The 113914-nt window shown below is 70.0% G+C and carries 106 protein-coding genes (2 of these 106 cut by a window edge); 46 read left to right on the forward strand and 60 right to left on the reverse strand.

Features of this window, described 5'->3' with window-relative positions:
* On the reverse strand, positions 1–811 hold the 5' portion of the coding sequence (locus DMC61_RS05385; protein ID WP_125687329.1) for a TIGR03557 family F420-dependent LLM class oxidoreductase. The gene continues 152 nt to the left of window position 1, outside the view; 811 of the gene's 963 nt are visible here — the first part of the coding sequence; the start codon lies at positions 809–811; its stop codon lies off the left edge, out of view.
* Positions 812–922: 111 nt separating this feature from the next.
* Here DMC61_RS05385 and DMC61_RS05390 point away from each other — a divergent pair, with 111 nt between their 5' ends.
* From DMC61_RS05390 to DMC61_RS05400, 3 genes are all read left to right on the forward strand, one after another.
* Positions 923–1255, forward strand: coding sequence for a plasmid stabilization protein (locus tag DMC61_RS05390; RefSeq protein WP_125687331.1), 333 nt, complete (start codon positions 923–925; stop codon positions 1253–1255).
* 64 nt (positions 1256–1319) lie between these two features.
* A complete protein-coding gene (locus tag DMC61_RS05395) occupies positions 1320–1772 on the forward strand; it encodes an anti-sigma factor (protein WP_125687333.1) in 453 nt (150 codons plus the stop codon).
* Positions 1769–2557 (forward strand): SigB/SigF/SigG family RNA polymerase sigma factor, encoded by a 789-nt coding sequence (locus tag DMC61_RS05400; protein WP_125687335.1) that lies wholly within the window; start codon positions 1769–1771, stop codon positions 2555–2557. Before DMC61_RS05395 ends, DMC61_RS05400 begins: the two co-directional genes overlap by 4 nt.
* A gap of 192 nt (positions 2558–2749) precedes the next feature.
* Here DMC61_RS05400 and DMC61_RS05405 read toward each other — a convergent pair whose 3' ends face one another.
* From DMC61_RS05405 to DMC61_RS05415, 3 genes are all read right to left on the reverse strand, one after another.
* A complete protein-coding gene (locus DMC61_RS05405; protein ID WP_016333485.1) occupies positions 2750–3079 on the reverse strand; it encodes a DUF3140 domain-containing protein in 330 nt (109 codons plus the stop codon).
* 28 nt (positions 3080–3107) lie between these two features.
* Entirely contained in the window at positions 3108–3572 is a 465-nt protein-coding gene (locus DMC61_RS05410) for a hypothetical protein (protein WP_037344284.1), read from the reverse strand.
* Positions 3573–3669: 97 nt separating this feature from the next.
* Positions 3670–4131, reverse strand: a complete 462-nt coding sequence (locus DMC61_RS05415) for an SRPBCC family protein (RefSeq protein WP_016333483.1) — start codon at positions 4129–4131, stop codon at positions 3670–3672.
* Positions 4132–4267: 136 nt separating this feature from the next.
* Between DMC61_RS05415 and DMC61_RS05420 the strand changes: the two genes are divergently transcribed.
* The 6 genes from DMC61_RS05420 to DMC61_RS05445 are packed head-to-tail and all read left to right on the forward strand — an operon-like array spanning position 4268 to position 8879.
* Positions 4268–4681, forward strand: a complete 414-nt coding sequence (locus tag DMC61_RS05420; protein ID WP_125687337.1) for a phage holin family protein — start codon at positions 4268–4270, stop codon at positions 4679–4681.
* On the forward strand, positions 4678–4983 hold the full coding sequence (locus DMC61_RS05425; RefSeq protein ID WP_125687339.1) for a DUF3618 domain-containing protein: 306 nt from the start codon (positions 4678–4680) through the stop codon (positions 4981–4983). Before DMC61_RS05420 ends, DMC61_RS05425 begins: the two co-directional genes overlap by 4 nt.
* Entirely contained in the window at positions 4980–5246 is a 267-nt protein-coding gene (locus DMC61_RS05430; RefSeq protein WP_125687341.1) for a DUF4235 domain-containing protein, read from the forward strand. Before DMC61_RS05425 ends, DMC61_RS05430 begins: the two co-directional genes overlap by 4 nt.
* Positions 5247–5248: 2 nt before the next feature.
* Complete coding sequence (locus DMC61_RS05435) at positions 5249–6544, forward strand: NAD(P)/FAD-dependent oxidoreductase (RefSeq protein ID WP_125687343.1); 1296 nt, start codon at positions 5249–5251, stop codon at positions 6542–6544.
* Positions 6545–6555: 11 nt separating this feature from the next.
* The gene (locus DMC61_RS05440; RefSeq protein WP_125687345.1) at positions 6556–7059 is read left to right on the forward strand and encodes a hypothetical protein; all 504 of its coding nucleotides are present in this window, start codon (positions 6556–6558) and stop codon (positions 7057–7059) included.
* Between the two features lie 29 nt (positions 7060–7088).
* Complete coding sequence (locus tag DMC61_RS05445; RefSeq protein ID WP_125687347.1) at positions 7089–8879, forward strand: thiamine pyrophosphate-requiring protein; 1791 nt, start codon at positions 7089–7091, stop codon at positions 8877–8879.
* A 3-nt stretch (positions 8880–8882) separates the two neighbouring features.
* On the opposite strand, the gene DMC61_RS05450 is transcribed toward DMC61_RS05445, so the two are convergent.
* The 3 genes from DMC61_RS05450 to DMC61_RS05460 form a co-directional block, all read right to left on the reverse strand.
* The gene (locus DMC61_RS05450) at positions 8883–9644 is read right to left on the reverse strand and encodes an SDR family NAD(P)-dependent oxidoreductase (protein WP_125687349.1); all 762 of its coding nucleotides are present in this window, start codon (positions 9642–9644) and stop codon (positions 8883–8885) included.
* Between the two features lie 35 nt (positions 9645–9679).
* Complete coding sequence (locus tag DMC61_RS05455; RefSeq protein ID WP_125687351.1) at positions 9680–10276, reverse strand: TetR/AcrR family transcriptional regulator; 597 nt, start codon at positions 10274–10276, stop codon at positions 9680–9682.
* A gap of 123 nt (positions 10277–10399) precedes the next feature.
* Positions 10400–10768, reverse strand: coding sequence for a helix-turn-helix domain-containing protein (locus DMC61_RS05460; protein WP_016333475.1), 369 nt, complete (start codon positions 10766–10768; stop codon positions 10400–10402).
* Between the two features lie 78 nt (positions 10769–10846).
* On the opposite strand from DMC61_RS05460, the gene DMC61_RS05465 reads away from it, so the two are divergent.
* Positions 10847–11371: a GNAT family N-acetyltransferase gene (locus DMC61_RS05465; protein ID WP_125687353.1), complete on the forward strand. Its 525-nt coding sequence runs from the start codon at positions 10847–10849 to the stop codon at positions 11369–11371.
* On the opposite strand, the gene DMC61_RS05470 is transcribed toward DMC61_RS05465, so the two are convergent.
* The gene (locus DMC61_RS05470) at positions 11368–12444 is read right to left on the reverse strand and encodes a TetR/AcrR family transcriptional regulator (RefSeq protein WP_125688057.1); all 1077 of its coding nucleotides are present in this window, start codon (positions 12442–12444) and stop codon (positions 11368–11370) included. The two genes, DMC61_RS05465 and DMC61_RS05470, sit on opposite strands and share 4 nt — an antisense overlap.
* Before the next feature lie 107 nt (positions 12445–12551).
* On the opposite strand from DMC61_RS05470, the gene DMC61_RS05475 reads away from it, so the two are divergent.
* Together DMC61_RS05475 and DMC61_RS05480 are read left to right on the forward strand one after the other, a co-directional pair.
* The gene (locus tag DMC61_RS05475) at positions 12552–13742 is read left to right on the forward strand and encodes a cytochrome P450 (protein ID WP_125687355.1); all 1191 of its coding nucleotides are present in this window, start codon (positions 12552–12554) and stop codon (positions 13740–13742) included.
* 26 nt (positions 13743–13768) lie between these two features.
* Complete coding sequence (locus DMC61_RS05480; protein ID WP_125687356.1) at positions 13769–14626, forward strand: LLM class F420-dependent oxidoreductase; 858 nt, start codon at positions 13769–13771, stop codon at positions 14624–14626.
* Here the strand turns inward: DMC61_RS05480 and DMC61_RS05485 are convergent.
* Positions 14601–16004 (reverse strand): serine/threonine-protein kinase, encoded by a 1404-nt coding sequence (locus DMC61_RS05485; protein ID WP_125687358.1) that lies wholly within the window; start codon positions 16002–16004, stop codon positions 14601–14603. The genes DMC61_RS05480 and DMC61_RS05485 overlap by 26 nt on opposite strands.
* A gap of 229 nt (positions 16005–16233) precedes the next feature.
* Here DMC61_RS05485 and DMC61_RS05490 point away from each other — a divergent pair, with 229 nt between their 5' ends.
* Positions 16234–16926: an IclR family transcriptional regulator gene (locus tag DMC61_RS05490; protein ID WP_125687360.1), complete on the forward strand. Its 693-nt coding sequence runs from the start codon at positions 16234–16236 to the stop codon at positions 16924–16926.
* 339 nt (positions 16927–17265) lie between these two features.
* Positions 17266–18828 carry an amidase gene (locus DMC61_RS05495; protein ID WP_125688059.1) on the forward strand — a complete coding sequence of 521 codons (1563 nt, stop codon included), beginning with the start codon at positions 17266–17268 and terminating at the stop codon, positions 18826–18828.
* Positions 18829–18981: 153 nt separating this feature from the next.
* Here DMC61_RS05495 and DMC61_RS05500 read toward each other — a convergent pair whose 3' ends face one another.
* Positions 18982–19521, reverse strand: coding sequence for a TetR/AcrR family transcriptional regulator (locus DMC61_RS05500; RefSeq protein WP_125687362.1), 540 nt, complete (start codon positions 19519–19521; stop codon positions 18982–18984).
* 168 nt (positions 19522–19689) lie between these two features.
* Between DMC61_RS05500 and DMC61_RS05505 the strand changes: the two genes are divergently transcribed.
* Positions 19690–20181: a DUF1772 domain-containing protein gene (locus tag DMC61_RS05505; RefSeq protein WP_125687364.1), complete on the forward strand. Its 492-nt coding sequence runs from the start codon at positions 19690–19692 to the stop codon at positions 20179–20181.
* On the opposite strand, the gene kstD is transcribed toward DMC61_RS05505, so the two are convergent.
* The 5 genes from kstD to DMC61_RS05530 all read right to left on the reverse strand — a co-directional run bounded on the left by kstD (position 20166) and on the right by DMC61_RS05530 (position 25142).
* Complete coding sequence (kstD, locus tag DMC61_RS05510; protein ID WP_125687366.1) at positions 20166–21908, reverse strand: 3-oxosteroid 1-dehydrogenase; 1743 nt, start codon at positions 21906–21908, stop codon at positions 20166–20168. The genes DMC61_RS05505 and kstD overlap by 16 nt on opposite strands.
* A gap of 131 nt (positions 21909–22039) precedes the next feature.
* Positions 22040–23077, reverse strand: a complete 1038-nt coding sequence (locus DMC61_RS05515) for an LLM class flavin-dependent oxidoreductase (protein WP_125687367.1) — start codon at positions 23075–23077, stop codon at positions 22040–22042.
* A complete protein-coding gene (locus tag DMC61_RS05520; RefSeq protein ID WP_125687369.1) occupies positions 23077–23595 on the reverse strand; it encodes an SRPBCC family protein in 519 nt (172 codons plus the stop codon). Before DMC61_RS05520 ends, DMC61_RS05515 begins: the two co-directional genes overlap by 1 nt.
* 56 nt (positions 23596–23651) lie before the next feature.
* Complete coding sequence (locus DMC61_RS05525) at positions 23652–24158, reverse strand: helix-turn-helix domain-containing protein (protein ID WP_063276224.1); 507 nt, start codon at positions 24156–24158, stop codon at positions 23652–23654.
* Positions 24159–24218: 60 nt separating this feature from the next.
* Complete coding sequence (locus DMC61_RS05530) at positions 24219–25142, reverse strand: tol-pal system YbgF family protein (protein WP_125688061.1); 924 nt, start codon at positions 25140–25142, stop codon at positions 24219–24221.
* 537 nt (positions 25143–25679) lie between these two features.
* On the opposite strand from DMC61_RS05530, the gene DMC61_RS05535 reads away from it, so the two are divergent.
* On the forward strand, positions 25680–26093 hold the full coding sequence (locus DMC61_RS05535; RefSeq protein ID WP_125687371.1) for an SsgA family sporulation/cell division regulator: 414 nt from the start codon (positions 25680–25682) through the stop codon (positions 26091–26093).
* Between the two features lie 47 nt (positions 26094–26140).
* Here DMC61_RS05535 and fgd read toward each other — a convergent pair whose 3' ends face one another.
* From fgd to DMC61_RS05560, 5 genes are all read right to left on the reverse strand, one after another.
* A complete protein-coding gene (fgd, locus tag DMC61_RS05540; protein ID WP_037344247.1) occupies positions 26141–27145 on the reverse strand; it encodes a glucose-6-phosphate dehydrogenase (coenzyme-F420) in 1005 nt (334 codons plus the stop codon).
* Between the two features lie 330 nt (positions 27146–27475).
* Entirely contained in the window at positions 27476–27952 is a 477-nt protein-coding gene (locus tag DMC61_RS05545) for a DIP1984 family protein (protein WP_228688357.1), read from the reverse strand.
* A gap of 43 nt (positions 27953–27995) precedes the next feature.
* On the reverse strand, positions 27996–28523 hold the full coding sequence (locus tag DMC61_RS05550; RefSeq protein WP_125687373.1) for a hypothetical protein: 528 nt from the start codon (positions 28521–28523) through the stop codon (positions 27996–27998).
* A 15-nt stretch (positions 28524–28538) separates the two neighbouring features.
* Positions 28539–28955, reverse strand: a complete 417-nt coding sequence (locus DMC61_RS05555) for a CBS domain-containing protein (RefSeq protein ID WP_016333456.1) — start codon at positions 28953–28955, stop codon at positions 28539–28541.
* 61 nt (positions 28956–29016) lie between these two features.
* A complete protein-coding gene (locus DMC61_RS05560) occupies positions 29017–30210 on the reverse strand; it encodes a zinc-dependent alcohol dehydrogenase (protein WP_125687375.1) in 1194 nt (397 codons plus the stop codon).
* Positions 30211–30300: 90 nt separating this feature from the next.
* Here DMC61_RS05560 and DMC61_RS05565 point away from each other — a divergent pair, with 90 nt between their 5' ends.
* Complete coding sequence (locus DMC61_RS05565; protein ID WP_016333454.1) at positions 30301–30660, forward strand: VOC family protein; 360 nt, start codon at positions 30301–30303, stop codon at positions 30658–30660.
* Between the two features lie 99 nt (positions 30661–30759).
* On the opposite strand, the gene DMC61_RS05570 is transcribed toward DMC61_RS05565, so the two are convergent.
* Complete coding sequence (locus tag DMC61_RS05570) at positions 30760–30960, reverse strand: hypothetical protein (protein WP_016333453.1); 201 nt, start codon at positions 30958–30960, stop codon at positions 30760–30762.
* 133 nt (positions 30961–31093) lie between these two features.
* Here DMC61_RS05570 and DMC61_RS05575 point away from each other — a divergent pair, with 133 nt between their 5' ends.
* Complete coding sequence (locus tag DMC61_RS05575; protein ID WP_370456393.1) at positions 31094–31600, forward strand: GNAT family N-acetyltransferase; 507 nt, start codon at positions 31094–31096, stop codon at positions 31598–31600.
* Here DMC61_RS05575 and DMC61_RS05580 read toward each other — a convergent pair.
* A complete protein-coding gene (locus tag DMC61_RS05580; protein WP_125687377.1) occupies positions 31525–32460 on the reverse strand; it encodes a DMT family transporter in 936 nt (311 codons plus the stop codon). The two genes, DMC61_RS05575 and DMC61_RS05580, sit on opposite strands and share 76 nt — an antisense overlap.
* A gap of 389 nt (positions 32461–32849) precedes the next feature.
* On the opposite strand from DMC61_RS05580, the gene DMC61_RS05590 reads away from it, so the two are divergent.
* Positions 32850–35132 (forward strand): helix-turn-helix domain-containing protein, encoded by a 2283-nt coding sequence (locus DMC61_RS05590; protein WP_233594709.1) that lies wholly within the window; start codon positions 32850–32852, stop codon positions 35130–35132.
* Here the strand turns inward: DMC61_RS05590 and DMC61_RS05595 are convergent.
* Positions 35129–36349, reverse strand: a complete 1221-nt coding sequence (locus tag DMC61_RS05595; RefSeq protein WP_125687383.1) for a cytochrome P450 — start codon at positions 36347–36349, stop codon at positions 35129–35131. The genes DMC61_RS05590 and DMC61_RS05595 overlap by 4 nt on opposite strands.
* A gap of 129 nt (positions 36350–36478) precedes the next feature.
* Here DMC61_RS05595 and DMC61_RS05600 point away from each other — a divergent pair, with 129 nt between their 5' ends.
* Positions 36479–37999 (forward strand): diguanylate cyclase, encoded by a 1521-nt coding sequence (locus tag DMC61_RS05600; RefSeq protein WP_233594710.1) that lies wholly within the window; start codon positions 36479–36481, stop codon positions 37997–37999.
* 33 nt (positions 38000–38032) lie between these two features.
* On the opposite strand, the gene DMC61_RS05605 is transcribed toward DMC61_RS05600, so the two are convergent.
* The gene (locus DMC61_RS05605; RefSeq protein ID WP_125687385.1) at positions 38033–38980 is read right to left on the reverse strand and encodes a phosphatase PAP2 family protein; all 948 of its coding nucleotides are present in this window, start codon (positions 38978–38980) and stop codon (positions 38033–38035) included.
* A 110-nt stretch (positions 38981–39090) separates the two neighbouring features.
* Here DMC61_RS05605 and DMC61_RS05610 point away from each other — a divergent pair, with 110 nt between their 5' ends.
* From DMC61_RS05610 to DMC61_RS05625, 4 genes are all read left to right on the forward strand, one after another.
* Positions 39091–39783 carry a response regulator transcription factor gene (locus tag DMC61_RS05610; RefSeq protein WP_125687387.1) on the forward strand — a complete coding sequence of 231 codons (693 nt, stop codon included), beginning with the start codon at positions 39091–39093 and terminating at the stop codon, positions 39781–39783.
* Positions 39780–41192: a HAMP domain-containing sensor histidine kinase gene (locus tag DMC61_RS05615; RefSeq protein WP_125687389.1), complete on the forward strand. Its 1413-nt coding sequence runs from the start codon at positions 39780–39782 to the stop codon at positions 41190–41192. The genes DMC61_RS05610 and DMC61_RS05615 overlap by 4 nt, the downstream gene beginning before the upstream one ends.
* On the forward strand, positions 41189–41686 hold the full coding sequence (locus DMC61_RS05620) for a hypothetical protein (RefSeq protein WP_125687391.1): 498 nt from the start codon (positions 41189–41191) through the stop codon (positions 41684–41686). Before DMC61_RS05615 ends, DMC61_RS05620 begins: the two co-directional genes overlap by 4 nt.
* A gap of 196 nt (positions 41687–41882) precedes the next feature.
* Positions 41883–42554, forward strand: coding sequence for a hypothetical protein (locus tag DMC61_RS05625; RefSeq protein WP_125687393.1), 672 nt, complete (start codon positions 41883–41885; stop codon positions 42552–42554).
* Positions 42555–42563: 9 nt separating this feature from the next.
* Here the strand turns inward: DMC61_RS05625 and rnhA are convergent, their stop codons facing one another.
* The 6 genes from rnhA to DMC61_RS05655 all read right to left on the reverse strand — a co-directional run bounded on the left by rnhA (position 42564) and on the right by DMC61_RS05655 (position 46745).
* Positions 42564–43046, reverse strand: a complete 483-nt coding sequence (gene rnhA, locus DMC61_RS05630; RefSeq protein ID WP_016333442.1) for a ribonuclease HI — start codon at positions 43044–43046, stop codon at positions 42564–42566.
* Positions 43047–43068: 22 nt separating this feature from the next.
* Complete coding sequence (gene dinB, locus DMC61_RS05635) at positions 43069–44259, reverse strand: DNA polymerase IV (RefSeq protein WP_125687395.1); 1191 nt, start codon at positions 44257–44259, stop codon at positions 43069–43071.
* Positions 44260–44301: 42 nt separating this feature from the next.
* Entirely contained in the window at positions 44302–45285 is a 984-nt protein-coding gene (locus DMC61_RS05640; RefSeq protein WP_125687397.1) for a MerR family transcriptional regulator, read from the reverse strand.
* An 11-nt stretch (positions 45286–45296) separates the two neighbouring features.
* Positions 45297–45944 carry a HEAT repeat domain-containing protein gene (locus tag DMC61_RS05645; RefSeq protein WP_125687399.1) on the reverse strand — a complete coding sequence of 216 codons (648 nt, stop codon included), beginning with the start codon at positions 45942–45944 and terminating at the stop codon, positions 45297–45299.
* Positions 45945–46006: 62 nt separating this feature from the next.
* Positions 46007–46300, reverse strand: a complete 294-nt coding sequence (locus DMC61_RS05650) for a putative quinol monooxygenase (protein ID WP_125687401.1) — start codon at positions 46298–46300, stop codon at positions 46007–46009.
* A 25-nt stretch (positions 46301–46325) separates the two neighbouring features.
* Positions 46326–46745 carry a DUF6010 family protein gene (locus DMC61_RS05655; RefSeq protein WP_125687403.1) on the reverse strand — a complete coding sequence of 140 codons (420 nt, stop codon included), beginning with the start codon at positions 46743–46745 and terminating at the stop codon, positions 46326–46328.
* A 92-nt stretch (positions 46746–46837) separates the two neighbouring features.
* Here DMC61_RS05655 and DMC61_RS05660 point away from each other — a divergent pair, with 92 nt between their 5' ends.
* On the forward strand, positions 46838–47776 hold the full coding sequence (locus tag DMC61_RS05660) for a GlxA family transcriptional regulator (protein WP_125687405.1): 939 nt from the start codon (positions 46838–46840) through the stop codon (positions 47774–47776).
* Here the strand turns inward: DMC61_RS05660 and DMC61_RS05665 are convergent.
* Positions 47773–48063, reverse strand: coding sequence for a hypothetical protein (locus DMC61_RS05665; RefSeq protein ID WP_125687407.1), 291 nt, complete (start codon positions 48061–48063; stop codon positions 47773–47775). The genes DMC61_RS05660 and DMC61_RS05665 overlap by 4 nt on opposite strands.
* Positions 48064–48182: 119 nt before the next feature.
* Between DMC61_RS05665 and DMC61_RS05670 the strand changes: the two genes are divergently transcribed.
* The 5 genes from DMC61_RS05670 (at position 48183) to DMC61_RS05690 (ending at position 59836) form a co-directional block, all read left to right on the forward strand.
* A complete protein-coding gene (locus DMC61_RS05670) occupies positions 48183–49442 on the forward strand; it encodes an MFS transporter (RefSeq protein ID WP_125687409.1) in 1260 nt (419 codons plus the stop codon).
* A 338-nt stretch (positions 49443–49780) separates the two neighbouring features.
* A complete protein-coding gene (locus DMC61_RS05675) occupies positions 49781–51079 on the forward strand; it encodes a diguanylate cyclase (RefSeq protein ID WP_370456388.1) in 1299 nt (432 codons plus the stop codon).
* Positions 51080–51104: 25 nt separating this feature from the next.
* Complete coding sequence (locus DMC61_RS05680; protein WP_125687411.1) at positions 51105–52547, forward strand: glycosyltransferase family 39 protein; 1443 nt, start codon at positions 51105–51107, stop codon at positions 52545–52547.
* Positions 52548–52583: 36 nt separating this feature from the next.
* Positions 52584–53822: an HNH endonuclease signature motif containing protein gene (locus DMC61_RS05685; protein WP_233594711.1), complete on the forward strand. Its 1239-nt coding sequence runs from the start codon at positions 52584–52586 to the stop codon at positions 53820–53822.
* Positions 53823–54346: 524 nt separating this feature from the next.
* The gene (locus DMC61_RS05690; protein WP_125687413.1) at positions 54347–59836 is read left to right on the forward strand and encodes a carboxyl transferase domain-containing protein; all 5490 of its coding nucleotides are present in this window, start codon (positions 54347–54349) and stop codon (positions 59834–59836) included.
* A gap of 77 nt (positions 59837–59913) precedes the next feature.
* Here DMC61_RS05690 and DMC61_RS05695 read toward each other — a convergent pair whose 3' ends face one another.
* Positions 59914–60447 (reverse strand): bifunctional nuclease family protein, encoded by a 534-nt coding sequence (locus tag DMC61_RS05695; protein WP_125687415.1) that lies wholly within the window; start codon positions 60445–60447, stop codon positions 59914–59916.
* 23 nt (positions 60448–60470) lie between these two features.
* The gene (ctaD, locus tag DMC61_RS05700) at positions 60471–62225 is read right to left on the reverse strand and encodes a cytochrome c oxidase subunit I (protein ID WP_233594712.1); all 1755 of its coding nucleotides are present in this window, start codon (positions 62223–62225) and stop codon (positions 60471–60473) included.
* Positions 62226–62358: 133 nt separating this feature from the next.
* Here ctaD and DMC61_RS05705 point away from each other — a divergent pair, with 133 nt between their 5' ends.
* Positions 62359–63366: a serine hydrolase gene (locus DMC61_RS05705; RefSeq protein WP_233594713.1), complete on the forward strand. Its 1008-nt coding sequence runs from the start codon at positions 62359–62361 to the stop codon at positions 63364–63366.
* Here DMC61_RS05705 and DMC61_RS05710 read toward each other — a convergent pair.
* The 6 genes from DMC61_RS05710 to DMC61_RS05735 all read right to left on the reverse strand — a co-directional run bounded on the left by DMC61_RS05710 (position 63363) and on the right by DMC61_RS05735 (position 77647).
* Complete coding sequence (locus DMC61_RS05710) at positions 63363–64505, reverse strand: glycosyltransferase (protein WP_125687419.1); 1143 nt, start codon at positions 64503–64505, stop codon at positions 63363–63365. The genes DMC61_RS05705 and DMC61_RS05710 overlap by 4 nt on opposite strands.
* Positions 64506–65297, reverse strand: coding sequence for an alpha/beta fold hydrolase (locus DMC61_RS05715; RefSeq protein ID WP_125687421.1), 792 nt, complete (start codon positions 65295–65297; stop codon positions 64506–64508). It abuts the gene before it with no gap.
* Between the two features lie 2 nt (positions 65298–65299).
* Positions 65300–65599, reverse strand: coding sequence for an acyl carrier protein (locus DMC61_RS05720; protein WP_063276861.1), 300 nt, complete (start codon positions 65597–65599; stop codon positions 65300–65302).
* Positions 65596–69831 (reverse strand): beta-ketoacyl synthase N-terminal-like domain-containing protein, encoded by a 4236-nt coding sequence (locus tag DMC61_RS05725; RefSeq protein ID WP_233594730.1) that lies wholly within the window; start codon positions 69829–69831, stop codon positions 65596–65598. The genes DMC61_RS05720 and DMC61_RS05725 overlap by 4 nt, the downstream gene beginning before the upstream one ends.
* A 36-nt stretch (positions 69832–69867) precedes the next feature.
* The gene (locus DMC61_RS05730) at positions 69868–76266 is read right to left on the reverse strand and encodes a type I polyketide synthase (RefSeq protein WP_199749930.1); all 6399 of its coding nucleotides are present in this window, start codon (positions 76264–76266) and stop codon (positions 69868–69870) included.
* A 475-nt stretch (positions 76267–76741) separates the two neighbouring features.
* Positions 76742–77647: a LysR family transcriptional regulator gene (locus DMC61_RS05735; RefSeq protein WP_125687427.1), complete on the reverse strand. Its 906-nt coding sequence runs from the start codon at positions 77645–77647 to the stop codon at positions 76742–76744.
* 71 nt (positions 77648–77718) lie between these two features.
* On the opposite strand from DMC61_RS05735, the gene DMC61_RS05740 reads away from it, so the two are divergent.
* Positions 77719–78708, forward strand: a complete 990-nt coding sequence (locus tag DMC61_RS05740) for a YeiH family protein (protein ID WP_125687429.1) — start codon at positions 77719–77721, stop codon at positions 78706–78708.
* Here the strand turns inward: DMC61_RS05740 and DMC61_RS05745 are convergent.
* Both DMC61_RS05745 and DMC61_RS05750 read right to left on the reverse strand, forming a co-directional pair.
* On the reverse strand, positions 78686–79861 hold the full coding sequence (locus DMC61_RS05745; RefSeq protein WP_125687431.1) for an MFS transporter: 1176 nt from the start codon (positions 79859–79861) through the stop codon (positions 78686–78688). The genes DMC61_RS05740 and DMC61_RS05745 overlap by 23 nt on opposite strands.
* A gap of 156 nt (positions 79862–80017) precedes the next feature.
* Complete coding sequence (locus tag DMC61_RS05750; protein ID WP_063276858.1) at positions 80018–80914, reverse strand: DMT family transporter; 897 nt, start codon at positions 80912–80914, stop codon at positions 80018–80020.
* Between DMC61_RS05750 and DMC61_RS05755 the strand changes: the two genes are divergently transcribed.
* Both DMC61_RS05755 and DMC61_RS05760 read left to right on the forward strand, forming a co-directional pair.
* A complete protein-coding gene (locus tag DMC61_RS05755; RefSeq protein WP_125687433.1) occupies positions 80913–82337 on the forward strand; it encodes a PLP-dependent aminotransferase family protein in 1425 nt (474 codons plus the stop codon). The genes DMC61_RS05750 and DMC61_RS05755 overlap by 2 nt on opposite strands.
* Before the next feature lie 37 nt (positions 82338–82374).
* Complete coding sequence (locus DMC61_RS05760) at positions 82375–83073, forward strand: Crp/Fnr family transcriptional regulator (protein WP_125687435.1); 699 nt, start codon at positions 82375–82377, stop codon at positions 83071–83073.
* A gap of 18 nt (positions 83074–83091) precedes the next feature.
* Here DMC61_RS05760 and DMC61_RS05765 read toward each other — a convergent pair whose 3' ends face one another.
* Positions 83092–83688 carry a hypothetical protein gene (locus DMC61_RS05765; protein WP_125687437.1) on the reverse strand — a complete coding sequence of 199 codons (597 nt, stop codon included), beginning with the start codon at positions 83686–83688 and terminating at the stop codon, positions 83092–83094.
* A gap of 173 nt (positions 83689–83861) precedes the next feature.
* On the opposite strand from DMC61_RS05765, the gene DMC61_RS05770 reads away from it, so the two are divergent.
* Positions 83862–85358, forward strand: a complete 1497-nt coding sequence (locus DMC61_RS05770) for an exo-alpha-sialidase (protein ID WP_125687439.1) — start codon at positions 83862–83864, stop codon at positions 85356–85358.
* A 67-nt stretch (positions 85359–85425) separates the two neighbouring features.
* On the opposite strand, the gene DMC61_RS05775 is transcribed toward DMC61_RS05770, so the two are convergent.
* The 5 genes from DMC61_RS05775 to DMC61_RS05795 all read right to left on the reverse strand — a co-directional run bounded on the left by DMC61_RS05775 (position 85426) and on the right by DMC61_RS05795 (position 89509).
* Positions 85426–86835 carry a DHA2 family efflux MFS transporter permease subunit gene (locus DMC61_RS05775; RefSeq protein WP_125687441.1) on the reverse strand — a complete coding sequence of 470 codons (1410 nt, stop codon included), beginning with the start codon at positions 86833–86835 and terminating at the stop codon, positions 85426–85428.
* 89 nt (positions 86836–86924) lie between these two features.
* Complete coding sequence (locus DMC61_RS05780) at positions 86925–87392, reverse strand: hypothetical protein (protein WP_016335595.1); 468 nt, start codon at positions 87390–87392, stop codon at positions 86925–86927.
* A gap of 1 nt (position 87393) precedes the next feature.
* A complete protein-coding gene (locus tag DMC61_RS05785; protein ID WP_016335596.1) occupies positions 87394–87666 on the reverse strand; it encodes a DUF1905 domain-containing protein in 273 nt (90 codons plus the stop codon).
* Positions 87667–87705: 39 nt separating this feature from the next.
* Positions 87706–88212, reverse strand: coding sequence for a flavodoxin domain-containing protein (locus tag DMC61_RS05790; protein WP_199749905.1), 507 nt, complete (start codon positions 88210–88212; stop codon positions 87706–87708).
* Positions 88213–88300: 88 nt separating this feature from the next.
* Entirely contained in the window at positions 88301–89509 is a 1209-nt protein-coding gene (locus DMC61_RS05795; RefSeq protein ID WP_199749906.1) for a nitric oxide synthase oxygenase, read from the reverse strand.
* Positions 89510–89884: 375 nt separating this feature from the next.
* On the opposite strand from DMC61_RS05795, the gene DMC61_RS05800 reads away from it, so the two are divergent.
* Both DMC61_RS05800 and DMC61_RS05805 read left to right on the forward strand, forming a co-directional pair.
* Entirely contained in the window at positions 89885–90901 is a 1017-nt protein-coding gene (locus tag DMC61_RS05800) for a GTP-binding protein (protein WP_125687446.1), read from the forward strand.
* A gap of 101 nt (positions 90902–91002) precedes the next feature.
* Entirely contained in the window at positions 91003–91269 is a 267-nt protein-coding gene (locus tag DMC61_RS05805) for a hypothetical protein (RefSeq protein ID WP_016335600.1), read from the forward strand.
* 56 nt (positions 91270–91325) lie between these two features.
* On the opposite strand, the gene ligD is transcribed toward DMC61_RS05805, so the two are convergent.
* The 3 genes from ligD to DMC61_RS05820 are packed head-to-tail and all read right to left on the reverse strand — an operon-like array spanning position 91326 to position 94600.
* Positions 91326–92333, reverse strand: a complete 1008-nt coding sequence (ligD, locus tag DMC61_RS05810; RefSeq protein ID WP_125687448.1) for a non-homologous end-joining DNA ligase — start codon at positions 92331–92333, stop codon at positions 91326–91328.
* Complete coding sequence (locus DMC61_RS05815; RefSeq protein ID WP_199749907.1) at positions 92330–93409, reverse strand: ATP-dependent DNA ligase; 1080 nt, start codon at positions 93407–93409, stop codon at positions 92330–92332. The genes ligD and DMC61_RS05815 overlap by 4 nt, the downstream gene beginning before the upstream one ends.
* A gap of 39 nt (positions 93410–93448) precedes the next feature.
* Positions 93449–94600 carry a DUF1015 family protein gene (locus tag DMC61_RS05820; protein WP_125687450.1) on the reverse strand — a complete coding sequence of 384 codons (1152 nt, stop codon included), beginning with the start codon at positions 94598–94600 and terminating at the stop codon, positions 93449–93451.
* Between the two features lie 111 nt (positions 94601–94711).
* Between DMC61_RS05820 and DMC61_RS05825 the strand changes: the two genes are divergently transcribed.
* Positions 94712–96232, forward strand: a complete 1521-nt coding sequence (locus DMC61_RS05825) for an MDR family MFS transporter (RefSeq protein ID WP_016335604.1) — start codon at positions 94712–94714, stop codon at positions 96230–96232.
* A 4-nt stretch (positions 96233–96236) separates the two neighbouring features.
* Here DMC61_RS05825 and DMC61_RS05830 read toward each other — a convergent pair whose 3' ends face one another.
* Positions 96237–97127, reverse strand: a complete 891-nt coding sequence (locus DMC61_RS05830; protein WP_125687452.1) for a TIGR03854 family LLM class F420-dependent oxidoreductase — start codon at positions 97125–97127, stop codon at positions 96237–96239.
* A gap of 138 nt (positions 97128–97265) precedes the next feature.
* On the opposite strand from DMC61_RS05830, the gene DMC61_RS05835 reads away from it, so the two are divergent.
* A complete protein-coding gene (locus DMC61_RS05835) occupies positions 97266–98012 on the forward strand; it encodes a thioesterase II family protein (RefSeq protein WP_199749908.1) in 747 nt (248 codons plus the stop codon).
* Here DMC61_RS05835 and DMC61_RS05840 read toward each other — a convergent pair.
* Positions 98002–100713 carry an AAA family ATPase gene (locus DMC61_RS05840; protein ID WP_125687454.1) on the reverse strand — a complete coding sequence of 904 codons (2712 nt, stop codon included), beginning with the start codon at positions 100711–100713 and terminating at the stop codon, positions 98002–98004. The two genes, DMC61_RS05835 and DMC61_RS05840, sit on opposite strands and share 11 nt — an antisense overlap.
* 112 nt (positions 100714–100825) lie before the next feature.
* Here DMC61_RS05840 and DMC61_RS41360 point away from each other — a divergent pair, with 112 nt between their 5' ends.
* The gene (locus DMC61_RS41360; RefSeq protein ID WP_199749909.1) at positions 100826–101422 is read left to right on the forward strand and encodes a hypothetical protein; all 597 of its coding nucleotides are present in this window, start codon (positions 100826–100828) and stop codon (positions 101420–101422) included.
* On the forward strand, positions 101419–101931 hold the full coding sequence (locus tag DMC61_RS05850) for a YceI family protein (RefSeq protein ID WP_125687456.1): 513 nt from the start codon (positions 101419–101421) through the stop codon (positions 101929–101931). Before DMC61_RS41360 ends, DMC61_RS05850 begins: the two co-directional genes overlap by 4 nt.
* On the opposite strand, the gene DMC61_RS05855 is transcribed toward DMC61_RS05850, so the two are convergent.
* Positions 101932–102363: a DUF6292 family protein gene (locus tag DMC61_RS05855; protein ID WP_125687458.1), complete on the reverse strand. Its 432-nt coding sequence runs from the start codon at positions 102361–102363 to the stop codon at positions 101932–101934. It abuts the gene before it with no gap.
* A gap of 100 nt (positions 102364–102463) precedes the next feature.
* Positions 102464–102907: a MarR family winged helix-turn-helix transcriptional regulator gene (locus DMC61_RS05860; RefSeq protein ID WP_043848995.1), complete on the reverse strand. Its 444-nt coding sequence runs from the start codon at positions 102905–102907 to the stop codon at positions 102464–102466.
* A 104-nt stretch (positions 102908–103011) separates the two neighbouring features.
* On the opposite strand from DMC61_RS05860, the gene DMC61_RS05865 reads away from it, so the two are divergent.
* Together DMC61_RS05865 and DMC61_RS05870 are read left to right on the forward strand one after the other, a co-directional pair.
* Positions 103012–103410, forward strand: coding sequence for a DUF5313 domain-containing protein (locus tag DMC61_RS05865; RefSeq protein ID WP_063276842.1), 399 nt, complete (start codon positions 103012–103014; stop codon positions 103408–103410).
* Positions 103411–103570: 160 nt separating this feature from the next.
* Complete coding sequence (locus tag DMC61_RS05870) at positions 103571–104530, forward strand: RluA family pseudouridine synthase (protein WP_125687460.1); 960 nt, start codon at positions 103571–103573, stop codon at positions 104528–104530.
* A gap of 30 nt (positions 104531–104560) precedes the next feature.
* Here DMC61_RS05870 and DMC61_RS05875 read toward each other — a convergent pair whose 3' ends face one another.
* A complete protein-coding gene (locus DMC61_RS05875) occupies positions 104561–105166 on the reverse strand; it encodes a hypothetical protein (protein ID WP_016333268.1) in 606 nt (201 codons plus the stop codon).
* A 30-nt stretch (positions 105167–105196) separates the two neighbouring features.
* Between DMC61_RS05875 and DMC61_RS05880 the strand changes: the two genes are divergently transcribed.
* Positions 105197–105880: a hypothetical protein gene (locus DMC61_RS05880; RefSeq protein WP_233594714.1), complete on the forward strand. Its 684-nt coding sequence runs from the start codon at positions 105197–105199 to the stop codon at positions 105878–105880.
* Here DMC61_RS05880 and DMC61_RS05885 read toward each other — a convergent pair.
* A complete protein-coding gene (locus DMC61_RS05885) occupies positions 105852–106631 on the reverse strand; it encodes an alpha/beta fold hydrolase (RefSeq protein WP_233594715.1) in 780 nt (259 codons plus the stop codon). The two genes, DMC61_RS05880 and DMC61_RS05885, sit on opposite strands and share 29 nt — an antisense overlap.
* 98 nt (positions 106632–106729) lie before the next feature.
* On the opposite strand from DMC61_RS05885, the gene DMC61_RS05890 reads away from it, so the two are divergent.
* Complete coding sequence (locus tag DMC61_RS05890) at positions 106730–107356, forward strand: alpha-ketoglutarate-dependent dioxygenase AlkB (RefSeq protein WP_125687462.1); 627 nt, start codon at positions 106730–106732, stop codon at positions 107354–107356.
* Positions 107357–107359: 3 nt separating this feature from the next.
* Here DMC61_RS05890 and DMC61_RS05895 read toward each other — a convergent pair whose 3' ends face one another.
* Positions 107360–108634, reverse strand: a complete 1275-nt coding sequence (locus DMC61_RS05895) for a cytochrome P450 (RefSeq protein ID WP_199749910.1) — start codon at positions 108632–108634, stop codon at positions 107360–107362.
* Between the two features lie 256 nt (positions 108635–108890).
* Between DMC61_RS05895 and DMC61_RS05900 the strand changes: the two genes are divergently transcribed.
* Positions 108891–112016 (forward strand): AAA family ATPase, encoded by a 3126-nt coding sequence (locus DMC61_RS05900; RefSeq protein WP_125687464.1) that lies wholly within the window; start codon positions 108891–108893, stop codon positions 112014–112016.
* Between the two features lie 25 nt (positions 112017–112041).
* Here the strand turns inward: DMC61_RS05900 and DMC61_RS05905 are convergent, their stop codons facing one another.
* The 3 genes in view from DMC61_RS05905 to DMC61_RS05915 are tightly spaced (at most 24 nt apart) and all read right to left on the reverse strand, a layout consistent with a single transcriptional unit that may run on beyond the window.
* Positions 112042–112893 carry an ABC transporter permease gene (locus DMC61_RS05905; protein WP_125687466.1) on the reverse strand — a complete coding sequence of 284 codons (852 nt, stop codon included), beginning with the start codon at positions 112891–112893 and terminating at the stop codon, positions 112042–112044.
* The gene (locus tag DMC61_RS05910; RefSeq protein ID WP_125687468.1) at positions 112890–113870 is read right to left on the reverse strand and encodes an ATP-binding cassette domain-containing protein; all 981 of its coding nucleotides are present in this window, start codon (positions 113868–113870) and stop codon (positions 112890–112892) included. Before DMC61_RS05910 ends, DMC61_RS05905 begins: the two co-directional genes overlap by 4 nt.
* 24 nt (positions 113871–113894) lie before the next feature.
* Positions 113895–113914 carry the 3' portion of an NADPH-dependent FMN reductase gene (locus DMC61_RS05915; RefSeq protein ID WP_125687470.1) on the reverse strand. The gene runs 532 nt beyond the window's last position, so only the last 20 of its 552 coding nucleotides appear in the window; the start codon falls outside the window, past its right edge; its stop codon occupies positions 113895–113897.

Consider the following 113914-nt stretch of genomic DNA (forward strand, 5'->3'; position numbering starts at 1 on the left):
ACGGGATCGCCGCAGCGACGTCCTCCGGCTTGACGAACTGCGTGGCACCGGCGAACCCCGCGGGCCCCGGCAGCTCGGCGTTGACCTTCCAGCCGCCGCCGAACCAGCGGAACTGCTCGTGCGCCCGCTGGATCGCGGCGTCGCGATCCTCACCCCACGACACCGGCAGCTGGGCGATCTTCCTGGTGGGCGGGCCGAGTTTGGTGGCGTCCCACTCGCGGCTCAGTGCCTCGTCCGGCTCCACCGCGATCATCGCGTCGGCGATCGGCGCGAACCGGGTCACCGACTGCGACCCGGACACCGCGACGGCCACGGGTACGCGCTGCTCCGGCAGATCCCAGAGCTTCGCCGAGTCCACCCGGAAGTGTTCACCCTTGTAGTTGAAGTAGCCGCCGTCGAAGAGCCCGCCGATGATCTGGACCGCCTCGGCGAGCATCTCGTGGCGGACGTTCGCCGGCGGCCAGCCGCGGCCGACGACGTGTTCGTTGAGGTTCTCCCCCGCGCCGAGGCCGAGGGTGAACCGGCCGTCCGACAGCGCCTGGACGGTCGCCGCCTTCTGCGCCACCACCGCCGGGTGATACCGCATGATCGGGCACGTCACGAAGGTCATCAGTTCGACCCGTTCGGTGCTCTGGGTGACCGCTCCCAGCACGCTCCACGCGTACGGCGAATGTCCCTGCTCGTCGAGCCAGGGCGAATAGTGGTCGCTCATCACCTCGAAGTCGAAGCCCGCATTCTCGGCCCCCGCGGCGTATCCCACCAGGTCCTTCGGTCCGGCCTGTTCGGTCATGAGTGTGTAGCCGATGCGCATCGAAGCCTCCTTCGCGTCGACCACCGCGTACCCGCCCGTTCACGTGGTCAACCGGACGTTTATCCGGCGAATCGAACGGGGTACCTGACCCGCAGAAGGAGAGGAGCCGCGATGCCGCAGCAGGCTTGGAGCGAGAAACGAGAACGTCAGTACGAGCACATCAAGGACTCGGCGAAGGACCGGGGCGCGAGCACCGACCGGGCCGAGGAGATCGCCGCGCGGACGGTCAACAAGAACCGCGCACAGGCGGGCGAGTCTCGCGAGGCGAGCCGGACGTCCCTGGAGGACATGTCACCGCAGCGGCGGGGTGGCAAGCGGTCCGGCAACCGGTTGGGCCCGAACGGCCCGACCAAGGACCAGCTCTACAACGAAGCGAAGCAGCGCAATGTCGAGGGCAGGTCGAAGATGTCCAAAAAGGAGCTTCAACGAGCTCTGGGCCGTTGAGCACGCGTCACGCGGCGGATCCCCGTCGCGGTCATCCCACGGCCAAGGACGGATGGATTTCGTAATGGACGCATACGCGCGGGGTGGCCTGACCCCGCAGACCCGGTCCCAGTCGGACGACCTGTCCGACCGGGTCGAACTTCGTCTGCCCGCCGAGGCGGAGCAGATCCCCCTCGTCCGCACACTCACCCACGGTGTGGTGGCGCGTGCGGACTTCGGCTTGGACGCCATTTCAGACGCGAAGATGGCCGTCGACGAAGCCTGTTCCCAACTTGTCCAGCCCGCAGAACTGGGAGCCGTTCTTTGTTGTGTCTTTCACGAGATACCGGAAGGAATCGCCGTCTCGATCTCGACGCGGACGAGCAAGCCCTATCTGCCGAGCGAGACGACCTTCGGCTGGCACGTCTTGACGACCTTGACGGGGTCGGTGACCGCGCGCTGCGAACCGATCCCCGGCGAACTGGGGGGCACGACGACCATCGAGCTCGTCCTGACCCCGGGAACGAGCGACGGGTGAGTGGGGAGCGCAAAACACTCACCCGGCAGGCGGACGACTACGCCCACTGCGAGCCCCTCTTCGAGGAACTGTCGTCGCTGCCGGAGGACTCTCCGCGCCGTCAAGATGTGCGTGCCCGGCTCGTCACCGAGCTCCTGCCCCTGGCCGAGCACATCGCCACCAGGTTCTCCGGCCGGGGTGAACCCCGCGAGGACCTGGTGCAGGTGGCGCGGATCGGCCTGATCAACGCGGTCGACCGGTTCGACCCCGGCCGTGGGCACGACTTCCTCTCGTTCGCCGTGCCCACGGTGATGGGCGAGGTGCGGCGTCACTTCCGGGACACCGGCTGGTCGGTCCGCGTGCCGAGGCGGCTCAAGGAGCTCCACGTCTCCCTCAGCCAGGGCACGGCGGCGCTGTCCCAGCGGCTCGGTCGCGCGCCGACGCCGACCGAACTCGCCGAATACCTCGGCCTCGAGGTCAACGACGTGCGCGAAGGGCTGCTGGCCGGCCAGGCGTACCAGACGTTGTCGGTCGACAAGCCGGTCCACGACAACGCCACCGAGGCCCTCTCGCTCGCCGACACGATCGGCGAGGAGGACCACGAGATGGCCCTGGTGGAGACCCACGAGGCGCTGCAACCGCTGCTGCGGGAACTCCCGAAGCGCGAACGCGCGATCCTCGTCATGCGGTTCTTCGGCGGCTACACCCAGACACAGATCGCGGAGCGGATCGGCATCTCGCAGATGCACGTCTCACGGCTCCTGTCGCAGACGCTGGAACAGCTGCGCGGAAAGCTCTCGGAGTAGCGCCAAACGCGATCATGCGTGATTGGAGACGCATCACGCGTGATTGGGGGCGGAACAGAGAGTTCCGCCCCCAATCACGCGTGTGCTGTCTTCAATCACGCATGATCCGGCTCCAATCACAGGGATCGGAAGTATGTGAAGGCCCCCTTCACTGCGTCTAACGCAGTGAAGGGGGCCTTCACGTACAAAGGATCAAACGGGTTTCAGTGGGTCGTGCCCCATCGACATCAGCTTGTGCCGCCAGTGCGCCTGGCCCGCGACCGGTTCCAGATCGTCCCGCCGCTCGTCCACCACCCGGCGGACGACCGAGCGCATCACGCGCTCGTCCTCGGCGGTGAGATCGGTCCGGCGCTTGCCGAGAATGCCCAGCACATGCCGTCCGGTCGGCGTACCCGCCTGGTCCGGCAGCGCCTCGTCCTCGTCGTCGGCCGACCGCGTGCGCAGCCAGTCGGCCAGTTCCCGCGAGGTCATGTTCACCACGCGATGGAACTCTTCCCACAGTTCGTCATCGATCTCGTGCACGGCGAAACCTCCTGCCAGCACTCGACTTCTACGGCGTCGTGTACGGCGCCTGGTGTTCGATCGACGGGCTCGCCGCCGGGTAACGGCCGTCCTGCCCGGGCACCGGCGTCACCGTCGTGCCCTGCTGTTCGGGCTCGACACGCTGCCGGGGACGGTTGATGACCGCTTCGGCCTCCTGCTCACCACGGATCCGCGAAAGCACGCTGAGCGTGATCGCATGGGCGATGGCCAGAACCAGCAGCAGAACGCCGAGCCTGCCCACCACACCGGGCAGGTCGCTGCCGCCGATGTCGATGGTCGACAGCAACGCCAAGACGCCCAGCGTCGCGAGGTGGAACAGCACCGTCACGAGCCACGTCATGGACGCGCCAGCGGCCGGATCCCCGTGGGAACCCCGCAGGTAGCGCTTACCGCTCTGGTAGATGATCAGACCGTCGAGCATGACCAGCGCCACCCCGATGACGAGGAAGGCCACGTATGCGTTGGTAGTCATGCCGGAACGCTCCCTTCGTAATGGACCTCACCCCATGAGATACCCGGGACCTCCCCCTGGAAAACGCCGTCTTCCAGGGGGAGGTCCCGGGCGGTGGTCAGCTGCCGGGGCGGTCCACGTCACCGCGCCACGCGCCGGATTCGCGGCCGCGGCTCTCGATGAATTCCTTGAACCGCTTCATGTCGCCCTTGATCCGGCGGTCGAGTACGCCGAGTTTGTCGGCGACGTTCTCGGCGAAGCCTTCCGGGTCGATATCCATCTGCGCCGTGACACGGGTCTTGTTGTCGTCGAGGCGATGGAAGGTGATGACGCCCGCGTGGTCAGGACCGGAGTCCGACGTCCACGCGATACGTTCGTCGGGATGTTGCTCGGTGATCGTCGCGTCGAATTCCCGGCTCACCCCACCGAACTTGGTCACCCAGTGGGTGTGGGTCGCGTCGATTTGACGGATCTCTTCGACACCTTCCATGAACTGCGGGAAGCTCTCGAACTGAGTCCACTGGTTGTACGCGGTCTTCACCGGGACTTCGACGTCCACCATTTCGGTGATCGTGCTCATGCATCCTCCTGTCCGTTGGGTGCTTTTCGAGCCGGCACTCCCCGGCTACCCGGCGCTCAGTGGAGCGAAACACGCTGTGATTGACCCGGCGGACGGCCGGGTACCCGGCGGGCAGAACGCTCCGAGGAGGTGCCCCATGATCGAAGAGACCCACCGGAAGCCGCCCGAGGAAAAGTCGGTCGGCGAACTGGTTTCCGATCTCGGTGACGAGGTCAAACACCTGGTCCGCGACGAGATGCGGCTGGCCGTGTTCGAGTTGCAGGGCAAGGGGAAGAAGCTGGGAGTCGGCGCCGGATTGTTCGGCGCGGCGGGCGTTTTCGCGCTCTTCGGCCTGGCGACCCTGATCGCCGCCGTGGTCCTGGCCCTCGCCTTGGTCATGCCCGCGTGGCTGGCGGCCGTGGTGACGGGCGCGGCGCTCCTGCTGATCGGTGGCCTTTCCGCCATCGTCGGCAAGAAGGAGGTCTCGAGCGCGACCCCGCCGGTGCCGGAAGAAGCCATCGAGGGTGTCCGTGACGACGTCGACACCGTGAAGCAGGGAGTGCGCTCATGACCGATTTCCCCAAGAACGCCGAAGAAGCCCGCGCCGATCGCGACGTGACGCGCGAAGAACTCACCGAGACCCTCGACGCGCTGGGCAAGAAGATGGACGTCAAGGCGAGGGTGAACGACAACCTCGACGCGAAGGTCGATCAGGCCAGCGCCAAGATCTCCGACAAGGTTTCCGAGCCCGCGGCCGAAAAGTTCCGCCAGGGCACCGAAATCGTCCGTGCCAACCCGGTGCCGATCTTCGCCGGTGTGCTCGCGTTGCTCGTCGCCATCCGGCTGATCCTGCGAAAGAGGTCTGCGTCGTGAACAAGGTTCTCTACAAACCGCTGAACATGGTCGTGAGCGCCGCGGGCGGTGTCCTCGCCGGGATCGCGTTCAAGCAGATCTGGAAACGCGTGAGCGGTGATGAGGAAGCGCCGAACGCCACCGACCGTGACTTCACCTGGACCCAGGTGATCGTCGCGGCCGCCGCGCAGGGCGCGATCTTCGGTGCGGTGAAGGCGGCCACGGAACGGGCCGGCGCGGTCGGCTACCGCAAGGCGACCGGCGACTGGCCCACGGAGGACTGACGATGCGCGTTGTGATCATCGGAGGTGGCTTCGCCGGGTACAACGCGGCGAAGACGCTGCTGAAGTCGGTCGGGGACGACACCGAGATCGTGGTGCTGAACCCGACCGACTACTTCCTCTATCTCCCCCTGCTGCCCGAGGTCGCCGCCGGCATCTTGGAACCGCGCCGGATCTCGGTGTCCATCCCCGGCACGCTGCGCGGGGTGCGTCTCGTGCTCGGCACCGCCAAATCCGTCGACTTCGACGCCCGCAGCGTGAGTTACGTCGACCCCGAGGACCGGGAGCATCACCTCGGCTACGACCGGCTGGTGCTCGCCGCGGGCAGTGTCAACAAGCTGCTGCCGATCCCGGGCGTGCCGGAATACGCCCACGGCTTCCGCGGGCTGCCCGAAGCCCTGTACCTGCGGGACCACATCACCCGGCAGATAGAACTCGCCGCCTCCGCGACGGATCCGGCCGAACGCGACGCGCGCTGCACGTTCGTCGTGGTCGGCGCCGGCTACACCGGCACGGAGGTCGCCGCGCAGGGTCCGGCGTTCACCGCCGCGCTCGCCGCCCGGCATCCCGAACTGAAGGAACAGAAGATCCGGTGGCTGCTGCTGGATCTGGCCGACCGGGTGCTGCCGGAACTCGACCGGCGGCTCGGCACCACCGCGGACGAGGTGCTGCGCGCACGCGGCGTCGAGGTGCTGATGAAGACGTCGATCGAAGACGCCGGGCCGGGCGGGGTCACCCTGACCTCCGGTGAATCCGTGCCGACCCACACCCTGGTGTGGTGCGTCGGCGTCCGGCCGGATCCGCTGATCGAGGACCTGGGATTGAAGACCGCCAAGGGCAGGCTGGTCGTGACGGCGCAGCTGAACGTTCCCGGACGGCGCGACGTCTACGCGTGCGGGGACGCGGCGGCCGTGCCGGATCTGACCCGGCCCGGCGAGTACACGCCGATGACCGCCCAGCACGCCGAACGGCAGGGCAGACTCGCGGGCAAGAACGTGGCGGCGTCCCTCGGCCATGGCTCGCACGGCACCTACCGGCACCACGATCTCGGCTTCGTCGTCGACCTCGGCGCCCACCAGGCGGCCGCGAATCCGTTGCACATCCCGCTTTCCGGATTCGCCGCGAAGGCGGTCACCCGCGGCTACCATCTGCTGGCCATGCCCGGCAACCGGCTGCGGACCGCCACCGACTGGGCGCTGGAGGCCGTGACGAAACGGCAGACCGTCCAATTAGGACTCGTCCGCTCGGGTTCGGTGCCGCTGGACACGGATTCCCCCGAACTCCCCCGCACGAACTGCTAGAGGAGACGACCATGACCGCCGAATCCGATCCCATCCGCGCCGAAGGCCCCTCGGTCGTCACCGACGGCGGTGACGAAGGGGCGAAGCTGCTGGTCCTCGACCCGGCGGGCGAGGGCAACCACGGTGAACTCCCGGCGACGTGGCGGCCGCTCGCGGCCCAGCGTCAGATCATCTGGTGCAGGCTGCCTGCCGACGGCGCGCTCAGCCAGGCCGAAGACGTCCTCGGCGACGCGGAACCCGGCGGCCCGCCGATCGACGTGGTGGCCGCCGGCGGCTCGGCGGCGGACGCGCTGCGGCTCGCCGAACGCCATCCCGGCGCGGCGGCCCATGTCCTTCTGGTCGACCCGGTACCGGACGAGTCCTCCGAACTGGCCGAACGGGTGCGCTCCGCCGGGACCGCGGTGGCCGTGCTCCCGCACAGCACCGGTGAGCCCTACAACCGGGTCCCGCCACCGCTGCCGCTCGGGCATCCGGACGTCGTCGCGGGGGTCACCAAGATCCTCGAGGACGTTTAGCCGCCGGGGAGGGGCGGTATCCGGCGCCCATGAGCGAAACCGTTGCGGACCATGTTCTGACCAGGCTGCGCGAATGGGACGTGGAGCAGGTCTTCGCCTATCCCGGTGACGGCATCAACGGGCTGGTGACCGCGTTCGGCGCGGCCGACAACAAGCCGCGTTTCGTGCAGACCCGCCACGAGGAGATGGCGGCGTTCGCGGCCGTCGGATACGCGAAGCTGAGCGGACGGCCCGGTGTCTGCATGGCGACGTCCGGCCCGGGGGCGATCCACCTGCTCAACGGCCTCTACGACGCCAAACTCGACCACGTGCCGGTGGTGGCGATCGTCGGGCAGACGGCGCGCAGCGCGATGGGCGGCAGCTACCAGCAGGAGGTGGACCTGCAGGCGTTGTTCAAGGACGTCGCGAGCGAGTACCTCGTCGAGGTCAACGTCCCCGAACAACTGCCGAACGCCCTCGACCGCGCTCTGCGCACCGCCATAGCCCAGCGCGCGCCCACTGCGCTCATCATTCCGGCGGATCTGCAGGAGGAGACCTATCAGCCGCCGCAGCACGAGTTCAAGCACGTGCCGTCCTCCCCGCCCGATCACCCGCGGGCCAGCGTCATCCCGCCCTCGGACGAGATCGCGCGCGCCGCGGAGGTGCTGAACGCGGGCGAAAAGGTCGCGATCCTGGTCGGCCAGGGCGCGCGCAACGCCGTCACCGAAGTGCGCGAGGTCGCCGAGCTCACCGGTGCCGGAGTGGCGAAAGCGTTGCTGGGTAAGGACGTCCTGCCCGACGACCTGCCGTACGTCACCGGCTCCATCGGCCTGCTCGGCACGCGGCCGACGTACGAGATGATGCGGGACTGCGACACGCTCCTGATCGTCGGCTCGAACATGCCGTACGCGCAGTTCCTGCCGGAATTCGGCCAGGCGCGGGCCGTCCAGATCGACATCGATCCCCGGTTCCTCGGGTTGCGCTATCCGACCGAGGTCAATCTCCTCGGCGACGCGAAGGGCACCTTGCAGCAGCTGATCCCGTTGCTGGAAGGGAAAACCGAGCGCGGCTGGCGCGAGCGGATCGAGAAGAACGTCGGCGAGTGGCAGGAGACGCTGACCCGCCAGGCGATGCTGGACGCGGAACCGGTCAACCCGATGCGGATCGTGCACGAACTGTCCGAGCGGATCCCCGAGGACGCCATCGTCACCGCCGACTCCGGTTCGGCCACCAACTGGTACGCCAGGAACCTCCGGATGCGCGGCCGCATGCGGGGCACGCTTTCCGGCACTCTCGCGACAATGGGTTCCGGTGTCCCCTACGCGACCGGCGCCAAGTTCGCCCATCCCGACCGGCCGGTGATCGCGCTGGTCGGCGACGGCGCGATGCAGATGAACGGGATGGCGGAACTGCTGACCATCGCCCGGTACCGCGAACTGTGGACGGACCCGCGGTGCGTCATCTGCGTGTTCCACAACGGTGATCTGAACCAGGTCACCTGGGAACTGCGCGCCATGGGCGGCGCGCCGAAGTTCGAGCCGTCGCAGACCCTGCCGGAAGTGTCCTATTCGGACTTCGCGCTGGAGATCGGCCTCGGCGGGATCGCCGTCGACGATCCCGCCCGGCTCGGCGAGGCGTGGGACGTCGCGCTGTCGGCCGACGTGCCGACCGTGCTCGACGTCCGCTGCGATCCCGAGGTGCCGCCGATCCCGCCGCACGCCACCTTCGACCAGGTGAAGGCCATGACCGAAGCCGTCCTCAAGGGCGAACCCGACGCGTGGCACCTGCTGACGCAGGGCATCAAGACGAAGATGCAGGAACTGCTTCCCTCGCGCCGCTGAGGCTCACGCGCTGGCGCCGCCGTCGAGGACGATGTCGTGCCCCACGACGTACGCCGCCTCGTCCGACGCCAGCGACAGGACCGCCGCGGCGATCTCTTCGACCGCGCCGATCCGGCCGAGCGGGATGACCGCGCCGAGCCGGGCGGCGCGGCCGGCCTCGGATTCACCGGGCCGGAACGACATGCCGGTGTCGGTGGCGCCGGGGCTGACCGCGTTGATCCGGATGCCCTCGGCGATGTGGTCGCGGGCGGCGGTCCGGGTCAGCACGTCCACGGCGGCCTTCGAAGCGGCGTACGCGGCCATTCCCGGCAGGCGGTTGTGCGAGCCGATGTTGGACGACATGTTGACGATGGCTCCCCCGCCACCCTTCCGCATCTGGGCGATTTCGTGCTTCATGGACAGCCAGGTACCGGTGAGGTTCGTCCGCACGACGGCGTCGAAGCCGTCTTCGTCGAGATCCGCCGTCGGCGCGGGGCTGCCGAGGATGCCGGCGTTGTTGAACGCGATGTCTAGTTTGCCGTGCCTCCGTACGGTCTCGGCGACGAGACGCTCGACTTCGGAGCCGACACTCACGTCCGCGGTCACCGCGTCGGCCGTTCCGCCGTCCGCCTCGATCTCCTTAACCGTCTGACGCAGCTTCTCGCCGTCTCGTCCGGAGACGACGACCTGAGCGCCTTCGCGCGCGAAGGCCGCCGCCGTGGCGCGCCCGATCCCGGAGCCTCCCCCGGTGACCAGGACGACCTTGCCGCTGAATCGCTTCCCCACAGTGGTTACCACTTTCTGGTCCGATCGTTCCATTATCAGTGTTTGCGAGCGGCTTCGAGAACCGCGATGGCCTGCCTCGCCGTCGCCTTGACCCGCGCCGCGGGATCCGGCCCCTTGCCCAGCACCCGCATGCCCTGCAGGACGGTGAGCAGGAAGCCGGCCAGCTCTTCCGGATCGGCGGTGGCGTCGAGCTCGCCCTGCGCCTTCGCGCGGCTCAACGCCATCCGCACCGCCAGTTCGAGCGCGTCCCAACTGCGCTCGATCACCCGCACAACCTCGGGATCCCTCGGCATCATCTCCATGGCGGCGTTGACCACGAAACAGCCTTTGCGCCCCGATTCGCCCAGGATTTCGGCGAGATAACGGTCGATGAGCCGCCGCACCCCCGCGAGCGCCGGCCCCGGCCCGGCGAAGTCCTCGACGAACCGCTCGTTGCCCCGGGCGATGTAGCGATTCAAGGCCGTCAGGTACAGCTCGTGCTTGGTACCGAAGGTCGCGTACAGGCTCGCCTTGCCGATGCCGAGCTCGGCGACCAGGTCACTGACGGAGGTGGCTTCGTAGCCTTGCCGCCAGAACAGTTCCAGCGCGGCTTCACAGGCCGCGTCGACGTCGAATTCCTTCACCCGGGACATGGCAGGAGCTTAACCAAATCTGGACCGATCGGTCAAATAAGGGTCGGTTTGACGCTGGGCTCGTGAGTGTTCAGGACGGTTAGAACCGTCCTAAACACTCACGACGGTTTACAAAGGAGCCGCTCAGCTACCCGAGTCGTACGCCGACCGAGCCTCTTCCACCTTCGGCAGGTTCTCCGTCGACCAGTCCGCGAGAGTCGCGAACAACGGCGCCAGACTCCGCCCGAGGTCGCTGATCTCGTACTCGACCCGGGGCGGCACCTCGGCGTGATACGTCCGGGTGATCAGACCATCGCGTTCCAGCTGCCGCAGCCGTTGCGTCAGCACCTTCGGCGTGATCGAGCCGATCCGCCGCTCGAGTTCGACGAACCGCTGCCTGCCGAACTCGTTGAGCGCCCACAGGATCGGCGTGGTCCAGCGGCTGAAGACGAGGTCGACCACCGGGGCGATCGGGCAGGCCTGGTCGGGTGTGGTCGAGGCGTCGGCGCGCATGAACCCAAGGTACGCGGGTTGCCGAGTTGTCATGATCCGGACACCCCATGGCCCCGTCTGTGCGCGTAACGTTCTGTTATGGACTTGACCACCGAAAGGCTCGTCGTCCGTGACTGGTCCGAGGACGACGCCGAAGCCGCGCTGGCGATCTACGGCACCACCGACGTGACCCGTTGGCTCACCCCGGCGATGGACCGGGTGACCGACGAGGCGGCCATGCGTTCGGTTCTGCAGGCCTGGCAGCAGGCGCAGCCGAATCTCGTGCCGCCGCGCGGGAGATGGGCGGTGCAGCGCAAGGAAGACGGCGTGGTCGTCGGCGGGCTCGGCATCCATCTGCTGCCACCGTACGAAGAGGACCTGGAGATCAGCTGGCAGCTGCATCCGGACGCCTGGGGCGAGGGTTACGCCTCCGAGGCCGCCCGTGCGCTGATCGACTGGGCGTTCACCCAGGACACGGACGAACTCTTCGCCGTCGCCCGCCCGAACAACACGCGTGCCATCGCGACCGCGAAACGGCTCGGCATGGTCTGGGTCGGGGAAACCGACAAGTACTACGGGCTTCGCCTGCAGGTGTACCGGATCCGCCACACCGACACGGTTTAGACACTGTCCACACGGGACACTTCGCTCGAGACGGCGTATCCCGCGCCGCGCCCGTCCGCGGTGGCGACGATCCGCCCCCGCTCGACCCGGACCGCGGCCTCGGTCTCGTCACTGACCGCGAGCACCCCCGCCGCGGCCGCCAGCGTCCCGGTCGCGTCGCACACCACGCGAACTCCCGGCCACGACGATTCCGGGAAGGCCTGCCGCAGACCGCCGCACACTTCCGCGACGATCAGCCGCGTCAGCGGCACCAGCTCGGCGGGATCGCTGGTCACGGCGACGACGGTGACGTCGCGGCCCGAGGCCCGGACGGCCTCCTCCGCGGCCGCCAGCCGGTGAGTACCCAGCACGACGACCACGCCGTCGCCGGGCACGAAGGATTCGGCGCGCACGAGGTCGACGGCCCCGGGCGGTGACCACGGCCGGTCGGCGGCCTGCGCCGTGGGGGTGATCACCGGCGGCGCCCACCAGTCGTTGAACGCCATCCCCGCCAGCCGTTCGCAGGCGCTCACGACGTCGAAGGGCTCGACCAGCCCCGGCGCGGTGGCCGCGAGCTGGCCGGCGCCGTGCAGCGTGGTCAACACGGTCTCCGCGAGCCGCACCCGACGCGGGATCGGCGATCCCGCCGGCCGCTCCGGCGGGTCGAGCCGCTCCAGCGCCAGCCCGAGCAGGAGTCCGTTGAGCTTCACCAGCTGGGCGAACGGCCGCCGGACGTGCTCGTCCGCGAGCACCTCCGGCATCAGGTCGCGGACCAGGCCCGCCTGATCGTCGTCCAGGGGAAACGCCGCCACCCGGGCCCTGGCCAGCGCGCCCAGCGCACCTTCGAGCGTTTCGCCTGGTACGGCGTGCGGCGCTCCGGCGGACTGTTCGGCCAACTCGGCGAGGACGGCGAAGTACAGCGCGCGTTTCCCCGGGAAGTTCGAGTAGACCGCCCCGCGCGTGAGCTCCGCCCGTTCGGCGATGACGTCGATCTTGGCGTCCCGGAAGCCCTGTTCGGCGAACTCGTCGCGCGCGGCGGCCAGCACCTTCGCGCGATTGCGCTCCTGCGTCTCCGCCCTGCTCAGCCGGACCATCGGCCTCCCGTCAGCCAGCACGATTGCTCTCGGACCCAGATCAAGATACCTTGACCATTCAGATGATGAGAACATCTGATTTGAACATTCGAACTGGGAGAGCCACTTTGTCCGACGTTCCCGAGATCCTCCTGACCGACCCCGAGGTCCTGCGCGACCCGTTCACCGCCTACGCCCCCGTCCGTGAGCACTCCCCGATCGCCAAACTCTCCGCGCCGGGGTTCTCGATGTGGGCGGTCCTGCGCCACGAAGAGGCACGGAAGATGCTGAGCGACCCGCGTTTCGCCTTGAGCGCGAACACCTATCAGCGCATGGACATCCCCGACCATTGCCGCCCGTACATGCGGACGATGCAGGAGGTCGAGGGCCCGGAGCACCTCCGGCTCCGGCGGCTGGTCGCCCCGGCGTTCACCCCGCGCAAGGCCGCCGCGCTCCGCGAGGGGATCGAGCGGCTCGTCGAAACCCTCCTCGACGAACTCGCCGGAGAAGACCGGATCGACCTGGTCACCGCGTTCGCGCGCCCGCTGCCGGTGGACGTGATCTGCGCACTGGTCGGCATCCCCGAGGCCGACCGTCCGCGCTGGCGCGAATACGGCGCCCTGGTCTCGGCCGGCGACGGGGCGGGGCTCGCGAAAGCGGTCCCCGGGATCGTCGAGGACGCGCTCGCGGCCATCGTGAAGCGGAAGCTCGAACCGGCCGAGGACGTCCTCTCGCAACTGCTCAGGATCCAGGCCGAAGACGGCGACAGGCTCAGCGAAACCGAATTGGTCGCCCTGGTCTGGCAACTCGCGCTGGGCGGCCAGGTACCCGGCAACCTCATCGCCAACGCCGTCGAAATCCTGCTTTCCCACCCCGAGCAGCTGGCCGAACTCCGTGAAGACCCGGCGCTCATGCCCGGCGCGGTCGAGGAGGTGATGCGCTGGCAGAGCCCGCAGTTGCTCACGCTGCCCCGGTTCGCCACCACGGACGTCCGGATCGGCGACGTCCTCATCCCCGAAGGAGAACCTGTTACCGTCGCGATCGCCGCGGCGAACCGGGACCCGAGGGCGTTCCCCGAACCGGACGTCTTCGACATCCGCCGCGCGGCGGGACCGGCGTGGCATCTCGCCTTCGCCCACGGGCCGCACTTCTGCCTCGGCGCTTCACTGGCCAGGGTTCAGGTCGAGGTCGCACTCACCGGCCTGCTGCGCAGGTTCCCCGATCTCGCCCTCGCCGACGGCCTCCTGCGGATCCCGGACCCGGGCACCTGGCGGCTGAACGCCCTGCCGGTCACGCTGCACGCCACGGTTGCGAACTGAAACACGTTCTAATAGCGTGACCGCCTGTGAGACACGGGATTGTGCTGTTCACCAGTGACCGGGGGATCAGTCCGGCGGCGGCCGCGCGGGCGGCCGAAGCCGCCGGCTTCGACGCCTTCCACGTGCCCGAACACACGCACATCCCGGTCAAACGGGAGGCTCCGCATCCGCGCACCGGCGACTCGTCGCTCCCCGACGACCGCTACCTGCGCACGCTGGACCCGTGGGTCGCCTTGGCCACGGCGGCCTCGGTGACCACGCGGATCCGGCTCGCGACGGCGGTGGCCCTCCCGGTCGAGAGCGATCCGATCACGCTGGCGAAGACCATCGCCAGCCTCGACCACCTCTCGGCCGGGCGGGTCACGCTCGGCGTCGGCTTCGGCTGGAACGTCGACGAACTGGCCGATCACGGCGTACCCGGCGGCAAACGCCGGACCGTGCTGCGCGAGTACCTCGAAGCGATGCGCGCGCTCTGGACGCAGGACGAAGCCTCGTACGCGGGCGAGTTCGTCTCGTTCGGTGCGAGCTGGGCTTGGCCGAAACCGGCCCAGGCGCATATCCCGGTGATCGTCGGCGCGGGCGCGACGGAGAAGACGTTCCGCTGGATCGCGAAGTCGGCCGACGGGTGGCTCACCACACCCGGCGACACGGACATCGAGGACAAAGCGCGGCGGCTGCGCGAGATCTGGCACGAAGAAGGCCGAGCCGGCGAACCGGAGATCTCGGCGCTCGGCGTCCGCCCGGATCCGGAAAAGCTGGCCGAACTGGAAGCGGCCGGGGTCACCGAGACGATCTTCGGTCTCCCGGACCGCTCCCCCGAGGAGGTCGAGGCCTGGCTTCAGCGCCTCGCCGGGAAACTCAACCTGCCCGCTGCGAGTCGATGAGGTACCGGCCGTCCTTCTGGACCAGGACGAAGGTCTCCCGCCCTGTCGTGGTTCCGCCCGAGGCCCGCACGTAGGTAAGTGTCGCCGTCACCGTGGTGCCGGATTCGGTCACGTTCGACACGGTCACCGCGCTGAACTGCCTCCAGTAGTTCGAATACCGCTCGAAGCTCTGGTTCCTCGTCTGCTTGAAGTTGTCGCTCAGCGTCGCGAACCCCGCCTGGAGATTCCCCGGGATGAGGGCGTAGTAGGCCGAGAGCGCCTGCCCCGGTGTCTGCGCGGGCGGCGGCGCGGCCGAGGACGATGAGGACGGGGGCGGCGTCGACGGTGGCACCGAGGACGGCGAAGGCGGCGGCGCGACGGGCTCCGAGGTGGTCGGGGCCGCGGACTGCGACTGGGAAGCCGGCGGCGGGGCCTGTCCCGCCGGGGCGTCGTCGTCGCGGTTGAGCACCACGACCACGGCCGCGGCGGCGGCCGCCGCGAGCACGAGGACCACCGCGAGCACGCCGATCAGCATTCCCTTGCGCGCCTTGGGCGGCGGCTCCTCCGCGACGAGCGTCGTCGGCTCCCCCGCCGCCAAGGCCCGTAGCTCCCGCTCGGTTTCGGACATCGTCGGCCTGCTGTCCGGCCGGACGTCGAGAAGCCGGTTCAGCAGCGGGGTCAGGATCCCGGACCTGGTCGGCGGGGTGATCTCGCCGCTCGACGCGCGGTACAGCAACGCGATCGGGTTCTCCGCCGTGCCGTACGGCGTGCCGCCTTCGAGCGCGGTGTACAGCGTCGCGCCGAGCGAGAACACGTCGGAAGCGGACGTGGCGTCCTCGCCGCGGGCCACCTCGGGCGCCAGGAACGCGGGTGTCCCGGAGATCTCGCCGGTCGCGGTGAGCTGGACGTCGCCCATCGCCCGCGAGATCCCGAAGTCGGTGATCTTGACGGTGTCGTCGTCACCCAGCAGGACGTTGCCGGGCTTGATGTCGCGGTGGACGATGCCCGCGCGGTGCGCGGCCGCCAGCGCCGAGCAGAGCTGGATGCCGAGGCGGATGACGTCGTCGACCTCCATCGGCCCCTCGCGCAGCTTCTCCGCGAGGCTGGTGGAGGGCAGGTACTCCATGATGATCCACGGGCGGTCCTGCTCGTCGATCACCCCGAAGACGGTGATGGCGTGCGGATGCACCAGCCGCGCGGCGATCCTGGCCTCGCGCAGGGCACGGTTCTTGGCCTCGTCGGCCTTCTGCTCCCCCGCGCCGTGCGGCAGAAGGAGTTCCTTGACCGCGACCGTGCGCTCCAGGTTCTCGTCGCGCGCCCGCCACACGGTGCCCATGGAGCCACCGCCGACGGGCTCGATGAGATCGAACCGATCGGCGAGGCGGCGGATCTCCTCCATTATCGACGTCCCCCTGGAGCTGTGGTGTTCGCGCGAACCTTGCCAGCATGCCAGGAACGCGCCGGGACGCCGGACCCGGCAGGGTGGTTCGCGACGCGGTGTCGGTCACGTCGGCGAAGGGGCCGTTCAGCGGAACACCGCCCCATCGGCTGCCCGGAAGTTCGTATCCCGGCAGGCCGGGGGCGCACTTTACTTCTCCGGTGTGGCCTGTTTCCGGGAAAGGGCGGCGATGCGGGAGACCATCGGCGGACGCGGCGTGCTCGAAGGCGCGTTCGCGTTGCTCGAAGCACTCGACGAACACGGCGGGCAGGCCGGACTGGCCCAGCTCGTGCGGACCACCGGGCTCCCGAAGACCACCGCGCACCGGCTTCTGGACCAGCTGGCCGACCTGGGTGCGGTCGAACGGGCGGGCCGCGGCTACCGGATCGGCTCGCGGGTGTTCCGGCTCGGGCGGTACTGGCAGCCCGAACTGCGGGACCTCGCCAAGGAATGGCTGCCCGTGCTTTCGGCGCGGATGCGCGCGAGCCTGGTGCTCGTGGTCCCGAGGGAAGGTCGCGCACTAGTCGCGGCCGGGGCCGTCCTCCCCGCCGACGACGTCCCCGTGTGGCCGGGCAGCCCGCTGCCGCCCGGGACCGCCGCCGGGCGGCTCCTCGCCGCCCATCACCCGGCGCTCGCCGAACCGGACACCGACGCGCTGGAGATCCGCGCCGCCGGATTCGCGGCGGAGTCGGAGACGATCGCCGAGGGGCTCGGCTGCGCCGCCGTCGCCGTCCGGAGCCCGGACGGCCGGGTCGGCGCGGCACTCGCCGCCGTCCTGCCCGCCCGCCGCGACCCGGTCTCCGCGGTCGCCGCGCTGACGAGCACCGCCCGCTCCTTCGGCGCCGCGCTCGCCGAAAGCTCGCGGCCGAACCGCGCCGGATGATCGGCGAACCCCGAACAATCCCCGACCAACGCGATCACCGGGCGGCAGGCCGAATACGGGCGGAATATTTCCGACGAGATCCCGGAAATCGCCTCACGGTGCGTCCGCGACCGGTGTCACCCCGTGCAGAAACCGTGGAGCACAGGCTGTTTGCGTGACCGATCGCCTACCGGGCGAGGCGTTCGCGAGGCGATTAAATCACCACCTGCCGGACTTTTCCGGCACTTCCGAAACGGGGCGTCACACGTACTGTTCAGGAATTCTTTCGACCAAGGAGGGAATTCCTTGACAAGACATTTCTCGAAAAGACGGGGCGCGGCCGTGGCGGCGTTCCTCGTCATGGTTTCCGTGGCGTCCGCCACCACGGCCGTCCCGGCATGGGCCGCGGACCGGTCCGGCCGCCCCGTCGTGGCCGGGATCGATCTGGAGCGGGCGACGATCCCCGACCTGCAGCGGGCGATGCGCTCCGGACGGCTGTCCTCGGTCGAGCTGACCGCCTTCTACCTGCACCGGATCCGCAAGCTGAACCCGACGCTGCACGCGGTGCTCTCCACGAACCCGGACGCGCTACGGCTCGCCGCGGAAAGTGACGTGCGGCGGCTCCGGCACCGGTCGAAAGGGCCCATGGACGGCATCCCGGTGCTGCTCAAGGACAACATCGACACCGCGGACCGGCAGCCGACCACCGCCGGCTCGACCGCGCTGCTGGAGTCGCGCCCCTACCGTGACGCCGGCGTGGTCGAGAACCTGCGCGAGGCCGGGGCGGTCATCCTCGGCAAGGCCAACCTTTCGGAGTGGTCGAGCTACCGCTCCACCAGTTCGTCGAACGGCTGGAGCCCGCTCGCCGGTCAGACCGCGAACCCCTACGTCCTCGACCGCAACCCGTGCGGCTCGTCGTCCGGCCCCGGGGTCGCCGTCGCGGCGCACCTGGCGACCGTCGCCGTCGGGACCGAAACGGACGGTTCGATCAGCTGCCCGTCCGGCGCGAACGGCATCGTGGGCGTCAAGCCGAGCCTCGGGCTCGTCAGCCGCAGCGGGATCGTGCCGGTGTCGAAGCAGCAGGACACCGCGGGCCCGATGGCGCGCAACGTGGTGGACGCCGCGATCCTGCTCGCCGCCCTCAACGGCGCCGACCGCCGCGACCCGATCACCGTCGACGCCGCGAAGCAGTCCATCGACGACTACACGAAGTTCTTGCACCCCAACGCTTTACGCGGGAAGCGGATCGGTATCTGGCGCGAGGTCTACACCCCGGACGACACGACGAAGGCGGCGTTCGAGCAGGCGTTGACCAGGCTGCGGAAGCTCGGCGCGACCACGGTCGAGATCACCATCCCGTACCTGGACGTCATCGCGGCCAACGAGTTCCCCGCGATCAGGACCGAGTTCAAGCACGACATCAACGCCTACCTCGCCTCCACCGGCGGCAAGCATCCCGCCGATCTGGCGGGGCTGATCCAGTACAACCTGGACAACGCGGCGGTCGAAATGCCGTACTGGACCCACAATCTCTGGGACCGCTCGCAGGCCACCACCGGTGATCTGAACGATCCGGCGTATCGCGCGATGCGGGAAGCCGCGACGAGCGCCGCCCGGCGCGGCCTCGACGAAACGCTGCGCGGCGCGAAACTCGACGCGATCGTCGCGCCGACGAACAACGCCGCGTGGAAGACGCAGCTCGGCGTCGGCGACGGCGCGCTGCTGATCGATTCGTCGGGCCCGGCGGCCGTCTCGGGCTACGCCAACATGACCGTTCCGATGGCGTACGCCGGGCCGCTGCCGCTGGGCCTGTCGATCATGGGCGGGCGGTTCAGCGAACCGTCGCTGCTGGCGATCGCGTACGCCTTCGAGCAGGACACGAAGGTCCGGCGGTTGCCGACGTTCATCCCGTCGATCGGCTGAGTGCGACGGTCACCATGAGTGAGAGGTGTGTGGATATAGGGACGCTCAATGTCCCTATATCCACACACCCCGTCGTGATCGGACCGGTCACGCGCGGACCGTGTGGCTTTCTGGTCGTCCAACGCCCCGAAATCCACACAGTGCGCGCGCCGGCTAATGGACCAGGAGCCCCAGGCTCCGCTCGGCCTCTGCCACGGCGGAATCGCGCTCGACGTGGCCGTCGATCACCAGCGTGGCGAGCCCGTGGAGCAGGCACCAGAGCGTGACGGCGAACCCGTCCGGATCGTTCCGCTCCCCCACCCGATCGGCCAGCACCGCGCAGGTCGCCCGGTGCGCCTCCGCGAGTTCCGGATACGCGGCACGGTCACCGATCCCGGCGCCCGCCATCAAGCGGTACAACGCGGGATTCTCCAGAGCGAAGCCGAGGTAGGAATGCCCGAGCGCGGTGACCGTCCCGGCACCACACCCGCGCAAGCACCCCTGCAACCCGGCATGCCCTTCCAGCGCGACCGCCACCAGCAGCGCGTCCTTGTCGCGGAAATGCCGGTACGGCGCCGCGGTGGACGCACCCACCTTGGCGACCGCGGCGCGCAGACTCACCCCCTCCGGACCTCGTTCGACGAGGAGCTCCCGTGCGGCGAGGACGAGCGCACGACGGAGATCCCCGTGGTGATAGGCACGTCTGTCGATCATGGCGGACCCCCCAGCCCTTGATGCCACGTGAACGCCTCACCTTAACGGGTGCGCGCGCGACAACTGGCAGGAACGCGACAGGGCCACTCACGACACCTGTACCGACGCTCTACCCCAGCTAACTCAGACACGTTGTCAGATTTATCCGAGCCCGCTACGTTTGACAGCATGTCAAAGATAAGGCCGGACTTCGTCACCGGCGTCGCCATCCTGTCGACGGGACTGCTCGCGGGGGCGTTCGGCTACGGCGCGGTCAACGTCGCCGCCACGTTCGACGTCGTCCCGCTCGACGTGCGGTTGACCTTCCACACGGCGTTGATGCAGCGGAACGGCGTCGTCATGCAGACCGCGATGGCGCTCGCGGCGATCAGCTCCCTCGCGCTCGCCCTGCTGAGCCGAGGACGGCCGCGACTGCTGGCAGGCGTGGCCGCGGCCTTGGTCGTGACGTCGTTCCTGGTCACCCGCTTCGGTAACGTCCCGATCAACGGCCTGATCAAGGTCTGGGCGGTCACCACGGCACCCGCCGACCACGTGGCGATCCTCGATCGCTGGGAGACCTACAACGTCGTCCGGACCGTCGCTGCCCTGACCGCTTTCGTGCTCGTCATCGTCGTCTCACGGCTCAAGCTCCGGGACCGCGCCCGTCAGCTCGAAGCCTGATCCGCGAGATCGTTCGCCGCGACATACCCGAAGGTCATCGCCGGCCCGATCGTCGACCCCGCGCCCGCGTAGCTGTTGCCCATCACCGCCGCGCTCGCGTTCCCGGCGGCGTATAGGCCGGGGATGACCGAACCGTCCGCCCGCAGGACCCGCGCCCGCGCGTCGGTGCGCATCCCGCCCTTGGTACCGAGGTCGCCCGGCACGATCTTGAACGCGTAGAAGGGCGGTTCCCAGAGCGGCGCCAGGCACGAGTTCGGCAGGACGTACGGGTCGGTGTAGTAATGATCGTAAGCACTGGCGCCCCGGCGAAAGTCACTGTCCACACCGGACAGTGCCTGCCCGTTGAACCGGTCGACGGTGGCGCGCAACGCCTGCGACGGGACACCGATCGCGCTGCCGAGCGATTCGACGGTCCACGCCTTCTTGACCGCGCCCGCCGAGTACCACTCCGCGGGCAGGGGAAGCAGCGGCGCGACGTCGCGGAAGAGATACCGGTTGCGGTAGTGCTGATCGACGACCAGCCACGCGGGAATGGTGGGCGACGTCGGATGGCGGTCGTACATCGTGTGCACGACGTCGCTGTACGGCGCCGCCTCGTTGACGAACCGCTTGCCCGCCGCGTCCACCATCAGCCCGCCGGGCAGGGTCCGCTCGGCGAGACAGAAGTACGGTTCGCCGGGCAGCGGGATCGCCGGACCCCACCAGGCGTCGTCCATCAGGTCCAGCGCCGCTCCGGCGCGTTTACCGGCCAGGATCCCGTCGCCGGTGTTCGACCGCGCGCCGACAGTCCATTGTGTACCGATCGGCTGGCGCTGGTATTCGGCCCGCATGGCGGCGTTGTGCTCGAAACCGCCGGAGCCGACGATGACACCACGCCGCGCCTTCACCACACCCGCCGCGACGGTCACCCCGGTGACCTTCCCGTTCTCGATGACGAGATCGGTCAACGGCGTGTTCAGCCAGACCGGGACACCGGCGCGCTGCAGCCCGGCCCGCAGTCCCGCGGCCAGCGACTGCCCCATGGTGAGCGGTTTCTGCCCGGCGAGCGCGGCGGCCGTCCCGCGGGCGAGGCAGGCGGCCGCCACCGCGGCGCCCTTCGGGTTGACCGCGGCCAGCGCGAGCCATTTGTAGTCCGCGCTGAACACGACCATGCCCGCGGGCGTGGCGAGATAGGGCGGGTTCAGGTTCGCCAGTTCGGCGCCGAGGATGTTCCCGTCCAACTGGTCGGGCTCGATCGAGCGGCCGTCCGGCATCCCGCCGGGCAGTTCCGGGTAGTAGTCGCTGTAGCCCTCCATCCACCGGAACCGCAGCGGGCTGTTGGCCATCACGAAGGACAGCATCGCCGGACCGTTGGCGAGAAAGGCTTCCTGCCGCGAGGCGGGGATCGACGGGCCGACCACGGCGGACAGGTACCGTGCGGCCTGTTCCGGGGTGTCGCGGACACCGGCCTGCGCCAGCACCGAGTTGCACGGAATCCAGATCCCCGCCCCCGACCGGGCGGCCGAGCCGCCGAATTTCGCCGCCTTTTCCAGCACCACGCAGCTAAGGCCCCGCTTGGCCGCCGTCAGCGCGGCGGTCATCCCCGCCGCACCCGCCCCGACCACGACGACGTCGTACTCGCCGACCACCGAGGAGGCGGCCGAAGCCGTCCCCGCGAACGGCAGCCCCGAAGCGAGCGCGAGCCCGGTGCCGCGCAGGACCTGACGGCGGGACAGATCGGGACCCATGAATCCTCCTCGCGTGGGGGATCGAGCGAGGTCATGTTCTCCAGCCGGCGGCGAAAGTGAAACAAGTTCTACCCGCTTGGAGCAGGCAGTGACCGCCGCGCTCGGCCGGTCACCTCAACCGGCGCGGGCATTCAGCCCAGCGCCCGGACCAGGTCCAGCGCGCGCCCCAGGGTGCTGAGCCGGTCGGCGACCGTCTCGCCCGCCGGATACAGCCGGACCGTGTCGACACCGGCGTCCCGCCAGACCCGCAGCCGCCGCGCCACCATCGGTTCGGTGCCGATCAGCGTCGTACCGAGCACCATCTCGTCGGTCACCAACGCGGCCGCGCCTTCCCGGTCGCCCGCCTGCCAGCGCTCCCGCACCGCCGCGGCGGCCTCGGCCCAGCCCTGCCTGCTGTAGGCGTTGTTGTAGAAGTTCGTCTTCGCCGAACCCATCCCGCCGAGACTGAACGCGAGTTCGGCCTTGCGGCCGGCGACCATCCCGCGCAGTTCGTCCTCGTCCTTCGCGAACGCGACTTCGGCGCCCTGGCAGACTTCGAGGTCCGCCCTCGTTCGGCCCGCCTTCGCGAGGCCGGCGTCGAGATGCGAGAAGTAGGCCTGCGCGCCTTCCGGCACGAAACTGGTCCCCAGCCAGCCGTCCGCGATCTCCCCGGTCAGCTCCAGCAGCTTCGGCGAAAGCGTGGCCAGATGGATCGGGATGTCCGGATTCGGCGCCGTCGACAGCCGCATCGGCCTGCTCTCCCCCGGCAGCGGGATCTCGAACTCCTTGCCGGAGAACGCGATCTTCTCCCCGGCGAACGCCTGACGGATGATCGCGACCGTCTCCCGCATCCGCGTCAGCGGCCGGGCGAACGGGACACCGTGGAGCCCCTCGATCACCTGTGGCCCCGAAGCACCGAGCCCGAGCACGAACCGGCCCTCGGAAAGCTCCGAGAGCGTCAGCGCGGCCTGCGCGATCGCCACCGGGGTCCGGGTGCCGAGCTGGATGATGCCCGAGCCGAGCCGGATCCGTTCCGTCCGCGCCGCGAGATAGCCGAGCACCGACGGCGCGTCGGATCCCCACGCCTCGGCGACCCAGCATTCGTCGAGACCGAGCTTTTCGGCCTCCAGCACGAAATCCAGCGTCTCCCGCGGGCCACGCGAGGCCTCGACCGTGGTCGCCGTCCGCATCACGCGCCGTCCGCCTCGGCCCGCTCCTTGATCGCGGCGAGGGTCCCGGTCATCGCCTTCTCGAACTCGCGCAGCCGGACGAAGACGATCTTCTCCTCTTTGTCCGGCATCCGGTCGATGGCCAGGGAGAGACCCGACCGGCCCGGACCCAGCTGCATCCATTGCCGGAGCTTCGTCCCGCCGTTCTCGGGTTCGAGCGTGAAGCGCCACAGCGCCGTGGGCGTCTCGGCGTCGTGCACGGCCCAGGTGAACACGCGCGGCTCGTCGCATTCGACGACGTGCGACGTGGTCTCCCATTCGCCCAGCGCGTCGTGCTTGCTGCGGCCGACGAACCGCCTGCCGACCGCGGCCGCGCCTTCCGCGCCGTCACACCATTCCGCGGCTTGGAGCTCCTGGCTCATCTCCGGCATCAGCCGCACGTCGGAGACGATCGACCAGACCCGTTCCGGGACGGCGTCGACCCACGCCTCGACCTCGACCGTCGGCTTGTCGGCGTACTTGGCGCCCGTCCACTCCATCGTGGCCCGCCTCTCATGCTCGTGACCTCGATAGTTGCGTAGATGGACTTACGTTGTCAAACCTCCTGCGCGGCGAAGCGGCGCACCACGTCGGGCCGGTCCGCGAGCTTCGGCGGATAGCCGGGCCCGAGCCGCGCCCGGGTGTTCTCCCCGGTCAACGGGCCGGAACACTGCGCGCAGACGACCTCCGCGTGCGTGTCCTGCCCGCAGGTCTCGTGATGCAGGACGACGGGCGGTCCGGCCTCCTCGGAGAGCCAGCGGTCGCCCCAGCGCGACATCGCGGCGAGCACACCGTAGAAATCCGCGCCCTTCTCGGTCAGGACGTAGTCGTAACGGACCGGGTCGGCCTGGTAGGCGCGCTTTTCCAGCAGCCCCTCCCCGACCAGGCGGCGCAGCCGGTCGGCGAGGGTGTTCCGCGCGATGCCGAGCTCCTGCTGGAACTCGTCGAACCTGCGGATCCCGTAGAACGCCTCGCGCAGGACCAGCGGCGTCCACCAGTCGCCGAGCAGGTCCATGGTGCGCGCGATCGAACACGGCCACTGCGCGAACGAAGTCCGTTTCATACCCGCGAGCCTACGCCCGGCGAAATTGATCCGGTCATTCCTCCACCTATTCCCCGGCGCTCAGGCACTGGCCCGAAACGTTGCGATCCGGTCAAGGATATCTCGCGCATTAATATCGCCGACTCTCTTCCGCACGCTTTCCGACAGGGGTTTCAAACGATCTCGCGTCCGCGCCGAACGGATCCCGTCCGCGATCTCCATCGCGGCGAGACCGACCTCCGCGGCCCGGTCCAGATCGCCTTCCAGCGCGTGGTCGACGGCGAGCCAGATCATCGTCAGCGACCGGCTGCGCATCATGTCCGGGCCGTAGCCGTCGATGGCCCGGGTGAGCGCGGGAATCGCCTCCCGGCAATGGCGGACGTCGACGAGCCTGGCGAGTTCGGTGCGTACCGTGCCGATCATCGCGGCCAGGTCGTTGGCCGTGAAGAACGCGGACCACGAAGGGACGGCGTCGCCGGCGGAGTCCGCGAATTGTTCCGGCGCAACGGAAAGCTTGTCCAGCGCCTGGCGGACGTCACCGAGCAGCGCGTAGGCCCACGCCTCGTTCGCCGACAGGATCGCCTGCGAAAGCGGCCGCCCCGCGCGGCGCGCCGCGAGCTGTCCCTGGGCGAACTGCTCCAGCGCCTCCACCGGAGAGCGGTGATGCAGATACATCCGGCCGAGCCGGTACCGGATGTTGGCGAGGAGGTCGTCGTCACCCGCCTCCGCCGCGAGTTCGAGCGCGCACCGGAAGTGCCGCTCGGCCCGCACGGGGCGGCCGGAATCGAATTCCGTCCACCCCCTGAGGTTGTGCAGATCGGCGACCACACCCGCCAGCCGCCGGGCCAGCGGCTCGGACATCATCCCGCGCCGCAGGGCTGCGCCGTAGGGCTCCAGCACCTGGAGCAGTTCCCGGCAGGACCCGCCGCCTTCCCGGTAGTCGCGGGCCCGGAGTGCGGCGATGACCCCCTCGAGCCGGTCGATGTCGGCCTGCCCGACCCGCATCGGGAGCCGGTCAATCACGGCGACGCCCCTGGACACGGGGCACCGCCGGTGCGGTCACCGCCCCCGGCGAGGCCGACGAGGATCTCGGGACCACCCGGCCGCTCGGCCCGTGAACCGTGTTCCGCTGCCCGGCGTCCTGCCTGGGAATGGCGACGGTGATGCGTACGCCCATTACCGCTCCTTTCCCTATCCTCAACGACCATGCTCGCCGGGGTCCAGGACGGAGCCACGTCGATCTCCTGGAATACGCGAACGACGCACAATGATGTTAACCAACGGGGAAAAGCGATTCACTCCGCCGAACGGCTGCCATTATCGTTCACCGGAATATGCACGTGCGGAATCCGTTTCTTTTGCACGGCTGATCGCATTTCCCGCCCGCTCACCCCACGTGCCCGCCGGAGACCGTCCGTGAGCATGTGAGACGCAGCTCTCAGCCGAACGTGTGAACCTTGTCAACTCGGGTCACGAAAAGGCTTCACATTGCGTTATCAATAGCTGAAGATCAACAGCAACCGAACGTAAGGGGCTGAAGCGTTGGACAAGGAAAACGACCTCATCCGGGGGACGATCGTCTTCGGCCTGCGCACTTTCGGTGCGGACCCGCTTCCCGTACAGGCCGATCTCGAATACGACCCCGAAGACCCGTACGCCGTCGTGGTGGCCTATCACTCAGGCGGCGGGACGGTCCGCTGGATGTTCGGCCGTGATCTCCTCGCGGACGGACTCCTCACCCCATCAGGTGAAGGCGACGTGATCATCAGCCCGGCCGACGACACCTCGATCGTGATCTTCGCGCTCAGCGCTCCCGACGGCTGCGCGGTCCTCGAAGCCCCGGCGCAGGAACTGGCCGAGTTCCTCGACCGCACCTACGACGTCGTCCCCGCCGGGTCCGAGCCGGAATGGTTCGACTTCGACCAGGAGATCGGCAAGCTCGTCACCGAGTCCTGACGGCCGGTGACGGCACCGCTCGCGCGGTGCCGCCCGCCGACATCGGGTCAGGCGAGTTCGCGCAGCCCCGGGACGACCTGCTCGGAGAACGACCGCAGGAACCGCTCCTGGTCGTGGCCGGGACCGTGGAAGACGAGGTGGTTGAAGCCCGCCTCGACGTACGGCTTGATCTGCTCGACCGCGTCGGCCGGGTCGGAGGTCACGATCCAGCGGCGGGCGACCTGCTCGATCGGCAGCGCGTCCGCGGCCTTCTCCATTTCGGCCGGGTCCTCGATACCGGCCTTCTGCTCCGGCGTCAGCGAGAGCGGCGCCCAGAACCGGGTGTTCTCCAGCGCCTGCGCCGGATCCGGGTCGTAGGACAGCTTGATCTCGATCATCTTGTCGATGTCGCCGGTGCTGCGGCCCACCTGCTCCGCGCCTTCCGCGACCGCGGGCAGCAGCTTCTCGGTGTAGAGCTCCATCCCCTTGCCGCTGGTGCAGATGAAACCGTCACCCTGCTTGCCGACGTACTTCGCCATCACCGGGCCGCCCGCCGCGATGTAGATCGGCACCCCGCCCTCGGGCCGGTCGTACACGGTGGCGTCGGTGGTCTGGAAGTACTCGCCCTCGAACGTGACGCGCTCCTCGGACCACAGCTTGCGCATCAGGTCGATCGCCTCGCGCAGCCGCGCGAACCGCTCCTTGAACGCGGGCCACTCGATACGAGCGACCGCGACCTCGTTGAGGGCCTCACCGCTGCCGACGCCGAGCAGCACCCGGCCCGGGTACAGGCTGCCGAGCGTGCCGAACGCCTGCGCGACGACGGCCGGGTTGTAACGGAAGGTCGCGGTCAGCACGCTGGTGCCGAGGACCACCCGCTCGGTGCGCTCGCCGACCGCCGCCATCCACGCGAAGGAGAACGGCGCGTGCCCGCCCTGGTGCCGCCAGGGCTGGAAATGGTCGCTGACCATCACGCTGTCCAGCCCGACCTGCTCGGCGAGCACGGAGTACTCGACGAGGTCGCGCGGGCCGAACTGCTCGGCCGACGCCTTGTAACCGATCTTCAGTGCCATCCGGGGTCACCACCTGGGCTCATGGATTGTTCCGCTCTTCACCTTGGCACAGAGTGGATCAGCCCCGCCCATGCTTCGGCGGGGTGAAGAGTGTCGGGAACACCACTGTGTCACCGGGAATGCGTGGAAAGACCCCGTACCCGCCCTCACCTTCCGGGACCGGCACGTGGTGATGAACTGTGCCGTTTGCGCCGTCACCTGTGCGTCGTGCTGGGCGGAGTTGTGATCGGGGAGTCGAACCCCACGCTGCCCGCCACGTACCAGGCGAGCCGGAATACCGCCGGCCCTCGGCTTGTGCCCGCTTCCCGGAGGGCTACCTGCTTTCCACGTTCAGTCCAGGAGGTCGGTCTCCCAGTTGGTGCGCTGGATCTCGACGTCGACCGCCCGGATCTCCCCCGCGACCCGGTCCGCACGGGACCGCAGTTCCGCGACCGGAAGCGCGGAGAGGTAACGGAGTTCCGAACGGAGCTGACGGCCGTAACCGCCCTGGTTGCGCCCGGCCGCGGCGTCGGCGGCCGCGGTCAGGACACCGTGCCGGAGCCGGAGGACGTCGCGGCGCGCGATCGCGTCGGTGATCGTGCCCTCCCCGAGCGGGGTCGCGGCGTTGGTCCGGTTGATCCGCTGGATCAGTGATTCCAGTTCGTCCAGTGCGGTTTCGGCTTCGACGAGCAGGGCGGACGCGTCTTCCGACGGTTCCTCGCCCTCCTGGTGCCGTGCGTTGTCGACGATCCGGGAGCGCAATGCCTCCACCTTCTTGGCCGCGTCGGCGCGCGAGACGAGCGCTTCGGCCAGCTTGATCCGGGACATGCCGGGAAGTATCACCAAGATCGAAGACCGGCGCATCCCGTTTTCAGCCCGCCAGTGAGTGTCTCCGGTACGACGAATCGGGCTCGATGTATTCGATGCCGTTCTCGTCGAGTGCGTTGAACACGGTGAACCGGCCGCGCGGGAAGACGAAGCCGAGCGCGACCATGCCGTTTGCCATGTCCCGCGTCACGCAGTCGAGCAGTTCGACGTCCTGGAGCACTTGACCCTCCAAAGCGGACAGTTCCGGAAAGACGTCCTGCCGCCACAGGAGCGGGCTGGGCTCGGCCGGGTCGCCCCAGTCCCATGAGGACTTCCCGACCGGGTCGATCGTGTTCCAGGTCAGGGAAACCTCGTCGAACTTCCAGTGCGTGATCTCCAGCCGCTGCTCGCCGAAGTCGAGCACGACGGGCGCCTCGGAGAGCCACTCGGCGTACTCGACGAACCAGGTCAGATGGACATGCCGCAGGGGCTTGCCTACCAGCGCACGCAAGCGATCCCCGTGTGCTCTCCGGATCTCCTGGAGTCCGGAGAGCCACACGGGTTCGTAACCCTCGATGTCGAAGAACGCCACCGAGCGAGTATGCCGTCAGTCGTAGGACAGGGCTTCCACCAGCTCACCGCTGTCCGGGTTGGGCAGGGCCTTGGCCACGTCGGCCTGCGCCACGATGCCGACGAGCTTGTGCCCGTCGATCACCGGCAGCCGCCGGACCTTGTGGTTCGCCATGGTGCGCATGATCTCCTCGGCGTCGTCGTCCGCGCCGATCGTCACCGCCTCGCCCTGAGCCAGTTCCGAGGCGTGCAGCGCCCTCGGGTCCTTGCCTTCGGCCAGGACCTTCACCACGATGTCGCGGTCGGTCAGCATGCCCTTGAGCTTGCCGTCCTCGCCGCAGATCGGTACCGCGCCCACCGATTCGGCGGCCATCTTCTTGGCCGCGTCGAGCACGGTTTCGGAGGCGGACACACAGGTCGCGTTCGCGGTCATGATGTCTCGTGCCGTGGTCATCCCATCGCTCCTTCCGTCAGGGGTCCGTCCACCGGATACCCGGCATCCGCGGGCCGACACCTCAAGCCGCCGACGGCTCCAGAAGGATCTTGACGGCGCCGTCCTGCTTCTTCTGGAAGATCTCGTAGGCGTGGGGCGCGTCCTTCAGCGGCATCTTGTGCGTCGCGAAACCCTCGACACCGAGCGGATCGGCGGAATCGGTGATCAGCGGCATGATGTCGTCGATCCAGCGCCGGACGTTGGCCTGTCCCATCCGCAGGGTGATCTGCTTGTCGAACAGGTCCATCATCGGCAGCGGGTCGACCATGCCGCCGTAGACGCCGCTCAGCGAGATCGTGCCGCCCCGCCGGACGCAGTCGATGGCCGCGTACAGCACGCTGAGCCGGTCGATCGCGGCCTTCTCGGTGAGCTTCGCGCCGATCGGGTCGGGCAGCAGGGCGACCAGGTTCTGCGCCATTCGCCCGATCGGGGCACCGTGTGCCTCCATCCCGACGGCGTCGATCACCGAGTCCGCTCCGCGGCCGCCGGTGGTCTCGCGGATGAGGTCGCCGAGGTACTTGTGTTCACGCGTGTCGAAGGTGGTGACGCCGGCTGCAGCGGCCTTCGCGAGCCGTTCCGGCACCAGGTCGATGCCGATCACCTTCCCCGCGCCCCGGTGTTTCGCGATCCGGCAGCAGAACTGCCCGATCGGGCCCAGCCCGAAGACCACGACCGTGCCGCCTTCGGGGATGTCCGCGTAGTCGACGGCCTGCCAGGCGGTGGGCACGACGTCGGAGAGGTACACGAAACGTTCGTCCGGCGGGCCGTCCGGCACCTTGATCGGGCCGTACTGGGCCTGCGGGACGCGCAGGTATTCGGCCTGGCCGCCCGGCACCTGCCCGTAGAGCTTGGTGTAGCCGAGCAGCGCCGCGCCCTTGCCCCGGTCGGTGACCTGGGTGGTCTCGCATTGCGATTGCAGGCCGCGGTCGCACATGAAGCAGTGGCCGCAGGAGATGTTGAACGGGACGACTACGCGATCGCCGGGTTTCAGGTTCGTCACCCCGGAACCGACCTCTTCGACGACGCCCATGGGCTCGTGCCCGAGGATGTCGCCTTCGTCGATGAAGGCACCGAGGACCTCGTAAAGGTGCAAGTCCGACCCGCAGATACCGGTGGAGGTGATCCGCACGATGGCGTCGGTCGGCTCGACCAGTTTCGGATCCGGGACGGTGTCGACCCGGACATCGCGTTTGCCGTGCCAGGTGACGGCCTTCATGGTGCTCCCTTCGGCGAGTGGCTCTAACTCCCCGCCGGATGCCCGTCCGCGCATCCGGCAAACCTCGCCGTTCCGTGCCACCGTGGATCCATGCGAACCCGGATGCTCGCCGTCGCCGTCGATTGCCGTGAGGCCGAAGCACTGGCCGCGTTCTGGAAGGAAGCGCTCGGCTACCCCGAGACCGAACGGTGGACCGACGGTCATGGCGTGACCTATGTCGAACTGAAGAGCCCCGACGTGCCGAGCCTGCTGTTCCAGCCGGTTCCCGAGGGGAAGTCGGGCAAGAACCGGCTGCACCTCGACCTCGCGCCCACCGAACTCGAGCAGCGCGAAGAGGTCGCCCGGCTCGTGTCACTCGGCGCCAGGGTCGTCGAAGACCCCGAGTCGGACGACTGGGTGGTCATGGCCGACCCGGAAGACAACGAATTCTGCGTGCTGCCGCGGCGCTGAACCCTGCTGAGCCTTCACGCCCCGGCCAAGTCCGTGAAGGCCTCCTTGAGGGATTCTGGGTCCCTCAAGGAGGCCTTCACGGACTTGCGCAACGCGGCCTCAGGCGGCTTCATCCTCGGTCCGGACCGGCCTTTCCGAATGCAGCCCCAGCATCTCCAGCAGCATCCGGCAGTCCGTCGCGTCGCGGGCGTTCGCGACCACCGCTTGGGTCGCCTTGCGCAGCACCGCCGCCCGCACGGCCGTCGCCCCACCGTCGGCCAGTTCCTCCACCGGACGTAATCCCTCGAACGGGTTCCCCATGACCCACCTCCGTCGTCCCTTTCGTTGATACCGGATTACGGCCGGGAAAGCCCCCGTGTTCTTGCGGTCCGGCGGCACGTCCGCCGGTTTCTCCCTAGACTGGCGCCATTCGGACGAGCGGACGGAGCGGGAACTGACCACCGAGTTGCGCGGGGAGATCGTGACCCTGACCCCGGTCACCGAGGCCCACGTCCCGGACCTGCGGCGCATCCGCGGCACGGCCGAGGTCGGGGCGCGCTGGGGTTCGATCGACGACTCCCCCACCTGGCCGTTCGACGACCCCACGACGACCTGTTTCACGGTCCTCGAAGGCGGCGTCGTCCGGGGCTTCGTCCAGTACGGCGAGGAGGAGGACCCGATGTACCGGCACGCGTCGGTCGACCTCTTCCTCGACCCGGCGGCGCACGGCCGCGGCCTGGGCACCGACACCGTCCGCACGATGGCGCGGCACCTGCTGCACGATCGCGGGCACCATCGGCTGGTGATCGATCCCGCCGTGGACAACGACGCCGCCATCCGCTGCTACAAGGCCGTCGGTTTCCGCGAGGTCGGCGTGATGCGCGGCTACGAGCGCGACACCGACGGCGAGGGCTGGCACGACGGGTTGCTGATGGACCTGCTCGCCGAAGACCTCACGTAGCGCGTCAGCGCGACTCCGAGCAGCACCACGGCCATCCCGGCGAGCACCCGCGGACCGAGGTCCTCGCCGAGCACGATCGCGCCCAGCGCGACCGAGACGACCGGCAGCAGATAGCCGACGGTCGCGGCGGAGGTCGCGCCTTCGTCGGCAATGAGCCGGTAGTTGAGGTAGAAGGTGACGCCGGTGCCGAAGATCCCGAGGACGACGACGGCGAGCACCGCGGTCACGTTCAGCGGTCCGGCCGGCGCGGCGTCGAAGGGCAGCGCGAGCGCGCTGAGCCCGGTGGCGGTCAGCAACTGCGCGGCGGAGATCGCGATCGGACCGCCTTCGCCGACGAGTTTCCTTCCCATGTAAGCGAAAGCGATCGCGTAGCTGATGCCGGCGCCGAGCAGGGCCAGCGTCCCCCAGCCCAGCAGACCGCTCTTCTGCCAGGGCGCGAAGATCAGCAGGATGCCGGCGAAACCGAGGATCAGCCCGCCCACGCGAACCACCGTGAGCCGCCGTTCGGTGCCGATCCCGATGCCGATCAGCAACGACCACAACGGGGTCGTCGCGTTCATCACCCCCGCGACACCGGAATCGACGGTCAGTTCCCCGATGCTGAACAACGCGAACGGCAAGGCGTTGCAGAAGAAGGCGGCGACGAGGAGCCTGCCCCAGATCCGGCGGCCGCGCGGGAGGCGTTGCCCGGCCCAGCGGCTCAGCACGAGGAGGACGGCCGCGCCGAGGGCGCAGCGGATGACGGTCACCTGAACGGGCGGCAGCCCGGTCAGCGCGAGCTTGATCCACAGGAACCCTGACCCCCACAACAGGGCGAGAACGCCCATCCGGACCAGGGTTCCCGGTGCGCCGATGCTCACTTCGTTCCTTTCGCCGGGCCGCTCGATACCTCTTCCAAGCTGCCTCGGGCGACTCATCAGGACAAGTGAAAAGATCTACACCGACGTTAAGCGGTCCTACATGTTCCGAAAGGACCCGGCCGTGGCCGCCGGAAGCGACGGCCACGACCGGTTTCCGAGGAGATCAGCACTCGCCCGGTGTTCGCAAGGCGGAACGTGGCCTGCTCACATTTCGCGGTCGCGCATGATCCACCTCCCTTTCGACCGGCGCACCGGTGGGGAACGGGCGCGTTCTCGCACAGTTTGGGGGCAGACTTCGCACCTGCGCACACCCGGTGGCCGTGTTGTGACCCAGGCAATGGGAAGGTTGTGGCACGATCTGCCGCGAAGCGGGGAGAAAGGTGCTTCTGGTGACCGAGAATTCCGGTTCGGCCAGATCCGGGGATACCGGGAAAGCACGCGCGGAACCGAGGGCGGTTTCGACGGCCGCGTCGACGTTCGGCCGCGCCCTGCGGCAACGGCGGCAGGCCTGCGGGCTGGCGTTGCGCGAGCTTCAGAAACTCGCCTATGTCGACAAAAGTCTGATCAGCCGCGTCGAACGCGGGCTCACCCCGCCGAGCGCGGAATTCGCCGAAGCCTGCGATCGGGCGCTGGGCGCGGGCGGGACCCTGATCGTGCTCGCCGAGGCCGCCCGCGCCGAACCGTATGTGCATCTTCCCCCGCCGCCCGATCATTTCGTCGGCCGCGAAGAACATTTGGCGCTGCTGGACGAAAAGGTGTTCACCGAAACGGCGAAAGTGGTCTTCGTCGCCGGACCGCCCGGGGTCGGGAAGACCGCGCTCGTGCTGAATTGGGCGAACCGGCGCCAGGAAGAGTTCGATTGCGTGCTCTGGTCGGACCTGCGCGGCTACGCGGCGGGCTCCCCCGCGCAACCCGCCGACATCCTCGACGACCTCCTGCGCTGTGTCGGCGTCCGCCCCGACCGGGTCCCCGCCGAGGAGCACATGCGGCTCGCGCTCCTGCGCGGCCTGTTGCGCGGCCAGCGCACCCTCGTCGTTCTGGACAACGCCCTCGACTCGCCCCAGGTGCGGCCGGTGCTGCCCGGCACCCCGGACACCACCGTGCTGATCACCAGCAGGCGACGACTGTCCGGGCTGGTCGTCGGCAGCGGGGCGGTCCAGGTTTCCTTGGAGCCACTGCGAGAACTCGAAGCGACGCGGCTGATGGCCGACCTCATCGGCGACGAACGCGCGGCGGGCGATCCCGAAGGCGTCGGCAGGCTCGTCCGGCTGTGCGCGGCGCTACCGCTCGCGGTGAACATCGCCGCCGAACGGGTCGCCACCCATCCCCATCAGAGCGTCGGCGACCTCGCCCGCGAACTCGTCGCCGAGGGGCGGCGGCTGGAACTGCTCGCGGTCGACGACGACACCGTCGGGGTCCGGGCCGCCTTCAGTTGGTCGTATCGCGCGCTGGAGGCCGACACCGCCCGGATGTTCCGGCTGCTCGGTCTCCATCCCGGCCCGCGGTTCACCGCGGAGGCGGCGGCCGCGCTCGCCGGGCTGCCCGGGAACGACGCGCGGCGGCTGCTCGACCGGCTCGTGCAGGCGCATCTCGTCCAGCAGGTCGGCGCGCAGTACTACCGGTTCCACGACCTGATCCGCGTGTACGCCGCAGAAGAGGCCAACGCCGAGCGCCTGGAAGACGAGCGGCAGGCGGCGGTTTCCCGGCTGACCCATTGGTATCTGTACGCGGCCAACGCCGCGAGCTGGACGCTGACCCCGGCCCGCGACCATCACATCGATCTGGGTCCCGCGCCCGAAGGTGTCGAGCCGCTCCGGTTCGCCACCTTCGACGAGGCATACATCTGGTGCGCGTCGGAGATGCCGAGCATCACCGGCGTCGCCCGGCTGGCACTGGACCACGGGCTGTACGAGGTCGGCTGGCGGCTGCCGGTGGAGCTGTTCGACTACCACCTGCTCGGCAGGCCGTGGCAGACATGGATCTCCAGCCACGAGGTGGCGATCGAGTCCGCGAAGGCGGGCGGTGACCTTGGCGGGCTGGCGTGGTCGGCGATCAACCTCGCCGAGGCGCACCGGCGGCGCGGCGACCTCGGCCGCGCGCGCGAACTGTTCGGTCAGGCCGTCGAGATCTCCGAGGAGATCGGCGAGAACCCGAGCCTCGGCTGGGCGCTGGTCGGGCTCGGCAACATCGCGCACGAACGCGAGGACTACGCCGAAGCCGTCCGGCTCGCCGAACAGAGCGTGGAGGTGAACGCGCGGATCGGGTACCAGCTCGGCGAAGCGACCGCGCGGGTCCATCTCGGCCGCGCGTACCGCGACCTCGGCGAACGAGACCTGGCCCTCGACCACGGCCTGCGTGCCTTCGACGCCTACGCGAAGGACGCCGACCAGCACGGAATGGGCTTCGCGCTGGTGCCGCTCGCCAGGACCTGCCGCCGGTTCGGCGATCTGGACCAGGCGCTCGGGTACTGCGAGCAGGCGCTGACCGCCTACCGCAACTGCGGCGACGTCTGGGGGCAGGCCGACGCGCTCGACGAACGCGGCTGCGCGCTGGCCGCCCAGGGGCACACCGACGAGGCGATGGCCGTCTGGCGCGACGCCCTCCAGCTCGTCATGGACCTCGACGACCGGAAGGCGACCGTGCTGCGGGGCCGCCTCGAAGGCGCCGTCTAGAGCTTCACCGGCAGGTTGTGCAGGCCGCGCGTGATCGCGCTCGGCCACCACACGAGCCGGTCCTCCGGCACGGTCAGCGTCATCGACGGCGCGCGGTCGAACAACGTCTCCAGTGCCGCGGACGCCTGCATCCGCGCGAGCGCGGCGCCGATGCAGATATGCGGTCCGACCCCGAAGGCCACGTGCCGCACCGGCCGCTCGCCAGGACAGAAGGCGAGCGGTTCGGGGTGCACTTCCGGATCGCGATTGGCCGCCAGCAACGACAACAGGATCGGATCGCCCGCCTCCATCCGCTGCCCGGCGAGTTCCATCGGTTCGGTGACGAACCGCCAGCTGGTGTTCTGCAGCGGGGTGTCGCGGCGCAGGACCTCTTCGATGACGAGCGTCAGACGCGAACCGTCGGCGCGGGCGCGGGCCGCCTCCTCCGGATGCGTGATGAGGGTCAGCGCGGTGGACGCGATGAGACTGATCGTCGTCTCGTGCCCGGCGATCAGGGACAGGAACGCCGTCGCGGCGACCTCGTCTTCGGTCAGTTTCCCGGCCGCCTCCTGGGTGAGCAGATCGCTGATCAGGTCCGCCCCCGGTTCGGCGCGTTTGCGGGCGACGACGTCGGCGAGCAGCGCGTCGAGATCGTCGGTCGCCTTGAGCATCGACGCCATGTCCGTGACGTCGCCGGCGGCGACCACCAGCGCGGGCGGGCGGACCTCGTCGAGCAGGCTGTCCGGGATGCCGATCAGTTCGCAGATCGACCGGATTCCCAGCGGGTACGCGAAATCCTCGACGAGATCGCCTTCGCCCCGGTCCAGGATCGGGTCGAGCAGTTCGTTCGCGAGCTGATGCGTGCGGTCGCGCATATGCTGCAGCCGCCGCGGACCGAACGCGCCGGCGCAGGCCTTGCGCAGCCGCGCGTGCTCGTCGCCTTCGACGTTGTTCATATGCCCGATGAGCGTCGGCCGGTGGTCGGCGGGCAGCCCGAGGTTGGCCTTGCGCCAGTGCTCCGCGGCGACGGACGGGCATTTGGACAACCGGGGGTCGGCCATGGCGGACACGACGTCCGCGTGCCGGGTCAGCAGCCAGGTCCAGGTGTCCCCGGGGAGCGGGAGCCGGAACGCCGGCGCGTTGCTCCGAAGCCATTCGTAGGCGGGCGAGGGATCCCTGTCGAAGTCCGGGCCGAACATCACGGGGACCGCGGCGGCGTCGTATGCGGCGTCAGGCATACGAGCCACGATGCCAGCCCACGGCGGAAACGCGTCCGGCGAACGTGGGTATCCGGCTGTCTCACGCGATCGTCAACGCGGTCCCCCTGTCACCCCCTTGTGGTGACCCAGCAAGATCGATGCGGTGCGGTGCGTAACGGGTTGGAGGTGACCCTCGTCAGCGAGTTCGGCAAGCACGACCGTGACGCGGTCTCGGCGCGGCCGCGCGGTTCGCTCCGGGGTTTCGCCGACACCGTCGGCCTCGCCTCCGCCCGCGTCTGGCGGCTGCGCGGCCGCGCCTGGAACACCCTGCGTCATCCGGCCGGGTGGGAGCTGTGGCGTCTGCCGCCCGCGGCGGTCTTCTGGATGCTCGGGACCGAGATCGCGGTCGCGTCCTGGGCCTTGAAATCGCAAGTCGGTGCTTCCCTCACGACGACGGATCTCGTCCGCTTCGGCGTGATCGCGGGCTGCACGATCTGGTATCTCGTCCAGACGCAGCATCCGGAGGAGCAGCGCCGGGCCGACGACCGGCGTGGCGAGCACATCGACCAGACCGCCGTCTGGCTGGGCGGCGCGGCCGTCCTGCTGCCGCCCACGTTGTCGCTCGCGCTGCTGCTGATGGTGCGCGTGCAGCGCTACTCCATCGCGCACAAGGCGATGACGACCTTCCTCTTCACCACCGCCGCGCACGCCGCCTCGATCCTCGGCGTGCACACGATCACCGAGCTGACGTCACTGCACACCTGGCTCGAATCGGGCACGCTCCCCCAGCGGCCCGGCGACATCGCGGTCGCCGCCGTCGCGCTGGTGGGCGCCGCGCTCTGGTACTTCGCGTCGCAGACGCTGCTGATCAGCATCGCGCGCGGCCTGGCGTGGGGCGGCTGGCGGCGGCAGAAGCTGATCGGCAGCTGGGCCGACAACGCGGATTTCGTCTACGCGCTGCAACTCGCCGCGTGCACGACGATCCTCGGCGCGGTCAACATCGCGCTGGTGCCGCTGGTGATGATCGGGGTCGCGCTGCGCTCGACCCGGCTCTCGCAGGCATTGGCGGACACGATCGCGCGCAGCCAGCGCGACCGGAAGACCGGGCTGCTGACCGAGGACTCGTTCCACGCCCCGGCCGCGCTCCGGCTGCTCGAAGACCAGACCGGGCGGCGGCCGACGGCGTTCCTGATGCTGGACCTCGACCACTTCAAGCAGTGGAACGACAAGTACGGGCATTCCGGCGGCGACATCGTGCTCGGCTGTGTCAGCGCCGTGCTGCGGCAGAACACCCGCTCCACCGACGTCGTCGGGCGGTGGGGCGGCGAGGAGTTCTCGGTACTGCTGCCGGACACCACCCGCGAGGAGGCGATACGGATCGCCGAGCGGATCCGGGTGGCCGTCGCGAAGACCGCGATCACCGGCCTGACCGAACTCGCCAGCGGGCACGCCACCAACGAACCCCGCGCGGTGGGCCCGATCCACGGCTGCACCGTGTCGATCGGCGTCGGGCTGTCACCCGAGCACTCGACGGACTACGGCGAGCTCTTCCGCGCCGCGGACGCCGCCATGTACCAAGCGAAACGGAGCGGGCGGAACCGCGTGGTCGTGGCACCCTCCGTGGTTCCGCCCTCGCCCCGGGCCCCGACGTCACCCCTGAGCCGGGCCGGCGACTCGCGCCGCGACTGACGCGTTTAGTCCTCTGAATGCGTTCGGCGAGCGTCAGCGGCGGGTCACGAGGCGGGTCTCGAGCAGATCGTCGACCACCCGGGTCTCGATGCCGGTCCGCCGCTCGAAGGCGGACCCGCACAACGGCCACAGCGCGACCAGCACGATCCCCACCGCGGACAGCGCGGCCAGCACCAGCGCGGCGACGAACTGGGCGGCGCCGTCGGTCGCCGTGCTCAGCACCGCGAAGCCGATCAGGACGATCCCGGTCGGCAGCACCGTGGCCAGCGCGACGAGGTAGGCGGGCGTGCGGCGCAGATCGCGGCGGCGGCCGGTGAGCCAGGCGGCGAGCAGGCAGGCGAACGACGCTCCGAGCAGGCAGGCGCCCGCCGTGTCGCTGAGCCGGTGCCAGCCCAGCGCGACGGTCGACGACGCGACCCACGCGACGGCGACGCCGCCGATGCCGATGATCGCCGGGCGGAACCGTTGGGGCAGAACGAAGGTGAGCGCCATCAGGATGGCCATGGCGGCACTTACGTGACCGCTGGGGAAGCTGTTGTGTCCCGGCCCGCGGCCGCCGTCGGGCAGTTCGGGCCGGACGAGGACGTAGAGCTTGAGCAGCTGCGCGGCGACGAGCGGGAAAACGAGGACGGTCAGCGCCGGGATCAGGAGGCCTGGTTTGCGCCGGAGCAGCGCCAGGAGGACGAGCCCGATCCCGGCGGCGCCGATCACCAGCACCATGTCCTGGTCACGCAGCGGTCCCGCCCAGTCCATTGTGGACCACTGACCGGACTGCGCGCTCCGCACCACGCCGTTCTCGGCGAGCTGCCCGGCCGACGTGTGCACGAACAGCACGTAGGTCACGACGAACGCGGCGGCCAGTCCCAGTCCGGTGGCGAGCTGGAACACGGCCCTGGACAGGGTCCGCCTGGTCTCGGCGTGCCGTCCCGGCAGCGGACGGCGGGCGGGGGTCGGCTTCGCTTCGTGGATGAGTAGGGCCATGCGTCCTACTGTCCCCACGCCGTTTAGCCGTGAGGTCCGGACAATGTCATGGTTCTGCTACAAGATCGAGCCGAGTCGCACACGCGCGGGGACATCCGAATAATGGCGGCGTGGCAAGTGTCCTTGTGATCGAAGACGACGCGTCCGTGCGGGAGGGGCTGGAACTCGCGCTGCGACGGCAGGCGCACACCGTGTACACGGCCGAGAGCGGCGAGCTCGGGCTGGAGAAACTGCGGGTGTTCCAGCCCGACATCGTCGTACTGGACCTGATGCTCCCCGGCATCGACGGCTTCGAGACCTGCCGCCGCATCCGCTCGGCGGGCGAGGTGCCGATCATCATGCTCACCGCCCGCAGCGACGACTTCGACATCGTGGCCGGGCTGGAGGCGGGCGCCGACGACTACGTCACCAAGCCGATCGAGCCGCGGGTGCTCGACGCCCGGATCCGGGCGGTGCTGCGCCGCGCGGTGAGCGAAAAGCCCACGAGCGACGACGCCGCCGCCGGGGAACGGCACGGTGGCCTGGTCATCGACCGGGCCGGGCTGGTGGTCACGAAGAACGGCGAGCCGGTCTCGCTCACCCCGACCGAGCTGAAGCTGCTGCTGGAGCTGTCCCGCACACCGGGCCAGGTCTACAGCCGCCAGCAGATCCTCTCCGCGGTCTGGGATCACGACTACCTCGGCGACTCCCGGCTGGTCGACGCCTGTGTCCAGCGGCTGCGCGCGAAGATCGAAGACGTGCCCGCGAAACCCGAACACGTCCAGACCGTCCGGGGCTTCGGGTACCGGTTCGGCCGTTCATGAGGCTGCTTTCCGGGTTGCGGCCCCGGCTCATCCTGGCGTTCGCGGCGATGACGATCATCGGGGCGGCGGCCGCGGCGGGGGCCAGTTACGTCTCGGCCCGCAACGCGATCCTCGAAGCCGTCCAGGACGCGGCCATGAACCAGCTGAAGGACCGGGTCGCCGCCTACGGCCGCCCACTGTCCACGCCGCCGACCCAGGACCAGCTCAACGATTTCGCCGGCAGCCTGCGACTGAACGCCGTCGCGGTCTACCGCAACCTGCGGTCGGTCAACGGCCCGGACCTGACCACCTTCTCCCCCGAGTTGCGCCAGACCGTCGCGAACGACAACCGCATCCAGTTCCAGCGCGTCGACCGCGACAGAATCCCGGAACTGCTGGTCGGCCTGCCGGTGCTGGCCAGGCAACCCGACGGGTCGATGCAGAACAGCGGCGTCGAGGTGTACTCGCTCACCTCGCTCGTGCAGCAGCAACAGGCCATCGACGAACTCGCGAAATCCGCCTGGCAGACGGCCGCGCTGGTCCTTCCGCTGGCCGCGGCGCTCGCCCTGCTCGCGGCGAGACAGGTGCTCCGGCCGGTCCGGGCGCTCAACACCGCCGCCGCACAGCTCGGCGAAGGCAGGCTCGACGTCCGGCTGCCCGCCAAGGGTTCCGACGAGCTGGCCGAACTGGTCACGACCTTCAACAACACGGCCGCCGAACTGGAGCGCACGGTCGGTGAGCTGAGGGCCATGGAGGCCGACGCCCGCCGGTTCGTGGCCGACGTCTCGCACGAACTCCGCACCCCGCTCGCGGCGATGAACGCGGTCACCGATGTCCTCGACGAGGACGCGGAGGCGCTGCCGCCGGACACCGCCGTCGCGGCACGGCTGGTCTCCGGCGAGACCCGGAGGCTGACGCGGCTGGTGCAGGATCTGGTGGAGATCTCCCGGTTCGACGCGGGCCGCGCCGAACTCATGCTCGACGAATGGGATCTCGCGACGGCGATCCGGGACAGTCTCGACGCCCGCGGCTGGCGCGACGGCGAAGACCTGGTCACCGACCTGCCGGAGGGCGTTCTCGCCCGGGTGGACCGGCGGCGGCTCGACCTGATCGTGGCCAACCTCGTCGGCAACGCGTTCCGCCACGGCGCGCCCCCGGTCGAGGTCCGGCTGCGCGCCGACGGCGACGGCGTCACCCTGGCGGTCGAAGACCACGGGCCCGGGATCGCCCCCGAGGTCCTGCCGCATGTGTTCGACCGGTTCACCAAGGCCGACACCGCCCGCGCCCGTTCCGAAGGCAGCGGGCTCGGGCTGGCGATCGCGCTGGAGAACGCCCGCCTGCACGGCGGCGACATCACCGCGGCCGACACCGGGCACGGTGCCCGGTTCGTGTTACACCTGCCGCACCGGGCCGGAGGAAGGACGCCATGAGGAAGCCCCGCGTACTACTCGTCCTCGCGGCCGCGGCGCTGGCGGCGGCCTGCGGCGTCCAGCCGACCGGTGTCGTCCCGGCCGGGCCGGGGCCGTCGATCCGCGCCACCACGGGGCCGAACGTCCTCGGCGGCCTGACCCTGTACTTCGTCTCCGACGGCCGGGTCATCCCGGTGACCCGGCCCACCGAAGGCTTCATCTCCCCCGAGGGCGCGGTCACGCTGCTGCTGCAGGGACCGACGGACCGGGAAGCCGCGCAGGGACTCACCACGTTCGTCCCGCCGGAGTTGGGCAAGCTCCGGGTCTACGCCGGCGACCCGTCGAGCCTCGCGCTGCCGTACTCGGTGCGCAAATTGTCCGACCAGGCCATCAATCAGCTGGTCTGCACCGTGATCGCGGCTTCGACGACCGCCGGCCGGGTGCCGCATTCCCCGGGGGTGAACGTGATCTCGCCGAACGAGGACGTGTACTTCCAATCCTGCAAAGCGGACTGAATTCGTCACTCACAGTGCTCACATAAAAGCACTTCTCGTATCTGTACGGACGTGAGCCTCTTTTGGTTCAACGATCAAGGTAACTGTGGGCGAACACACTCGGGCGTGACATTGCCGTGTCCTTTTCGTAATGTTGCCCGGAGCTCGCGGCCCCCGACGCGAGTTCCCGTCCCCGAAGTGGTGAGTGATCAGAGAAATGGCCGGCAGACATCGCAAGATCAAGGCTCCGCAGTGGAAGCTCCCCGCGGGTATCGCGGCAGCGGTCGCCACGGCGCTCCCGGCGTCGATGTGGCTGACCTCCGCAGGTTCCCCTGACGTCGAAGCGGCCAGCGCCGCGCTCGCGTTGCAGGCTCCCCCGGTCTCCAGCGTGACTCCCCCGCCGTCGACCAGCAGCACCCCGCCCTCCAGCAGCACGACCACCCCGCCGCCGTCGACCTCCTCGGCTCCCCCGAAGCCGACGACGTCGACCAAGGCCCCCGCCCCGGTCAAGAAGATCGTGCCCGCCGCGACGGCGTGTTCGACCAGCCTCGCCGGCACCAAGCCGCACGTGGCCCAGGTCGGCAACCACGTGAAGGCGAAGTTCGGCGTGACGAACGTCGGCGGCGTCGCCGGCCGGGCCAACGCCAGCGACCACCCCTCCGGCCTCGCGCTGGACTTCATGGTGGACACCGCCACCGGCAACGCGATCGCCGAATACCTCATGGCCAACCAGAAGGACTTCGGCATCACGTACGTCATCTGGCGCCAGCGCTACAACGACGGCAGCGGCTGGGACACCATGGAGGACCGCGGCGGCGCGACCGCCAACCACATGGACCACGTCCACGTCTCCTTCGCCAAGAGCGCGAAGGTGAACGTCAGCTGCTGAGGACGTCTATCAACGTTGCCGAGCGGACCGCTCGCCGGGCTGGATCACCGGTCGCCCCACGACCTCTTCCACGCCTTTGACGGCGAGCCGGTCCGCTCGCTCGTTCTCCGGATGCCCGGCATGGCCTTTGACCCAATGCCACTCGACCTCGTGCCGTGACGCGGCTTCGTCGAGACGGCGCCACAGGTCGGCGTTCTTGACCGGCGTCTTCGCCGAGGTCATCCAGCCGTTGTTCTTCCAGTTGCGCACCCAGCTGGTGATGCCGTTCCGGACGTAAGTGCTGTCGGTGTAGATGTCCACCGTGACCCGGCGCTTCAGGCTTTCCAGCGCCTCGATCGGCGCGGTCAGCTCCATCCGGTTGTTCGTGGTCGGCCCGGGATCCCCGCCGTAGATCTCCTTCTCGACGGTGCCGTACCGCAGCACCGCGCCCCAGCCGCCGGGACCGGGATTCCCGCTGCACGCGCCATCGGTGTAGATCTCGACTTCCGCCACCGGGACACCCTAGCGACGAGGTTCAGTCCGGCAGGAGCGGCACCCACGGCTCTTCGACCTGCCCCAGATGCACCGCGCGCGTGATGGACTTCGAACCGAACCGGTCCCGGACGGTGTCGAGCGTCGAGTCGAGCGCGTCCCTCGGTTTCGCCCCGAACGGCAGCGCCAGCTGGATCGCGTCGTCCTTCGACAGGTTCGTGAGCGCGAGCCCGATCAGCGTGAGACCGCGTTCGTCGATCAGCGGTCTCGCCGTGGCGAGCAGGTCACGCGCCGCCGCGACGATCGCGCCGGTCTGCTCGGTCGCCTCCATGAGGGTGTGCGAACGCGTCGCCCTGGTGAAATCGGCGAACCGCATCCGCAGCACGACGGTGCGGCACACCCGGTGCGCCGCACGCAGACGGCGGGCGAGGCGATCGGCGAGCGTCAGCAGCGTCGCGTCGAGCTCGGCGGGCGAACGCGGCCTGCTGCCGAGCGCGCGCTGCGCCCCGATGGACCGGCGGCGACGGCCCGTCTGCACGCGGCGCGGGTCGTCGTTGTGGGACAAGGCGTGCAGATGGGCGCCGACGCCGCGGCCGAGCATCCGGACGAGTTCCTTCTCCCCGAACCTCTCCATCTGCCCGACCGTGGTCACCCCGCGCTCGCGGAGCTTCTGCGCCGTCACCTTGCCGACTCCCCACAGCCGCTCGACCGGGAGCGGATGCAGGAACTCCAGCTCCTTGTCGTGCGGCACGACGAGGAGACCGTCGGGTTTCGCGACCCCGCTGGCCACCTTCGCGAGGAACTTCGTCCTGGCGACCCCGACGGTGATCGGCAAACCGACCTGCTCCAGGACGTCCTTCCGCAGTTTCGCGGCGATCCGGCTCGGCGTGCCCGCGATCTTCAGCAGCCCGCCGACGTCGAGGAAGGCCTCGTCGATCGAAATGCCTTCCACGAGCGGTGTCGTGTTGCCGAAGACCTCGAAGACCGCCTTGCTCGCCGCCGAATACGCGCGCATCCGGGGCGGGACCACGATCGCGTCCGGGCACAGCCGCCGCGCCTGGCCGCCGCCCATCGCCGTGCGCACGCCGTACGCCTTCGCCTCGTAGCTGGCCGCCAGCACGACCCCGCCGCCGACGATGACCGGCCGCCCGCGGAGCTTCGGGTCGTCACGCTGCTCGACCGACGCGTAGAACGAGTCCAGGTCGGCGTGCAGGATGGGACCCTCGGTCGTCATAGAACATATGTTCGCATCAAACGGCCCAATGGCCAAGCCGTCTCACCCGAGCGCTGCCGCCAGGGCCGAAGCGAGGAGGGCGACAGTGCGATCGTCGTCTTCGGCCAGGTCACGCAGCACGTCCAAGGCGAGCGCAGGCGGCATTTCGACGAGGGCCTGGGTGAGGCGGATCCGCGCCGCGGGGTCACCGGCGGCGAGCTCGCCGGTCAACGCGCTCATGATCCGGTCCGCGACGTCGTCGTCGCGCGCCAAGGTGCCGAGGACTTCGGCCGCCTCGACGTCGGACGTGCCTTCGACCACCATGCGGACGAGTTCCGGCACGGCCGCGCTCTCGCCGCGCGACCCCAGGGCCAGCGCGGCGCGGGCGCGGACCGCCCGGTCCCGGTCGCCGAGTGCCTCCGTCAGCGCCGCGGTCGCCTCGTCACCGGGCATCCCGGCGATGGCGAGGATCGCGCGCCGCCGGACGTCGACGTCGTCGGAACGCGCGCCGGACGCCAGGCTCGCCACGCCGTCGCCGCCCGCCCTCGCGAGAGCCCACCGCAGTGCTCCCGCGACGTTCGGATCGGCTTCGGAGAGGACCGCCCCGGCCAGCAGTTCGGCGGGCACCTCGGCCGGGGCCAGGGCGGTCTGCTGCCGCCGAGCCGCGTGAGGCGAGTTCAGCCCGTGCAGCAGCTCGACGATGCGCAGAACCCCTTCCCAGCCCGTCGGTGCCGAACCGTCGACCGCGCGGAGCCGGTCGAGCAGCTCCTGTTCCCGGTTCAGCCGCTCCTCGGTCCGCCGGATGAGGTCGCGGACGAGATCGGACGGCTCGAAGGCCGGATCCTCCAAGGCGCGGCCGATCTCGCGCAGCGACAGGCCGAGCGACCGCAGACTCTCCACGTGGAAGATCCGGCGGATGTCCTCGTCGGAGTACTCGCGGTAGCCGCCGAAGGTGCGGCCGGTCGGCCGCACCAGCCCGAGGGAGTCGTAATGCCGGAGCATCCGGCTGCTCACCCCCGAGCGGCGCGCCACCTCACCGATCAGCATCAAGCTCCCTCCTAGCCCAGCGCGACGATCCGTTTCGACTCGTCGAAACCGGAGTCCGGGTCGCGCAGGAGCCGCTCCGTGGCGCGGGCGTGCGCGCACACCTCCAGGTCGGCACTCGCCAAGGCCTTCCGCAAAACGGGCTCGATCACCGGCCCGAGCGCGACGAGCGCCCTGCTGAGACTCAACCGGACCGTCCGGTCGCCCCGGCCGAACTGGTCGGCCAGGTCACGGGCCAGCCGGGCCCGCTCCCCGTCGGGGACGAGGACGACGGCGGCACGCCACGCGCTGCGGGCGACCTCGTCGTCGGCGTCGTGCAGCAACGACCAGGCGATCGCGGGCCACGCGGCGCGGTCCCCGATCTTGGACAGCGTGTGCAACGCCTGGCTCCGGGCCTGGGCGACCTCCGAACCGAGCTCGGCCAGCAGCACCGGCACCGTCTTCCCGGCGGGCAGCCGGGTCAACGCCCAGGTCAGCATGTCCCGGACGTAGAAGTCCGGCTCGATCGCGCACCGCGCCACGAGCGGGCCGACGAACCGGACGTCCGGCTGCGTCCCGGCCGCCAGCGCCGCCTGGAGCCGCGTCGACGAGCTTTCGGAGCCGAGCGCGTCGAGCACGCGCAGGTCCGGTGAAGTCCTCTGTGTCGTGTTGATGGGGATCACCTCCTGCGCTCCAGTGAAGACCTTGTCACGATGTCAAGGTCAAGTCCGGCGCTCCACCGCGATCAGTCGAACGGGGGTCCGGAGTACGAGACCCGGTGCTTGAACACCTCCCCGTCCCGGATCTCGGCGGAGTACGTCGGCCTCGGCGAGATCGCGCGCCAGGCGTTCAGCACCTCCTCCGACTCCCAGTACTCGAAGATGTTCACCCGGCCCGGTTCGAGCGTGTCCGCGGCGATCACCACGTCGAGGCAGCCGGGATGGGCCCGCGCCTTCTCGACGATCACCTGGTGTCCCTCGACGTACCGGTCCCGTTCCGGCGGGTCGACGTACACCTTTCCCGCCACGATCACCGTCATTTCAAGCTCCTTTCGTCCGGTCGGTTCACCCCACCGACGAACGCGGCCGACGCGAACCGACACGGGCGCGGAAGAAATCCGTCACCGATCGCCCGCCGGCGAAACACCAGATCGCGATCACCGGGTCGCAGATCGCGCAGCCGAACGACGAATCGTCCAGGAACGGGATGATCGGGGCGCCCTTCAGGTGGTGCACGACGTCCCAAGCCGTGTGCAGCAGCCAGCCGATCCCGATGAACGTCCACGATTCGAGCCCGCGGTACGCCACATAGGCCATCAGTGCGGTGAAGACGAGTTCCCAGATCCCGAGCCCGCCGCCGCTGGCGTAGGCCGCGCCCGCGCCGGCGATCATGACCGCGTTGAAGCGGCGGCGGTGCGGCTCGTGGATCAGCGACATCAGGACGACGTAGACGAGGCCGACGAGAATCGGCGCGATGATCATCATGGCTCGACGCTAGAACCGGACGGTGCCCGCTCCCAGTGGCGTGAACGACGCCTTCCAACGGGATCTCGCCATCAGGCGGGTACGTTGCGGTCATGCACACCGTCGCCGTCCTCGCGCTGGACAAGGTGATCCCGTTCGACCTCTCGACACCGATCGAGGTCTTCACCAGGACCCGGCTCGCCGACGGAACCCCGGGCTACGAAGTGGTCGTCTGCGCCGAACATCCGGAAGTCGACGCCGGGCACTTCACCCTGCGCGCGCCAAGGGGGCTGGACGCGCTGCGCGACGCGGACACGATCATCGTCCCCGGCACCGCCGAGCCGAACCGTCCGTTGCCGGAATCCGTCCACGACGCGCTGAACTCAGCCGCCGCGAGGGGCACGCGGATCGCCTCGATCTGTTCGGGCACCTTCATCCTCGCCGCCGCGGGCCTGCTCGACGGCCTTCGCGCCACGACGCATTGGGTCGCCGCCGAGGCACTGGCCGCGGCGTACCCGGACGTCGACGTCGACCCGGACGTGCTCTATGTCGACAACGGGCGGATCCTGACCTCCGCGGGCGCCGCCGCGGGCCTGGATCTGTGCCTGCACCTGATCCGGCGGGACCACGGCTCCGCGATCGCGGCCGACGCCGCCCGCCTCTCGGTCATGGCGCTCGAACGCGAGGGCGGCCAGGCGCAGTTCATCGCGTTGCGGCATCCACCCGCGCCCCGTGGCGCGACACTGGAGCCGACTCTGTTGTGGATGCAGGAAAATCTCGCGCGCGAACTCACGCTCGCCGACATCGCCACACGCGCCGGGATGAGCACGCGCACGCTGATCCGGCACTTCCGCGAGCAGACCGGGACGACGCCGTTGCAGTGGCTGCACCGGACCCGGGTCCGGCAGGCGCAGCATCTGCTGGAGACCACCGAGTACGCCGTCGAACGGATCGGTGCCGAAGTCGGTTTCGGTTCGCCCACCTCGTTCCGTGACCGGTTCAAGCGCACGACGGGCGTCAGCCCGGGCACCTATCGGCGCGCTTTCCGTTAGGCGGCAAGGGCCAGAGCGGTGTCCGAAGCCCGCGCCCGGGCCTGGTCGGCGAACCGCCTCCTCGCGACGACGACTCTGAGCCATCGTTCCGAACGCTCGGCGTCCAGATCGGAGGTGGCGCGGGCGAGCACCTCGGCGGCGTGCGCGGCGGACTCGATCTCCGCGGCGGCGCCGAGGTAGTCACCGGCCTCGATCAGCTTGTAGGCGTGGCGCATCTCGGTCTGCGCGGTCGAGTAGATGGCGTAGGCGGCGAGGTTGTTCGCCAGCGGGCCCAGTGAATGCGACATCGGATTCTCCGTTCCTTCTCTCTACGAACACGTCGAACGGGGCCGCCGTGGTTCGACACGGCGGACGGATTTTTTCCGAGGGTTGCGCAAAGTGGCCGCCTCACGACAGCCTGAAGCGCATGCCAGCCCGAGCGGCGTCGTTCCGCAGCGTCTTCGCGGTCGCCGGATTCCGCCGGATCTGGCTCGCGCATCTGCTCTCGGTCGCGGGCGACCAGCTGGCCAGGGTCGCGCTCACGGTGCTGGTGTTCGACAGGACGTCGTCGGCGGGCTGGGCTTCGGCGGCGTACGCGCTGACCTTCGTGCCCGATCTCCTCGGCGGCGCGCTGGGCGGTGTCGCGGACCGGTTCTCGCGACGCACCGTGATGGTGGTGACCGACGTCGGCCGCGCGATCCTGATCGCGCTGATGGCGGTGCCCGGCCTTCCGCTACCGGCCGCGGCCGCGTTGTTGTTCGCCGTCCAACTCATGGCCGGGCCGTTCCACGCGGCCCGGCAGGCGATGCTGCCGGATCTGCTCGATCCGGACCGGCTGGTCGTCGGCCAGGCCGTCATCTCCTCCACGTACCAGGCCGGGCTCGTGGTGGGCTTCGGCGCGGGCGCCGCCGTCGTCACCGGGCTAGGCGTACCCGGGGCGCTGTTGATCGACGCGGGAACGTTCGCGCTGTCGGCGCTCATGCTCCGTTTCGGGCTCGACCGTTTCCCGCCCTCGGCACCCGCCCATCATGAACACCCGTCGCTGCTCGAGGGCTGCCGCCTGGTGGCGCGCGACCGCAAACTGCGCTGGCTGCTGCTCATCGCCTGCTGCTGCGGCTTCTACGTCGTGCCCGAGGGGCTCGCCGTCCCGGTCGCCGCCGAACTGGGCGTCGCGGGCGCGCTGCCGTGGCTGCTGGCCGCGAACCCGGTCGGTTCGGTGCTCGGCGGTCTCCTGCTGAGCCGGATCCCTCGCAAACGGCAGGTCCGGGTGCTGGGCGCGCTGACGGTGGCGAGCAGCCTGGTGCTGATCCCGACCGGCTGGGCTCCGGGTCTGGTCACGATCGTCGTGCTGTGGACGATCTCGGGTGTGTTCTCCGCGCACGACATGATCACGCAGACGCAGTACAGCCTCGCCGCGCCGCCCGCCCATCGCGGCCAGGTGATCGGCGTCGCGATCGCGGCGTTGCGGACGGCTCAGGCGGCGGGGATCGCGCTGGCCGGGCTGCTGGCCCAGGTCGTCGCGCCGACCACCGTGGTCACCGTCGCGGCGATCGCCGGCGTGGTGGTCGCGTTCGTCGCCGGAGCCGGCTGGACGCGGGCGGTGTCGTCCCGCCGCGGCCCTGAGGAACCCGAAGATCCCGTGGGTCCGGTCGGCGGGACGACACCCGTTGGCGAACACGGTTCCTGACACATCACGTCCAGTTGTTGTCACGACGGGTCGTCCAGTTGTTGTCACGCACTACGTTCACCTCCCTTCGCGAAGCCGCGCTCGTGGGCGAGATCACTCACGTCCAGTTGTTGTCACGCCGAGTGGTCCAGTTGTTGTCCCGCATGTCGTTCACCTCCCTCGAAATAGCGATTCATCCGGCAAAAGACTCACCAGTTGTTGTCCTGCATCGGTGCACCTCCCTCGTTTTGGTTGGGCTGTCCGGGGGAATTCGGGGCCACGACTCTCATCGTCCGGACAACGACGGTCGTCGCAGTCCCGGTTCGATTACGGTGTAGATCACCGACGGAAGAGGGTGCGTGGACGGACGACTCGGCGGCGCGCGGCGGCGGCTCAGGGCCTGGCACCTGTGGAGCCTGCCGCGACCTGTGCGTTCCTACGTCCTGGTCGTGAATCTCATCGCAGTCCTCTCGACCGCCGCCACGGCCCGGCTGGTCCCGGTGACCGGTACCGATCTCGTCCGGTTCGGCGTCCTGACGCTGTGCGCGGCCATCGCGATCGAGGGCACCCGGCAGATCGAACGCCAACGGGAGTACGACAGAGCCCCGTCGGTCGCCTACGTCGACACCAAGGCGGTCTGGAGCGTCGCCGCCGTCATCGCGCTGCCGCCGGTGCTCGCCGCCGCGATGGTCGTGGTGACCTACACCATCGCATGGCTGCGGATCTGGCCACACCAACGGCCGGTTCTCCCCCATCGGTGGATCTTTTCCGCCGCGACGGTGCTTTGCGGGACGCAGGCCGCCGTCGTCGTGCTCAGCCTCGGCATGCGCCACTACCCCGGCGCGCCCGACTCCGGACTGCTCGCCGGGGTGGGCGATCTCGCCGTCATCATCGTGGCCGCGGCCTTGCGCTGGGCGATCAACACCGTGCTGGTGATGGTCGCGATCGCGCTCTCGTCACCGCCGAAATCGATCGGCGAACTGTTCTCCGGATTCGGCGACCAGATCCTCGAAGCGGGCGCGCTCGGTCTCGGCCTCGTGACGGCCGTCGTCCTCGTCCAGGCCAACCCGCTGGTGCTGATCGGCGTCGTCATCGCGCTGGTCGCGCTGCACCGCGGGCTGCTGCTGACGCAGTACCGGCGCGACGCGCACACCGACGCCACCACCGGTCTCGTCACGAAACGCCGCTGGCGTCAGCTGGCCGAAGAACAGCTGGGCCGCACGCGCGCCGGACGCAAACTCGGCGTGCTGTTCCTCGACCTCGACAACTTCAAGACGATCAACGACACCTACGGCCACCCCAACGGCGACCTCGTCCTGCGCGCGGTCGGCGACGCGCTGCTCGCCGAGGTCCGTGAACAGGACATCTGCGGGCGGTGGGGCGGCGAGGAGTTCGCGATCGTCATCCCGGACATCCACGGCGAGGAGACGCTGCGCCAGGTCGCCGAACGGATCCGGCATCAGGTGGCGGTGGTCTCGGTCGCGCTGCCCGATCGCGACACCGTGCTGACCGACCTCACGGTGTCGATCGGCGGGGCGCTGTACCCGGCGGCCAACATCACCAGCGTCGACGACCTCCTCGTCGCCACCGACACCGCGCTCTACCGCGCGAAACAGGGTGGCCGCAACAGGGTCGAATTGGCACCGCCCGCACAGTAGGATTCGCCGCGTCTGGGGAGGCGCGATGGAGCGATTCGCTCGGGGTCCGGTCGGTCTGGTGGTCGCGATCCAGGTCTTGGTGCTGACACTGGTTTCCGGGCGATACGGCTTCCACCGCGACGAGCTGTACTTCCTCGCCGCGGGCAAACGGCTCGCTTGGGGATATGTCGACCAGCCACCGCTGACGCCCTTGCTCGCGCGGATCTCCACCGACGTCTTCGGCGCCACTCCCGCCGGCCTGCGCGTGGCCGCGACCCTGTGCGCCGCCGCGACGGTGGTCCTGCTGGCGCTGGTCGCCCGCGAGTTCGGCGGCGGCCGCGGCGCGCAGGTCCTCACCGCCGCGACGACCGCGCTGGCGGCGTTCGTCGTGGTCGACGGGCACATGCTGTCGACGGCCACCGTCGACCTGCTGATCTGGAGCGCGCTGGGTCTGGTGATCCTGCGCCTGTTCCGCACCGGCGACGGACGGTGGTGGCTCGCGATCGGCGCCGTCGTCGGCATCGGGCTGGAGGCCAAATGGCTTGTCCTGCTGATGGTCGCCTCGATCGGCCTGGCGGTGCTCGCCGTCGGCCCGCGGACCGTCTTCCGCAGCGGCTGGCTCGCCGTCGGCGTCCTGCTCGCGCTCGTGCTGGCCGCACCGGGCCTGATCTGGCAGGCGGCGCATGATTTCCCTTTGCTGACCGTGGCTTCCGGTATCAGCGAGGACGACGGCGCGGAGAACCGGATCCTGTTCGTGCCGATGCAGTTGCTCTATCTCTCCCCGGTGGTGGTGCCCGTCTGGATCGCGGGCGGCCTCCGGCTCTGGCGTGATCCGGAACTGCGCTGGGCCCGTTCCGTGGCGCTGGCTTATCCGGTGTTGTGCGTTCTTTTGTTGGTATTGGGCGGAAAGCCGTACTACTCGGCGCCTTTCCTGTTGCTGCTCACGGCGGCGGGCGCCGAACCCTGTCTGCGCTCACTGGACCGGGTCTCGCGTCGTGTTGGTGCGGCGGTGCTGGCTGTGCTCGGTGCCGCGATCTCACTCGTCGTCGGACTGCCTCTGCTGCCGGTGTCCGCGCTGGCGCCGGTCCTGGTGGTGAACAAGGAACAAGGCGAGCAGGCGGGCTGGCCCGAGCTGGCTTCCTCGGTCACCCAGGTCTGGGAGCGGATCCCGGCGGAACAGCGCTCGACCGCGGTGATCTTCACGCGGAACTACGGGCAGGCAGGGGCTCTGGAGTACTACGGGCTTCCCGGCGTGTACTCGGGGCATATGTCCTATGCGGACTGGGGGCCACCTCCTGCAACGGCTTCGGGACCCGTGGTCGTGGTGGGGCCGTACCTTCCGGCGTGGTTCACCGACTGCCACGAGGCGGCCGTGCACGACAACGGGCTCGGGGTGGAGAACGACGAGCAGGGAGTGCGGATTTCGTTGTGTGCGGGGACTTCCCGGCCTTGGGCCGCGCTTTGGAGCGAGTTGCGACACTACTATTGATCCGAAACTGTCGGTGGCCGGTCGTATGTTCTGCGTGTGGACACACTCAACGCCACTGTGGCGCTACTCAAGGAAATCACCTCACTGGAAGCTCTTCGGGAGGTCAATGCTTCACTGGATACGTTGGGAGACAACGATGCCGTGGATGCCGCTCTCGCAGCTACGGAAGGAATCGCACGCCTGGAGGCCGTCCGGTTCCGCGCATTAGGCCGGTTGAGCCGACATCGCGACGGCGCCCCCAGCGTGGCGCAGGAGGTCGCGCTCGCTCTGTCCGTTGTGGACGGTCATGCTGCCGGCTTGGTCTCCACCGCCCAGGCATTGACCACCCGACTGCCCCGCACCCTCGGGTTGCTGGATGCCGGAAAGGTAGGCGGCTATGGGGCGATGAAAGTCGCTGCCGCTACTGCGTGGCTCTCCGACGACGACGCCCGCGCGGTGGACGCCGTCCTGGAAGACCGTCTGCCGGACCGGAACTCCGACCAAATCCGGAAAGCAGCCAACCACGCCGCGATGATGGCCGACCGCGACGGCGCCTCCCGCCGGGCCGAGCGGAATCGTGGCGGACGCCGTCTCTCGGTACGCCACGGCGAGACCGGAGTGGCCTCCATCGAAGTCGAAGACGGCCCCGTGGAGAAAGTGGCCGCCGCCTACACCCGCATCGACCGCGAAGCCCGCGCCCTGCGGGCCGGCGGAGAGACACGCACCCTGGATCAGCTTCGTGCCGATGTCGCCCTCGATCTCTTGCTGGGCGGCCAGGGCGGGAAGAGCGAACGATCCGAAGTGTTCCTCTACATGGACCTGCACACCTACCTCGGACTGAACGACGACCCCGCCGAGATGGCCGGACACGGCCACATCCCGGCGTCACTGGCCCGGGAGATCGCTGGCGGACCGAACACCGTACTGCGGCGGATCATCACCGACCCACTCTCCGGACAAGTCCTCGACCTCGGACGCGACCGCTACCGGCCCACCGCCGGACTCGACGAATTCGTCCGGGTCCGGGACCGGGAATGCCGAAGACCCGGCTGCCACCGCGTCGCCCAAGCCTGCGACCTCGACCACTCGCTGCCCTGGCAATTCGGTGGCCACACCGCGGACACGGAACTGGTCGATCTATGCCGCCGCGACCATCGGCTGAAGGACGAGCCGGGCTGGAACTACGCATTGGGTTCCGATGGGACTCTCACCATCACCACACCCACCGGGCAGCGCTACGACAGCGCACCACCGCCACTGCACGAACCCCGCGCCGAAGAACCACCACCGTTCTGACCGCCGCCTGATTGCCGAAAAACGGCAACGGCTCGATCATCCGCTGCCCTCGCGGCGCATCGCAACGGCGCCGCACCTCCGACAGCCATCGACCGACCGCCGCCTCACTCGTCGGCCGACAACCCTCGGCCGTCGTCGCCGAAAAGCGGCCAACCCCGGCAGCACCCACCGCAGCACGACAAGGCCCCGCCCCCTAACAACGTCGCCGAAAACCGACCACCCCCACCACCGGCAGCCACAACCCCGAGCGCCCCCGGTGAAACCGGCGTGAACACCCGGTGACACCTCGCGACCCCACCCGGCAGCCCCAGCCGCCAGTTGTCCACTTCATGACGTCATCCGGCCCCACCGCTAGGTGTTCCACGACACTTTTTGGCGGGTTCCTACAATCCCCGGCCCCCGGCATGCGCCACCGGCGACATTCTCGTACCGGCCGGTAAGAGGCAGGCTGTTAGACAGGTATCAGGAGACTGTCCCGCGCGTGATCCGGCGGGACGGTGCCGCTCACTTGGGAGGCTCAGTCGGTGTTCAGTCGTGTCGCCATCGTCAACCGCGGAGAAGCCGCGATGCGGCTCATCCACGCCGTCCGCGAGCTTTCGGCGGAGACCGGACGGCGGATCGAGACCGTCGCGCTCTTCACGGACGCGGACCGGTCGGCGACGTTCGTGCGGGAAGCCGACATCAGCTACAACCTCGGGCCCGCGTCGGCGCGCCCCTATCTCGACTTCGCCGTGCTGGAGCGGGCGCTGACCGAGACCGGGGCCGACGCGGCCTGGGTCGGCTGGGGGTTCGTGGCCGAGGATCCGGCCTTCGCCGAGCTGTGTGAGCGGCTGGGCGTCACCTTCATCGGTCCGAGCGCGGACGCGATGCGCAAGCTCGGCGACAAGATCGGCGCGAAGCTGATCGCCGAAGAGGTCGGCGTGCCCGTCGCTCCCTGGAGCCGCGGCGCCGTCGCGGATCTCGACGCCGCCATCAAGGCCGCCGACGAGATCGGCTATCCGCTGATGCTCAAGGCCACCGCCGGCGGTGGCGGTCGCGGTATCCGCGTCATCACCTCCGCCGACGAGCTCAAGGACGCCTACGAGCGCACCAGCCTGGAGGCCGAGCGCGCCTTCGGCAGCGGCGTCGTCTTCCTGGAGCGCCTGGTCACCGGCGCCCGGCACGTCGAGGTCCAGGTCATCGCCGACGGCCAGGGCACCGCGTGGGCGCTCGGCGTCCGCGACTGTTCGGTGCAGCGCCGCAACCAGAAGATCATCGAGGAGTCCGCCTCCCCGGTGCTCAGCCCCGAGCAGGCCGACGAGCTCAAGCGGTCCGCCGAGCGGCTCGCGCTCGCGGTCGATTACCGCGGGGCCGGGACGGTCGAGTTCCTCTACCACCCCGGCGACAAGCTGTTCGCGTTCCTCGAGGTGAACACCCGCCTCCAGGTCGAGCACCCGATCACCGAGCTGACCACCGGCATGGACCTGGTCAAGGCCCAGCTGCACGTCGCTTCCGGCGGCAAGCTCGAAGGCGTCCAGCCGGTCGAGTTCGGGCACGCCGTCGAGGCGCGGCTCAACGCCGAAGACCCGGACCGCGACTTCGCGCCGTCCCCGGGCCGCATCGCCCGCCTGGACCTGCCCGCCGGCCCCGGTATCCGCGTCGACACCGGAGTCAGCGAAGGCGACACCATCCCGGCCGACTTCGACTCGATGATCGCGAAGATCATCGCCTACGGCCGCGACCGTGACGAGGCACTCGGCCGTCTGCGCCGCGCGATGGCGCAGACCACGGTCATCATCGAGGGCGGCGCGACCAACAAGAGCTTCGTCCTCGACCTGCTCGACCAGCCCGAGGTGATCGACGGCAGCGCCGACACCGGCTGGATCGACCGCGTCCGCGGCGAGGGCAAGCTGGTCACCCACCGCCATTCGGCGATCGCGCTCGCGGCCGCCGCCATCGAGGCGTACGAGGACGAGGAAGCCGTCGAGCGCCAGCGGCTCCTCTCCACCGCGCACGGTGGCCGCCCGCAGGTCCAGCACGAGAGCGGCCGTCCGCTCGACCTCAAGCTGCGCGGTGCCGCGTACCGCGTGAGCGTCGCCAGGATCGGCCACCGCCGGTTCCGCGTCGGCGTCTCGGCGGGCGGCGGCGAGATCCACCCCGCCGACGTCGAGGTCGACCGGTTCGACGAGCACACCGGCCAGATCACCGTCAACGGCACCCGGTTCCGCCTGGTCACCGGCACCCACGGCCCGATCCACCTGGTCGAGGTCGACGGCATCACCCACCGCATCAGCCGGGACGAGGGCGGCGTCGTCCGCTCCCCCGCGCCCGCGCTCGTCGTCGCGACCCCGCTGGAGGTCGGCGCCGAGGTCGAAGCAGGCGCGCCCGTGCTGGTGCTGGAAAGCATGAAGATGGAGACGGTGCTCCGCGCACCGTTCCGCGCGAAGCTGCGTGAATGCGTCGTCTCGGTCGGCAGCCAGGTCGAGACCGGCGCTCCCCTGCTGCGGCTCGAACCGGTGGCCGAAGAAGGCGAAGAGGTCGCCGAGGACACCGGCAGCGTCGAGATCGAGCTGCCCGCGGAGCCGGACGGCACGTCCGCGGCACAGCGGATCACGCGGGGACAGCAGGACCTGCGCAGCCTCCTGCTCGGCTTCGACGTCGACCCGCACGACGAGCGCCGCACGCTCAGCACGTACCTGGCTGCCCGCGCCGAACTGGACGGCAACAGCGATCGCCCGCTGGAGGGTGAGGTCGAGCTGCTGACCGTGTTCGCGGACCTCTCCGAGCTGATGCGCAACAAGCCGGCGCGCGAAGACACCAAGACGGACACCCGGGTGCACAGCTCCCGCGAGTTCTTCCACACCTACCTGCAGAGCCTCGACGTCGACCGCGCCGGGCTGTCGGAGTCGTTCCAGAACAAGCTGAAGAAGGTGCTGGCGCACTACGGCATCAAGGATCTGGAGCGGACGCCGGAGCTGGAGGAGGCGGTCTTCCGCATCTTCCTCGCCCAGCAGCGCACCTCGTCCGACGTCGCGGTCGTCACCGCGCTGCTGCGGCAGTGGCTCACCGAGCCGCAGCCGTTCGAGTCGATGCGTGAACCGGCGGGCAAGGCGCTGGAGCAGCTCATCGCCGCCACCCAGCTCCGCTTCCCGGTGGTCGGCGACCTGGCGCGCAGCGTGGTGTTCCGCTGGTTCGCCCAGCCGTTGCTTCGCCGCACCCGCGCCGAGGCCTACAGCGAGGTCCGCAAACACCTGCGTCACCTCGACCTGCACCCGGATTCGCCGGACCGCGCCGAGCGGATCGCGAGCATGCTGGCCAGCGCACAGCCGCTGGTCCGCCTGCTCGGGCAGCGGATCGGCCGCCCCGGCACCGATCACAGCCCGCTGCTGGAGGTGCTGAGCCGCCGCTACTACGGCAACCGCTCGCTCACCGATGTGCAGCAGGTGACCGTCGGCGGCTGCACCTTCGTCACCGGCGACTACGCCGACGCGAACGAGCGGTTCCACATGGTCACCACCGCCGTCGACCGCGCCGGGCTGCCCGGGGCGATCAAGGCGGTCGCCGACCTCGCCGCGCAACTGCCCGCCGACACCGACGTCGAGGCGGACCTGTACCTCACCTGGGACGACGAGTCGGCCGACGACGACACGATGGCCGCCGGGCTGCGCGAGGTCCTGACGGCCGAGTCGCTGCCGAGCCGGATCCGCCGGATCACCACCACGGTCGCCGGGCACGGCGGTGCGGTGATGCACCACCACTTCACCTTCCGCCCGTCCTCGACCGGATTCAGCGAGGAACGGCTGATCCGCGGCCTGCACCCCCTGATCGCCCAGCGGATGCAGTTGCAGCGGCTGGCGAACTTCGACCTCACGCGCCTGCCGTCGGGTGACGAGGACGTGTACCTGTTCAAGTGCGTCTCGCCGATGAACCCGTCGGATCAGCGGCTGGTCGCGCTCGCCCAGGTCCGTGACCTGACCCCGTTGCGGGACAACGACGGCAAGCTGCTGGCCCTGCCCGCGGTCGAAGGCACGCTGGCGGGCTGCCTCGACGCGATCCGCGAGGTGCAGGCGAAGCTTCCGCCGAAGAAGCGCTTCGACACCAACCGGATCATGCTGTATGTCTGGCCGACCAGTGAGCTCACCGGCGAGGAGCTGGACACGGTCGCCCAGCGGGTGCAGCCGTCGACGGCGGGCGCGGGCCTCGAAGAGGTCCAGTTCCTCGGCAGGCAGCGCGACCGCGCGACCGGCGAGGTCAAAGAGGTCGCCGTGCGCATCGGCTACGACGTGAGCGGCGGCGTGCAGATGTCGCTGTCCGAGCCCACCACCGAGCCGATACTCCCGCTCGACGACTACCGCCAGAACGTGCTGCGCGCCCGACGCCGCGACACCGTGTACCCGTACGAGCTGACCGAGATGCTCGGTTCGTTCACCGAGTACGACATGGACGACACGAACACCCTCGTCCCGGTCGACCGGAAGAAGGGCCGCAACAAGGCGGCGATCGTCGCCGGTGTGGTCACCACGCCGACCGAACGTCACCCGGAGGGCGTCAAGCGCGTGGTGCTGCTCGGCGACCCGACGAAGGCGCTCGGCGCGCTGTCGGAGCCGGAGTGCTCGCGGGTGATCGCGGCGCTGGACCTCGCCGAGCGGCTGCGGGTCCCGCTGGAGTGGTACGCGCTTTCGGCGGGCGCGCGGATTTCGATGGAGTCCGGTACCGAGAACATGGACTGGGTCGCGGCCGCGCTCAAGCGGATCGTGCACTTCACCCAGAACGGCGGCGAGATCAACATCGTCGTCGCGGGGATCAACGTCGGCGCCCAGCCGTACTGGAACGCCGAAGCGACGATGCTCATGCACACCAAGGGAATCCTGGTGATGACGCCGGATTCCGCGATGGTGCTGACCGGTAAGCAGTCCCTCGACTTCTCCGGTGGCGTCTCGGCCGAGGACAACTTCGGCATCGGCGGCTACGACCGGGTCATGGGCCCGAACGGCCAGGCGCAGTACTGGGCGCCGAACCTCGCCGCGGCACGCGACGTGCTGATGTCGCACTACGACCACACTTACGTGGCACCGGGCGAGCCCGGTCCGCGCAAGGCGGTCACGAACGACCCGATCGACCGGGACATCTCGTCGTTCCCGCACGCGGCCGTCGACAGCGACTTCACCACGGTCGGCCAGATCTTCTCGCGGGAGGCCAACCCCGACCGCAAGAAGCCGTTCGACATCCGCACCGTGATGCGCGCGCTGTCGGACCAGGACCACCCGGTGCTGGAGCGCTGGCCGGGTATGGCCGACGCGGAGACCGCGGCCGTGCAGGACGTGCACCTCGGCGGGCGGCCGGTGTGCCTGCTCGGCATCGAGTCGCGTTCGGTGCCGCGCCGCGGCTTCCCGCCCACCGACGGACCGGACACCTACACCGCGGGCACGCTGTTCCCCCGGTCGTCGAAAAAGGCGGCGCGGGCGATCAACGCGGCCAGCGGCAACCGGCCGCTGGTGGTGCTGGCGAACCTGTCCGGCTTCGACGGTTCGCCGGAGTCGATGCGGAAGCTGCAGCTGGAGTACGGCGCGGAGATCGGCCGGGCGATCGTCAACTTCGAGGGCCCGATCGTGTTCACCGTGATCTCGCGATACCACGGCGGCGCGTTCGTGGTCTTCTCGAAGGCGCTGAACCCGAACATGACGGTGCTGGCGCTGGAAGGCTCGTTCGCCTCCGTGCTCGGCGGGGCGCCCGCCGCGGCGGTCGTGTTCGCCGGTGAGGTCAACGCGCGGACCGCGGCGGATCAGCGGGTGCGCTCGCTCACCGAGAAGCTCAGCGGGGCGGTGGGTGCCGAACGCGCCGCGCTGGCCGCGGAGCTGGCCGAGGTCCAGTCGTCGGTGCGGGCCGAGAAACTGGGCGCGGTCGCGGCCGAGTTCGACGGCGTGCACAGCATCGAGCGCGCGGTGAAGGTCGGCTCGGTGGACGCGATCATCAGCGCCGCCGAGATGCGGCCGCGCATCATCGAAGCGATCGAAGCGGGCCTCGCCAAGCAGTAGCCCTCCCTTTAGAGCGCCATGAAAGGTCCTTTCCTTGCAAATTTTGCAAGGAAAGGACCTTTCATGGCACCGGAGGGCTAGTCGGTGGGCGGCTGGTCCCCGAAATCCTCGGGCGCGATCTTGTCCAGCGCCGCCCGGAACTCCTCGACCTCCCGTTCCTGCGCGACCGGGTCGGACGGCACCGTCGGCAGTTCCGCGTCCGGCCCGGCCCCCACGATCTCGACCCGCACCGAAGCGACCTCCAGGACCGCGTCCGCCACCTCGATCCCGACGCCGGCCCGCAAGCCGATCGCGACCGCGTCACTCGGCCGGGCGGAGACGCGGATTCCGGAATCGAGTACCAGATCCGCGAAGAAGATCCCGTCCCGCAGCGCGGTGACCTGCACCCCGGTGACCCGGTGCCCGAACGACTCGACCACCTGGCCGATCAGTTCGATCGTGCCGGGCCGGGGCAGCCGGATCCGTTCCTGCGCGAGCGCCACCGCGCTCGCCTCCGGGCCGCCGATCGTGATCGCCAGCCAGCGGCGCTCGCCGTCCCGTTCCCGCAGCAACATCACCGGTGCCGCTTCCGGGGCCAGGACTGCCATCCCCTCGACGTCCATCGAAATCATGCGCGGTACCTCATTCCCTCGCCTCAGGCGTCGTCGTCCTTGAGTGCCTTGTCCGCCACCACCTCCGACGGGGCGGGCCGGTCACGCCGCTGGAACGGCGTCGTGTGCCCCTCGGCGCGCAGCCGGGGGATCATGTGCGGATAGTGGAGTTCGAACGCCGGCCGTTCCGACCGGATCCTCGGCAGATCGAAGAAGTTGTGCCGGGGCGGCGGACAGGTCGTCGCCCACTCCAGGGAGTTCCCGTATCCCCACGGGTCGTCGACTTCGACGACCTCCCCGAACCGGTAACTGCGGACGACGTTCCAGATGAACGGCAGCACCGACGCGCCCAGCAGGAACGCGCCGATCGTGGAAATGGTGTGCAGCAGGGTGAAACCGTCCGAGCTCAGGTAGTCGGCGTAGCGGCGCGGCATTCCCTCGTTGCCGAGCCAGTGCTGGACGAGGAACGTCATGTGGAAGCCGATGAAGGTGGTCCAGAAATGGAGCTTCGCGAGCCGCTCGTCGAGCATCCGCCCGGTCATCTTGGGGAACCAGAAGTAGATCCCGGCAAAGGTGGCGAACACGATGGTGCCGAACAGCACGTAATGGAAATGCGCCACCACGAAATAGGTGTCGTGGATGTGGAAGTCCAGCGGCGGCGCGGCGAGGATGATCCCGGTCAGCCCGCCGAGCAGGAACGTCACCATGAACCCGATCGACCACAGCATCGGTGATTCGAAGGTGAGCTGCCCCTTCCACATGGTGCCGATCCAGTTGAAGAACTTGATCCCGGTCGGCACCGCGATCAAAAAGGTCATGATGGAAAAGAACGGCAGCAGCACCGCGCCGGTGGCGAACATGTGGTGCGCCCACACGGCGAAGGACAGCGCGGTGATCGCGATCGTCGCGAACACCATGAGTTTGTAGCCGAACAACGGTTTCCGGCTGAACACCGGGACGATCTCGGTGATGATGCCGAAATACGGCAACGCGACGATGTACACCTCGGGATGCCCGAAGAACCAGAATAGGTGCTGGAACAGGATCGCCCCGCCGTTGGCCGGATCGAAGACGTGCGCGCCGAGCCGCCGGTCCGCCTCCAGCCCGAACAGCGCCGCGGTGAGGATCGGGAAGACCGCCAGGATCAGGATCGTGGTGAACAGGATGTTCCAGGTGAACAGCGGCAGCCGCCACATGGTCATCCCGGGCGCGCGCAGACAGAGGATCGTGGTGACCATGTTGACCGCGCCGAGGATCGTGCCGAGCCCGGACACGATCAGGCCCATGATCACCAGATCGGCGCCGACGCCCGGGGTGTGCGCGGCGTTGGACAGCGGCGTGTACATCGTCCACCCGAAGTCGGGCGCACCGCCCGGCGTCATGAACGAGCTGAGCACCATCAGCCCGCCGAAGAGGTAGAGCCAGTAGGAGAACGCGTTCAGCCGCGGGAAGGCGACGTCCGGGGAGCCGATCTGCAGCGGCAGGATGTAGTTGGCGAAGGCGAAGAGATTCGGTGTCGCGTACAGCAACAGCATGATCAGGCCGTGCATGGTGAACAGCTGGTTGTACTGCTCCTGCGACAGGAACTGCATTCCCGGCCTGCCCAGCTCGCCGCGCATCAGCAGCGCCATGAAGCCGCCGATGAGGAAGAACCCGAACGAGGTGCTCATATAAAGCACGCCGATCGTCTTGTGGTCGGTGGTGCGGACGACGCTGAGGAAGGCACTCCCCTTGGGGGCACGGATCCGCCCGCCGAAGCGGACGGCCTCCGGTCGCGGAGAGGGCTTCACGGCGGTCATGGCGACTCCCAGCACGAGGACACACCTTCTGAAGGCTGGTACCCCTCCAGGAGAGTCCCTACACGCGCGCTTTTCAAGGGCTAGCCGAGTAGAGGAACCTGGACACGGTGAGTGAAGGGGGCGTCCTTTGAAAATGTCCGTAATCCGTGCCGCCTCGATGGCACAGCAGGCGCGTGTCACGCCGGGAATCGAGGATATGAAGAGCTACCTGGAATCCCAGGTAGCCGATGTTTCCCACCGGGAGGTGATCGGGCCGGCACTGCCCGGCTCCGGAGCGAGCGGGGTGGTCGTCCACGGCGGGGAACGCGTCGCGTCCTGGGGTGATCCCGGCGTGCCCGAAATGGCGTTCAGTGCCACCAAGAGCGTCGTGTCGACCGTCGCGGGTCTCGCCTTCGACGGCGGGCTGCTCCCGGATGTCCATCAGCCGGTGCGCGACACGCTCGACATGCCCGAACTGACGGGCCCGCGCGCGAGCGCGATCACCTGGCACCACCTGCTCCAGCAGACCAGTCAATGGGACGGTGAGCTCTGGGGCAAACCGGCGTGGGCGGACGCCGGGAGCCTCGGTCCGGGAAGCGCACCACCGGACGCCCCGCCGGGCGCCGGATGGGCTTACAACGACGTCCGGGTGAACCTGCTCTGCCTCGCCCTCACCCGCCTGTTCGCCCGGCCGCTGCCCTCGGTGCTGCGGGAGGGCGTCCTCGGGCCGATGGGCGCGTCCGGCACCTGGTCGTGGCACGGCTACCGCGGCGCGACAACCCGTATCGACGGCGAGGAGGTTCCCGTCGTCAGCGGCGGAGCGCACTGGGGAGGCGGCCTGTGGATCTCCGCCGACGACCTCGCCTTGCTCGGCCTGCTCTACCTTCGCGACGGCGAACACGACAGCCGCCGTCTGCTCAGCCGCGAGTGGATCGATCGCACCTGGCGCCCGTGCGACCACAACCCGGATTACGGCTACCTCTGGTGGCTCAACGACCGCCGGCGGGTCTTCCCGGCCGCTCCGCCGAGTGGCCGGTGCGCCCGCGGGAACGGCGGCAGGCACCTGCTGTGGGTCGATCCCGAACGCGACCTCGTCGTCGTCTCCCGCTGGGGTGAGGACGCCGGGCGGTTGCTGCACGAGGTCTCGGCCGCGATCTCCTAGCCGAGCAGAGCCTCCAGGTGGTCCGCCGCCGTGGCGGCCCCGCCCGCCTCCCGGAACGAGGCGCCCACCTTCTCGGCGGCCGACCGATAGCCCGGATCGCCCAGCACCCTGGTCACCGCGGCCGCGATCCGTTCGGGTTTCGCCTTGCCGAACCGCAGCCGGACACCGGCGCCCGCGTCGACGACCTGGCCGGCGACGATCGGCTGGTCGTCCCGGATCGGCGAGACCACGAGCGGCACCCCGTGCCACAGGCTTTCGCAGACGGTGTTGTGCCCGCCGTGGCAAACGACGGCGTCCGCGCGGGCCAGAAGCGCCATCTGGGGCACCTGTGGCACCACGAGCACCGTTTCCCCCACCGGCCCCACGCCACCACCGGGGTCGGCGATGACGGTCCGGATCCCGTCGACCCCGGAGAGCCCCTTGGCGGCCGCGCGGAGGAAGTCCCCGGCGGCGTCGGCGTTCGCGGTGCCGAGGGTGACGAACACGGTCGGCACCGCCGGGTCCAGCCAATCCCACGGGAAGCCGCCGGTGGGCGCGCGCCCGCCGATGGACGGCCCGACCAGCCGGACCCGGCTCGGCAGCGCGGCCGGGCCGAGCAGTTCCCGGGTGGTGAACGCGAGCACGCCGTGCGGCGACATCCTGGGGTCGGCGGGTCCGCCGTCGATCCGCGCGCGCAGGCCGTCGAGGAGGTCGTCGAGCCAGGCCGCCACCTTGGGGAGCCCGGCCAACGGGTCGACGAGTTCCGCGGACGTCGTCGCGGAAGTCACCCACGGCAGGCCGAGCCCGTCGGCGACGAGACCGCCCGCGATGGCCTGCTGGTCGGCGATCACCACCTGCGGCCGGAACCGGCCGATCGCGGCGCGGACCCCGGGTGCCATCGCCTCGGCCAGCGGGATCAGGAACTCCTCCCACAGGAACCGGAACGCCGCCGGTCCCTTGAGGCTCGCGTCGCGTTCGGGCAGGCGGCGCGGCACGGTGCACGGGAACACGTCGGCACCGTCGCCGGCGAGCCGCCGGATGACCTCCGGCCGCCCCGCCCAGGCGACCCGGTGCCCGCGTGCGGTGAGCGCGGCCGCGACCCCGACCGCGGGGTTGACGTGCCCGGTCAGCGGTGGAGTGACGAAGAGGAATCTGCCCACTCAGGCCGCCGTTTCGCACGAGTGTTCGCGGACCCAGCCCAGGATCAGTTCCGACGTCTCCGCGGTGCGCTCGACGAGCACCGAATGTCCCTGGTCCGGTAGCACGACGGTGCGGCAGTGGCCGAGGTTCGCCTCCAGGTCCGGAACCTGCGCCGAGAGTCCCGACTGGTCGCCGAACAGCGCGAACACCGGGCACCGGACCGCCGTGAGGTCGTCGTCGATGGTCCGGCTCAGCGGGATGTCCTCCGCCAGCGTGGTGGCCGCGAGGATCTTGTACGCGGATTTCGACAGCCTCGCGGTGTGCGCCCCGTGGTTCTCGGCGATCCAGCCGATCACCTCGTCTTGCGCGAGCCGGTTCTTCGCGTCGGCGAGCCCCTCGGCCATGTGCCCGATCCACGCCCGCACCGGTGGCTCCGCTTCGATGGCGACGACGCTGGCGACGCGTTCGGGACGCGAAGCCGCTAGCCCGAAGGCGATCGAGCCGCCGAACGAGTTCCCGGCCACGTGCACCGGCCGGTCGATCCCGAGTGCGGTGAGCAGGCCGTCGAGGTCGGCGACGAACTCCTCCAGCCGGTAGCCGGTGGCGGGCCGCGTCGTGCGGCCGTGCCCGCGAAGGTCGTACATGACGACGTCGATGCCTTGCGCCGCGAAGGCGGGCCCGAGCGTGAAGTAGTAGCTCGCCAGGCTGTCGGTGAGGAGGCCGTGGACGAACACCACGACCGGCGCCGCGCCGTCCGGCGGACCGAGCCGCTGGACGTGGACGTCGAGATCGCCGACCTTGACCTTCGCCATGGTCAGGCCTTCCCCGCCAGGGACGCGACCACGTGGTCGACCAGTTCGCCGACGGTCAGCGCGATGATCTCGTCCAGTTCGCGGTCCGCGATGAACTCGGCGAAGTTGACCTTGTCGCCGTAGTGGTCGCGCAGCCGCCCGGACAGCGTCACGAGGTCGATGCTCTCCAGTTCGAGGTCGTCGTGGAACTTCGTGTCCCGGCCGATCTCGGCGTCGTCCAGCCCGTACTCCTCGAGCAGTTCGCGCAGCATCACGGTGAGGTCGGCCAGTACGGTCCCGGCCGCCACGGTTTCGGTGGTCATTCTTCGTTCTCCGTCCAAGCCACGACGTAGTCCTTCGCCGGTGTGGTGATCGTGGTGTGCCACACCGGATACCGGGCACCGCCCGCCTCCACGACGAGCCGCCCGTCGTCCGCGCCGACGACGGTGAAAGCGCGCGGATCACCGCGCAGACCGGTGCAGAGCCGTTTCGCGACGGCTTCCTTGGCGGCCCAGAACCTGGTGAACCACAACGCTTCCGGCTCGCCGAGCAGGGCACGTTCCGCCGGGCCGAGAGCAGCGGTGACCGTGCTCTCCGGCCGGTCTTCGACGGCTTCGATGTCGATCCCGCAAGGGCCTCGCCGCGCGATGGCGACGCCGAGCGCGTCCCGGTGGGCGATCGAGACGGTGAGCTCCGGCAGGCTTCTCCCATAGGCGCCCGAGACGGTCGGCGCCCCCGACGAGTCGTTCCCGATGCGCAGCTCGGCGGGAAAGATGTCGCCCGCGCCGTCTGTCCACAAGAGACGCCGGACGGCGTCCTTCGCCGCGATCCGGCCGAGCAGCCAAGCCCGTCTCCGGCGCGGCGACTGGCCGGCGTAGGCCTGTCTTTCCTGCCCCGCCAGCACGTTCCGCATGATCAGCTCGCGAGTGGCCAGATCCGGCCACTGCTCACGGACCAGCGCCCAGCCGCCCGGGCGTTCCTCGGACAGCGTGGCGCGTTCGGGACGCCGGTCCATCGCCCGGATCACCGGGTTGCTGTCGAACCGGCGATCGCGCCAGCCCTCGATCTCGGCCCAGACCCGGCCGCCCCGGCTCAGCTGGACGTCCGCTTCGAGTTCCGCGTCGGTCACCGACACGATGCGGACGACGCAGTCGAGCCGATCCCCGGGTAAGGGATGTTCGCCGTAGAACCGGATCCGCCGCATCCCCACCGGGAACACCGTGGTCCGAGCGGGAAGCCGCGACATGATCCAGTAGCCGAGCAACTGACCGGCGTTGTCCAGCAGCGCCCCCGGCGCCTCGGGGGTCCGCAGTACCCCGCGAACATGGCGATCCCCCACCGCGACCAGTTCTTCGACTCCCTGGAACCTCGGCCCGTGGAACATCCAGCGTTCGGTGTAGAGCTGCTCGGCGCGCAGGTCCGGCCTCCGCTCCCGGGCCGCCGGGAACGTCCACGGCCCGGGCGGATCGGCGGGGAACGCGGCGTCCAGATCGACGACGGCCCTGGAGTAGTCGCCGAGGGAGACACCGGCCCGCGAAGGGCCTTGCGGCACCACGGTCACCGGCACGTCCAGCGCGGGGGTCGCGGCGATCCACTGGTTCAGCCGGACGTCCTCCAGCGCGATCGCGCGGCGGCCCGGCGCGGCCTGTTCGGCGAACTCCATCAAGTGCCCGATCACCGTCGTCGCGGGCACGACCGGCCACGAGTCGGCGGGTTCCGCGCCGGGTGGCTGCTTGAAGAAGCAGTGGTCGAGCAGATACGGCATCGTCTCGACGGAGACGCGGAGTTCGGTGCGCAACGGCCGGATCCGGGGCGCCGGCCTGGCGGCGAACAGTTCGGCCGCCAGGCCGGCGGTGTCGGCCAGCAACCCGGAGAATTCGGCTGCCAGCGGGTTCCGTTGCCCGATCCTGTCCAAAGTGGACGTACCGGCCCCCGACGGGCGGAACCCGTGCCGGACACGTTCGTCGAGCGACACGAGCGCGCCGCCGAGGTCGAGCCGGATCGTCCGGCCGCGGTTCGCGCCGCGTTGGCCCGGCAGCAGTTCGAACGCCGGATCGGCACCGTCGGCCCACAAGGCCGTCGCGGTCCGCAGCAGTTGCGGGAGACCGGGCCGGTGCGCGGAATGCGCGGCGACGACGAGATGTTCGCGGTCGTGCAGCGTGTTCCCGATCAGCGATCCGAGCTGCCCCGCGCCCGTCTGCACGAACGCGCGGAATCCGGCCGCGTACAGGTTCTCCACGAGACCGCGGAACCGCACCGGCTCCAGCAGATGCCGGACGAACAGGTCGCGTACTTCCGCGGCGGCCGACGGATACGGCCTTCCGGTCGTGGCGGACCAGACGGGGAGTTTCGCCGGATGCAGCGTGTAGCGCTCGGCGGCCTCGCGGATCGGGCCGAGATACGGGGCGAGCATCGGGGTGTGGAAGCCGGACCGGAACGGCAGCACCTGGGCGATCACGCCGTCCGCGCGGAACCTTCGGACGAACCCGTCGACGGTCTCCACCGGCCCGCAGATCATCGCCTGATTGGGCGCGTTGTCGTGGGAAAGGACCACATCGGACTGTCCTTTGAGGACATCGCGCACCACGGACGCCGCCGCGCCGATCACCGCGAAGGCCAGCCCCGGCACCTTGAGCGCGTCGGGATCGAAGCCCGCCAGGAACGCGTCCACCTCGGTGTCGGCATGGATCCCGGCGACGGCCATGGCGGTCCACTCCCCCAGGCTGTGCCCGGCGAGCGCGTCCGGGGTGACGCGCAGCCCGCGCAACGCCGTGTCGAGCAGCCTGCCCAGCTGGAACACACCCTTGCCGTGCCTGCCGACGTCGCCGATGGTGACGTCCGGCGTTTCCCAGCGGATACCGAAATGCCGGGCGATGTCGTCGGCGTGCGCCTCGAACTCGTTCTCCAACCCGGGGAAGACGAACGCGAGCTTGCCCCCGCCCACGCCGAGCAGCGGCTCCGGAACGAACCAGAGGTCGTTGCGGCCGCGCCAGGGTTTGCCCTTCGCGATCACTTTCCTGGCCAGGTTCAGCCGTTTGGGCGTCGGGTCGACGAGCCCGAGCCGGACCCGGCCGCGACCGGTGTCACTCTCGCTCAGGACGTCGTCGTGATCGAGCAGGCAGCCCATCTCGGCGACGGTCGGCGCCGAGAGCCGCAGGACCCGCTCGGGCTCGGAGACCTCGACGGCGGGCCGGGTCGCGGCCTGCTCCAGGACCACATGGGCGTTGATCCCGCCGAAGCCGAACGCGTTGACCCCCGCCCGCCGCACCGGCCGCCGGTCGTCGGTCTCCCAGACCTTCGCGGCGCCGAGCGTCTCGAACCGGGTCGCCGCCAGTGCCGGATGCGGGTGCTCGCAGTGCAGGGTCGGCGGCAGAACCCCGTGGTACACCGCCAAAGCGGCCTTGACGAGTCCGGCGACACCCGCCGCGGGCATGGTGTGCCCGATCATCGACTTGACCGAGCCGAGCACCGCCGTCGGCTCGCCCTCCTGCCCGAAGACCTCCGCGATCGTCGCCAGTTCGGCCGCGTCGCCGGCCGGCGTCGCGGTCCCGTGCGCTTCGAGCAGCCCGATCGTGGCGGGGTCGATCCCCGCCGCGCACCAGGCCTGCCGCACCGCGCGGACCTGGCCGGCGGTGTCCGGAGTGGACAGTCCGGCGGTCCGGCCGTCGCTGGCCACGCCGGTCCCGGTGACCACGGCGTAGACCCGGTCGCCGTCCCGTTCGGCGTCCGCGAGCCGTTTGAGCACGACGATGCCGGTGCCCTCGCCGATCAGCACCCCGTCCGCGTCCCGGTGGAACGGCCGGATCCGCTGGCTCCGCGACAACGCGCCGAGCTGCGAGAACACGCTCCAGAACGTGACGTCGTGGCAATGGTGCACCCCACCGGCCAGCACTACGTCGCACCGCCCGCTCGCCAGTTCGCGTACGGCGTGATCGACGGCGACGAGCGAGGAGGCGCAGGCGGCGTCCACCGTGTACGCGGGTCCGCGCAGGTCGAGCCGGTTCGCCAGCCGCGAGGCGGCGAGGTTGGGCACGAGCCCGATCGCGGCGTCGGGGGCTTCGGGGCCGAGCCGGTCCGTGAAGGCCCGGCGGAGTTCTTCCAGCCGCTCGCCGTCGAGTTCGGGCATCAGTTCGCCGAGGGTGCGCACGACCTGGGTGGCCGTGCGGACCCGCTGGTCGAGCCGCACCAGACCGGGCGTCAGATACCCGCCGCGGCCGAGGATGACGCCGGTCCGCTGCCGGTCGGCGGGCAGCCGGTGCTCCCCGCCCGCGTCGGCGATCGCTTGCGCGGCCACCCGCAGCGCGATCAGCTGATCTGGTTCGGTGCCGGGGACCGACGACGGCATCACGCCGAATCCGGTGACGTCCACTTCGGCCAGTTCACCGACGAACCCACCGCGATGACAGTAGATCCGGTCCGCCCGCGGTTCGGCGTCGGGCTGGTAGAAACCCGGATCCCAGCGGTCGGCCGGGACTTCGGTGATCGCGTCGACGCCGTCGACGATGTTGCGCCAGTAGGTGTCGAGGTCGGGGGCGCCCGGGAACAGTACCGACATCCCGACGATCGCGATCGGGGCGGTTTCGGCCACCGGTCACCACCCCGACGCGGTGTAGGTGACGGCCGTGAGGGCCGCGTCGCCCCACGCCAGTTCGCGCAGCAGGCTCAAGGTGCCTTCCTCGGGGTCGATCAGCTCGATCCCGCGCCGGGCGTAGTCCCGCATCAGTTCCGGGGTGACCATCCCGTTGTTCACCCCGGTGGGCGCCCACGGTCCCCAATGGACGGTGAGCCCGCGACGTCCGTACACAGTGGACCAGCGGTGGCCGAGCGCCTCCAGCGCGTCGTTCGCGGCCGCGTAGTCGGCTTGGCCGCGGTTCCCCAGCGTCGCGGCGACACTGCCGAACAGGACGGCGAACTTCGGCGCCTCCGGCAGTTCGCCCGCCGCCGCGAGCAGGGTGCTCGCCCCTTCGACCTTGGTGGCGAAGACCCGGTCGAAGGACGCCGGATCCTTCTCGGCGATCAGCTTGTCCTCGATGACGCCCGCCGCGTAGACGATGCCGTCGAGCCTGCCGTGTTCGGCGTGGATCTCTTTGACCGCGCGGTGCACGGCCTCCGCGTCGAGCATGTCCACCGAGTGGTAGCGCACCGGGCTGCCGAGGTCGCCGATCCGCCGCAGCGTTCCGCGGACCTCGCGTTCGGACTCGATGAGCCGGATGGTCCGCTCGATCTCCGCCGGTTTGGACAGCCCGCTCCCGATCAGGGCGGCACGCAGTTCTTCCGTCGTCGTCGCGGTCGCGATCTCGGGTTCCTCACCGTCGATGGGCACAGCTGTGCGGCCGAACAGTTCGATGCGGCACCGCGACGCCGAGGCCAGCGCGGTGGCCAGCCGGGCGGTGATGCCCTTCGCCCCGCCGACCAGGAGGACGACCGAATCCCGGTCAAGGCCGAGCGCCTCCGCCTCGGCCGTCCCGTCACCGGCCGGGCCGGCGCCCGTGCTGCCGAGCAGGCCGAGGCCTTCCTCGGTCATCCGCAGACCACGCCGCGCGCCACCGCGGCGGACGACGACCGGCTCCCAGTCCCCGGCGGAAAGCTCGGCGAGCAGGGTCTCCACCTGTTCGTCCACAGTTGATTCCGGATGCTGCTCGACCACGCGGGCGACCGTGTCCGGGTACTCCTTGGCGACGGTCCGGAAGAAGCCGCGGGCACCGTCGGCGGGACCGTTCGCGATGAGCCAGCGCGGACCGCGCGCCAAAACCGCTTGGTACAGCGCGAAATCGTCGGGGAACGACGGTGACAGGTGGAACACGCCGTCCGCGCTGTCCTCCGGTACGCCCTGGACCAGTTCGGTTTCGGCGCCGTATCCGGCGAGCCGGGCGGCGAGCATCTCGGCGACCTGACCTTCACCGACGACGGCGAAGCGGAGCCCGGCGAGTTCCTCGTCGGCCGGGGCGGCGTCGGCGAGATCGAATTCCCGCATGAGATAACGCTTCGGTGCCACGACGACGGCGCCGCTCTCTTCGGCAGGCCGGTCACCGGAAGGAACGCCGCCGAGAAGGTCGGCGAGTTCCGCCGCCGTCCGGGCCTTGGCGAGGACCTCGGGATCGCCGTCGGTCAGCCCCAGCCGGGTCGCGAGTTCCCCGGCGATCTCGGCACGTTTGATCGAATCGACGCTCAGATCGGCTTCGAGATCCAGGTCCGGCTCGATCATGTCCACCGGATAGCCGGTCCGCTCGCCGATCACCTCGACGACGGTGTCGAACACCGGCCGTTCGGGCGCGATCTCGACGCGCACGGGCTCGGGTACCGAAGGAACGACGACGGGCGCGGGAGGCGGCACACCCTGATCGGCGCCGAGGTAGCCGAGCAGGACGTCCCGTTGCGCGGCGATCATCTCGCGGCTGGTGCGGAGGAACTCCGAGATGAGCGCCTCACCGCCGTCGGTGCCGGGCCGGGAAGTCACGATCGCCTCCGTGGGGATTCGCTGGGCTGGGTGCAGGGCGGTGGCGGGGATCTCGCCGTCGGCGGTGCGGACGAGGTGCCCGTCGACGGTCCATCCCGCCTTCTTCGGCGGCCGCGCGGACAACGCGTCCGTGCCCGCGCGGCCGGTGAGCAACCGGCCGGTGCGGACGTCCGCACCGGCGACCGCCAGCCTCGCCAAGGCGGCGAGGAAGCCGGGGATCCCGGTGCGGCGACCGCCTTCGAGGGTGACCGTCCGATGTGGACGGGAGCCGAGTACGGCGCCGACGAGCCGGGTGAGGACCGAGCCGGGGCCCGCCTCGACGAACGTCCGGGCGCCCGCCGCGTACATGGCCTCGATCTGGTCGGCGAACCGCACCGGCGCGCCGATCTGCGCGGCCAGTCCGGCGCGGATCCCGTCCGGGGTGGACGGGTAGGGCGCGGCGGTCCGGTTGGCCCACACCGGGATCTCCGGTTCCCTGACCGCGACGGTGCCGAGCACGCGGGCGAACCCCGTCTCCGCCGAGGCGACCAACGGGCTGTGGAACGCGCAGGCGACCGGAAGGGATTTCGCCCCGAACCCGCGGGCGCGCAGGCGGTCCACCGCCACACCGACGGCGTCCGTGGGCCCGGAGATCACCGTCTGCTCCGGTGAATTCCGGTTGGCGGTGACCACGGCCCCGGTCAGGCTCTCGGCGGTGAGTACCGCTTCGACGTCGGCGGCGTTCGCGGCGACGGCCGCCATCGTTCCCGGGTCGCCGGTGCCGGTCGCACCGAGGATCGCCTCCGCCCGCGCCCGGCTGAGTTCCAGCAGCGAAGCCGAACTCAACGCACCGGCGACGGTCAGCGCGACCAGTTCGCCGTAGCTGTGCCCCGCCGCCATCGAAGGCCGGACCCCGGCCGTGCCCAGCAGGTGGTGCGCGGCGATCCCGACGATCCCGAGTGCGGGCTGCGCGGCCCGGGTATCGGTCAACCGGGCACGTTGGGCCTCGCGTCCGGCCTCGTCGAACGCGGTGGGCGGGAACAGGACGTCGACGGTGCTCCCGCCGCGCACGAGATAGCGCCTCAGTTCGGGGAACGCGACGAACAGCTCCGCGAACATCCCCGGGCGCTGGCTGCCCTGTCCCGGGAAGAGGAACGCGATCTCGCCCAGCGGCGCGTCGTCGGCACCGAAGATGCCCGCTTTCTCGTCCCGCTCCCCCGCGATGGCCCGGCGGAGCAATCCGGCAAGTTCGTCCACAGTGGACGCCAGAATGGCGAACCTCGTCCGGCCGCCCCGGCTTTCCGCCCGGCGGGACGCGGCGTGCGCCAGATCCCGCAGCCGCCAACCTTGCCCTGTGGCGGCCAGGAGATCCTGAGCGTCCTTGTCACCCGCGAACAGGAACAGCTCGGCAGGCCAATCATCGAGAGACTTCGCGGGTGGGACGGCGCCTTCGTGCGCGGTGAGGACGACGTGGAAGTTCGTGCCGCCGAATCCGAAGGCGCTCACCCCGGCGACGCGTTCGGTCTCGGCCCACGGCCGGGCCTCGGTGTGGAACGCGAACGGGCTGGCCGCCGGGTCCCAGGCCGGATTCGGCTTCTCCAGGTGCAGCGTCGGCGGTTTGACGCCGGTGTGCAGCGCGAGGCTCGCCTTGATCAACCCGGCCAGCCCGGCCGCGCATTTCGTGTGCCCGATCTGGGATTTCACCGAACCGAGCGCGCACCGGCCGGGTTCGGCGCCGGCCTCGGTGAACACCTTGGTCAGGGTGGCGAGTTCGGTGCGATCGCCGACGACGGTGCCGGTGCCGTGCGCTTCGACGAGCCCGACCCGCGCCGGTGAGATCCCGGCGTTGCGGTATGCCCTGGTCAGTGCGTTGTGCTGGCCTTCGGGACGGGGTGCGGTGAGCCCGAGCGCCCGGCCGTCGCTGGCGCTGCCGACGCCCTTGATGACGGCGTACACCCGGTCGCCGTCGCGTTCGGCGTCCGCCAGCCGTTTCAGGACGACGCACGCGACGCCCTCGCCCAGCGCGATCCCGTCCGCGTCGCTGTCGAAGGTGGCCGATCGGCCGGACGGCGAGAGGGCGTGCACCGAGGAGAACAGCAGGTAGTCGTTGATGCCGTTGTGCAGATCGGCGCCGCCGCACAGGACGAGGTCGCTGGTGCCGGTGACGAGTTCCTTGCAGGCGACGTCGACGGCGGTCAGGGACGAGGCGCACGCCGCGTCGACCGTGTAGTTCGCGCCGCCGAGGTCGAGCCGGTTCGCGACCCGGCCGGCGATGACGTTGGCGAGCACCCCGGGGAACGAGTCCTCGGTGAGGCGCGGCAACTGGCGGTCGAGGTCGGCCGGGAGTTCGCCGAGGTAGGACGGAAGCACCGTGCGCAAGGTCATCGCGTTGGACAGGTCGCTCCCGGCTTCCGCGCCGAAGACCACCGACGTGCGCGACCGGTCGAAGGCGCGTTCGGCGTATCCGGCGTCGGCGAGCGCCCGCCGCGACACTTCCAGCGCCAGCAGCTGCACGGGTTCGATACTCGCGAGCGACGCGGGCGGGATCCCGTGGTCGAGCGGGTCGAACGGGATCTCCGGAAGGAAACCGCCCCAGTGCGACGGCGTCTTCTCGCCGTCGCCGTCGGGCGCGTAGTAGAGCGCCGGATCCCAGCGCCGGGCCGGGACCTCGGTGACGGAGTCCGCTCCGGACAGAATGTTCGCCCAGAACGCGGAGAGGTCCCCGGCCTGCGGGAAGACACCGGCCATCCCCACGATGGCGATGTCGAGCGGTTCCGGCACGGGCTCGTCGTCCGGGACGCTCAGCAGTTCGGCCGCGCGGGCGGAGAGGAACGCCCGGGCCCCGGGACCGACGGCCTCGTGCAACCGGGCGATCGTCGTGACCTCGGACCGCAGCACGGCGACGTCGCCCGCCATGAACATGCCCTCGGCGAGCTGCCGGCCCTCGTCGACCGGGCTGAGCGCGTCCCCGACCCGCTCGATTCCCTTGCTCGCCAGGCGAAGCCGTCCGACGTTGAGCTTCTCCAGCCGTTCCCAGGCCTCGCGGTCGGGCACGTCCTGGTCCTTCAGTGCGCGTTTGAGCTCCGCGTACTCGGTGGTGAACGCCGAACGCACGCACCGTGTCGCGTGTCCCGGCGCGGTCTCCAGCAGGTCGGTGCGGGTGGCTTCGACGATCTGGCGCTGGAACAACGGCAGGACGGCGCCCGCGCGCACGGCCTCCTCGGTGAACAGGTACGCGGTGCCCATCAGCAGGCCGGCCGTCGCGCCGTGCCGGGTCAGCGGTGCCGCGGCGGCGGTGACCATCGCGGCCGAGCGCTCGTCGTGCACTCCACCGGCGAAGTACACCTCGACTTCGGACGCGTAGTCACGGAGCACGTCGATCTGCGCTTCCCACAAGGGAAAACTCGCCCTCGGCCCGACATGCCCACCGCATTCGGCACCTTCGAAGACGAACTTGCGCGCACCCGCTTCGAGGAACTGGCGCAGCAATCCCGGCGACGGGACGTGCAGGAACGTCGAGATCCCCGCGTCCTCCAGCACCTTCGCCTGCGCCGGGCGGCCACCGGCGATGATGGCGTGGCTCGGCCGGATCTCACGGATCACCTCAAGCTGCGCGGCCCGGACGTCTTCGGCCGCGAATCCGAGCACACCGACTCCCCAGGGCGCGTCGCCCAACGCCGCCTTGGTCGCTTCGAGCATCTCGCGGGTCTGCGCGGGCCCGGACAACGCCAGGGCCAGGAACGGCAGCGCTCCCCCGGCGGCGACGGCCCGCGCGAATTCGGGCTGGTCGCTCACCCTGGTCATCGGGCCCTGAGCGAGCGGCAACGGGCCGGCGGAAGCGGTGAGCCCCTCGGCGATCGACGCGCGAACGCCTTGGATCGCGGCCGGGAGGGTTGCCCAGCGGTCACGGAACCGCTCGGGCAGGAAGGCGTCCTGCCCGGCCTCCACCGGCCGTCGGCGGAGCCGCCGGACACCACCGTCCACAATGGTCTCGGAACCGTCGAGGCCCTCCAGCGCCATGGTGACGTCCGACGGGAGTTCCGCTTCGGGGAGCAGCGCGAACGCCGTGTCGAGGACGACACCGGCGGCGCCTCCGGCCACGGCGGCGGCCGCGGTGTGCGCGCCGATCCCGCCGTACGCCCAGACCGGGACACCGATCGCCGGATCGCCCAGCAACTGCTGCAGGAACACGAAGGTGCCGAGTTCACCGACCCGGCCGCCCGCCTCGTGGCCTCGGGCGACGAGACCGTCCGCACCGGCGGCGACCGCTCGCACGGCTTCGTCCCGGCTCGTGACTTCCACGAGCACTCGACGCCCCGCGAAGTCCACAGTGGACTGTGGCGTGCCCGCGGCGAGCAGAACCGTGTGCACCGCGGAAGGAAGCTCGGCCGGTCCCGCGACACGGACACCGAAGCCGGTCGCGAGCCAGCTCTCGGCCAGGTCGAGTTCTTCGCGGGCGGCCCGGTTTCCGCTGGTCAGGTCCAGGACACCGAGCGCGCCGGCCCGCGTCGCCGCGGCCGTGAACCGCGCGGACGGCACGCGATGAGGGTGCATCGCGATGAGCAGATCCGCCGTACCGGTCAACGTTGAGGCATCGGCGCCACGAATCGACTTACCCACGGGAAGCCTCCGGCACACGGAAGAGTGACTTGGTTACCGGGCGTACTTAAACGCAGGCGAGGCTTCACGTCAATACTCGACAGTAGGGTTTCCGGTCACAGGAACCGGATGGCGGTACGCCGACCTGCGAAACGCGAAGTCCGTCGCGAGAATTTAGCTTTCCGGATACACACGGGACATCCGCGAAGCCCGGTTTTCCCTGCCCCTACAGGAAAGAACAGTCAACGACCAGGTGTCCCAACGTCCGATACGCCATCCGGCCTGTTACCCGGAGTTCACCATTCCGCTTTCGTCGGACCACCGAAATCAGTGGTCCGTACCCATTTCCGGAAATCGACTCCCGTTCGCCCTATCGTCGGTAGCCCGGCGCCGGGAATTTCGGTATCACGCGCGGAAAACATGAAGGGAATCAGCGGGATTTCGCATTCCGGACGGCGATGCCCAGCAGTTCCGCGGCCGGACCGGCGAGCCGCCGCCCGGCGGGCCACACCGCGCGCAACTCCCGGCCGAAGTCGACCCCGTCCACCGCGACCGCGACGAGCCGCCGGTCGGCGACATCGCGGGCGATGGCGAGTTCGCTGATCACCGCCGGTCCGGCGCCCGCGATCACCGCGTTGCGGACGGCGGAGGCGGAGCCCAGTTCCAGCAACGTTTTCGCCGGGCCGACCCCGGCCTTGCGCAGGGCGGCGTCCACCGTCTCCCTGGTCCCGGAACCGAGTTCACGGACCACGAGCGGCGTGATCGCCAGCTCGGCCGCGGTCACCGGGCGGCGTTTGCGCGCCCACGGATGGCTCGCGGGCACGACGAGGACGAGGCGGTCGGTGGCCACCCGCCGGGACGAAAGGCCGGGCAGCGAACCGGGCGACTCGACGAACCCGAGATCGACCTTGCCCTCTCGCGCCATCTCGGCGGCCTGATCGGAATTGGTGACCTCCAGCCCGAGGTACAGCCCGGGGTCGCCGCGTTTGAGCTCGCCGATCCAGCCCGGCACCAGATACTCGGCCAAGGTCATGCTCGCGGCGACCCGCAGATGCGCCTCGTGCTGGGTGCGCAGCGCTTCGGCGCCGTCGAGCAGACCGTCGAGTTCGGACAGCACGCGGTGCGCCCAGCCCGCGATGACCCGGCCGTCGGGGGTGAGCGCGGAACCGCGCCGCGTACGGTCGACCAGCACCAGTCCCAGCCGTCGCTCGACTGTGGACAGTCGTTTGCTCGCCGACGGCTGGGCGATCCCGAGGCTGGCCGCGGCCTGCCCGATACTGCCGAGCTCGTCCACGAGCACGAGCAGGCGCAGGGAGTCCAGATCGGGTGTGGTCATAGCCCAAGTGTATGACCTACCCCCGGTATTCCCGGCTACCGAGGCCATCCCGGCCGGGCGAAGCTCGAACCATGAGCACCACGCACGCGAGACCGACGAAGCCCTACCTCACCGCCCTGGCCGTCACCGGCGCCGGGGTGGCCGCCGCCTACCTGGTCGGCACCGCTTTCCCGGTCGTCAGCGCGCTCACCATCGCCGTCGTGCTCGGCATCCTCACCGGCTCGCTGTCGTCGGTGTCGGAGGAGACCCGGAAGGCCATCTCCGGGATCACCAAGAAGCTGCTTCGCGCCGGTGTCGTGCTGCTCGGTCTCCAGCTCTCGCTCCCCGCGGTCCTCGCACTCGGCCCCGGGACCCTGCTCGCCGTCGTGCTCACGGTCGGCATCACGTTCCTCGGCACGATCGGCCTCGGCAGGCTCCTCGGCGTGCCGCGTGGCCTGGCGATGCTGGTCGCGACCGGGTTCTCGATCTGCGGCGCGTCCGCCATCGCCGCCATGGAAGGCGTGGTGAAACGCGAGGACTCCGACGTCGCGACCGCGGTCGCGCTGGTCACCTTCTACGGCGGGCTCGCCATCGCCGCGGTCCCGTTGATCGGCGGCTGGCTGCGGCTCGACGCGGCCCGCGTCGGCGAATGGGCCGGGCTCAGCGTGCACGAGGTCGCGCAGGTCGTCGCCGCGGCCACTCCCGCGGGCAGCGCCGCCATCGCCGTCGCGATCGTGATCAAGCTCAGCCGGGTGGTCCTGCTCGCGCCGATGGTGGCCGCGGTCGGCGTGCACGAGCGGAAGCGTCCCGTCGACGGCAAGCGGCCGCCGCTCGTGCCGCTGTTCGTCCTCGGTTTCCTGGCGATGGCCGCGCTGCGCAGCACCGGGATCGTGCCGGGCGTCGCACTCGACGTCGCCAAGGTCGCCTGCACCCTGCTGCTGGCCGGAGCGCTGTTCGGGCTGGGCTGCGCGGTCCGGATCGGCACGCTCGTCCGCACCGGCGGCCGTGCCCTGGTGCTCGGGCTGCTCTCCACCCTGCTGGTCGGGACCACCGCGCTGGTCACGCTGACCGTGCTCGGCTGAGGACCGCGACCGCGAGCAGCGCGACCACGCCGCCGGTGACCATCACGGCCGGGACGGACACCGCGTCGACTACCAGCCCGCCGAGCAGCGCGCCCGCCGAAAGGGTCGCCTGGAACGACGAGGTGAACAGCACCGACGCCGCCTCGGGCGCCTGCGGAGCCGCCCTCGCGAACCACGTTCCCGAGCAGACCGGGACGGCACCGTAGGCGAAACCCCAGATCACCAGCAGCGCGAGCGCGCCCGGTTCCGTGTCGCCGAGGAACGGCAACGCGCAGGTCACCACGCCGATCAGGCCCGCCGCGGTGAGGAAGGTCAGCCGGAGGTCGCGCGCGATCGCCGCACCGGCCACGAAGTTGCCGGCGATCCCGGCGGTGCCGTAGACGAACAGGAAGACGGTGATCAGCTCCGGGCTCACCTGCGTCACCTGGCGCAGGAGCGGCGTGACGTAGGTGTAGGTCCCGAAGTGGGCGAGCACGACCAGCACCGTGACGGCCAGCCCGAGCCGGGTCGCCCGCTGCCGGGTCATCTCGCGCAGGACGCCGAGCCGGGTCGCGCCCGCCGACGGCAGTGGGGGCAAGGCCCACGCCAGCGCGGCGAGGACACCGGCCGTGAAGACCGCCATCACGGCGAAAGCCGCCCGCCAGCCGAAAAGTTCGCCGAGGAAGGTGCCCGCGGGCACGCCCAGCACGGAGCCGAGCGGCACGGCGGAGAAGATCACCGCGGTCGCCGTGCCCGCGCGTTCCGGGCCGACGAGCCGGGCGGCGAGGCCGGACCCGATCGCCCAGAAGGCGCCGATCACCAGCCCGACCAGGACGCGCGAGACGAGCACGGCCCAGTACGCGTGCGCCGTCGCCGCGAGGACGTCGGACAGGGCCAGCACCACCATCAGCGCGCACAGCAGGATCTTGCGGTCGAGCCGTCCGGCGGCGACGGTGACCGCCGGGGCCGCGAGCGCGGCGAGGAAGCCCGGCAGGGTCATGGTCAGGCCCGCCGTCCCCGGCGTGATCCGGAAGTCCTCGCCGATCGGGGTCAGGAGGCCGATCGGCAGGATCTCCGTGGTGACGAGGGAGAAGATCCCGAGCGTCACCGCGAGGACGGCGAGCCATCCCTTCAGCGGGGTCCGCGCGGAGGTGTCGAGGGTCGAAGCGGTCATGTGCTCCAGCCCATCACCGCGCGGGCACCGCGGTCTGGCGGATTCGCGACGTTGATCTAGGTACGGGAGCTGAAGGGGACTTTCCCGGCGTCACATGCGACGAAAGCGTCCTTCACCGCGTCGCATGCGGCGATGGGCCCCTTCAGCCCACGGGGTCTAGGTGCGGGACCGCTGGGTCACGACGATGCAGGCGACGACGATCAGCGCGGTCACCGGAGCGGCGGCCGGGAGGTGCTCGCCGAGCAGCAGGACCGCCCAGACCAGCGTCAGCAGCGGCTGGGCGAGCTGCAACTGGCTCGCCCGCGCGACGCCGATCTCGGCCATTCCCCGGTACCAGGCGAAAAACCCGCCGAACTGCGAGATCAGGGCGACGTACAACAGGCCGACGATCCCTTCGCCGGTGACGTGCAGCGGCTCGGTCGCGAGCCCGAAGACGGCGAACGCGCCGGTGACCGGCAGCGCCATCACCAGCGCCCAGGCGATCACGTGCCAGCCCGCCATCTCCCTGGCCAGCCTGCCGCCCTCGGCGTACCCGAACGCGCACAGCACGAGCGCGCCGAACAGGAAGAGGTCCGCTGTGGACAGTCCGCCGCCGCTCTGCGCCACGGTGAACACCACGACCGCGCTCGCGCCGACCGCGGCGGCGAGCCAGAACCGGCGGGACGGCCGGTTCCCGGTCAGCTTCGAGGAGATGACGGCGGTGGCCAGCGGCAACAGCCCGATCACCACCGCGGAATGCGCCGTCGACGACGTCTTGAGCGCGAGCGTGGTCAGGATCGGGAAGGCGAGGACACAGCCGAGGGAGACCACGGCCAGGCCCCGCCATTGGTCGCGCCTCGGCAGCGGGACCCGGAAGACCCGGAGACAGGTGCCGGCGACCAGCGCGGCCAGGACGCTGCGCAGCCCGGTGGCGGTCCACGGGTCGAAGCCCTTGAGCGCCCACACGGTGGCGGGGAACGTGAACGAGAAGGCGAGGACACCCAGCGCCGCCAGCGCGGTCCCGGAGCGGACCGCTACTGCCCGGTCCGCGATAGCGCTATCATCCAGTCTCATGTCCGATGGTAGCAGCGTCACCAGCCTGGTCATACAGCTGCGGTCCACTTTGGAGCGCTATCCGGTCGATGGAAAGCTCCCGTCCAGCCGGGAGCTGGTCCGGGAGCTGAAGGTGAGCCCGGTGACGGTGTCGCGCGCCATCGCCGCGCTGGCCGCCGAAGGACTGGTGATCACCCGCCCCGGTGCCGGCGTGTTCCGCGCGCCGCCGCCTCGTGAAGCGGCGGTGTCCGGCGACGTGTCGTGGCAGGAGGTGGCGCTGAGCTCGCAGTCCGGCACCCGCGCGATCGACGCGAGCGGCGTGCTCACCGCGCTGAGCGATCCGCCGTCGGGCGTCATCGACCTCAACGGCGGGTACACGCATCCGAGCCTCCAGCCGGAACGCGAACTCGCGGCGGCGTCGGCCCGCGCCGGCCGCCGTCCCGGCGCGTGGACGCGGCCGCCGATCTGCGGCCTGCCCGAGCTGCGCGCCTGGTTCGCCCGCGACATCGGCAGCCCGGTGAACGTCGAGAACGTGCTGGTCACCTCGGGCGGGCAGAGCGCGCTCACCACGGCGTTGCGCGCGCTCGGCGCCCCCGGCGCGCCGGTGCTGGTGGAATCCCCGACGTACCCGGGGATGCTGGCCATCGCGCGGGCGTCGGGGCTGCGGCCGGTCCCGGTGCCGATCGACCGCGACGGCGTCCGGCCCGGACTGCTCGCGGACGCCTTCCGCGACACCGGGGCCCGGTTGTTCGTCTGCCAGCCCGCGTTCCAGAACCCGACCGGCGCGGTGCTGTGCGCCGAACGCCGCGCCGAGGTGCTGCGGATCGCCCGTGACGCGGGCGCTTTCGTGATCGAGGACGACTTCGCCCGCCTGATGGCGCACCCCGGCAGCCCGGCTCCCCCGCCGCCGCTGGTGGCCGACGATCCCGACGGGGTCGTGGTGCACATCCGCTCGCTGACGAAACCGGCGTCGCCGAGCCTGCGGATCAGCGCGCTGGCCGCCCGCGGCCCGGCGCTGGAACGGTTGCGCGGCCTCCACGCCGTCGAGAGCTTCTTCGTGCCGCGGCCGTTGCAGGAAACCGCGCTCGAACTGGTGAGCTCTCCGGCCTGGGCCCGGCACCTGCGCACTCTCGCGGCCTCGTTGCGGGAACGCCGCGACGTGGCCGTCTCGGCGCTGCGGGAGTTCCTGCCGTCCTGGCGGGCCGTCCCGGTCCCGACCGGGGGCTACCACCTGTGGCAGCCGCTCCCCGGCTTCGTCGACGAAGTAGCGCTGACCAGTGCCGCTTTCCGTGCGGGAGTAGCGGTCACCCCCGGCAGGATGTACTTCGCGGCCGAGGCGCCGGGCCCCTATCTTCGCCTGAGCTACGTCAGCGCCGCGACAGGCGCGCAGCTGCGCGAAGGGGTCCAACGCCTTTCCCAGGCGTACCAGGAGATCCCCGGCTGACGTCTCGTACGATCGCGCACGGAGGCGACGAGAACGCATGACTCAGCCCGCGGCGGAGCCGCACGATTCACCCGGCAGGCTCTGGGAGCTGCTCGACGACGGCCAGCGCAAGGCGCTGCGGGCCGAGGCCGAACTGCGCCGGTACCCGGCGGGAACGGTGATCATCCGCGAGGGTGACCGCTCGGACTGGGTGCTGATCCTGATGACCGGGCGGGTCAAGATCACGTCGGTGTCCACCGGCGGCTACGACGCCGTGCTGGCCGTGCGCGATCCGGGCGACATCATCGGCGAGATGGCGTCGATGGACGGCAGCCTGCGCTCGGCGACGGCGATCGCCGTCGAGCCGGTTACCGGGCTGTGGCTGTCTTCGCGGGCGTTCAACTCCGTGCTCCGCGAACATCCCGGCATCTCCGTGGTCCTGCTCCGGATCATCACCTCACGCCTGCGCTACGCCAACTCGCGCCGCACCGAATTCGGGGACAGCACCGCCGCCGAACGTATCGCCGCCATCCTCGTCGACCTCGCCGAGCGCTACGGCGTGCCCGTCGCCGGCGGCACCCTGATCGCCCTGCGGATCAACCAGCGCGACCTCGCTGGACTCGCATCCGCGTCACGGGAAGCCGTCGCGCGGACCCTGCGGGCCCTGCGCGCCGACGGGCTGCTCAGCACCGGCCGCCAGCGGCTGGTCGTCCGGAGCCTGACCGACCTCAGGCAGCTGGCCCCCGACGACCGCTGAGCCACCGCGGCAGCGCCCTCATCGGCGCACGGCTCTCCAGCGAAGCAGGGTCCGATGGCGTTCCACCCGCGCCCCGAACCGGGTGAGCGTTTCGTGCACGGCCGGGTCGCCGGGGTCGAACATCACGCGGTCGCGCACCAGGGCGCCCAGTTCGATGATCAGCGGCCCCGCCAGGTCGTCATGGACCCTGAGAATCGTCAGCGAAGCCAGACCGCTCTGCTTCTTGTGCCAGGCGAGGACGTCGACGCGAACCGGCGCCCTCCGGAACCGGCGCACGCCCATGGCGACGAGCCCCGCGACACCCTGGCACAGCAATTCCAGCACCAGGAACGGCATCAAGAAGAGCCCCAGCAGCAAGTACATCGGGACGTGCACGAGTGCTTCCAAGAAGACCAGCAGCCCGAAAGCGCCCGTCGCCACCTTGTCCAGAGGTCCGTTGTCTTCGGCCTCGTCTCGAGCCTTGGGTTCGTCGTCGAGGTAGAGCCCCCAGTCCGGGGTGAGCTTGTAGTGCCGGTAGCCGCCGGCGAGCCCAGCGAACGGCTGGACCCACCGGCGCCACGGGGCGAACCGGCGATCGACCGCCCATTCGCGCCCCTCCGGATCGAACACCTTCATCGCCCTCCCCCTCTCGATCTCGCCCCGTGTCGGCGGGATCGAGCTTGGCAGGAAAAGCACCGTCGTTCTGCGTCACCTGACACAGAACGCGAGATCGGTTGTACGCGCCTTGTACGACCGAAAAGGACGCTGATACCCCGTCACCCGGAAACCATCCAGGACGGAGCAATCCCGTGAAGATCTCTCGCGTCGCACAGGGCCTGTTCGCGGCCCTCGTCGCCATCGCGGCGGTCGGCGCCTTCCCGGCCACCTCATTCGCCGCGACCGCCGCCGTCGGGAACACGGTGGTGTACAAACAGAAAACAGAAGGTTACGACTGCTTCAGAATCCCCGCCATCGTCAAGGCGAACAACGGCGAGCTGCTCGCCTTCGCCGAAGGCCGCAACGGCGGCGCCAGCTTCTGCAACGACCGCGGCGACATCGATCTCGTCGTGAAACGCTCCGCCGACAACGGGAAGACCTGGAGCGCACCGAAGATCGTCATCGAAGGTTTCGGTGACACCAAAGGAAACCCGACGCCGATCGTGATCCCCTCCACCGGACGGATCGTGCTGCTCTCGGTGATGGAATGCGTCAAGAACCCCGACTGCAACCGGATTCCACGCGTCTCGATCAGCGACGACCACGGCAAGACGTGGACCGCGCCGAAGGTACTCACCACGCAGCTCGGGTTCGCCACCGCGCCGGGCTGGCTCGCGACCGGTCCTTCGCACGGCATCGTGCTGACGCGCGGCGCGCACGCCGGCCGGATCGTCGCCGGGATGAGCTACACCGTCGACGGCAAGAACAGCGGCGCGCTCATCTACAGCGACGACCAGGGTGTCACCTGGAAACGCGGCGCCACCGACACCCCGGCGACGACGGCCGGGCTCAACCCGCAGGAGATCAGCGTCACCGAACTGCTCGACGGGCGGGTCTACGCCGCGGCGCGCAACCAGGCCAACAACGACGACAAGTGCTTGAGCGGCGGCGCGAAGAACCGTGCCTACGCCATCAGTTCCGATGGTGGTGCGAGCTTCTCCACCAAGTTCACCTTCGAGGAGGACTTGATCACGCCGGTGGTGCAGGCGTCGACCGCGCGGATGACCGCGACCGACAAGGCGGGCAAGTACAACCGGATCCTGTTCGCCGCGCCGTCGGTCTGCGACCGCCGCAAGGAACTCGTCGTGCGGTCGTCGTTCGACGAGGGCGCGAACTGGCAGGGCAACTCCGCCGGAACCCTGGTGTGGAGCGGTGATGCCGCGTACTCCGACATGGTCCAGCTTTCGTCGGGCTCGGTCGGCGTGCTGTACGAGGCGGGCCCGGCGGGCAACGCCAACGAGACCATCCGCTTCTCGACCGTCACCGAGACGACCCTCGGCGCCCCGGTGTGCGGCGGCGGCTACGGCGTGATCGACTCGGCGCCCCTCGGGACGGCGGGCACGGTTTACCTGTCCTACAACGCTTCCAACGGACAGAACTGTGTCAGCACGATGAAGAGCGAGGCGGCGGGCACCGCGACCGCGACGTCGGCCTACCTCGAGGTGTCGGGGTCGGCCCGGATCACCGACTCGGGCTCGTTCTCGTGGTTCGCCGGTCCGGTGCGGGCGGCCGCGGCGGGCAAATGCGTGAAGTGGGGCGGTTCCGCGGGCGGGATCAAGTACGACAGCCCGTCCGAACATTGCGGCTGAGCCGGGCGTCCGTGAAGGCCTCCTTGAGGGACTCTGGGTCCCTCAAGGAGGCCTTCACGGACCGAACTCACGCGCGGCGCGTCACCCACCAAAGCCTCGCGCCCAGCACGGCGGCGACCGCGGCCGCGGCGGTGAGCCAGCAGAAGGTCGCGCGGAAGGCCGCCTCCGCGCCCGCGGGCAACAAATTCGCCAGTACGACGGCGAACAGAGCGGTCCCGGCGGCACCGCCGACCCGGCTGACGATGTTGATCTGCGCGGCGGCGTCGGGCAACTGGTCCTTGGTGACGGCCGCGTATCCGGCCGTGGTCGCGGGCATCAGCAGGAACGCCACGGCGATTCCCCTGGCCAGCAACAGGATCTGCACGACCGCACCGTCGGGCGGGAAACCGCCGATGGCGAAGGGGACGGTGGTGGCGAGCGTCGCGACACTCCCCCAGGCGGCCACCAGACCCGCGCCGTAGCGGTCGGTGAGCTTGCCGGAGATCGGCAACGCGATCGCCGAACCGAGCCCGAGCCCCATCAGCAGCAGCCCCGTCTCGACGACCCCGCTCCCGCCCAGCACCTGGAAGTACAGCGGCAGCAGGAAAAGCGCGCCGAACAACGCGGGCGCGGCGAAGAAGGACAGCGCGACCGCCGCGGTGTAGACGCGGCTGGAGAACAACGTCAGGTCCATGACCGGGTTCTCCCGGCCCCACGACCGCCGGACGAACAGCGCCAGCAGCACGACCCCGGCGACGAGCGGCACCAGCACTCCCGCGCCGAGCTCCTCGCCACCCTCACCCCAGGTGGTGAGCCCGTACAGCAACGCCGGGATTCCGGCGCTCACCAGGACGAAGCCGAGCCAGTCCGGCCGGGTCGCCGCGCCCTTCTCCCCGCGAGGCACCAAGCGCAGCCCGAGGACCAGCGCGACCACGCCGACCGGGATGTTGATCAGGAACAGCCATTCCCAGGAGAGGCCGCGCAGCAGGACCCCGCCGAGAACCGGGCCGAACGTCGGGCCGACGCTCATCACGATGCCCAGCGTCCCCATGACCCGGCCGAGCCGGGCGGGACCGACCGCCTGGCCGAGCACCGTTTGCCCGGCGGGCAGCAGCAGACCGGCGGCGAGGCCTTGCAACACCCGCAGCCCGATCAGCCAGCCGACGTTCCCGGCCAGCGCGCACAGCACCGAGGCCACGGTGAACGCCGCCAGCGACACCAGCCAGACCCGGCCCGCGCCGAAGCGGCGGCTGAGCCAGCCGCACAACGGCAACGCGACCGCCAGCGCGACCAGGTACGCGGTGAAAACCCATTGCACGGAAGCGATTCCGGCGCCGAGTTCGCGGGTGAGCGTCTCGGCTCCGACCGCGAGGACCGTGGTGTCCAGCATGGTCATGAACGCGCCGAGCACGATCACCCAGGCCATCCGCCAGGCCTCGGCCGGAACCTTGTCCGGTGGCGGGACGGTGTTCGCCCGCCGTTCCAGCGAAACAGCCATCGGGATGTTCTCCTCACGTGCCCGGGGATCTTGACCCGGCTCACGCTAAGACCTCGACTTAACTCAAGGTCAAGTGAAGAACACCTCGATCACTTCGGCGGCCGCAGCCGCGGGGAAAGCTTGGTGAGCGCCAATTCCTCCAGCCGGCTCGAGATCTCCGCGAGCCCGGCGTCGAACCGGTCCAGATCCACCCCCTTCTCGGACAGGTCTTCGCGAACGTGCTTCTCCACCTTCGCCCAGTCGTTGCGGTACCGGGTGGCGAGTTCCTTCCACGGCACACCGGCCAGCCCGGCGGTGAGGCCGTCGTCGTAGGCCAGCACGCCGCGCTCCATCAGATAAGCGATGCCCGGGTACCCGAGGTATCCCTGCCAGTAGGACCCGTTGTCGTTGGCCGTGATCGATCCCGCGGCCGGATCGTGGCGGACGTCGTAGGTCTTGGCCTTGTCCGACGACGTCACGCGTGCCGTGTCACCGTCGATCTCGACCCGCCCGTCGGCCACCGCGCCGAGCGCCTCGTAGATCTTGATGACCGGGGACGGCTTCCATGCGGTGGCCAACTCAGCCCTCGAGCCTTTCGAGCAGCACGATGTCGACGGTGTCACCCTCCTCTTTGCCGATCGCCTTGCGCACGTCGGCCTTCACCGGCAGCTTGTGGGTGCCGTCCCCCAGCGCCATGAACGAACTCCGGAACGGGTGCCCGTCGATCGTCCCGCGCACCTTCACCAGTCCCCTGGTGCCGAAGAATTCGGCGGAGCCGGGCATGATCACGTACGTCCAGCCGCCCTTCTCCGGACTCTTGAGCAGCTTCGCGGTGAACTGTTTCTTGTCCATGGATCCACCCTACGACAGCGGACCGACGAAACCAGACACTCAGAGGGTGACCCGGATGCGCACGCGGCGGCCGACATCGCGGGCCCAGGCCCGGATCGACGGCCAGTCCCGGAAATCGCCCGCCCACGGGCCCGCGGCCATGATCTTCCAGAACAGGCCGCTCGCGGTGTCCGGGGTGAGCTTTCCGCCGAAGGTGGCCGTGCGTTCGGCGTCGATCCTCGCGGCCAGCAGGGCGACCCCGGCGGGCAGGCTCACCCGTTTGCCCGCGGCGAGCGGCCCGCAGGGGCCGCTGTGGAACAGCCAGACGGGGCGGTTCCGAAGCGCCTCTTCGTGCTCGGTGAGCAGGCGGACCGCCTCCGGTCGCCAGCGCCGGTGATACAGCGCGCTGCCCACGATCACCGCGCCGTACGGCTCGACGTCCTCGACTTCGGCCGCGTCCAGCAGATCGGCCGTCAGCCCGCCGTCCCGCAGCTCGGCGGCGATCACCTCGGCGATCTCCTTTGTCCCACCGGATCTGCCGGCGTGGACGACGAGCACTGCGGTCATGTCACCATTGTCCGCGCGGCCGCAACCCGTGCCACCGTTCAGCCCATCGACACGCCGCATTCGGCTCACCTCTTCACCCGTCGGAGCGCTACCCGGGAGGCAGGAACGCCGGCCGCACGGCCGGGTCGGGTTCGTCGTAGTAACGGTGGAACACGGCGGTCTGCCCACCGGAGAGCGGGGGGACGATCCAGCTCCACTCGGCCTGGCAACGGCGTCCCGCGCGTTCCTCCTTGGCGATATGCGTGAGAAACCGCCGCGATTCGGTGTGGTGGTCGGCGACGGTCACGCCCGCCGCGTCGAAGGAGTGCTGGACGGCCAGCGTCAGTTCCACCAGCGCGCGATCGCGCCACAGGGTGCGCTCCGACTCCGTCGACAGGCCCATCAGGTCGGCGATCACCGGCAGCAGGTCGTAGCGGTCGGCGTCGGCGAGGTTGCGCGCGCCGACCTCGGTGGCGAGGTACCAGCCGTTGAACGGCGCCGCCGGATAGGTGATCCCGCCGATGACCAGCCGCATGTTGCTGATCGCCGGTACCGCGTGCCAGCGCAGGCCGAGCCCGGCGAACCACCGGTGGTCGGGATGCGACAACGGCACCTCCAGCACGGCGTCCTGGGGCAGCCGGAACAGGCGCCGCTCCCCCGGCTCGGTCTCGATGAGGAGCGGGAGGACGTCGAAGGACCCCTTCCGTTCCGGCGGTCGCCAGCCGTGCTCCCGGACGGTCTCGGTGAAGTCGGCGTGGCGCGGATCGCCCAGCACCGAGCCGTCACCGAGCCGGTAGCCCGCGTACCGGACGAGCTGATCGTTGTGGATCTTCGGGCCGGGCCCCGCCGGGCCGTCCGGCGCGAACACGGTGATGGTCGAGCGGATCCGGCCGCCCCTGGTCGCCTCCCGCAAATGGGTGACGCACTCGTCGGCGATGGCGGCGGCGCCGTCGACGTCGCGGCGGTCTCGCACCTTCAACCCCTGCCAGTACAGCCTGCCGATGCACCGCGCGGAGTTCCGCCAGGCCACGCGCGCGCCGAATTCGAGCTCGGCGGTCGTGTGCCGGTAGGTGCCGGTCGCGCCGATCTCGGCGCGGACCCGGTCGAGCCGTGCGCGCAGTCGCGCCTGCCCGCCGTCCGTTTCGGTGTGGAAGAGCCGGAGGAAGTCCTCGGCCTCCGCCACGTCCACGCTCCGTTCCCGCGGCCGCACCTCCGGAGGCAAGCGAGGGATATCCGTCACTCGCATGGACGCCGTCGCCACCTCGGCCTCCCACTCTCCGAATTCGACGCCGGCACCGGCGGCGGGAACGATCACCATTCCTCCTGCACTCGGAAATGCCCGGAGGCTCATGCCTGATCGGCGAGCTGGCCGGGTCCGGACCAGACGAAAGACGATACCCCACAGAAAGACGGCCACGATCCACCAAATGGCAGAAGCTTCGACCGCGATGACATTTCGCCAGGCAGAAAGCTTGCCGACGACAATATTTGGAATTGAGTACGACTTCGCGGGATATTCACCGAATTTCTTCGAACGAAATGATCACAGGCAGCCAAGATCACTTTATGATCGTCATTAATCACTCTTTCGAGCGTATTCACCCACCAGCCCTTCTGCTCTTTCCCCGTACCGGTGTATTGGCCCGCTTCCGCCGTCGCTAGAGTGCGGGAAGGTCCGACGGAAAGGAAAATCGTGGTCGACAGGCGGATTCCGGTCATCCTGGTCGCGGGCTTCCTCGGCTCCGGCAAGACCACCCTGCTCAACCATCTGCTGGCCAACCGGCAGGGCGCGCGGATCGGGGTCGTGGTCAACGACTTCGGCAGCATCGCGGTCGACGCGATGGCCGTCTCCGGCCAGGTCGACACCATGATGTCGTTCGGCAACGGCTGCCTGTGCTGCGCCGTCGACGCGAGCGGCCTCGACGCCATGCTCGCGAAGCTTTCCGAGGCCGAGGCCGGGATCGACGTCATCGTGATCGAAGCCAGCGGGCTCGCCGAACCGCGTGACCTCATCCGTCTGATGATCGCCAGCGAGGACCCCGTCATCGCCTACGGCGGCCTGGTCGAACTCGTCGACGCCGCCGAGTTCGAGTCGACCAGGAAGCGGCACCCGGAACTGGACGAGCATCTCGGGTTCGCGGACCTGGTCGTGCTCAACAAGACCGACCGGGCCGACGAGGAGACCCTGGCCAAACTGCGCGGCACGATCGACGAGATCGCACCCGGCACGCCGGTGATCGCGACCTCCCACGGCCGGATCGACCCCACCCTGTTCTTCGACGCCCGGCCGCGCGAACGAGTGGGCCAGATGTCGTTCGACGACCTCCGCGAGGAGGAGCACGACCACGACCACCACTTCCACACCGCGTACGACAGCGTCGCCTTCACCACCGAGCGTCCGCTGGACCCGCGACGGCTGATGGACTTCCTCGAACAACGGCCGGGCGGGCTCTACCGGATCAAGGGTTTCCTCGACTTCGGCCCGAACGGCGCGCGGTCCCGGTTCGGCCTGCACACGGTGGGCTCGTTCATCCAGCTGGAGCGGTCGGCGTGGCCTTCAGGCCGGCCGCGCCGGAGCGAACTGGTGCTGATCGGTTCGGGCATCGACACCGAGGCCGTCACCACGCGCCTCGAGGCCTGTGTCGCGGACGATCCCGAGGTCGTCGACGAACGAGGCATGCTGCGCGTACTGCGGTTCATTCAGGACTGACACGCCGAAGGCCGAAATACCGGGAATCGCGGCGCGTCTGCTTGACACTGTTTTCCGGAAGGAATCTCGAGCTGGACCACCTGTATCGGGAGGACAGTTCCATGACGAACACCGCCGGACGCTGGTACCTGGTCGGCGCGCTGCCGGAGGACTCCCCCGCCGCGCATCTGATGACCCGCTCCGAAGACCTCCGGTACCGGCGTTCCGCCTGCGGGGACAAGGAATCCCGGCTCTGGACGCCGGTGGATCTCACCACCACCGAGGTCGCCCCGTGCCCGCGCTGCGCCGCGACCCTGCCCGGCCACCGGTCCAGCCGCAAGGCCGAACCCGCCGTGAACACACAACTCGCCTTCGACCTGCCGCTCTGACCGCATTTAGTCCTCTGAATGCGGTAGTTGCGCGCGCAAGGACCGCATTCAGAGGACTAAATGCTTTCTTTCTTCGCCCTGCTCGGCGCCACCCGGGGCGGCTCGTTCGGCATCTTCGGGTAGACGGGCGGCCAGGGCGCGTCCATGAGCCCGTTCGCCATGTCCTTCCGGGACATCTCCAGCAGCGGCTCGATCGACTGTGGTTCCGTTGCCGCCCAAGGGTCTCCGCGTTCGGCGAGCCGAGCGGGCACAGTGGATAGGGTGAGCTTGTCCGGCTCGACGGTCTCCAGTTCGTCCCAGCCGATCGGCGTCGACACCTGCCCGCCGACCCGCGGCCGCACGCACCACGCGCCGAACACCGTCTTGTGCGGCGCGTTCTGGTTGAAGTCGACGAACACGCGGGAACCGCGTTCTTCCTTCCACCACTGCGCCGTCATCTCGTCCGGGTGGCGGCGTTCGAGTTCGCGGGCGAGCGCGACGGCGGCCGCGCGGACCTCGTAGCCGTCCCACTTCGGCTCCAGCGGCACGTACAGATGCAGGCCGCGCGAGCCCGAGGTCTTCAGCTGCGCCGTGATGCCCAGCTCCTCCAGCAACGCCTTCGTGAGGACGGCGCCATGCCGCAATTCGGGGAACCCGATCCCCGGCGACGGGTCGAGGTCGATGCGCAGCTGGTCGCTGATGTCCGGCGCGTCGGCCCGGTTCGGCCAGACGTGGAAACCGAGGCAGCCCTGGTTCACCGCCCAGATGACGTGCGCGAGGTCCTTCGCCACCAGTGCGTCCGATGTGGTCCCGTTCGGAGTGGACACCACCGTCGTGGTCAGCCAGCCGGGCGCATTCTTCGGGACCCGCTTCTGGAACCAGGACTTCCCACCGGCGCCGTCGGGATAGCGCTCCAGCAGCAAGGGCCGGTCGCCGAGCTGGGCCAGCAGCGGGACCGAGACCGCGCGGTAGTACTCGACGAGGTCCAATTTGGTCTCACCGCGCTCCGGGAAGTAGACCTTGCCCGGATTGGACACCGTGAACTCGACGCCGTCGAGATCCAGCGTGACCGGCTCCGCTTTCATGCTTCCCCCAGCTCGGTGAACAAGGTGGCCAGTTCGGCGGGCGGGACCTCTTCGAGCTGCGCGTACGTGCACGAGGCCGGTTCGCGGTCGGGACGGAAGCGCACGAGCCTCCCGCCGTGTCGGAACCGGGTGCCCTCGACGTGTTCGTAGCGGACCTCGGCGACCCATTCGATGCGGACCGGCTCCCAGCTCAGGTCCTTCTTCGGCGCCCACCGGCTGCCCGCGCCCGGCATCCGGCCGCCCGCCTCCTCGTGGGCCGCGGCCCACTCGCGCCAGGGATGGTTTTCCAGCGCGTTCTCCCGCAGCGGCGCGAGCTCGTCCACCAGCTCACGGCGCCTCGCGGCGGTGAAACTGCTGGCCACGCCCACATGGTTCAGGACGCCTTCGTCGTCGTAGAGGCCCAGCAGCAGCGACCCGACCCCGGCCCCGTCCTTGTGCCACCGGAAACCGGCGACGACGCAGTCCGCGGTGCGCTGGTGCTTGACCTTCCACATCACCCGCTTGTCCTGCTCGTACGGCGCGTCGGCGGGTTTGGCCATCACGCCGTCGAAACCCGCGCCCTCGAAGCGGGTGAACCAGTCCTGTGCGACGTCGGGATCCTCGGACAGCGGGGTGAGGTGTACCCGGGCGAACTTCGTGTCGACCACGCTTTCGAGCAGTTTGCGCCGCTCCCCGAACGGTTCCGGCGTGAGATCCCGGTCTTCCAGGGCGAGCAGGTCGAACACCACGAAACTGGACGGCGTCTCCTCCGCCAGCTTCTTCACGCGAGACGCCGCGGGATGCAGGCGCAGCTGGAGTGCCTCGAAGTCGAGCCCGCCCTCGGTGACCAGCACGATCTCGCCGTCGACGACGCAGCGCTCGGGCAGCGCGTCCTTGAGCAGCTCGACCAGCTCGGGGAAATACCTCGTCAACGGCCGGTCGTTGCGCGAGCCCAGCACGACCTCGTCGCCGTCGCGGAAGACCACGCAGCGGAAGCCGTCCCACTTCGGCTCGTACAGCAGCCCCGGCGTGCGCGGCAGTTCGTGCACGGCCTTGGCCAGCATCGGCTTGACGGGCGGCATCACGGGCAATTCCACGAGGCGATCCTAAGCCGCGCCACCGACAAAAGCGCGACGTCAGAGCCCGGCCAGGAGGAGCCCGCTGCGCGGTTTCGGGGTGAAGTAGGTGGCCTTCCTCGGCATCCGCGCCCCGGCCGCGTGCACGGCGAGCACCTCCGCGTACGGGACCGGGGCCAGCAGCAGCACCGCGTCCGCGTCTTCGGGCAGCGGCACGCCGGGCAGCAGCGGACGCACGTTCGGGCCTTCCGGATCGACCCCGAGCGCCCCGCGGAGCAGCTCCTGCTCGACCACCGCGTGGTCACCACCCGCCTTGCCGAGCGACACCCGGAATGCCGACGTCCCTGCCACCACGGTCACCTCGCCCGCCTCGGACGGCGGCTCCGGCGGGCCGGGGTGGACGTCGTATCCCGCCTCCGTCCAGCGCCGGGCCAGGGTGTCCGCGTCGAGCCCGGTGCCGGCGAGCACCCGGTGGATGGGCCCGATCCGCAGCCCCGGCCCGCCGGTGACCAGCGCAAGCAGCGCGCCGCGCCCGGAGGCCGCGGCGGCCGCGACACGGTGGTTGCCGTCCGCGACCAGGAGATCCAAGCCGTCCAGGGTCGCCAGCAGCCCGTCCTGGTCTTCGCCGGGACCGGTGAGCCACAGTTCGTGTTTTCGGCCCGCGCCGTCCACTGTGGACAGGCTGGGCACCCGGCCCCGGCAGGTCCGTTCGATCAGCGCGGTCAGCTCGCGGCCGCCGGTCGCGGGGACCAGCATCGCGGCGCTCGTCGCGACGCCGAGCCCGGCGAGCATCGCGGCCCGTTCCGCGACGACGTCCGGATAGACGTCCTCGGTGTGCCGGACCCGGGTGACGCCGTCGTCCCGGACGGCGGCGGGGTCGACGAGGCAGAGCACGCCCAGCGCGACCCCGTCCGGCCCGTCGATGCGATACGGGGCGAGCACCGAGGTGACCGGGCGATAGTGCCGCTCCCGGATCCGCTCGAACGTCGCCCTGGCCTGCGGCAACGCGGCCTCGATCGACAGCCCGCCCGCCAGCGCGGCCGGGGTGCGGGCCGGATGCTGCACCGCCAGCAGGCTGTCGCCGCGGGCCCCGGCGAGCGCGGCGGCCACCCGGTCCGGGTCGGCGAACTCGTCGACGTCGGGCCCCGGGACGGTGTCGCGGACTACCCAGCCACGGTCGATCGGGCGGATCCAGGTGCTCATCCGATCCATTTTGCGGGATGGCTCACGGAATAAATCGGTCCCATGACCGGGTGTCTCCATGGAATGCTTACCCATGCGAAGTAGTTGACGTCGTTCATGAGCCTGAGGAGACCGTCACAGATGACCACCCCGGCCCCGGTCACCGCGAAGGAAGGGGTCGGTTTCCGGTCCGAACGCGGCCCCGTCCTGATCGCCGTGATGCTGTGTTCCGGCCTGATCGCGCTGGACTCGACCATCATCGCCACGGCGGTGCCCTCGGTGGTCGCCGATCTGGGCGGATTCTCGCAGTTCCCGTGGCTGTTCTCGATCTATCTGCTGACCCAGGCCGTCACCGTCCCGCTGTACGGCAAGTTCGCCGACGTGCTCGGCAGGCGCCCGGTGATGTTCTTCGGAATCGCGGCGTTCCTCCTGGGCTCGGTGCTGTGCGGCGCGGCCTGGAGCATGCCGGTGCTGATCGCCGCCCGCGCGGTGCAGGGCATCGGCGCGGGCGCCATCCAGCCGATCGCGCTGACCATGGTCGGCGACATGTACACCGTCGAGGAACGCGCGAGGGTGCAGGGCTATCTCGCCAGCGTATGGGCCATCTCGTCGGTGGTCGGGCCGACGCTGGGCGGGGTGTTCGCCGAGTACCTGGACTGGCGCTGGATCTTCTTCATCAACCTGCCGCTCGGCGCGCTGGCGGCGTGGATGCTGTTCCGGAACTTCAGCGAACGCGTCGAACGCCGCTCGCACCGCATCGACTACCTCGGCGCCACGCTGCTCACCCTCGGCTGCTCGCTGCTGATCCTCGGTCTCCTCGAGGGCGGCGTCGCCTGGGGCTGGGCGTCCGCGCCGAGCCTGGGGATCTTCGCCGCCGCTGCGGTGCTGCTGGTGGCGTTCGTGTTCGTGGAACGCAAGGCCGAAGAGCCGGTGCTGCCGCTGTGGATCTTCACGAAACGGACCTTGATCGGCGGTAACCTGGTCGCCGTCGTGGTCGGCATGCTGCTGATGGGCCTGACGTCGTATCTGCCGACCTTCTCGCAGGGCGTGCTCGGCACCGGCGCGCTCGTCGCCGGATTCGCGCTGGCCGCGCTGACCGTCGGCTGGCCGATCTCGGCGTCGCTGGCGGGCCGGATCTACATGCGGATCGGGTTCCGGGACACCGCGCTGATCGGCAGCGGGGCGGTCATCGCGGGCGCGGCGCTGACGGTGTTCCTGGCCGCGGGGTCGTCGATCTGGCTGGCGGCCGCGGCCGCGTTCGTCCTCGGGCTGGGACTGGGGCTGGCGTCGAGCCCGACGCTGATCGCCGTGCAGTCCACCATCGGCTGGGAACGCCGCGGCGTCGTCACCGCGACCAACATGTTCAGCCGCTCGCTGGGCAGCGCCGTCGGCGTCGCGATCTTCGGCGCGATCGCGAACGCGACCCTGGCGAACCGCTTCGCCAGCCCGCCTGCCGGGGTCACCGGCCTGCCGTCCGGCGTCGACGCGACCAGTGTCGTCCTGGAAGGCAACGGCCCGGAAACCCCGACGACGACGTTCGTGCGGGGTGCCCTCGCGGATGCCACGCACCACGTCTTCCTGGCGATGCTGGTGGTCGCCGTGCTCAGCGTCGGCGCGCTGCTGCTGATGCCGCGGCGGACCGAAGAGCTGAAGTTCGACTAGCGCCTCAGTTCTGCAGCGGGACGGCGTGCTCGACGAAGTTCTCCACGAACCGCTCGATCGGCTCCGGCCCGGCCGGGTACAGCACGAACTTGCTCAGCCCGGCGTCGACGTGCTCGGCGATCAGGTCGCGGGCGGCGCTCCAGCCGTCCGCGATCAGCCGGGACGGATCCGCGCCGGACCGCGCCGTGACCGAAGCCGCGAGCGCGTCCGGGATCCCGTCCTCCGCGACGAAGAGGCCGATCCCGAAGTGGTCGGCCTCGATTTCCCGGCCCGCCTCGGCGGCGGCCTCCTGGATCGTCTCGCGGCCGGCCCTCGTCTCCTCCGGCGTGAGGAAACTGGCCAGCCAGCCGTCCGCGAGCCTGCCGACCCGCCGCAGCGCGCCGGGTGCCTTCCCGCCGAGCCAGAGGTCGAGCCGGTTGACCGGGGTGAGACCGAAACCCTCGCCCTCCACCCGGAAGAACTCGCCCTCGAAGGTCACTTCCTCCTGTTCCAGCAAGGCCCTGACAAGTAGCAACGACTCGTCGAACACCGCGGCGCGGCGGCCTTGCGGCACCGGGAACAGGGGCAGTTCCGCGGCGCGCGCCGGCTTCAGGCCGAAGACCGGGAGCACCCTTTTCGGCGCCAGCGCGGCCAGGGAGGCGACCTGTTTGGCGACCAGCACCGGATCACGGCCCGGCAGCACCATCACCCCGGTGCCGACCTTCAGTTTCGTGGTGCGGGTGAGCGCGTGCGTCAGCCCGACGACCGGATCGATCCTGGGCGAGTACACCGCCTCGGGCAGCCAGAGCGAATCGACGCCGGCCCGCTCCAGCAGATCGACCGCGGCGCCGAACTCCCCGGGCGCCGTCCCGGTCCCCAGCCCCACGCCGACCCTGATCTTCAGGTCCTCCGCCACATCCCGCTCCCATCGCCGAGCCCCGGTGTCCAGTGTTCCCAGCGTGAACAACCCCGCACAAGCATGGACGCATTCCGCGAATCCCCCGTACATTCCAGTGTCGTGCGGGTCGTTCCCGCACGGATTGGGGGATTTTCGATGGCAGGACGTGCTCTGAGCAGTTGGACGCGCTGCTTCCATCCGGCGCCGTCGGCCGGGATGCGGCTCCTCGCCTTCCCGCACGCCGGCGGGTCCGCGAGCGCGTTCCGCTCGTTTTCGGCCGCGCTCTCACCCACCGTCGAGGTGCACACCGCCCAGTACCCGGGACGGCAGGACCGGATGGGCGAGCCGGTCATCGACGACCTGCACGCCCTCGCCGAGCAGCTGGTGGACGTCGTCGCCGCGTTCCGGCGACCCTTCGCCCTCTTCGGCCACAGCATGGGCGCCATCGCCGCGTTCGAGGTCGCGCGGCGGCTCGAAGCGCGCGGCATCGTGCCGACGGCGTTGTTCGTCTCGGCCCGCCGAGGCCCGGACCTGCAGAAGGAAAGGGCGCACCACCTCGCCGACGACGACACCTTCCTCAAGGAGGTCAGCCGTCTCGGCGGCACGGACCCCACGATCTTCGACGACCCGGACATCCGCGCGCTCGCGTTGCCCGCCCTGCGCGGTGACTACAAGGCCGTCGAGACCTATCGGTACCGGCCGGGCCCCGACGTGAGCTGCCCGATCGTGGCACTCGCGGGTGACGCGGACCCGGTCCTGGAGCTGCCGGACGTCGAAAACTGGGCCGAGCACACCAGCGGCTCCTTCGAGCTGGAAGTGTTCCCGGGCGGGCACTTCTTCCTCGACGACAACCTGGACGCCGTCGTCGCGCGCATCCTCGGCAAGCTGACCGTCAGTCCCTGAGGCCTTCTCTGCTCGCCCACGCGACGACCTCGGTCCGGTTCGCCATACCCAGTTTCGCCAGGATGCTCCGGACGTGACTTTCCACCGTACGTTCGGAAAGCACCAGTTTCTCGGCGATCCGGCGGTTGCTCAGCGCGTCGGCGAGCAGGGTGACGATCTCGCGTTCCCGCCCGGTGAGCGGGTCCGCGGCGCGGCGTCCGGCGCGGATCCGGTCGAGCAGCGATGCGGCCCGCGCGAGCGGTCCCGGCATGGCCAGCCGCCGGAATTCGTCGAGGGCCTCGCGCGCGATCCCTTGCGCACGCCCGAAATCGCCTTTGGCCACCAGAGCTTCGGCGAGCAGCAATCTCGTTTGGGCGACGCAGGGCCGCGCGCCGATGCCTTCGTTGATCGCGATCGCCCGCTCGGACAGCCGCACCGCCTCGTCGTGGCGGCCCAGCAGGGCGTTGAGCCGGGCGGGGTGTTCCAGACTGGATCCGGTGCAGAAGACACCCGCGCCGCCTGCCACGATCGACTGCACCTCATCGAGGCGCCGCAACAGGTATTCCGCCATCTCGACGTCTCGGAAGGCCTCGACCAGCGGTATGAGATTGGGCAGCGCGCCGGTGGCGTGCAGCGCGAATTCCGGGCTCCGCACCAGCGGAACCAGCTGTTCGTACCGGACCCTCGCCTCGTCGAGGTCGCCCGCGAGCAGGCTCAGCAGCGGTCGCGAGACCAAGGTGACCGGCAGATGCGGTGCCCGGTCCAGCAGACCCGCGTAGTCCTCAGGCAGGCCGCCGGGATCGCCCGTGAGCAGCATGAGCTGGGTTCGGAACGCGTACGACATCCCTTTCGCGGAGAAATCGTCCGCGAGTTCGGTGTCCGCCAGTTCCTCCGCCGCGAGATCGAGTTCGCGCGCCTCCGCCAGATCTCCGCGCAACGACAGCACCGAACTGCGCAGCCGCAGGTCGTGCCAGCGCACCAGCGGAAGCCTCGTGAGCCGCGCCAGCGTGGTCACCGCGACGAGTTCGTCGTCGACGAGCGCCATCCGCCCGTCCGCCAAGGCCGCGTCGATCCGCCATTTGTGGCCCCACAAGGAAACCAGCGGCTGCCGGGTACGCGAGCCCAGTTCGGCGGCGAGCGCGCCGAGCCGTAGCCGTTCGGACAGCGGCAGCTTGTCCGGGGCGACCTTCATCCGGGCGCGGACGGCGTCGACCAGCGCCTCCGGATCGCCTGATCCCTCGGCGAGCACGAACGCTTCGTCGGCGAGCTTCTCCGCGTCGGCGAACCGGCCGTAGTCGGCTTCCACCGACGCGCTGTGCGCCAGCAGGCGTGCCCGCGTCGTCCGGTCGACCCCGTCGGCGGCGAGCGCGCGGACGGCGAGGTCGCGGATGCCGGGCAGGAGATCCGGCGCCGCGACGTCGCGGACCACCAGCGCCGCACGGGCGAGCAGCCCCGCGTCGGCGGCGCGCCGGGCATGGTCGAGACTTCGCGCGAACCGGCCGGTCCGGTATTCGGCGACGGCGAGGTCGAGCAACAGCCCGGCACGGTCCACTTCGGACAGTCCGGCCTTCGCGCGGGCGTCGAGCGCCATCGCGAGGAAGCGCGCCGCTTCGTCGAAGGCCAGTGCCCGGTTCGCTTCCGCGGCCGCGAGCGCCGCCCACTCGGCCGTCTTCCCCGGCGCGGTCGCCGAGCGCAACCAATGCCCGGCCACCGTTCCGGCAAGCGCGGGTTCACGCCTGGCGTGCGCTTCAAGCGCCGCCGCGACCCGACCGTGCAACGCTTCCCGTTCGGCTTGTCCGAGATCCGCGTAGATCCCGTCGCGCACGACGGCGTGCGCGAACCGGCCGGAACCCAGCACCCCTGCCTTTTCGGCTTGATCGAGCCCGTCCGCGACCTCGACGGCCGGCAGGCCGGACACCTCCGAGACCAAGGTGGCGTCGACGTCCTCACCGAGCACCGCCGCGATGGCGAGCAGCCGCCGCACCTCCGGCCCGAGGGCGGCCACCGCGGTCCGCACAAGGTGGCCGAGCTCCGCTCCCCCGGCCGAACGCGCGATCGCCCCGAGATAGAGCGGGTTCCCGCCGGAGCGGCGATAGGCCTCGCGTACTTCGTCTTCGGCCAGTCCGGTGAGCAGCGTCCGCGCGTCGGACTCGGCCAGCGGCGGCAGCGAGATGCTTCGCGCGCCCGGACGGCGCAGGAGATCCGGCAGGGCCGCGTCGAGCGCGGGAGTGTGCCCGGTGTCCCGATGCGTCGCGACCACGGCCAGCTTCGAGCGCCGCAACTCCCCCGCCAGATGCCGCAACAGCCGCAACGACGCTTCGTCGGCCCAGTGCAGGTCTTCGAGGACGACGACCAGGCCCGCCGGTTCCGCCGCGGCCACCAGCGCGTCCGCCGCGGCGGCCACCAGCCGGAACCGCGCCGCCTGGACGTCGCCGGCGCCCTCGGTCTCGGCGAAAGCGGTCTTCACGGCCGAATCCACCGACGGCAGCGCCTCGACGACGCGGCGCCACGGCCACAGCGGCGGTGCCCCCGGATCGTCGGCGCACCGGCCCCACACCACGGCGGGCGCGGTGGCCGTCGCCTCCTCGACCAGCCGGGTCTTGCCGATCCCGGGCGGCCCCGAGACGAGCACCAGCCCGCCGGACCCCGCGGCGGCGTCGGCGAGCCTGCCGTGCAGACTCGCCAGTTCGCCCTCCCGGCCCACGAACGGTTCCCGGTTCACGCAAGGAGTATCGCTCCCCGGGCCCGATTCCGTACCGCCCTGCGTACTGGCACTGATGTCCGGCGGCCGCCGGGAGCGCAGAGTCGGCACGTCCGACGGGAAAGGAAAGCCCATGTACGCCACCGTCCATCAGTTCCGGCGTTCGCACGCCGACGAGTCCGCGGGCTGGGGCCACGCCCTCGCCGCCGAACTCCACCCCGGCACCGGTTCGCCGGGCACCTGCACCCTCGCCCAGGTCGGCGGCCTGACCGGGCTCGTCGTCGCGTTGTGGCGCGACCGCGGGTCCGCGCTCGCCGCCGCCGACCGCCGCGTCGCCCGTGTCTTCGACGCCCGTGTCTACGCGGACGCCGACGTCGAAGGCGGCGCGGCCGAGCCCAGGATCGCGCAGGCGACCTGGTTCGACCGGCCGCTCAGCCAGGCGGAGGCCGACGCCGCCCGGTTCGGCGGACGCGAGCGGATCCGGCCCGCCGTACGGGGGCTCGACGGGGTCGGCGGCTTCTACGTCCTGACCGCCGAAGACCGGTCGAGCCTCATCCTCGGCTTCACCGAGTCGATCGAGGCGATGGAGGCGGTCCAGAAGACGATCATGGCCACGGAGCTGCTGCCCGGCGAGGATCCGGCGCTGCTGCCGGGTCCGGACCGGATCGACGTCCACCGCGTGCTCCACACGTCCCTGCCCTCGCTCGGCCTGGTGGGTGAGCGGCGATGACCGCCGGGACGTCCGCGCGGGTCGGCACGTGGACCGTGCTCGCCGATCGGACCTCGGCCACGTTCACCGTCCGGAACTTCGGGATCCGCCTGGTCCACGGCTCGATCCCGGTCGAGCTGGGCTCGGTGCGGGTCTCGGCCGACGGCGTCGTCGCCGTCGAAGCGGCGCTGGACCTCGACAAGATCGACACCGGCAACGCCAAACGCGACGCCGACCTGCGCAAACCCGGTCTGCTGGCGATCGACGCGCATCCCGTGCTGACCTTCGCGGCGGACCGGATCGAAGAGGGCCCGGACGGGTGGTCGGTCGAGGGCACCCTCGGCGCGCGCGGCGAGTCCTGTCCCCTCACGGTGACCGCGACCGGGCCGGCGGACAACGGCAACGGCACCTGGCGGGTGCTCGCCGGTGCCGTCTTCGACCGGCGGGCGATCGGCCTGCGCGCGCCGAGGTTCCTGATCGGCAGGGAGATCACGATCGCGCTCGACGTGGTCCTCGCCCCGCCGCGCTGATCAGGCCCAGGCGGCGAGTTCCTTGGCGAGCGAGGAAGGTCCGGCGGCGGTGCGCAACGCCGGCGGGCCGGGCCAGCAGTCCTGGTGGTCGCCGGTCCGCAGGCTCTCGGCGAACCTGGCGACCAGGCGCGGATGCGACGCCACCGTGCGGCCGCCGAGGTAGGCGACGACGACATGGTGGTCGTCGACCGAATGCGTCGCCACGGCGGCCGACCAGCCGTGCTCCTCGTGCCACATCAGGTCGACGTCGCGCTCGGGGAAGCCGGGGAGGCGCCAGTTCAGCCTCAGCTGGGCGGTGACCGGACCGGCGAGGTCGACCGTGCCCGAATCCCGCGGTATCCCCAGCGCCGCGGCCACGTCCTCCAGGTAGGCGTTCAGCCTGGTCATGAGCTCCAGACCTGCTTCCGTGGGCGCGGGGGTCGAGGTGGTCACGGTCCCTCATCTTCCTGTCACTTTGTACTGGCGTGACGGGAATTACCCACCCCGGAGCGGCTTCACACCCTCATTTCGTCACACCCCGGTTTCGGTTCGCTCAAGCCGTGGCTTCGATGACCCGGGTGAGCGCCTTGTGCAGGGCCTCCAGCTCGGAGACCTCCATTCCGAGCTTCTCCACGACGCGATACGGGATCTTCTCGGCCTCCGCGCGCAACGCGCGACCGGATTCCGTCAGCTCGACCGTGAGCAGCCGCTCGTCCTCGGCGCTGCGCCGCCGGGTGACGTAACCGATCGTCTCCAGGCGCTTGAGCAGCGGTGACAACGTCGCGGGTTCGGCGCGCAGGGCGACGCTCAGCTCCTTGACCGCCTGCGGGCCCCGCTCCCACAGCGCCAGCATGACGAGGTACTGCGGATGGGTGAGCCCGTGGGGTTCCAGCAGTGGCCGATAGATGGCGATGACGCTGCGCGACGCGACCGACAGCGCGAAACACACCTGACGCTCCAACGCGAGCGGATCCTCGCCCAGATCGATCGCCTTCATCTCCGGCCCCTCCGAGTTCATACCGCCGATCCTAGCGTTGACGCTAATATTTAGCGTACTAATGATTAGTGTACTGTGACGGCATCGACGGAAGGAGTCGCCCGATGCCCCGCAAACGCCCGGACGTGTTCCGCTGGCTGTGGTACTCCCTCGGCGGCAGGCTGCCCGAGCGCTACCACGACTGGATCCTCCACGACGCGACCACCGGGAGCTGGCGCTGGCGGCACGTCGCCCGCAGCACGGTGATGATCGCCCCGCTCTGCGCGGTGTGGCTGCTCCTGCCCGGCCCGCTCACCTTGCGGCTGGCGATCGTGCTGATGGCCGCACTCGTGGCGTACTTCTACTCGATGGCCTACATGGAGGAGAGCATCGAGCACCGGCTCGCCAAGAACGGCTTCCCGCCGGGCATCGGGCGCCGGACCCGCGCGGAAGCCGCCGCGGTCGCGGAAGCCGAGGTGACCGAGCGGTATCTGGCGCGGTACCGGGACCAGCCGAACTCCTGACGCTCTTCGGCGCGCCGGTCGCCCGGGTGCCGATTCCGGACGTTGCGAAAGCCACTTTCGCAACGTTGAAGGTTGCGAAAGTGGCTTTCGCAACGCGCGAGCACCTGCGGGGCACCACGGCAGCCGCCCGCGACCAGGGGCGCGGCTAGAGTGCGCGGTGATGAGACGCAAGCTCCGCCCGCCGCTCCCGCCCCGTCACGGGCTCGATCCCGCGAGGCTCAAGATGCCCGCCGAGGGGCCGTGGACGACGTTGCGCGAGCACCTCGTCGAGCGGCTCCCCCGCGTCGCGCCCGAACGGATCGAGGAGATGCTCCGCGAGGAGCGCATCGTCGGACTGGACGGGCCGCTGGGCGTCGATTCGCCGTTCGTGCCGGACTCGTTCATCTGGTTCCATCGCGACCTGCCCGACGAGGTCGACGTACCGTTCGAGGTTTCCGTCCTGCACCGCGACGAGCATTTCCTCATCGCCGACAAACCGCATTTCCTCGCGACGATCCCGCGCGGACGGCACATCCTGCAGACCGCGCTGGTCCGGCTGCGCCGCGAACTCGACCTCCCGCGGCTCACCCCCGCGCACCGGCTCGACCGGGTCACCGCGGGCCTCATCCTGTTCGTGATCACCCCCGAAGTCCGCGGCAAATACCAGACGATGTTCCGAGATCGCTTGGTACACAAGGAATACGAGGCGATCGCGCGCCACGATCCGGCGGTCGCGATGCCGCGCGAGATCCGCAGCCGCATCGTCAAGGAGCGCGGGGTCATCGCCGCGCAAGAGGTCGAAGGGCCACCCAACGCCGAGACCCGTGTCGAGCTGATCGAGCATCGCGACGGCCTCGGCCGCTACCGCCTGATCCCCGCGACCGGCCGCACCCATCAGCTCAGGCTGCACATGAGCGGCCTCGGGTTGCCGATCCTCGGCGACGACTTCTACCCGGAGCTGACCGAAACCCCGCTCGACGACTTCACCGAACCCCTGCAACTGCTGGCGAAAGTCCTCGAGTTCACCGATCCGGTCACCGGGGAACGCCGCCGGTTCGAGAGCAGGCGGACGCTTCAGGCATGGACGGACCTCGACGCGTGGCGCCGCGGCCCGAGCCTCGTGAGTGGCAAGGACGGTTAGAACCGTCTTCGCCACTCACGAGGCGGCGGCTCACTTCCGCCAGAACTTGATCCCGCTCCAGGTCACCTTGACCGGCCCGGCGCCACTGGCCGTCCGGTAGGCGCCGAACTTGTCGTAGTAGCTCCCGCCGCTGCTGCTCACGGTCTGCTTCAGCGAACCGTTGATGTACACCTTGTGCGTGCTCCCGACCTGGTGCACGGTGTTGACCCGCACCGACGTCCCGACGGTCGCGCCGCTCCCCAAGGTGTCCCCGCCGTGCACGGCGTAGAGCCGCCCGCCGCGCTCGACCGCGAGCATGAAGTACGGACCGGCGGTCGGCGCGTCGCGGAAGGTCTGCTTCAAGCTGATCCGGCTGCCCGCCATGCTGGTGATCCGGAACGAACCCTCGAACTGCCGGGTCCCGCCGGTGTAGGTCACGTAGCGTCGTTCCGCCCGTTGGTCGCCGCTTCCGGTGGAGCAGGTCAGCTCGAAGTTCAGCCCGTCGACCTGGCCGCATCCGCGTTCCTGCACGTTGAACGACGGACTCTCCGCCGTCCACGGCCCCGTTCCGACCTGGGCGTTCGCCGGTATCGCCGACGCGATCAGGCCGAGGACGGCCGTCGCGACCACCCCGGCGGTCCGAAGTCGTCTCCGCATCCTGCCTCCTGCACACTCAGGGCGGCGGTGATGGTCCAGACCAGGACCAGGCTGCGACTGTACGAGCACGAACCGTCGTCGGACAAGACGTTGACGCCCCGGCGTCCCGCTGATTGGGTAACGACGGTGATCCTCTCCTTGACGGTCCTCGAAGGACTGGCGGCCGGGACGATCGACCTCGCCTTCCGGCGCTGGTCGAAACAGAACGTCCACCCCGGTGACGTCATGCGCCTGGAGGCCGGGGTGATCGAGGTCGTCTCGGTCGAGATCGTCGACCCGGACGGCATCACCGAGGCCGAGGCCCGCCGATCGGGCGCGGAGTCCGCGAACGCCGTCCGCGCGACACTCCGTGGCCCCGCGGACGCCCCTGTGTACCGGATCCGGCTGCGCTACCTCGGCCCCGATCCCCGGCACGCACTCAGCACGGACGCCGGACTGTCCGAAAAGGACGTCGAAGCCATCGGCAAGCGCTTGTCCAAGATGGACAGAAACCGCCCGTGGACGCACGAGACCTTGCGGCTCATCGCCGAGCACCCCGGCCGCCGCGCGCAGGAGCTCGCCGACCTCCTCGGCCGCGAGAAGGAACCGTTGAAGGTCGACATCCGCAAGCTGAAGAACCTGGGCCTGACGCTCAGCCTCGAGGTCGGCTACCGGATCTCCCCGCGCGGCGAGGCTTACCTGCGCCTCATCGAGGATCCCAGTAGAACGCGCTGAGTTCCGGCCCGAGCCGCTCCGGTGCGACGCTGTGGAACTCCCCGTCCAGCTCGACCTGCCGCGCGCCCGGGACCGTCTTCGCCGCGGCGAGAGCGGCGGCCTTCAGCCAGTCGGTGCTGCCGTTGCTGTTCACCACGAGCACGGGTGTCGCGATCGACGCCAATTCGCCCGGCACCTTGGAATCCCTCATCACGAACGCGTCGTAGACGAGCGTGGGCGCGAACGAGCGCAGCTCCGCCCACATCGGCGTCGCCTTGGCCGCGGCGACGGCCTCCGCCGGCGTGCCGACCGCGGACATCGTGAACAGCGCGACGGCGTCGTCCCAGCGGTCCGCCGCGACCAGCTCGCGCATCTCGTCGGCGTACCCCTCGGGGACTTCTTCCGTCTCGCCGCGATAAGGCGGCTCGAAGACGGACAGGCGCGCCATCGGCACGCCCGCCGCGGCCGCCAGGAGCGCCAGCGCGCCGCCGGAGGAGATGCCGTGCACGATCACCGGCTCACCGAGCGCGGCGACGACGGCGGCCAGATCCTCGATCTCACGCTCGGCCGAGTACGGCGCGGTGTCGCCGCTGTCGCCCCGGCCCCGGCGGTCGTAGGTCACCACGGAGAACTCGGCCGTCAGCTCCGCGACCAGCGGTTCGTCACCGTGCCGATCGTTGCCCGCGCCCGCGACGACGACCAGCGCGGGGCCCTCGCCGCGCCGTTCGAACGCGATCGGCGTTCCGTCCGCGGACGTCACTGTGTGGATCATGCCGACCATCGTGCCCGACCACACCGACAGAAGCAGGTCATTTACCCGCTCGAACACCCGTTCGACAAATGATCGGAACCGGGGTAGGTTCGGATGCCATGACCCCCGCCCTTCAAGCCTCGCTGTTCGACGAGTGCGCGGCGCTCGGGCTCGGCTCGCTCGACGGGCTCCGGCGCACCGAGCTGACCCGCGGCGCCTGGATCGACGTGCTGCCCGGCTGGCTCGCCGGCGCCGACGAGTTGTTCACCCGGCTCGCCGAAGACGTGCCTTGGCACGCCGAACGACGGCAGATGTACGACCGTGTCGTCGCCGTTCCCCGGCTGCTGAGTTACTACCGCGAAGGCATGCCGCTCCCCCACCCGATCCTCACGGAGGCACGGGAGACGCTTTCGGCGCACTACGCGGAAGAGCTCGGCGAGCCGTTCGTGACCTCCGGTCTGTGCTTCTACCGGGACGGTCGCGACAGTGTCGCCTGGCACGGCGACGACACCGGCCGCTCCCGCACCGAGAACACCATGGTCGCGATCGTCTCGGTCGGCGCCGCCCGGCAGCTGGCGCTGCGCCCGCGTGGCGGAGGCGAGACGGTCCGCCACGCCCTCGGCCACGGCGACCTGATCGTCATGGGCGGCAGCTGCCAGCGCACCTGGGAACACGCCGTCCCCAAGACCACCAAACCGGTCGGACCGAGGATCAGCATCCAGTTCCGCCCGAGAGGAGTCGCCTGAGGATCAGTCCAGCAGCACCGGCAGCGCGTCGACGCCGTAGACGATGGAGACCTTCCGGAAGCCGACCTCTTCCGGTTCGACCGCCAGCCGCATCTCCGGGAACCGCCGGACCAGCGCGGGATACGCGGTGCGCAGTTCCATCCTGGCCAGTTCGGCTCCGATGCAGCGGTGGATGCCCCAGCCGAAGGCGAGATGCGACGTCGGCTCGCGGGTCGCGTCGAACTTCTCCATGTCCTCGCCGAGGACGCCGTCGCGGTTCGCGACACTGAGCGACACCAGCACGATGTCGCCCTTCGCGATCCGGACGCCGGCGATCTCCATGTCCTCCTTGGCGAACCGAGGGAAGGCCATCTGCACCACGGTCAGATACCGCAGGAGTTCCTCGACGAACTTGTGGACGGCCTCGTCGTCACCGCGGACGGTCTCGAACAGCTCGCGATCCTTGAGCAGCACGAGCGCGCCGAGCGCGAGCATGCTCGCCGTGGTCTCCAGTCCGCCGGTGAGCACGCCGTCGGCGAGGCCCGCCAGTTCGCGGTCGTCGATCTCGTCGCCGTGCTCCTTGATGAGCATGCCGAGCAGGCCGTCGCCGGGCTGCTCGCGCTGCTTCTTGACGATCTCGTCCAGATAGGACAGTGACTCGGTCATCGCGCCGAGTGACGCCCCCGCGCCGCCGAAGAGGTCGAACCGCGCGGTGCTCAGCCGCTGGAAGTCGTCGCGATCCTCGTACGGGACGCCCAGCAGCTCACAGATCGTCAGCGACGGGATCGGCAGCGCGAAGGCCTCCCACAGATCGACGGGGCCGTCCGCCTTCTCCATCGCGTCGAGCTGCTCGGCGACGATCTCGTCGATCCGCGGCGTCAGGCGCGAGAGCCGCCGCATGGTGAACTCCGGCGTGAGCAGCCGCCGCAGCCGGGTGTGCACCGGCGGATCGGCGAACCCGAGCCCACCCGGGTTCTGGTCCTCGGTCACGCCGGCGTTCCCGACCAGGTTCGTGAAGTCGCTGCTGAACTCGCCGACCTTGCCCAGCACGGCCTTGGCCTCGTCGTAGCCGGTGACCAGCCAGCCGTTCATCCCGAACGGCAGGTCGAGCTTGCTGATCGGCTCCGTCGCGCGAATCCGGCCCAGCTCGGCCACCGGGTCGAGACCGTCGCGCTTGAGCGGCAGCAGCGCGTTGTCCGGGATGATCGACATCTTGGACAGGTCGAAACCGTTCTTCTGCTGACGCGCGAGGTAACGGCGGCCGATCCAAGCCAGCACGCGCGAGCGAATGCTCCCCATACTTTGCACCCTACTCCAGCCCGCGATCACCTGACCTGGCACAACAGGCCGCCTCCGCCCGTCGGGACAGGAATTTCGACGGCTGTTCACCCGCCGTCCCACTCGATTACTCACGTCCAGAAAGTCGGTTTTCCCTCGTCAGGGGTTCCCGGAGACCTGGAGACGTCGGTCACCCTCGGTCACCGCGGACCGGGGGTAACGCCTGACAGCGGGCGCGCGTCGTGAGATTGTCGGACCCTACTGGGAGGATTCGGACATGTCAGCCGCGCTCATCGGACGTGACCATCCCGCGGGGGTGCTCCGCGCGGAGATCTCCCGCGCCACCGAAAGCCACGGCGGGCTGGTGCTGGTCACCGGAGAGGCCGGAATCGGCAAGACCACGCTCGTCACCGGCGCCGCCGAGGAAGCGAAACGGCTCGGCGCCCTCGTGCTCAACGGGTCCTGCTGGGACTCCGCGAGCGCCCCGGGCTACTGGCCGTGGACGCAGGTGGTCCGCGGGCTGCGGCGCGCGGTCGGCGAGCGCTGCTGGGCCGCGATGGCCGACAGCGCGCTGGACGTCCTGCTCGGCGAGGCGCGCGGCGACGGCGCGGCGGACGGGTTCCGCTTGTACGACGCGGTGACGAGCGTGCTGGTGGCCGCTTCCCAGGACCAGCCGGTCGTCGTGGTGCTCGACGATCTGCACTGGGCCGATGCCGCGTCGCTGCGGCTGCTGGAGTTCGCCGCCCAGCACACCTGGTTCGAACGGCTGCTGCTGATCGGCACGTACCGGGACGTCGAGGTCGAAGCGACCGATCACCCGCTTCGCTCACTCATGCTGCCGTTGCTCGCGAAGGCCACTTCGGTCACTCTTACCGGCCTCGAACCGGACGAGGTCGGCACGCTCATGGCCAGGACGGCGGGCGCGAAGCCCGACGACGCGCTGGTCGCCGAGGTCCACCGCCGCACCGGCGGGAATCCGTTCTTCGTCGAGCAGACGGCGCGGCTGTGGCACAGCGGCGGTTCCGCCGAGACCATCGCGCCCGGCGTGGCCGACGCCCTGCAGAGACGGCTTTCCCTGCTCCCGCAGCCGGTCCTCGATCTGCTGACCACCGCCTCCGTACTCGGCAGGGAGTTCCACCGCCGTCTGCTCGCGGGGGTGGCGTCGGCGCCCGTGCCGCAAGTCGACCGGCTGCTCGACCAGGCCGTCGCGGCGCGGCTGGTCGTGGTGCACGGGCAGGGCCGGTTCGCCTTCGCCCACGACCTCGTCCGCGAGACGCTGTACGCGAGCCTGTCCGAACCGGAGCGCCGCAAGCACCACGCCGCGGTCGTCGCGGCCGCCCGCGAGACGCCGTCGTCGCCGGACCGGCTCTTCCCCGCGGACATGGCCCGGCACGCGCTGCTCGCGGGCCGGGAACTCGATCCGGACGAGGCCGTCGACCTGCTGCTCGCCGCCGCGATCGACGCCACCGGCCGGATGGCGATCGAGGAGACGACCACGCACTACCGGCGGGCGATGGAGATCGTCGAAGACCGGCGGCGGCAGGCGGTCATCGCGCTCGAACTGGGCGCGCACCTGACCCGCCACCAGGAGACGGAGGAGGGCAGGCAGGTCCTCGACGACGTCGCGGCGCTCATCCGTGAACTCGACGACGACGATCTCCTCGCCCGGCTCGCGCTGACCCTGATCCGCGCCGATCACAAAGGCCTGCGGGTCGACGAGACGGTCAAGGTGCTCACCGAAGCGCACGGACGGCTGTGCGGCCGCGAGCCCGGCCGTGACGTCACCGTCGAAGAGATGACGCAGGAACTGACCGCGCACATCATGATCACCGCCCGCGACGATCAGGACGATTCCGCCCTGTTGTTCGGTTTGTGGGCCCGGCACGACGCGATCTGGGGTCCCGGCAGCGCCGCGGAACGCGAGCGGCTCACCGACGAACTGGTCCTCGTCGGCCGCCGCACCTCGAACCCGGAATTGGAGCACTACGCGGCGTCGTTCAAGTGGGTGGCGCTGCTCGAACAGGGTGATCCCCGGTATTTCGAGCAATACCAGGAGTTCCTCGCCCTGGCGGCCACCGGGAGGGCGCCGAGTTCGCAGCTGGCGTCCCGGATCGACCAGAGCATCATCGCCACGCTCCAGGGCCGGTTCTCCGAAGCCGAGGCGTTCATCCAGCAGGTGGTGTCTTGCCACGCAGGAGACGAGCATCCCCATTTCGGTGACCTGAACCAGTTGCAGCAGTGGGCCCGGTGGTGCCTGGAGGGACGGTTCGACGAGCTCGCCGGGTTGCACCGCGAAATCTCCCGCGGCGGGTACGCCTACGGCCGGATGCTGGAGGCGATCACCGCGGCCCAGCGCGAGGACGTCGGGGAGGCCGTCCGGCTCACCGATCTCGCCGCCGACGTGAAGCCGTATCCGCGTGACCTGGAGGCGTTGTGGTTGCGCTGTCAGGCGCATACGGCGGCGGTCTCACGCGATCCCGAACGCTGTGAAGCGGCCCGCGCGCTCCTCGCTCCGTACAGTGGGGAGTGGCTGGTTTCCCTGTACGGCTGCGAGATCTCCGGCCCGGTCGACCTCTGGCTCGGCAGGCTCGATCTCGCGCAGGAACGGTGGAACGAGGCGGTGGACCGGCTGCGCGGTGCCGCGCTCTCCGCGGATCGCCTCCGGGCGACGGTCTGGGCGACCGAAGCCAAGTCCTGGCTGGGGATCGCCCTCCTCGGCCGTAACCTCGACGGCGACGCGACGGCTGCGGCGACCCTGCTGTCCGAAGTGGACAGAGAAGCCACCGCACTCGGTATGCGACAGGTCGTGGCCAGGGTGACGCGGGCACGCGAGGGCGCGCGGACCCCGGCGGCGCCGATGGCCGAGTTCCGCCGCGACGAAGCCGTGTGGACCTTGCACTTCGACGGCGTCACCGCGCACCTTCCGGACTCGAAAGGCCTGCGGGATCTGCATTTCCTGCTCGGCAGGCCGGGTTCGGAGGTGGCGGCCGTCCGCTTGCTCGATCCGGAGGGAGGCGAGGTGGTCGTCGCCGCGAAGAGTCTCGGCGGGGACGCCGTCCTCGACGAGGAGGCGAAGGCCCGGTACCGCGCGCGGCTGGACGAACTCGACGAACTGATCGACACCGCGACCGGGCTGGGCCAGGACGCGCGCGCCGCGGCGCTGGACCGGGAACGGGACGCCCTGCTCGCCGAACTGCGGTCCGCGGCCGGGCTCGGCGGCCGCACCCGGCGGCTCGGCGACGAGGCCGAACGCGCCCGCAAGACGGTGACCGCCCGCATCCGGGACACCCTGCGCAAACTCGACGAGCAGCATCCGGCGCTGGCCGCGCATCTGCGCGCGTCCGTCACCACCGGTTCGTCGTGCCGTTACGCACCCGAGGAAAAAGTCCCCTGGCGGCTGTGAGCTGCCAGGGGACCTACCCCCGGTTTCACTTGCGGTTGTAGAGCCGCATCGTCAAGGTGCCGAAGATCGCGAGGATGACCGCGCCGGCGATCAGCACCCAGCTGATCTCGCCGCCGTTCCAGTTGCCGTCCATCATCGAGCGGACCGCCGCGACCACGTGGGTCACCGGGTTCACGTCGACGAAGGCCTGCAACCAGCCCGGCATCGTCTCGGGATTGACGTAGATGTTGCTGAGGAAGGTCAGCGGGAACAGCACCATCATGCTGACGCCCATCACCGACTTCTCGCTGCGCAACAGCAGCCCGAACATCGTCCAGATCCACGAGAACGCGAACGAGAACACCAGCAGCAGGAGGATCGCCGCGGCCACGCCGCCGACTCCCCCGGCGGGACGGAAGCCCATGATCAGCCCGACGCCGAGGATCACCAGCGAGGCGATGAGGTAGCGCAGCATGTCGCCGAGCAGGTAGCCGACCATCGCCGACGGCCGCCATATCGGCAGCGTGCGGAACCGGTCGAAGACACCCTTTTCGATGTCGGTGTTGACCGAGATCCCGGTGTACATGGTGATCATCAGGATGCTGCTCGCCATGATGCCCGGCAGCAGATACTGCAGGTACTGCGTCGGCGAATCGGACAGCGCGCCGCCGAACAGGTAGGTGAACATCAGCGTCATCATGATCGGGAACGCCGTGACGTCGAACAGCTGCTCGGGCACGTGCTTGATCTTCAGCATCGCGCGCCACCCGAAGGTGACCGATGTCGACAGCGCGCTGGGGCGCTGCGGGCGGTTCTTCGAGAGCAGGACGGCGGCGAGGTCCTCCGCCTTCGGTGCCGCGAGAACGGGTTCGTTGTCTTTGACTGCCGTGGTGCTCAAGCTGCACTCTCCTCGGAAACGGTGGTGCGGTCGGTGAGGGCCAGGAAGACCTCGTCGAGGCTCGGCTGGCCGAGGGAGAAGGTGTCGACGACGATGCCGGCGCGGGCGAGTTCGGCCAATGCGCGCGCGGCGTGCTCGGCGGCACCCTGTTCGGTGCTTTCGCCGGTGAGCCGTGCGGTGAGCGCGACCGGGTCCGGCTCCAGGAGCACCTGCGCCTCCAGATGGCTGACGAGCAGCGCCTCGGCCGCGGGCCGCTGGTCGGCCTCGCGCAGGCGGACGTGGACGGCACCCGCCCCGACCGACGCCTTCAGCTGGCCCTTGGTGCCTTCGGCGATCACCTTGCCGCGGTCGATGACCGCGATCCGCGAAGCCAGCTGGTCGGCCTCGTCGAGGTACTGCGTGGTCAGCAGGACGGTGGTGCCGTGCTTCACGATCGCGCGCACGATGTCCCAGACCTGGTTGCGGCTGCGGGGATCGAGACCGGTCGTCGGTTCGTCGAGGAAGAGCACGTCCGGGGTGTTGAGGATGCTCGCGGCGATGTCGATCCGCCGCCGCATCCCGCCGGAGTAGTTCTTCACCTGCCGTCCCGCGGCCTCGGTGAGGCCGAACGCCGCCAGCAGCTCCGCCGCCCGTGCGCGGGCGGCCGGTTTGCGGTGCCCGGTCAGCCTGCCGATCAGCACCAGGTTCTCGGTGCCGGTCAGGTCTTCGTCGACCGAGGCGTACTGCCCGGTCAGGCTCACCATGGACCGGACCGCGTCGGCGTCGCGGACGACGTCCTTGCCGAAGATGCGCGCTTCACCGCCGTCGGGGCGGAGCAGGGTCGCGAGCATCTTCACCGCGGTGGTCTTGCCGGCGCCGTTCGGCCCGAGGACGCCGTACACGGTGCCGGCGGGGACCTTCAGGTCGATCCCGTCGACCGCCCGGTTCTCGCCGAACACCTTGACCAGCCCCGAGGCTTCGATGGCCAGTTCACTCATTTTTCCGTTTCCTTTCAGAAGCTTTCAGCAGACGTAGGGACGGG

Source organism: Amycolatopsis sp. WAC 04169, from assembly GCF_003947535.1.
Classification (GTDB): Bacteria; Actinomycetota; Actinomycetes; order Mycobacteriales; family Pseudonocardiaceae; genus Amycolatopsis; species Amycolatopsis keratiniphila.

Coding starts and splice junctions, on each gene's coding strand:
- DMC61_RS05705 (WP_233594713.1), top strand. CDS start 62,359: ATGTCCGTAATCCGTGCCGCCTCGATGGCACAGCAGGCGCGTGTCACG.
- DMC61_RS05460 (WP_016333475.1), bottom strand. CDS start 10,768: ATGCGCGCCGACGCCTCGACCACACCCGACCAGGCCTGCCCGATCGCC.
- DMC61_RS05730 (WP_199749930.1), bottom strand. CDS start 76,266: ATGCACCCTCATCGCGTGCCGTCCGCGCGGTTCACGGCCGCGGCGACG.
- DMC61_RS05570 (WP_016333453.1), bottom strand. CDS start 30,960: ATGGGGAACCCGTTCGAGGGATTACGTCCGGTGGAGGAACTGGCCGAC.
- DMC61_RS05740 (WP_125687429.1), top strand. CDS start 77,719: ATGAGCACCACGCACGCGAGACCGACGAAGCCCTACCTCACCGCCCTG.
- DMC61_RS05760 (WP_125687435.1), top strand. CDS start 82,375: ATGACTCAGCCCGCGGCGGAGCCGCACGATTCACCCGGCAGGCTCTGG.
- DMC61_RS05875 (WP_016333268.1), bottom strand. CDS start 105,166: ATGCGGAGACGACTTCGGACCGCCGGGGTGGTCGCGACGGCCGTCCTC.
- DMC61_RS05720 (WP_063276861.1), bottom strand. CDS start 65,599: ATGACCACCGAAACCGTGGCGGCCGGGACCGTACTGGCCGACCTCACC.
- DMC61_RS05530 (WP_125688061.1), bottom strand. CDS start 25,142: ATGCGGGTCGGGCAGGCCGACATCGACCGGCTCGAGGGGGTCATCGCC.
- DMC61_RS05440 (WP_125687345.1), top strand. CDS start 6,556: ATGACCGCCGAATCCGATCCCATCCGCGCCGAAGGCCCCTCGGTCGTC.
- DMC61_RS05890 (WP_125687462.1), top strand. CDS start 106,730: ATGACCCCCGCCCTTCAAGCCTCGCTGTTCGACGAGTGCGCGGCGCTC.
- kstD (WP_125687366.1), bottom strand. CDS start 21,908: ATGGGTCCCGATCTGTCCCGCCGTCAGGTCCTGCGCGGCACCGGGCTC.
- dinB (WP_125687395.1), bottom strand. CDS start 44,259: ATGACGACCGAGGGTCCCATCCTGCACGCCGACCTGGACTCGTTCTAC.
- DMC61_RS05620 (WP_125687391.1), top strand. CDS start 41,189: ATGAGGAAGCCCCGCGTACTACTCGTCCTCGCGGCCGCGGCGCTGGCG.
- DMC61_RS05485 (WP_125687358.1), bottom strand. CDS start 16,004: ATGGAGGAGATCCGCCGCCTCGCCGATCGGTTCGATCTCATCGAGCCC.
- DMC61_RS05775 (WP_125687441.1), bottom strand. CDS start 86,835: ATGGCTGTTTCGCTGGAACGGCGGGCGAACACCGTCCCGCCACCGGAC.
- DMC61_RS05425 (WP_125687339.1), top strand. CDS start 4,678: ATGACCGATTTCCCCAAGAACGCCGAAGAAGCCCGCGCCGATCGCGAC.
- DMC61_RS05715 (WP_125687421.1), bottom strand. CDS start 65,297: ATGGCGAAGGTCAAGGTCGGCGATCTCGACGTCCACGTCCAGCGGCTC.
- DMC61_RS05825 (WP_016335604.1), top strand. CDS start 94,712: ATGACCACCCCGGCCCCGGTCACCGCGAAGGAAGGGGTCGGTTTCCGG.
- ligD (WP_125687448.1), bottom strand. CDS start 92,333: ATGAAAGCGGAGCCGGTCACGCTGGATCTCGACGGCGTCGAGTTCACG.
- DMC61_RS05650 (WP_125687401.1), bottom strand. CDS start 46,300: ATGACGGTGATCGTGGCGGGAAAGGTGTACGTCGACCCGCCGGAACGG.
- DMC61_RS05605 (WP_125687385.1), bottom strand. CDS start 38,980: ATGGCCCTACTCATCCACGAAGCGAAGCCGACCCCCGCCCGCCGTCCG.
- fgd (WP_037344247.1), bottom strand. CDS start 27,145: ATGGCACTGAAGATCGGTTACAAGGCGTCGGCCGAGCAGTTCGGCCCG.
- DMC61_RS05885 (WP_233594715.1), bottom strand. CDS start 106,631: ATGATCCACACAGTGACGTCCGCGGACGGAACGCCGATCGCGTTCGAA.
- ctaD (WP_233594712.1), bottom strand. CDS start 62,225: ATGACCGCCGTGAAGCCCTCTCCGCGACCGGAGGCCGTCCGCTTCGGC.
- DMC61_RS05850 (WP_125687456.1), top strand. CDS start 101,419: ATGACCGCCGGGACGTCCGCGCGGGTCGGCACGTGGACCGTGCTCGCC.
- DMC61_RS05655 (WP_125687403.1), bottom strand. CDS start 46,745: ATGATGATCATCGCGCCGATTCTCGTCGGCCTCGTCTACGTCGTCCTG.
- DMC61_RS05525 (WP_063276224.1), bottom strand. CDS start 24,158: ATGAAACGGACTTCGTTCGCGCAGTGGCCGTGTTCGATCGCGCGCACC.
- DMC61_RS05795 (WP_199749906.1), bottom strand. CDS start 89,509: ATGGTGATCGTTCCCGCCGCCGGTGCCGGCGTCGAATTCGGAGAGTGG.
- DMC61_RS05395 (WP_125687333.1), top strand. CDS start 1,320: ATGGACGCATACGCGCGGGGTGGCCTGACCCCGCAGACCCGGTCCCAG.
- DMC61_RS05725 (WP_233594730.1), bottom strand. CDS start 69,831: ATGTCGGTACTGTTCCCGGGCGCCCCCGACCTCGACACCTACTGGCGC.
- DMC61_RS05515 (WP_125687367.1), bottom strand. CDS start 23,077: ATGCGGACGGCGACCACGGTCGAGGCCTCGCGTGGCCCGCGGGAGACG.
- DMC61_RS05665 (WP_125687407.1), bottom strand. CDS start 48,063: ATGTCGCATTCACTGGGCCCGCTGGCGAACAACCTCGCCGCCTACGCC.
- DMC61_RS05595 (WP_125687383.1), bottom strand. CDS start 36,349: ATGCCTGACGCCGCATACGACGCCGCCGCGGTCCCCGTGATGTTCGGC.
- DMC61_RS05660 (WP_125687405.1), top strand. CDS start 46,838: ATGCACACCGTCGCCGTCCTCGCGCTGGACAAGGTGATCCCGTTCGAC.
- DMC61_RS05545 (WP_228688357.1), bottom strand. CDS start 27,952: ATGTCCCGGATCAAGCTGGCCGAAGCGCTCGTCTCGCGCGCCGACGCG.
- DMC61_RS05625 (WP_125687393.1), top strand. CDS start 41,883: ATGGCCGGCAGACATCGCAAGATCAAGGCTCCGCAGTGGAAGCTCCCC.
- DMC61_RS05860 (WP_043848995.1), bottom strand. CDS start 102,907: ATGAAGGCGATCGATCTGGGCGAGGATCCGCTCGCGTTGGAGCGTCAG.
- DMC61_RS05415 (WP_016333483.1), bottom strand. CDS start 4,131: ATGAGCACGATCACCGAAATGGTGGACGTCGAAGTCCCGGTGAAGACC.
- DMC61_RS05505 (WP_125687364.1), top strand. CDS start 19,690: ATGTCAAAGATAAGGCCGGACTTCGTCACCGGCGTCGCCATCCTGTCG.
- DMC61_RS05695 (WP_125687415.1), bottom strand. CDS start 60,447: ATGATTTCGATGGACGTCGAGGGGATGGCAGTCCTGGCCCCGGAAGCG.
- DMC61_RS05745 (WP_125687431.1), bottom strand. CDS start 79,861: ATGACCGCTTCGACCCTCGACACCTCCGCGCGGACCCCGCTGAAGGGA.
- DMC61_RS05820 (WP_125687450.1), bottom strand. CDS start 94,600: ATGGATCGGATGAGCACCTGGATCCGCCCGATCGACCGTGGCTGGGTA.
- DMC61_RS05765 (WP_125687437.1), bottom strand. CDS start 83,688: ATGAAGGTGTTCGATCCGGAGGGGCGCGAATGGGCGGTCGATCGCCGG.
- DMC61_RS41360 (WP_199749909.1), top strand. CDS start 100,826: ATGTACGCCACCGTCCATCAGTTCCGGCGTTCGCACGCCGACGAGTCC.
- DMC61_RS05755 (WP_125687433.1), top strand. CDS start 80,913: ATGTCCGATGGTAGCAGCGTCACCAGCCTGGTCATACAGCTGCGGTCC.
- DMC61_RS05495 (WP_125688059.1), top strand. CDS start 17,266: ATGGTTTCCGTGGCGTCCGCCACCACGGCCGTCCCGGCATGGGCCGCG.
- DMC61_RS05790 (WP_199749905.1), bottom strand. CDS start 88,212: ATGACCGCAGTGCTCGTCGTCCACGCCGGCAGATCCGGTGGGACAAAG.
- DMC61_RS05555 (WP_016333456.1), bottom strand. CDS start 28,955: ATGACCACGGCACGAGACATCATGACCGCGAACGCGACCTGTGTGTCC.
- DMC61_RS05835 (WP_199749908.1), top strand. CDS start 97,266: ATGGCAGGACGTGCTCTGAGCAGTTGGACGCGCTGCTTCCATCCGGCG.
- DMC61_RS05455 (WP_125687351.1), bottom strand. CDS start 10,276: ATGTCCCGGGTGAAGGAATTCGACGTCGACGCGGCCTGTGAAGCCGCG.
- DMC61_RS05640 (WP_125687397.1), bottom strand. CDS start 45,285: ATGCTGATCGGTGAGGTGGCGCGCCGCTCGGGGGTGAGCAGCCGGATG.
- DMC61_RS05470 (WP_125688057.1), bottom strand. CDS start 12,444: ATGGTCCGGCTGAGCAGGGCGGAGACGCAGGAGCGCAATCGCGCGAAG.
- DMC61_RS05680 (WP_125687411.1), top strand. CDS start 51,105: ATGGAGCGATTCGCTCGGGGTCCGGTCGGTCTGGTGGTCGCGATCCAG.
- DMC61_RS05910 (WP_125687468.1), bottom strand. CDS start 113,870: ATGAGTGAACTGGCCATCGAAGCCTCGGGGCTGGTCAAGGTGTTCGGC.
- DMC61_RS05520 (WP_125687369.1), bottom strand. CDS start 23,595: ATGGAGTGGACGGGCGCCAAGTACGCCGACAAGCCGACGGTCGAGGTC.
- DMC61_RS05565 (WP_016333454.1), top strand. CDS start 30,301: ATGCGAACCCGGATGCTCGCCGTCGCCGTCGATTGCCGTGAGGCCGAA.
- DMC61_RS05500 (WP_125687362.1), bottom strand. CDS start 19,521: ATGATCGACAGACGTGCCTATCACCACGGGGATCTCCGTCGTGCGCTC.
- DMC61_RS05900 (WP_125687464.1), top strand. CDS start 108,891: ATGTCAGCCGCGCTCATCGGACGTGACCATCCCGCGGGGGTGCTCCGC.
- DMC61_RS05805 (WP_016335600.1), top strand. CDS start 91,003: ATGACGAACACCGCCGGACGCTGGTACCTGGTCGGCGCGCTGCCGGAG.
- DMC61_RS05445 (WP_125687347.1), top strand. CDS start 7,089: ATGAGCGAAACCGTTGCGGACCATGTTCTGACCAGGCTGCGCGAATGG.
- DMC61_RS05785 (WP_016335596.1), bottom strand. CDS start 87,666: ATGGACAAGAAACAGTTCACCGCGAAGCTGCTCAAGAGTCCGGAGAAG.
- DMC61_RS05435 (WP_125687343.1), top strand. CDS start 5,249: ATGCGCGTTGTGATCATCGGAGGTGGCTTCGCCGGGTACAACGCGGCG.
- DMC61_RS05390 (WP_125687331.1), top strand. CDS start 923: ATGCCGCAGCAGGCTTGGAGCGAGAAACGAGAACGTCAGTACGAGCAC.
- DMC61_RS05750 (WP_063276858.1), bottom strand. CDS start 80,914: ATGAGACTGGATGATAGCGCTATCGCGGACCGGGCAGTAGCGGTCCGC.
- DMC61_RS05870 (WP_125687460.1), top strand. CDS start 103,571: ATGAGACGCAAGCTCCGCCCGCCGCTCCCGCCCCGTCACGGGCTCGAT.
- DMC61_RS05420 (WP_125687337.1), top strand. CDS start 4,268: ATGATCGAAGAGACCCACCGGAAGCCGCCCGAGGAAAAGTCGGTCGGC.
- DMC61_RS05560 (WP_125687375.1), bottom strand. CDS start 30,210: ATGAAGGCCGTCACCTGGCACGGCAAACGCGATGTCCGGGTCGACACC.
- DMC61_RS05895 (WP_199749910.1), bottom strand. CDS start 108,634: ATGGGGAGCATTCGCTCGCGCGTGCTGGCTTGGATCGGCCGCCGTTAC.
- DMC61_RS05670 (WP_125687409.1), top strand. CDS start 48,183: ATGCCAGCCCGAGCGGCGTCGTTCCGCAGCGTCTTCGCGGTCGCCGGA.
- DMC61_RS05410 (WP_037344284.1), bottom strand. CDS start 3,572: ATGACTACCAACGCATACGTGGCCTTCCTCGTCATCGGGGTGGCGCTG.
- DMC61_RS05465 (WP_125687353.1), top strand. CDS start 10,847: ATGGACTTGACCACCGAAAGGCTCGTCGTCCGTGACTGGTCCGAGGAC.
- DMC61_RS05615 (WP_125687389.1), top strand. CDS start 39,780: ATGAGGCTGCTTTCCGGGTTGCGGCCCCGGCTCATCCTGGCGTTCGCG.
- DMC61_RS05880 (WP_233594714.1), top strand. CDS start 105,197: ATGGTCCAGACCAGGACCAGGCTGCGACTGTACGAGCACGAACCGTCG.
- DMC61_RS05490 (WP_125687360.1), top strand. CDS start 16,234: ATGCGGGAGACCATCGGCGGACGCGGCGTGCTCGAAGGCGCGTTCGCG.
- DMC61_RS05735 (WP_125687427.1), bottom strand. CDS start 77,647: ATGACCACACCCGATCTGGACTCCCTGCGCCTGCTCGTGCTCGTGGAC.
- DMC61_RS05865 (WP_063276842.1), top strand. CDS start 103,012: ATGCCCCGCAAACGCCCGGACGTGTTCCGCTGGCTGTGGTACTCCCTC.